The organism is Cohnella sp. 56 (genome assembly GCF_037963805.1).
Taxonomy (GTDB): domain Bacteria; phylum Bacillota; class Bacilli; order Paenibacillales; family Paenibacillaceae; genus Cohnella.
This window is the reverse complement of record NZ_JAZDQE010000014.1, coordinates 1-115,343: the sequence shown is the minus strand read 5'-3', so window position 1 is coordinate 115,343 and position 115,343 is coordinate 1. Positions and strand designations below refer to the sequence as shown.

The 115,343-nt window shown below is 60.1% G+C and carries 82 protein-coding genes, 17 tRNA genes, 2 rRNA genes and 1 pseudogene (1 of these 102 running past the window's edge); 21 read left to right on the top strand and 81 right to left on the bottom strand.

What is annotated here, in order from left to right:
• The 4 genes from alr to thrS all read right to left on the bottom strand — a co-directional run.
• Window positions 1-462, bottom strand: partial view of an alanine racemase gene (gene alr / locus VQ071_RS22105; RefSeq protein WP_340516402.1) — the start only. 723 nt of this gene lie to the left of the window's left edge; only the first 462 of its 1,185 coding nucleotides appear in the window; the start codon lies at window positions 460-462; the stop codon falls past the left edge of the window.
• Between the two features lie 175 nt (window positions 463-637).
• Window positions 638-1,765: a LolA family protein gene (locus VQ071_RS22100; protein WP_340516400.1), complete on the bottom strand. Its 1,128-nt coding sequence runs from the start codon at window positions 1,763-1,765 to the stop codon at window positions 638-640.
• Between the two features lie 194 nt (window positions 1,766-1,959).
• Window positions 1,960-7,032 (bottom strand): M4 family metallopeptidase, encoded by a 5,073-nt coding sequence (locus VQ071_RS22095; RefSeq protein ID WP_340516399.1) that lies wholly within the window; start codon window positions 7,030-7,032, stop codon window positions 1,960-1,962.
• 346 nt (window positions 7,033-7,378) lie between these two features.
• Window positions 7,379-9,286: a threonine--tRNA ligase gene (gene thrS, locus VQ071_RS22090; RefSeq protein WP_340516398.1), complete on the bottom strand. Its 1,908-nt coding sequence runs from the start codon at window positions 9,284-9,286 to the stop codon at window positions 7,379-7,381.
• Between the two features lie 500 nt (window positions 9,287-9,786).
• On the opposite strand from thrS, the gene VQ071_RS22085 reads away from it, so the two are divergent.
• The 6 genes from VQ071_RS22085 to VQ071_RS22060 all read left to right on the top strand — a co-directional run bounded on the left by VQ071_RS22085 (window position 9,787) and on the right by VQ071_RS22060 (window position 14,646).
• On the top strand, window positions 9,787-10,488 hold the full coding sequence (locus VQ071_RS22085) for a response regulator transcription factor (protein ID WP_340516397.1): 702 nt from the start codon (window positions 9,787-9,789) through the stop codon (window positions 10,486-10,488).
• A 54-nt stretch (window positions 10,489-10,542) separates the two neighbouring features.
• Complete coding sequence (locus VQ071_RS22080; protein WP_340516396.1) at window positions 10,543-11,778, top strand: sensor histidine kinase; 1,236 nt, start codon at window positions 10,543-10,545, stop codon at window positions 11,776-11,778.
• Window positions 11,779-11,891: 113 nt separating this feature from the next.
• Window positions 11,892-13,154: a glycosyltransferase family 39 protein gene (locus tag VQ071_RS22075; RefSeq protein WP_340516395.1), complete on the top strand. Its 1,263-nt coding sequence runs from the start codon at window positions 11,892-11,894 to the stop codon at window positions 13,152-13,154.
• Window positions 13,141-13,866, top strand: a complete 726-nt coding sequence (locus VQ071_RS22070; RefSeq protein ID WP_340516394.1) for a glycosyltransferase family 2 protein — start codon at window positions 13,141-13,143, stop codon at window positions 13,864-13,866. The genes VQ071_RS22075 and VQ071_RS22070 overlap by 14 nt, the downstream gene beginning before the upstream one ends.
• On the top strand, window positions 13,856-14,458 hold the full coding sequence (locus tag VQ071_RS22065; RefSeq protein WP_340516393.1) for a DUF2304 domain-containing protein: 603 nt from the start codon (window positions 13,856-13,858) through the stop codon (window positions 14,456-14,458). The genes VQ071_RS22070 and VQ071_RS22065 overlap by 11 nt, the downstream gene beginning before the upstream one ends.
• On the top strand, window positions 14,455-14,646 hold the full coding sequence (locus VQ071_RS22060) for a hypothetical protein (protein ID WP_340516392.1): 192 nt from the start codon (window positions 14,455-14,457) through the stop codon (window positions 14,644-14,646). The genes VQ071_RS22065 and VQ071_RS22060 overlap by 4 nt, the downstream gene beginning before the upstream one ends.
• 34 nt (window positions 14,647-14,680) lie before the next feature.
• On the opposite strand, the gene VQ071_RS22055 is transcribed toward VQ071_RS22060, so the two are convergent.
• Window positions 14,681-15,145 (bottom strand): MarR family winged helix-turn-helix transcriptional regulator, encoded by a 465-nt coding sequence (locus VQ071_RS22055; RefSeq protein WP_340516391.1) that lies wholly within the window; start codon window positions 15,143-15,145, stop codon window positions 14,681-14,683.
• Window positions 15,146-15,331: 186 nt separating this feature from the next.
• Window positions 15,332-15,407, bottom strand: a tRNA-Lys gene (locus VQ071_RS22050).
• Between the two features lie 52 nt (window positions 15,408-15,459).
• On the opposite strand from VQ071_RS22050, the gene VQ071_RS22045 reads away from it, so the two are divergent.
• Entirely contained in the window at window positions 15,460-15,699 is a 240-nt protein-coding gene (locus VQ071_RS22045; RefSeq protein ID WP_340516390.1) for a hypothetical protein, read from the top strand.
• A gap of 30 nt (window positions 15,700-15,729) precedes the next feature.
• Window positions 15,730-16,089, top strand: coding sequence for a hypothetical protein (locus VQ071_RS22040; protein ID WP_340516389.1), 360 nt, complete (start codon window positions 15,730-15,732; stop codon window positions 16,087-16,089).
• Window positions 16,090-16,176: 87 nt separating this feature from the next.
• Here the strand turns inward: VQ071_RS22040 and VQ071_RS22035 are convergent.
• Window positions 16,177-16,252, bottom strand: a tRNA-Lys gene (locus tag VQ071_RS22035).
• A gap of 172 nt (window positions 16,253-16,424) precedes the next feature.
• Window positions 16,425-16,619, bottom strand: coding sequence for a hypothetical protein (locus tag VQ071_RS22030; protein WP_340516388.1), 195 nt, complete (start codon window positions 16,617-16,619; stop codon window positions 16,425-16,427).
• A 198-nt stretch (window positions 16,620-16,817) separates the two neighbouring features.
• Here VQ071_RS22030 and VQ071_RS22025 point away from each other — a divergent pair, with 198 nt between their 5' ends.
• The 3 genes from VQ071_RS22025 to VQ071_RS22015 all read left to right on the top strand — a co-directional run bounded on the left by VQ071_RS22025 (window position 16,818) and on the right by VQ071_RS22015 (window position 23,152).
• Complete coding sequence (locus VQ071_RS22025; protein WP_340516387.1) at window positions 16,818-18,770, top strand: ABC-F family ATP-binding cassette domain-containing protein; 1,953 nt, start codon at window positions 16,818-16,820, stop codon at window positions 18,768-18,770.
• 134 nt (window positions 18,771-18,904) lie between these two features.
• Window positions 18,905-19,432 (top strand): peptide deformylase, encoded by a 528-nt coding sequence (def, locus tag VQ071_RS22020; protein WP_340516386.1) that lies wholly within the window; start codon window positions 18,905-18,907, stop codon window positions 19,430-19,432.
• 75 nt (window positions 19,433-19,507) lie between these two features.
• Entirely contained in the window at window positions 19,508-23,152 is a 3,645-nt protein-coding gene (locus VQ071_RS22015; protein WP_340516385.1) for an Npt1/Npt2 family nucleotide transporter, read from the top strand.
• A 157-nt stretch (window positions 23,153-23,309) separates the two neighbouring features.
• Here VQ071_RS22015 and VQ071_RS22010 read toward each other — a convergent pair whose 3' ends face one another.
• Genes VQ071_RS22010 through VQ071_RS22000 form a run of 3 tightly spaced genes read right to left on the bottom strand, consistent with a single transcriptional unit; the run spans window position 23,310 to window position 26,478 of the window.
• Window positions 23,310-24,392 carry a Gfo/Idh/MocA family protein gene (locus VQ071_RS22010; protein WP_340516384.1) on the bottom strand — a complete coding sequence of 361 codons (1,083 nt, stop codon included), beginning with the start codon at window positions 24,390-24,392 and terminating at the stop codon, window positions 23,310-23,312.
• Entirely contained in the window at window positions 24,385-25,479 is a 1,095-nt protein-coding gene (locus VQ071_RS22005) for an AraC family transcriptional regulator (protein ID WP_340516382.1), read from the bottom strand. The genes VQ071_RS22010 and VQ071_RS22005 overlap by 8 nt, the downstream gene beginning before the upstream one ends.
• Window positions 25,480-25,485: 6 nt before the next feature.
• Window positions 25,486-26,478, bottom strand: a complete 993-nt coding sequence (locus VQ071_RS22000; protein WP_340516381.1) for a Gfo/Idh/MocA family protein — start codon at window positions 26,476-26,478, stop codon at window positions 25,486-25,488.
• A 192-nt stretch (window positions 26,479-26,670) separates the two neighbouring features.
• Here VQ071_RS22000 and VQ071_RS21995 point away from each other — a divergent pair, with 192 nt between their 5' ends.
• Window positions 26,671-27,864, top strand: coding sequence for a M20 family metallopeptidase (locus tag VQ071_RS21995; RefSeq protein ID WP_340516380.1), 1,194 nt, complete (start codon window positions 26,671-26,673; stop codon window positions 27,862-27,864).
• Between the two features lie 297 nt (window positions 27,865-28,161).
• Window positions 28,162-29,889: a methyl-accepting chemotaxis protein gene (locus VQ071_RS21990; protein ID WP_340516379.1), complete on the top strand. Its 1,728-nt coding sequence runs from the start codon at window positions 28,162-28,164 to the stop codon at window positions 29,887-29,889.
• Window positions 29,890-30,393: 504 nt separating this feature from the next.
• Here VQ071_RS21990 and VQ071_RS21985 read toward each other — a convergent pair.
• From VQ071_RS21985 to VQ071_RS21915, 15 genes are all read right to left on the bottom strand, one after another.
• Window positions 30,394-31,065, bottom strand: coding sequence for a DNA-binding response regulator (locus VQ071_RS21985; protein WP_340516378.1), 672 nt, complete (start codon window positions 31,063-31,065; stop codon window positions 30,394-30,396).
• A 77-nt stretch (window positions 31,066-31,142) separates the two neighbouring features.
• Window positions 31,143-31,469 carry a hypothetical protein gene (locus VQ071_RS21980; RefSeq protein ID WP_340516377.1) on the bottom strand — a complete coding sequence of 109 codons (327 nt, stop codon included), beginning with the start codon at window positions 31,467-31,469 and terminating at the stop codon, window positions 31,143-31,145.
• Window positions 31,470-31,504: 35 nt separating this feature from the next.
• Window positions 31,505-32,155, bottom strand: coding sequence for a bifunctional 4-hydroxy-2-oxoglutarate aldolase/2-dehydro-3-deoxy-phosphogluconate aldolase (locus VQ071_RS21975; protein WP_340516376.1), 651 nt, complete (start codon window positions 32,153-32,155; stop codon window positions 31,505-31,507).
• Entirely contained in the window at window positions 32,152-32,901 is a 750-nt protein-coding gene (kduD, locus tag VQ071_RS21970) for a 2-dehydro-3-deoxy-D-gluconate 5-dehydrogenase KduD (protein ID WP_340516375.1), read from the bottom strand. The genes VQ071_RS21975 and kduD overlap by 4 nt, the downstream gene beginning before the upstream one ends.
• A 6-nt stretch (window positions 32,902-32,907) precedes the next feature.
• On the bottom strand, window positions 32,908-33,675 hold the full coding sequence (locus VQ071_RS21965; RefSeq protein ID WP_340516374.1) for a DeoR/GlpR family DNA-binding transcription regulator: 768 nt from the start codon (window positions 33,673-33,675) through the stop codon (window positions 32,908-32,910).
• 30 nt (window positions 33,676-33,705) lie between these two features.
• Window positions 33,706-34,539 (bottom strand): 5-dehydro-4-deoxy-D-glucuronate isomerase, encoded by an 834-nt coding sequence (gene kduI / locus VQ071_RS21960; RefSeq protein ID WP_340516373.1) that lies wholly within the window; start codon window positions 34,537-34,539, stop codon window positions 33,706-33,708.
• 137 nt (window positions 34,540-34,676) lie between these two features.
• Window positions 34,677-35,264 carry a hypothetical protein gene (locus VQ071_RS21955; protein ID WP_340516372.1) on the bottom strand — a complete coding sequence of 196 codons (588 nt, stop codon included), beginning with the start codon at window positions 35,262-35,264 and terminating at the stop codon, window positions 34,677-34,679.
• Window positions 35,261-36,178, bottom strand: a complete 918-nt coding sequence (locus VQ071_RS21950) for a hypothetical protein (protein ID WP_340516371.1) — start codon at window positions 36,176-36,178, stop codon at window positions 35,261-35,263. Before VQ071_RS21950 ends, VQ071_RS21955 begins: the two co-directional genes overlap by 4 nt.
• A complete protein-coding gene (locus VQ071_RS21945) occupies window positions 36,175-36,528 on the bottom strand; it encodes a hypothetical protein (protein ID WP_340516370.1) in 354 nt (117 codons plus the stop codon). Before VQ071_RS21945 ends, VQ071_RS21950 begins: the two co-directional genes overlap by 4 nt.
• Window positions 36,529-36,587: 59 nt before the next feature.
• Window positions 36,588-36,779 carry a DUF4177 domain-containing protein gene (locus VQ071_RS21940; RefSeq protein WP_340516369.1) on the bottom strand — a complete coding sequence of 64 codons (192 nt, stop codon included), beginning with the start codon at window positions 36,777-36,779 and terminating at the stop codon, window positions 36,588-36,590.
• 137 nt (window positions 36,780-36,916) lie between these two features.
• The gene (locus VQ071_RS21935; protein ID WP_340516368.1) at window positions 36,917-44,320 is read right to left on the bottom strand and encodes an S-layer homology domain-containing protein; all 7,404 of its coding nucleotides are present in this window, start codon (window positions 44,318-44,320) and stop codon (window positions 36,917-36,919) included.
• A 152-nt stretch (window positions 44,321-44,472) separates the two neighbouring features.
• On the bottom strand, window positions 44,473-45,537 hold the full coding sequence (locus VQ071_RS21930; protein WP_340516367.1) for a glycoside hydrolase family 130 protein: 1,065 nt from the start codon (window positions 45,535-45,537) through the stop codon (window positions 44,473-44,475).
• A gap of 27 nt (window positions 45,538-45,564) precedes the next feature.
• Window positions 45,565-47,130, bottom strand: a complete 1,566-nt coding sequence (locus tag VQ071_RS21925) for a DUF3502 domain-containing protein (RefSeq protein WP_340516366.1) — start codon at window positions 47,128-47,130, stop codon at window positions 45,565-45,567.
• 75 nt (window positions 47,131-47,205) lie between these two features.
• The gene (locus tag VQ071_RS21920) at window positions 47,206-48,084 is read right to left on the bottom strand and encodes a carbohydrate ABC transporter permease (RefSeq protein WP_340516365.1); all 879 of its coding nucleotides are present in this window, start codon (window positions 48,082-48,084) and stop codon (window positions 47,206-47,208) included.
• A gap of 10 nt (window positions 48,085-48,094) precedes the next feature.
• On the bottom strand, window positions 48,095-49,033 hold the full coding sequence (locus VQ071_RS21915; RefSeq protein WP_340516364.1) for an ABC transporter permease: 939 nt from the start codon (window positions 49,031-49,033) through the stop codon (window positions 48,095-48,097).
• A gap of 232 nt (window positions 49,034-49,265) precedes the next feature.
• On the opposite strand from VQ071_RS21915, the gene VQ071_RS21910 reads away from it, so the two are divergent.
• Complete coding sequence (locus tag VQ071_RS21910; RefSeq protein ID WP_340516363.1) at window positions 49,266-51,602, top strand: helix-turn-helix transcriptional regulator; 2,337 nt, start codon at window positions 49,266-49,268, stop codon at window positions 51,600-51,602.
• An 81-nt stretch (window positions 51,603-51,683) separates the two neighbouring features.
• Here the strand turns inward: VQ071_RS21910 and VQ071_RS21905 are convergent, their stop codons facing one another.
• The 4 genes and pseudogenes from VQ071_RS21905 to VQ071_RS21890 form a co-directional block, all read right to left on the bottom strand.
• Entirely contained in the window at window positions 51,684-52,487 is an 804-nt protein-coding gene (locus tag VQ071_RS21905; RefSeq protein WP_340516362.1) for a GNAT family N-acetyltransferase, read from the bottom strand.
• 397 nt (window positions 52,488-52,884) lie between these two features.
• Window positions 52,885-59,466, bottom strand: coding sequence for an Ig-like domain-containing protein (locus VQ071_RS21900; protein WP_340516361.1), 6,582 nt, complete (start codon window positions 59,464-59,466; stop codon window positions 52,885-52,887).
• Between the two features lie 705 nt (window positions 59,467-60,171).
• Window positions 60,172-61,032: a TrmH family RNA methyltransferase gene (locus tag VQ071_RS21895; protein WP_340516360.1), complete on the bottom strand. Its 861-nt coding sequence runs from the start codon at window positions 61,030-61,032 to the stop codon at window positions 60,172-60,174.
• Window positions 61,019-61,702 (bottom strand): annotated as a pseudogene (locus VQ071_RS21890) (potassium channel family protein); the annotation flags it as partial. The gene VQ071_RS21895 and the pseudogene VQ071_RS21890, both read right to left, overlap by 14 nt.
• Window positions 61,703-61,866: 164 nt before the next feature.
• On the opposite strand from VQ071_RS21890, the gene sspI reads away from it, so the two are divergent.
• Window positions 61,867-62,124, top strand: coding sequence for a small acid-soluble spore protein SspI (sspI, locus tag VQ071_RS21885; RefSeq protein WP_340516359.1), 258 nt, complete (start codon window positions 61,867-61,869; stop codon window positions 62,122-62,124).
• Between the two features lie 12 nt (window positions 62,125-62,136).
• Here the strand turns inward: sspI and VQ071_RS21880 are convergent, their stop codons facing one another.
• The 12 genes from VQ071_RS21880 to VQ071_RS21825 form a co-directional block, all read right to left on the bottom strand.
• A complete protein-coding gene (locus VQ071_RS21880) occupies window positions 62,137-63,321 on the bottom strand; it encodes an alpha-D-ribose 1-methylphosphonate 5-triphosphate diphosphatase (protein WP_340516358.1) in 1,185 nt (394 codons plus the stop codon).
• 168 nt (window positions 63,322-63,489) lie between these two features.
• Complete coding sequence (locus VQ071_RS21875; RefSeq protein ID WP_340516460.1) at window positions 63,490-64,578, bottom strand: Gfo/Idh/MocA family protein; 1,089 nt, start codon at window positions 64,576-64,578, stop codon at window positions 63,490-63,492.
• Between the two features lie 206 nt (window positions 64,579-64,784).
• On the bottom strand, window positions 64,785-66,371 hold the full coding sequence (locus tag VQ071_RS21870; RefSeq protein WP_340516357.1) for a peptide chain release factor 3: 1,587 nt from the start codon (window positions 66,369-66,371) through the stop codon (window positions 64,785-64,787).
• Window positions 66,372-66,595: 224 nt separating this feature from the next.
• A complete protein-coding gene (locus VQ071_RS21865) occupies window positions 66,596-68,128 on the bottom strand; it encodes an MDR family MFS transporter (RefSeq protein ID WP_340516356.1) in 1,533 nt (510 codons plus the stop codon).
• Between the two features lie 112 nt (window positions 68,129-68,240).
• Window positions 68,241-69,776 carry an MDR family MFS transporter gene (locus VQ071_RS21860; protein ID WP_340516355.1) on the bottom strand — a complete coding sequence of 512 codons (1,536 nt, stop codon included), beginning with the start codon at window positions 69,774-69,776 and terminating at the stop codon, window positions 68,241-68,243.
• A 26-nt stretch (window positions 69,777-69,802) separates the two neighbouring features.
• A complete protein-coding gene (locus VQ071_RS21855; protein ID WP_340516354.1) occupies window positions 69,803-70,474 on the bottom strand; it encodes a hypothetical protein in 672 nt (223 codons plus the stop codon).
• Entirely contained in the window at window positions 70,467-71,153 is a 687-nt protein-coding gene (locus tag VQ071_RS21850; RefSeq protein ID WP_340516353.1) for a hypothetical protein, read from the bottom strand. Before VQ071_RS21850 ends, VQ071_RS21855 begins: the two co-directional genes overlap by 8 nt.
• A gap of 19 nt (window positions 71,154-71,172) precedes the next feature.
• Window positions 71,173-71,802, bottom strand: coding sequence for a YhbD family protein (locus VQ071_RS21845; RefSeq protein WP_340516352.1), 630 nt, complete (start codon window positions 71,800-71,802; stop codon window positions 71,173-71,175).
• Window positions 71,803-72,227: 425 nt separating this feature from the next.
• Window positions 72,228-76,607 (bottom strand): carbohydrate binding domain-containing protein, encoded by a 4,380-nt coding sequence (locus VQ071_RS21840; protein ID WP_340516351.1) that lies wholly within the window; start codon window positions 76,605-76,607, stop codon window positions 72,228-72,230.
• A gap of 102 nt (window positions 76,608-76,709) precedes the next feature.
• Window positions 76,710-78,431 carry an extracellular solute-binding protein gene (locus VQ071_RS21835; RefSeq protein ID WP_340516350.1) on the bottom strand — a complete coding sequence of 574 codons (1,722 nt, stop codon included), beginning with the start codon at window positions 78,429-78,431 and terminating at the stop codon, window positions 76,710-76,712.
• A 137-nt stretch (window positions 78,432-78,568) separates the two neighbouring features.
• Window positions 78,569-80,179, bottom strand: a complete 1,611-nt coding sequence (locus VQ071_RS21830; RefSeq protein ID WP_340516349.1) for a response regulator — start codon at window positions 80,177-80,179, stop codon at window positions 78,569-78,571.
• Window positions 80,172-81,881 (bottom strand): sensor histidine kinase, encoded by a 1,710-nt coding sequence (locus tag VQ071_RS21825; protein WP_340516348.1) that lies wholly within the window; start codon window positions 81,879-81,881, stop codon window positions 80,172-80,174. Before VQ071_RS21825 ends, VQ071_RS21830 begins: the two co-directional genes overlap by 8 nt.
• Window positions 81,882-82,064: 183 nt before the next feature.
• Between VQ071_RS21825 and VQ071_RS21820 the strand changes: the two genes are divergently transcribed.
• From VQ071_RS21820 to bglS, 3 genes are all read left to right on the top strand, one after another.
• Complete coding sequence (locus tag VQ071_RS21820; protein ID WP_340516459.1) at window positions 82,065-82,976, top strand: ABC transporter permease; 912 nt, start codon at window positions 82,065-82,067, stop codon at window positions 82,974-82,976.
• A 12-nt stretch (window positions 82,977-82,988) separates the two neighbouring features.
• The gene (locus VQ071_RS21815) at window positions 82,989-83,861 is read left to right on the top strand and encodes a carbohydrate ABC transporter permease (RefSeq protein WP_340516347.1); all 873 of its coding nucleotides are present in this window, start codon (window positions 82,989-82,991) and stop codon (window positions 83,859-83,861) included.
• Between the two features lie 107 nt (window positions 83,862-83,968).
• Window positions 83,969-84,700, top strand: a complete 732-nt coding sequence (gene bglS / locus VQ071_RS21810; RefSeq protein WP_340516346.1) for a beta-glucanase — start codon at window positions 83,969-83,971, stop codon at window positions 84,698-84,700.
• A gap of 193 nt (window positions 84,701-84,893) precedes the next feature.
• Here the strand turns inward: bglS and VQ071_RS21805 are convergent, their stop codons facing one another.
• Complete coding sequence (locus VQ071_RS21805) at window positions 84,894-85,517, bottom strand: cyclase family protein (protein WP_340516345.1); 624 nt, start codon at window positions 85,515-85,517, stop codon at window positions 84,894-84,896.
• A 68-nt stretch (window positions 85,518-85,585) separates the two neighbouring features.
• Window positions 85,586-87,139: a glucose-6-phosphate dehydrogenase gene (zwf, locus tag VQ071_RS21800; RefSeq protein WP_340516344.1), complete on the bottom strand. Its 1,554-nt coding sequence runs from the start codon at window positions 87,137-87,139 to the stop codon at window positions 85,586-85,588.
• Window positions 87,140-87,421: 282 nt separating this feature from the next.
• Between zwf and VQ071_RS21795 the strand changes: the two genes are divergently transcribed.
• Complete coding sequence (locus VQ071_RS21795) at window positions 87,422-87,952, top strand: hypothetical protein (protein WP_340516343.1); 531 nt, start codon at window positions 87,422-87,424, stop codon at window positions 87,950-87,952.
• 68 nt (window positions 87,953-88,020) lie between these two features.
• Here the strand turns inward: VQ071_RS21795 and VQ071_RS21790 are convergent, their stop codons facing one another.
• From VQ071_RS21790 to VQ071_RS21700, 19 genes are all read right to left on the bottom strand, one after another.
• The gene (locus tag VQ071_RS21790; RefSeq protein ID WP_340516342.1) at window positions 88,021-89,880 is read right to left on the bottom strand and encodes a DUF2264 domain-containing protein; all 1,860 of its coding nucleotides are present in this window, start codon (window positions 89,878-89,880) and stop codon (window positions 88,021-88,023) included.
• A gap of 17 nt (window positions 89,881-89,897) precedes the next feature.
• Window positions 89,898-91,073, bottom strand: coding sequence for a glycosyl hydrolase (locus VQ071_RS21785; RefSeq protein ID WP_340516341.1), 1,176 nt, complete (start codon window positions 91,071-91,073; stop codon window positions 89,898-89,900).
• A gap of 130 nt (window positions 91,074-91,203) precedes the next feature.
• Entirely contained in the window at window positions 91,204-93,024 is a 1,821-nt protein-coding gene (locus VQ071_RS21780) for a cache domain-containing sensor histidine kinase (protein ID WP_340516340.1), read from the bottom strand.
• A gap of 127 nt (window positions 93,025-93,151) precedes the next feature.
• Window positions 93,152-94,825, bottom strand: coding sequence for a hypothetical protein (locus tag VQ071_RS21775; protein WP_340516339.1), 1,674 nt, complete (start codon window positions 94,823-94,825; stop codon window positions 93,152-93,154).
• Window positions 94,826-95,268: 443 nt separating this feature from the next.
• On the bottom strand, window positions 95,269-97,101 hold the full coding sequence (locus VQ071_RS21770) for a hypothetical protein (protein ID WP_340516338.1): 1,833 nt from the start codon (window positions 97,099-97,101) through the stop codon (window positions 95,269-95,271).
• A gap of 47 nt (window positions 97,102-97,148) precedes the next feature.
• Window positions 97,149-98,753, bottom strand: coding sequence for a helix-turn-helix domain-containing protein (locus VQ071_RS21765; protein ID WP_340516337.1), 1,605 nt, complete (start codon window positions 98,751-98,753; stop codon window positions 97,149-97,151).
• A 125-nt stretch (window positions 98,754-98,878) separates the two neighbouring features.
• Window positions 98,879-100,288 (bottom strand): ABC transporter substrate-binding protein, encoded by a 1,410-nt coding sequence (locus VQ071_RS21760; RefSeq protein ID WP_340516336.1) that lies wholly within the window; start codon window positions 100,286-100,288, stop codon window positions 98,879-98,881.
• 148 nt (window positions 100,289-100,436) lie between these two features.
• The gene (locus tag VQ071_RS21755) at window positions 100,437-101,276 is read right to left on the bottom strand and encodes a carbohydrate ABC transporter permease (RefSeq protein ID WP_340516335.1); all 840 of its coding nucleotides are present in this window, start codon (window positions 101,274-101,276) and stop codon (window positions 100,437-100,439) included.
• Window positions 101,277-101,298: 22 nt separating this feature from the next.
• On the bottom strand, window positions 101,299-102,240 hold the full coding sequence (locus VQ071_RS21750; RefSeq protein WP_340516334.1) for a carbohydrate ABC transporter permease: 942 nt from the start codon (window positions 102,238-102,240) through the stop codon (window positions 101,299-101,301).
• Between the two features lie 121 nt (window positions 102,241-102,361).
• On the bottom strand, window positions 102,362-103,555 hold the full coding sequence (locus VQ071_RS21745) for an EAL domain-containing protein (RefSeq protein ID WP_340516332.1): 1,194 nt from the start codon (window positions 103,553-103,555) through the stop codon (window positions 102,362-102,364).
• Window positions 103,556-103,577: 22 nt separating this feature from the next.
• Window positions 103,578-105,050, bottom strand: a complete 1,473-nt coding sequence (locus VQ071_RS21740; protein WP_340516331.1) for a GGDEF domain-containing protein — start codon at window positions 105,048-105,050, stop codon at window positions 103,578-103,580.
• A gap of 199 nt (window positions 105,051-105,249) precedes the next feature.
• Window positions 105,250-105,903, bottom strand: a complete 654-nt coding sequence (locus VQ071_RS21735) for a response regulator transcription factor (RefSeq protein WP_340516330.1) — start codon at window positions 105,901-105,903, stop codon at window positions 105,250-105,252.
• Entirely contained in the window at window positions 105,863-106,930 is a 1,068-nt protein-coding gene (locus VQ071_RS21730; protein WP_340516329.1) for a sensor histidine kinase, read from the bottom strand. Before VQ071_RS21730 ends, VQ071_RS21735 begins: the two co-directional genes overlap by 41 nt.
• A 12-nt stretch (window positions 106,931-106,942) precedes the next feature.
• Complete coding sequence (liaF, locus tag VQ071_RS21725; protein WP_340516328.1) at window positions 106,943-107,587, bottom strand: cell wall-active antibiotics response protein LiaF; 645 nt, start codon at window positions 107,585-107,587, stop codon at window positions 106,943-106,945.
• A 165-nt stretch (window positions 107,588-107,752) separates the two neighbouring features.
• Complete coding sequence (locus VQ071_RS21720; RefSeq protein WP_340516327.1) at window positions 107,753-108,448, bottom strand: PspA/IM30 family protein; 696 nt, start codon at window positions 108,446-108,448, stop codon at window positions 107,753-107,755.
• Between the two features lie 4 nt (window positions 108,449-108,452).
• Window positions 108,453-108,959, bottom strand: a complete 507-nt coding sequence (locus VQ071_RS21715) for a PspC domain-containing protein (RefSeq protein WP_340516326.1) — start codon at window positions 108,957-108,959, stop codon at window positions 108,453-108,455.
• Window positions 108,960-108,962: 3 nt separating this feature from the next.
• Entirely contained in the window at window positions 108,963-109,628 is a 666-nt protein-coding gene (locus VQ071_RS21710) for a PspA/IM30 family protein (protein WP_340516325.1), read from the bottom strand.
• A 19-nt stretch (window positions 109,629-109,647) separates the two neighbouring features.
• Window positions 109,648-109,950 carry a hypothetical protein gene (locus VQ071_RS21705; RefSeq protein ID WP_340516324.1) on the bottom strand — a complete coding sequence of 101 codons (303 nt, stop codon included), beginning with the start codon at window positions 109,948-109,950 and terminating at the stop codon, window positions 109,648-109,650.
• A gap of 227 nt (window positions 109,951-110,177) precedes the next feature.
• Window positions 110,178-110,636, bottom strand: a complete 459-nt coding sequence (locus VQ071_RS21700) for an MEKHLA domain-containing protein (RefSeq protein WP_340516323.1) — start codon at window positions 110,634-110,636, stop codon at window positions 110,178-110,180.
• Window positions 110,637-110,815: 179 nt separating this feature from the next.
• Between VQ071_RS21700 and VQ071_RS21695 the strand changes: the two genes are divergently transcribed.
• Entirely contained in the window at window positions 110,816-111,157 is a 342-nt protein-coding gene (locus tag VQ071_RS21695; RefSeq protein ID WP_340516322.1) for a DUF3243 domain-containing protein, read from the top strand.
• A gap of 81 nt (window positions 111,158-111,238) precedes the next feature.
• Window positions 111,239-112,195 (top strand): YihY/virulence factor BrkB family protein, encoded by a 957-nt coding sequence (locus VQ071_RS21690; RefSeq protein ID WP_340516321.1) that lies wholly within the window; start codon window positions 111,239-111,241, stop codon window positions 112,193-112,195.
• 101 nt (window positions 112,196-112,296) lie between these two features.
• Here VQ071_RS21690 and VQ071_RS21685 read toward each other — a convergent pair whose 3' ends face one another.
• From VQ071_RS21685 to VQ071_RS21600, 18 genes are all read right to left on the bottom strand, one after another.
• Window positions 112,297-113,106, bottom strand: a complete 810-nt coding sequence (locus tag VQ071_RS21685) for a formate/nitrite transporter family protein (protein ID WP_340516320.1) — start codon at window positions 113,104-113,106, stop codon at window positions 112,297-112,299.
• A 245-nt stretch (window positions 113,107-113,351) separates the two neighbouring features.
• Window positions 113,352-113,437: transfer RNA gene (locus tag VQ071_RS21680), tRNA-Leu, on the bottom strand.
• A 29-nt stretch (window positions 113,438-113,466) separates the two neighbouring features.
• Window positions 113,467-113,543: transfer RNA gene (locus tag VQ071_RS21675), tRNA-Arg, on the bottom strand.
• A gap of 11 nt (window positions 113,544-113,554) precedes the next feature.
• Window positions 113,555-113,628: transfer RNA gene (locus VQ071_RS21670), tRNA-Cys, on the bottom strand.
• A gap of 12 nt (window positions 113,629-113,640) precedes the next feature.
• A tRNA-Gly gene (locus VQ071_RS21665) sits at window positions 113,641-113,715 on the bottom strand.
• Between the two features lie 4 nt (window positions 113,716-113,719).
• Window positions 113,720-113,794: transfer RNA gene (locus tag VQ071_RS21660), tRNA-Gln, on the bottom strand.
• A gap of 12 nt (window positions 113,795-113,806) precedes the next feature.
• Window positions 113,807-113,882 (bottom strand) — tRNA-His (locus VQ071_RS21655).
• 18 nt (window positions 113,883-113,900) lie between these two features.
• A tRNA-Trp gene (locus VQ071_RS21650) sits at window positions 113,901-113,974 on the bottom strand.
• A gap of 18 nt (window positions 113,975-113,992) precedes the next feature.
• Window positions 113,993-114,076: transfer RNA gene (locus VQ071_RS21645), tRNA-Tyr, on the bottom strand.
• A gap of 18 nt (window positions 114,077-114,094) precedes the next feature.
• Window positions 114,095-114,170 (bottom strand) — tRNA-Thr (locus VQ071_RS21640).
• A gap of 23 nt (window positions 114,171-114,193) precedes the next feature.
• Window positions 114,194-114,269 (bottom strand) — tRNA-Phe (locus tag VQ071_RS21635).
• Window positions 114,270-114,296: 27 nt separating this feature from the next.
• Window positions 114,297-114,373: transfer RNA gene (locus VQ071_RS21630), tRNA-Asp, on the bottom strand.
• Between the two features lie 32 nt (window positions 114,374-114,405).
• Window positions 114,406-114,482: transfer RNA gene (locus tag VQ071_RS21625), tRNA-Met, on the bottom strand.
• Window positions 114,483-114,589: 107 nt separating this feature from the next.
• Window positions 114,590-114,664: transfer RNA gene (locus VQ071_RS21620), tRNA-Glu, on the bottom strand.
• Between the two features lie 16 nt (window positions 114,665-114,680).
• Window positions 114,681-114,773: transfer RNA gene (locus VQ071_RS21615), tRNA-Ser, on the bottom strand.
• A gap of 4 nt (window positions 114,774-114,777) precedes the next feature.
• Window positions 114,778-114,853, bottom strand: a tRNA-Asn gene (locus VQ071_RS21610).
• Between the two features lie 85 nt (window positions 114,854-114,938).
• Window positions 114,939-115,055, bottom strand: a 5S ribosomal RNA gene (gene rrf / locus VQ071_RS21605).
• A 162-nt stretch (window positions 115,056-115,217) separates the two neighbouring features.
• Window positions 115,218-115,343 (bottom strand): 23S ribosomal RNA (locus VQ071_RS21600); the annotation flags it as partial.

Sequence of the window (115,343 nt, the reverse complement as noted above, 5' to 3'; positions counted from 1 at the left end):
CTGCAGCGCTCTCTCGAGGAAGCGCTCGGCCGCAGGCCCGGGCAGCACGCCGAGCCGCCCCATGCCGGAATCGATCTTGATATGGGCCTTCAGCTTCGGCCCCGCAGCGGACATCCGCTCGATCGCGTCCAGCTGGTCCTCGCGGTACAGCGTCACGGTGACGCCGCGCGCGCGCGCGGCCTCGAACGCCGCGGCGGGCGTCAGCCCGAGCACGAGCACCGGCGTGTCGAGGCCGGCATCGCGCAGCTGAAGTGCTTCGTCCAGAAAAGCGACGCCCAGATAGTCCGCGCCCGCCGCAACGGCGGTACGCGCAGACCAGACCGCGCCATGGCCGTATGCGTTGGCCTTCACCGAGGCGAGCAGCCTCGTGCCCGGAACCAGACGCGATCTGAAGGCCGTCACGTTGTCGTGCATCGCATCCAGCGAGATCACGGCTGCGGTCGGTCTGTAATACCCTTCCACCTTGCGTCACCTACTTCTGCCAGAACCCTAGCTTGCTAATAAGGTTATGTTACCGGGTGAGGTGCTTACTGTCAACGCAATCGCGCCAGCCAATGGTTGGCTGCGGCATCTCAGCGATGCCAAAAAACCGGTCTTAGGACCGGTTTTTTGGATAATCGCATGCAGGCGGCTTGCATTATTTGCCGGACTGATCGACGAGCGCCTGCGCGACGCGCGCCATATCCTCGGGCGGCAGGTCCACCGTCGTCAGACGATAGTCCATGCCGTCGTACGTCCAGGACAGCGACTGCGTGTCGTCCTCGGTCAGGAAGCCGACCGTGAAGCCGAGGTCGATCGCCCTCGTCTCCGCCTGCGCCGAGACGGCGCGGTCGCGGGACTTGGACTCGATGATCGAGAAATCATACGTGCCGCTGTAGCGGAGCATGACGCCCTGCACGCCGTCACCAAGCTGCACGTCGAACGGCGCTTCAACCTGCGTGACGCCTTCCGGCAGCATGAGCGGGTCCGGCTCGATCGCCGCCAGCTCGGCGCCGTCGTCCGTGCCGCCGGATACGCCTGCATCCGGATCGGCCGAGGTCGGGTCCGCCGCGCCGTCCACAGCGCCGCTCGCCTGCGGCGAAGCCTGGCCGTCCGCACCGGTCGTGCTGGCGCCGCCCTTGGGCGCCGTCGCCAGATTCTGCTGCATGTCGAACGCGGACTTGTCGAACTTCTTGCCGAATTCGAAGCTGTCGAACTTCACGTCCACCAGCACGTTCGAATTCGTGTCGGTCACCTCGACCTGCTGCGGCGAATAGTCGTTCTTGTCCAGCCAGATCTTCTGGCGGGCGAAGGAGCCGTTCTGATAGTTGCCGGCCATGACGTTGAACACATAGGAGTCCTTTTCGGACGCGAACTGCCGCGAATTGTCCACCGTAATGCTGTGGAGCAGCGTCTGCAGCAGGTACACTTGGCCCTGGTTGTCCGGCCAGTCGCTCTGGAAGCGATAGCTCTTGTTCAGACTCGGCGTCAGGACGAACACGCCGTCGTCGTTGCGAAGCACGATCTGCGTGACGGCGCGGCTCTCGCTCGTGAGGGCGACGCGGTAAAATTGAGGCTTCTGATACCACACCTCGACCTTGTAGGCTTGCGGCTGCTGGCCGCTGTGCAGCGTCATGACCCCGCTGGCCTGATAGCTGTCCATCTTGTCCGACAACTTGCCAAGATCCTTCACGACCGAATCGGCACTCTTGCCTGCGCCGCATCCCGACAGCAACGTCGCGATGAGCACTACGGCGGCCGCGATCCACGGCAGCTTGCGAAGCATCACATCAACCCCTCTGCGATTGGTTAGTCCATGCTTCATTCCTATGAAGGGACTTGGCCGAATATGCAGACAAGGTTGACGAGCTTTCTTCAGGCGGATCGACTTGTTGCGGAGTCTTCCGCAGCAGACTCGCTGACCGATTTATTATAGATCCAGGCTGCTGCCAGGGAGACGAAAAACCGTTTGCGCCTTTCTTAACCGTTAATCAGCTGCAGCTTCTCCAGAAGCCGCTTCAGGGCGATCGTCGCCGTCGACCGGCTCGCAGCCGCCGACGGTTCGAAGCTGCCGGAGACCGACCGTTCGAGAATGCCCGCCTCCAGCAGCGAGCGGACGTCGGCTTCAGCCCAGGCGGCGATCCGTTCGCCTGCGACAGCCTGTGAAGCTTGCGCCGTACTGATCGCCGGCAAGCCTCCGGCATAGGTTGCGGCGCGCTTCAGCATAACCGCCATTTCCTGCCTGCTGATGATGCCGGCAGGGTTGAACTTGCCATTGCCGTATCCGGTTACAAGGCCCGCATTAACCGCAGACGTCACAGCAGGCTCGTACCAGGCTCCCTGCGCCACATCCTTGAAGGCCGAGGTCCCGGATGGCTGCGCGAGCCCCAGCGCTCTGACGAGGAGAGCCGCAAATTCGGCGCGCGTCACGGCCCGATCGGGCTCGAAGCGCTGGCCGGTCCCGAGCACCAGCTTGCGCGCTGCCATCGCTTCAATGTCGCTTCTGTCCGGACGATTCGCCAGGTCTGCGAACGACTTGGCGGCACGGACGATCGTGTACACGCTATTGTGCGGCGTCTTGACCTCGACCGTAAGCTTGCCGTCCTGGATACGAGCAAATGACGGTACGAATACCATCGCCCGAACTTCGGGGTCGTAAGTCAGCGCCGATACGCCGCCAACGTCGGCCGTGCCGTTTACGATCAAGCGCTTGGTCACGTACGTGCCGCCAAAGTTCGTAAAGCTCTTGCTTTCGCCGCCGGATTCCAGCACAATTTCAAAATCCAGCGCGTCGCTTAGCGAGTCCAGGCTTTCCTTTTTCAACAAATCGTTAATCTGTCCAGCGGTGGTGCTGCCGCTCTTCTGCACTTGGATCACAATCCGCAAGTCCGAAGGAAACGACTGACCGCCCCATGCCTGCTTCACTGCATTGCCCGTCAACAGTCCGACGGGTATCTCGTATTCGGCTGCGTCCGTCTGCAGCGTCACGACAGCCTTCGGCGCAGCCGCGGCCCCCGCGATAAGCGAAGACAAATCCAAGCGGGCTCTGACACCGTCCCCCAGACTGGCGATCGGCAGGACGACCTTGGGAGGCGCGATCGTTGAATGCTGCTTGGCATAATCGTCGGCCTCCCGTTGCGCAGCCTTGAACGCCGCCTCCAGCACGGCTCCTTCAGGCTGCAGGACAACGATTGAGCGGCCCTGGCTGTCGGTTTGCTTGTCGGCGTGCAGATCGCTCTCGCTCAGCCTGCCGCTCGCCGTCTTGCTGCCGCTGTCGGTTCCCGCAGGCGCACCGCCACCGCCACCGCCGCCACCGCCGCCACCGCCACCGCCACCGTTGTCGCCAGAGCCACCGCCGTTGTCGCCAGCGCCGCTTGTCGGCAGCGGACACGGAGTTATCGGCTCGCTGACATTAATCTCGAGTGTCGGCGGCAGATTTTCTGCCGTCGGTGCCGTTTCTCCAGGACTTCTGGTCAACGTCACGCCCATTTCGTCCGTCCGCACATACAGCATTCGTCCGCCGTAACCCGGCAGAATACCCGTAACGTTCCATCCCACCGGGAAGCTCTCCGTCACTGTACGCAGCGACGTATCGTTGTACTTGATGACCTGGTGATCGCCTAGCGTGTAGAATCCCGTCCCGCCCGCTTCGAACGCGATATCGTCAAATGCGGGGATGCTTCCCTCGTACAGCATGTCCTCCTGCTTGCTTGAAGCGGCACTGAACACCGTGCCCGCTCTGTTGAACAGGTGCTTGCCGTCCGGCGACACCCATAGCGGATAAAACATCGGATAGTCTCCATGATAAGGTGAACTGTGATCGTATCTGTCCGGCGTTAATATCGAACCGGCTGCATTTATTTCAAAGGCTTCAATATCTCTGGGCGATACTTCTGTAGTAATGTCGTAGATTTTGTTCAACTGAGGTACATGTACCAAGTATGAGGCCTGCCTGATCATCCTTGAGTCGATCCGCATGCCCGTCGCTCCGTTATAAGAGCTCAGGTTCGTCCACTGGCCCGAACCGGAAGAGACAAATACAATATTGCCCGAAGTAACGACCAGATCGAACGGATCGATATCGACCGTAAACTGCTTGGCCGTCTGCAGCGACTGCTCATTTAATATTGCGATCGCGCCCGTCTGGTCCTTATCCCACCATGTATAGTCGTGCGGCCGGTCCACAAGCGCCACGTACAGTTGGCCGTTCGCCGCATACAACCGTTCCGGCTGGCGGTCCATCGTCGCCTCCACCGTCGCTCCCGTAGACAGATTCACGGCTGCGATCTGGCGGCTGTCCTTGAAGATCGCATAGACGATCGGCAAGGTCGGGTGCTGGATCATCTGCTTGACTTCGCCCGTGAAGCGCGCCCAATCTCGGGCACCCGTAACGGTATTCGTCGCCGTCCGGTTCAGTGCCGTCGCGCCGGATACGACGGCGGCCGGGTTGCCCGCCATGTCGACGAGCGCATTCGCCGACGTTGCAGGTTTATAATTGAACTTGACGATGTTGCCCGTCTTGACAGCATTCGTCAAGGTCAAGACGAGATGTCTGCCCTTCACCGTCCATTGTTTGATCGGATCGTTCGTTCCGTTCAATTCCACGCGCATGGACGACATAACTGCGTCATAGGACGCTACGACAGGCTCGCTGTACGTCAGCGTCAGCTTGTCGCCTGCCGCCCGCGCCGTGCTCAGTACCGGCCCCTCCGTATCGTTCATCTGCACGTAAATATCGGTTGCATCCGGACGGACAGTCAGCCCTTGCGCAGAGCGGACATTAGCCACCGTGATCTCGTAGACTTCATTGGAGGAAAGCGGCCGGTCCAGCGTCAGATAGACGATGGAGGACGATCGACATTCCTTTTCAACTTTGATCACCTTGGGCGAGCCGAGGCTCGCCTTCAGCGGCTTCACCGTGTAGCTTGCCGGATTGCCGAGCGAAGAATCGTCCATCGCCGTATCGAAGCCAAGCACGATCAGCATCGAAGTACGCGTATAGCCGCCGACTGCCTTCGGACTGGACGAATCCTTGACCGCCCGCACGGTCCAGCGCTGCTTCGATCCGTTCTGCGCGGTGACCGTATAAGCCTGCTCTGCGTTCAGGTTCACCTTGGTTCCGCTGGCAGGCGTCACGGTCGCGCCTTCGGATACGGTCACGCGAGGCGTCAGCGCAGACAGATCGTCGTCCGCCTCCGCATAGACGGTCACCGTATGGTTTGCGGCATCGATGACGGCCGGCCCCCATAGCAGCTCCAGGTTAAACGCCGTAATATCGTTAGCGCCCAGCGGATCGGCCACGGCGCCCGATACGGTCCAATCGCGGGCCGTGCCGTTCTTGGCGGTCACGCGATACACGACGGGAGTCAGATAGCTTCTGATCGCCGCCGGATCCGGGCTGATCGAAGCGCCCGGGGAGATGCCGATCGCTGCGGACAACTGCGTCAGGTCCGTGCCGTATGCGGCGCTGAAGGACACGGTTCCCGCTGCGGCGTCGATTGTGGCGGGCCCGAGCAAGCCCGGCACGTCCAGGGAGACGATCGCGTTCTCGGCACCCGTATACCCGAGGCCGACCGCTTCCCATGCCGACTTCACCTTGTCGATGACGGCGGAGCGCAGCGTATCGGACAAGTCCAGATCGCCGGCGGCCAGTACAAAAGCGTCGCGCGCGTCGGCGAATTGGGCCGTCGGCGTCAAATACGAGGTCAGCGCCCCGTACGCCATATCGCCGAGCAGCTTCCGGCCCTGGCCCTCCAGGCCCGGAATGCTGTCCACACCTTCAGCGATCAAATAAGCGGCGCGATTCGGAATGCCGCTGTTCGCATGAACGCCGCCGTTGTCGTGGCCGTCATCCTCCGGCAGATTCATATAGCCCGACATGTTCGAGGGCTGAGGCGAGAGACTATCTTCCGGATGCTGCAGGCTGCGCAGGTAACCGTGTCCGCCCACGATGCCTGCGTCCTCGCCGATCAGCCAATTATCGTCGTCGAATACGGCTGCGAGGATATCCGAGAACGACTCGTTCAGCGCGCCCGACTGCCCGCTGTATTCGAGATTGGCCGTATGCTCCGTTACCGCATGCGTCAATTCATGCGCCACGACATCGTTCGCGCAGCTCAGACAGGCCATCGATTGGCTGCCGTCGCCGTACCAGATGACGCTGCCGTCCCAGAAGGCGTTGTCGATCGGCCCCGCGTTCACGACCGACTGGATCGACATGCCGTTCCCGTCGAGGCTGTTCCTGCCGAATCGATTCAGATAAAAATCGTAAACTTGTCCGGCAAAATAATGCGCGTCGATCGCTTCCGGATTCGCGTCTCCGAAGCCTCGGTCCAGGGAGCTCACCGGCTCGTACAGATTACCCGCATCGTACGTCTCGATCGTGCCCCATTCGACGCCCTGTTCGCTGCCGTACATCGGCTTGGTCGTGTCGACCAGATAATAGCGCTGGAACCGGAAAATCCCCTGCAAAGCTTTCAAGTCTTTGAAATAACCGTAGCCGGTTAATCCTATGCTTTCGGCAGCGGCGTCCGCGGAGCGGCTCAGCTTCTTCAGCACCTCGCCGCTCCTTGCGTCGACAAAGCCGTACCAACGGCCGAGGGCAGGCAAAGACGCGCTCAGCTCCACCCGATATGCCAGCGTGTACGTGTCTTTGTCGACAGGGTAATACAACAGCTCCGCGGTTGGCTTAGCCGATCCGCCGATAACAGCTGCAGACTCCCCAGCGTCCGATTGGGCGGAATCCTGCGCCTCCTGCGCCGCCTGGCCGATCGCCGCCCGCAGCGCTGCAATGGCATCTTCCGGGCTCAGCAGGGGGACGCTGTCAAGCGCCAGACTCGCCAGGCCGGGATCCGTCCCATTTGTCGCCGCGTACAAACTGCGGCCGCTGTTCAGGTGAGCCGTAATGTAACTCCCGTAGACCGGGATTCCTTTGTAGAACTGCTGGATGCGATAATGCGCCTTGCCGCGCATATCGACGCTCTTGCCAACGATCTGCAGACTGTCGGAAGTGCTGACGATACGCTGGCGCCCTGTCCCGAAGTAAGCAAGCACATCCGCATCGCTCTGCAATACGGTAGTGCTTGGGTCCTGCAAGTTTGAAGAGGCGATCGCGGCTTCCGCCTGACGAGGTCCTAAACCGGAAAGCCCTAATGATAGAAGTAAAATCAAACTTAGAATAGCAGCGTTGCCGGTCGCCAAAATCTTTTTCAAGCCGGTTTTCCCCTCTCCGCATTTGAAAGCTCTTGCCTTAAATATAACGTGAATCATCATCAGCATTTCTGTCTTTCTTCCTAGAACTATAGGATAGTAATAAATGGATTTCAATAATAATATTTCTTTTCTAACAAAGAAAATGAAGCCCCGCCGTCGTACGTAGCGGGACTTCATTACTAATCGATCAGATCTTCTCTTGTATCTCTCGCACCAGCCGCTCCCTCAGCTCCGCGACCGCCATCGGACCCGCATCGCCGGCGCCCCGCCGTCTCACCGCGACCGTGCCGCTCTCCCGTTCTTGGTCGCCTACGATGAGCATGTACGGCACCTTCTCGAGCTGGGCCTCGCGGATCTTGTAGCCGAGCTTCTCGCCGCGGACATCGATCTCGACCCGGATGCCCGCCTCGGCCAGCTCGCGCTTGACCTGGAGCGCATAGTCGAGATACTGATCCGATACCGGCAGCAGCTTTGCCTGCACAGGCGCCAGCCAGAGCGGGAACGCGCCGCCGTAGTGCTCGGTCAGCATGCCGATAAAGCGGTCGATCGAGCCGTAGATGGCTCTGTGAATGACGATCGGCCGATGCTTGTGGCCGTCTTCGCCGATATAGGTCAGGTCGAACTTGTCCGGCATCTGGTAGTCGAGCTGGATCGTGCCGCATTGCCAGCTGCGCTTCAAGGCGTCCTGGATGTGGAAGTCGATCTTGGGGCCGTAGAAGGCGCCGTCGCCTTCGTTGAACTGGTACGCAAGTCCCAGCTTCTCCAGGGCGTTCTGCAGCCCGCGCTCGGCCTCGTCCCATGTCTCCTCCGTGCCGAGGAAGTCTTCGGGACGGGTCGACAGCTCGATCTTGTATGCGAAGCCGAACACCTGGTATATCTCGTCAATGAGCGAGATCGTCCGCTTGATCTCCTCCTCGATCTGGTCCTGACGCAGGAAGATATGGGCATCGTCCTGACAGAACGTGCGCACCCGCATCATCCCGTTCAGCGCGCCGGAGAACTCGTGCCGGTGAACCTGACCGAACTCGGAGAGACGAATCGGCAGCTCGCGGTAGGAGTGCAGCTCGTTTTTGTAGATCAGCATATGTCCCGGGCAGTTCATCGGCTTCAGCGCGAACTTCGTCTCGTCCACCTGCGTGAAGTACATGTTGTCCTTGTAATGCTCCCAGTGCCCGGACTGCTCCCAGATGCGGTTGTTCATCATAAACGGCGTGCGCACCTCGTCGTAATCCCGTCTGCCCTGCACCTCGCGCGAGAAGTTCTCAAGCGCGGTCCGGATCGTCATCCCCTTGGGCAGGTAGAACGGCATGCCCGGCGCTTCCTCGGAGAACATGAACAGCTCGAGCTCCTTGCCGAGCTTGCGATGATCGCGCTTCTTGGCTTCCTCCAGCAGATGCAGATGCTCGAGCAGATCGGCTTCCTTGGGAAAAGCAGTGCCGTAGATGCGCTGCAGCATCTTGTTGTTCGCGTCGCCCCGCCAGTATGCGCCCGCCACGCTCATCAGCTTGAACGCCATGATGCGGCCGGTCGACGGCAGATGCGGGCCGCGGCACAGGTCCGCGAATTCGCCCTGCTCGTATACGGTGATGACGGCGTCCGCGGGCAGATCCCGGATCAGCTCCAGCTTGAGCGGGTCCCCGGCGAACCGCCGCGCCGCCTCCTCGCGGCTGACCGCATGACGGACGATGAGCAGATCCTCTGCCGCGATGCGCGCCATCTCTTGCTCGATGGCAGCCAGATCGGTCTCCGACAACGGCCGCTCCATATCGATGTCATAATAAAATCCGTCCTGAATGACCGGCCCGATGCCCAGCTTGACGGCGTCCGCACCGCCGTAAATGCGACGGATCGCCTGCGCCATCAGATGCGCCGTGCTGTGCCGGTATACTTCGAGACCATCCGGACTGTCCAGCGTGACGACCTCCACGCGGCAATCTTTTTCGATCGGCGCCGCCAGGTCAACGGGTTTGCCGTCGATTTTGCCCGCAACCGCCTTTTTCCCGAGGCTCGCGCTCAGACTGCCGGCCAGCTCGCCGACGGTCGTGCCGCCGGCCACCTCTCGCATTTTTCCATCCGCCAACGTTACCTTTACCATCGAACAAGCCTCCTTAGGGTTGTATTGAACGCAAAAAAACGCACATCTCCTCAAGGGACGAGTGCGTTCAGCTCGTGGTTCCACCCTAATTCGACCCGCCGGTCCATGTATCGGCCAGCGGCCGCGTCATGTATGGCAAAGTCCTCAATCGGTATCCGGTAACGGGGATAAGACGGTAGCGCCTACTGCCGCGGCGGCCGAATACGGCCCGCAGGTTCGACGTTACGGCTGCAAAGGGGTAATCCGCTCCCGGTCGCCGCTGAGGCTCGCACCTTGCACCTCATTCTCTGTCCGGTCCTCGAAGGGGATGTTGTCTTTGGTCGTCGCCTGAATAGATGACATTGCTTGGAGTTCATTATAGAGCGGACAATAGTCTCGGGTCAACCGCGGAGACGGAGCACGTCCAAAGTTTAAGCATGTCTTAAGAATTGCCGCGACAGCGATTGTGCTATATTGGGGGTAGATGAGATACGGAATTGACGGTCGCACGGGAGGAACCAATGGCTGCAAGAGGAACGATACTGCTGGTCGACGACGAAAAAGAAATCATCAAGCTGATGGAGATCTACTTTCTCAACGAAGGCTATACGCTGCTCAAAGCGTCGGACGGACTCGAAGCGCTGGATCAGCTTGAGCGGCACACCGTCGACCTGATCATCATGGATGTGATGATGCCCCGCATGGACGGCATCGAAGCCTGCATGCGCATTCGCGAGACGCGCGAGCTGCCGATCATCCTGCTGTCCGCCAAGAGCCAGGATATCGACAAGATCGCGGGACTTAGCATCGGCGCGGACGACTATGTCACGAAGCCGTTCAACCCGCTGGAGCTGATGGCCCGCGTCAAGTCGCAGCTGCGGCGCTACAAGCAGTTCGGGCGGGCCGCGAGCGCGGACGAAGCGCAGATCGAGATCGACGATCTCGTCATCAACACGGCCATGCATACGGTGACGGCCGATGGCGAAGAGATCAAGCTGACGCCGCGCGAGTTCGCCATCCTGCGTCTGTTGGCCGTCAATCGCGGCATCGTGCTCAGCATGGACAAGATCTATCAGGAAGTGTGGAACGAGCCGTTCATGGAATCCAAAAACACGGTCATGGTCCATATCCGCAAGCTGCGCGAGAAAATTGAAAAGGACCCGCAGTCGCCGCGCTATATCAAGACGGTGTGGGGCATCGGATACAAGATCGATCCGAACTGACCGTCGCGCCGGCGCCGCCCCATCTCTCCCATAGAAAGAAGCGTGTCTTCGGCTATGCCCTTCAAGCTCGATTTTAAATGGCTGCACACCGTTCGCTGGAAATTCCTGGCCGCGGCGCTAGCCAGCGCTGCGCTGACGGCAGTGATTCTGTGGGCTTTTTACCTGCTCGCGCACATCCTGATTACAGTGCCCCTGCTCACCGGGACGATGGCGAGCGTCATTAATCGCTTCGGCTCCGTCCCTGTACTGGTTGTACTGGGCGGGGCATCTTTTCTTTTCTTTTATTTTCTGTTCAGCCGCGGCACGATCCGCCGGCTGGAGCAGCTCGACGACGCGCTGCGCGATATGGCGAACGGCAACCTCGGCGCAGGCGCGCTCCCGCCACTGCGCGACGAGCTCGGTCAAGCCGCCGGCAGCATCGACAGGCTGTCCCGCAGGCTGAGGGAATACCTCGAGCGCATCACTGCAGGATTGCAGGCATTGGCGAGCGGCCGGTTCGAATACCGGATCGAGGTGGATCGGTCCTACGGCGATCTCGCGGTGATCGCCGAGAGCATCAATGCGATGGCGGAGCAGCTTGATCGTTCGATCCGCGACGAGCGTCATGCCGAGAAAACGAAAAACGATCTGATCACCGGCGTCTCGCACGATCTTCGCACGCCGCTCACATCCATCCTGGGCTTCCTGGAGGTGATCGAGCAGGACCGCTACAAGGACGAGGTCGAGCTGCGCCATTACGTCAACATCGCCTACGAGAAGTCGCGCGCGCTGAAAAAGCTGATCGACGACCTGTTCGAATATACGCGCATCGGAGGCGGCATGCCGCTCGCCTGGACATCGCTCGACCTGACGGGCCTCCTGCGCCAGCTCGCGGAGGAGTTCGTCCCGAGCCTCGAGAAGGCCTCGATGTCCTGCCGTCTGAGCGCGCCGGAGGCGCCGCTCGTCATCGAAGCCGACGGCAACCTGCTCGTCCGGGCGTTCGAAAATTTGATGACCAACGCGATCGCGCACGGCAGCACAAGTCCGTATGTGGACATCGACATTGATCGCCAGGAAGAAATTGCAGTCATCCGCGTCGTGAATTACGGCGATCCGATCCCGGCGGGCGACCTGCCGTTTATTTTCGACCGCTTCTACCGGGGAGACCGCTCGCGGACATCCGGCGGGACGGGGCTCGGGCTCGCCATCGTCAAGAGCATCGCAGAGGTGCACGGCGGCCGCGTCTCGGCGCGCAGCGACCGAAGCCGGACCGTATTTGAGATCGCGCTCCCCGTCGCACGCCGCTCATAACTTTATCAGCGTTTGTTAAGGAAATGGTAAGGATTCATGCAGGCGGCCGTTAAGATTCCTCTCCTATACTTGCCCTCATAGCAAGCATACGAAGAGGAAGGGGATTATCCGGCATGTCCGTATTTTCGTCCGTCAGAACGTTAGCCGGCAAGCCGGCGACGATCGTCGCGTTCGCGCTCATTTTCACGCTGGCGGCCTATTTGAGATTCGACTTCATCTCCTCGGTCACGCATCATGTGACCCACGACACGATCTACTACGACAAGATGGTCCGGCAGCTGCTGGAGCAAGGCGTATACGGCTACAAGAGCGAGTCGCCCAACGCGCAGGTCGCGCCCGGCTATCCGCTGTTCATGGCGGCCGTATACAAGCTGGTCGGCTACGCGGACCGCGATCCGTATCCGGCCATCCGCTGCATGCAGGCGCTCATGAGCCTGGCGACAATGGCGATCGCCGCGCGCATCGCGCACCAGCTGGGCGGCACGGTCGCCGCGCTGGCGACTGCGGCCGCGATGGCCGTCTATCCGCCGTTCATCTGGGCGAACGGCGCCATCCTCACCGAGACGCTGGCTGCGCTGCTGCTCCTGCTGTACCTCCGGCTCCAGCTCTCCGCGCTGGACAAGCTGACGCCGCATTCCTCCATGCTGGCCGGAGCCGCTCTCGGGCTCGCCATGCTGACGCGCTCCGAATACGCCGTCCTGCTCGTCGCCTCCTACGCCTTCCTCTGGCTGATCCGCAGGGATACGTTCCGGACCGCCAAGCTCCTCTTTTTTGCGATGCTCGGTACCGCACTTGTCCTGTCGCCCTGGGTCGTCCGCAACGCGTTCACGCTCCACAAGCCGATCATCGCCTCCACGCAGGTCAACCCGTTCGCCGCCGGGACGTATCCGAACAAAAACTACGAGGACGGGCTCGTCGACCGCCACGGCAAGACGCAGATGGAGGTCGCCAAGGAACGGCTGCGCATCGGCTTTACCCAACACACCTGGACCTATGTGAAATGGTATACCGTCGGCAAGCTGCGCGCAATCTACGGCCGCATGTTCTTCGGCGCCGGGCATTCGCCGCTCTACCCCGTTATCCCGCTGCGCCAGCCGGTCCATGTCGCCATCGTGCTCGGCGGTCTGCTCGCCGGCGCGCTCCAGCTGCGCAAATGGCGGCGCACGGCGCTGCTGCCCGTCGTCTTCCTGGCCGCGATCTCCGTGACGCGCCTCGCCTTCGTGCCGGAATACCGGTACAACTTCACGGCTATGCCGATCCTGATCGTGCTGGACGGATTGCTGGTCGCGGCAGTAATCGGCCGGCTGCTCCAGCATGACCGCAGATCAGGCAGCCCGGCTCCCCCAAAGGAGGAATTGACGCATGCGGCGCTCTGACCTGCTCATCATCGTGCCCGCCTACAACGAAGCCGAAGGCATCCGGGGCGTATTGACCGATATCCGGCGGAGCATACCCGATGCCGACATCGTCGTCGTGAACGACGGCTCGACGGACGCAACCGCCTTCGAGGCGGCCGCGGCGGGTGCGGCCGTGATCAGCCTGAGCTGCAATCTGGGCATCGGCGGGGCCGTGCAGACCGGTTATCGCTATGCGGCCGAGCAAGGGTATCGCTATGCCGCCCAGATGGACGGCGACGGGCAGCATCTGCCCGGAGAGATGGGCCGCATGCGACTCGCGCTGGCGCATGGAGGCGCCGACATGGTCGTCGGCTCGCGGTTCCTCGAGCGCCGGGGCTTCCAATCGAGCCATGCGCGCCGGATGGGCATCGCGCTGCTCGCGGGCTTGCTCACCCGTCTGCTGGGACGCCGGGTGACCGATCCCACGTCCGGCTTCCGGCTGTGCGGGCCGGCGGCGATCGCGCTGTTCGCCTCCGACTATCCGACGGATTACCCGGAGGTCGAGGCGCTCGTGCAGCTGGACAACGAAGGCCTGCGCTGCGCCGAGGTGCCTGTCGTGATGCGGGAGCGTCTCACCGGCAAGTCCAGCATCTCCGCCTTCAAGCCCGTGTATTACATGTGCAAGGTGACGTTGGCGGTGCTGATCGCCAAGACGCGCAAAAAGAAATGGAGCGTGCGCTATGAAGCTTGATCTTTATTGGCTCAGCTTCACGCTCAGCGCCTCTTATTTTATCGTCCTTCTCTATATGATCCGCAGCCGCAAGCTGAGGGAGCAGTATGCGCTGCTCTGGCTCGCGCTCAGCGCCATCATGATGACCTTGTCCTTGTTCCCTTCGGTCATCGACCGGATGGCTGGCTGGGTCGGCGTCGACTACGCGCCGTCGCTCCTGTATTTGCTCGGGCTCGTGTTCGTACTGTTTCTGCTGCTTCACCTGACGATCGCCATATCTTCGCTCGCGCGGCGCGTCGTCTCGCTCACACAGACGCTGGCGCTGCTGGAGCGGCAGAAGCTTGGCGAATCGAGTGCGGCGGCGCCTGGTTCCTGTGGAGGAGAGGAGATTCATGGGAAGCTTCGCGACTATCACGACTATGCAGTGTCTGGATATGCGTGCGTTGAAGGCGCTGAAGATGAAGAGCCTAATGATGAACTTGCCGGAGATGATAGTGTGGAAGTTGAAGCTGCTGGAGTTGAAGGTGCTGGAGTTGAAGGTGCCGGGCTAAAAGGGACTGGAGTTTCTAGAAATGGCGGAGTGCGGTCTGTCGCGGGAGGATGGACGTTATGAGCGGTCTCCTGCTCGCGGTCAACATCGCGCTGCTCCTGGCCGGTCGGCTTTTCTGGAAAAAGACGGTCGCGGTCGGCGGCGGCATGCGTCTGCACAGCTTGCCCTCGCTGCTCATGTCCCCTTTATTTCTGATGGGAGCAATCTGCTACGGGACTGCTGCGATCTCCTGGTTCTCCGCGTTGTTCTGACGACCGCGTACCGTCTGTTAGCCTCGTATCCCCGCTAATCGTCCCGCTCTTCCCCGAGCGCTGCGGCATGGACGCCGATTCGCTTGAGCAGCTCCGCCAGCATTCGCTTCTCCTCGGGTGTGGCGACGGACAGATTACGGGAGATCATGGCTGCATGCTTGGAGAAAATATCGTCGAACAGCGCGCTGCCGGCGTCGGTCAGCACCGCGTTCGACGTTCGGCGGTCTTCCCGGCTCTGGCGCCGCTCCACGTAGCCCTTCTTTTCCAGCTTGTCGATGACGTACGTGATGCTGCCGCTCGGTATCGACAGCCGCTCGCTGATCTTCTGAATCGGCTGCGGGCCCTTGTTGTACAGCAGCTCGAGGATCATGAAGTTGTCCGGACTCAGTCCGTGACTCTCGATGTCCCGTCCCACATTGCTGAAGATCGCTCTCGAGGCTCTCGACCAGATGCGGAACAAGCGCAAATCTTCGGCGGTTCCCGGATCCTTTGCGTCCATCGTTCGTGTCCTCCCTCGAATTGAGGCATCGTCGTCGCTATAGAGAAATCCTAGTCTTAGGATAATTGAAAGTCAAGTGGGCACAAACTTGTCTCTATGCGGGGTGCCCTCTTCGCTCAAGCGGCGGCCTGCAAAAAATAAAAAAGAGCAGTGACGTCAAACGTCGCTGCTCCTGAACTTTAGAGGTGGTAGGCCCTGTGGGGATCGAACCCACGACCCGTTGATTAAGAGTCAACTGCTCTGCCAGCTGAGCTAAGGACCTGTAAAGAACTTTTATAATATAGCACAGGGTAGACGAGGATGGCAAGCCCCTAATGCAAAAAAAATTCCGGCGCGGAAACGGAAACTCATTGTCTCCTTATCGCATGGGCGGAATAGCGATGTGCGACATTCTTATCTGGCGCGGGGGCGGTCAGATCGGCGGAATAGCGATGTGCGACATTCTTATTCGGCGCTGGGGCGGTCAGATCGGCGAAATAACGATGTGCGGCATTCTTATCTGGCGCGGGGGCGGTCAGATCGGCGGAATAACGATGTGCGACATTCTTCTCTGACGCGAGGGCGGTCAGATCGGCGGAATAGCGATGTGCGGCATTCTTATTCGGCGCGGGGGCGGTCAGATCGGCGAAATAGCGATGTGCGGCATTCTTATTTGGCGCGGGGGCGGTCAGATCGGCGGAATAACGATGTGCGACATTCTTATTCGGCGCTGGGGCGGTCAGATCGGCGAAATAGCGATGTGCGGCATTCTTATCTGGCGCGAGGGCGGTCAGATCGGCGGAATAACGATGTGCGGCATTCTTATCTGGCGCGGGGGCGGTCAGATCGGCGGAATAACGATGTGCGGCATTCTTATCTGGCGCGGGGGCAGTCAGATCGGCGGAATAACGATGTGCGGCATTCTTATCTGGCGCGGGGGCATGCGGCTTGTTGGGTCCCGGTAAGCTTCCGCCCCGCGTTCCTGCAACATCGGGATAAAAGCAAAAGAGAACGGTGCGTATAAAACGCCGCCGTTCTCGTCATTTACGGGATGGTAGGCCCTGTGGGGATCGAACCCACGACCCGTTGATTAAGAGTCAACTGCTCTGCCAGCTGAGCTAAGGACCTGTAAAAGAACTCTTATAATATAACACGCCCCCCCACCCAACGCAAGTCCAATTTCAAAAAAATCTTCTGCGCAAAATTACCGCAAGATCTCTGCGAAAATTCGACTGGCCCAGGGCGGTACAAGTCGGTCACACACCTTGCCGACTAACGTATGGCCGCTCCCTGACACCCGTCACCAACGCATGGCCTTCGACGTATGACCGCTGCTGCCCCCTACCGCCCGCCTTCTGACGAAGTTGCTCACCAGCGCATCTTCGACGGAGCCGCTCTGTAACTTCGCTGCCCTCCATCCGCCATCCGCCATTCGCCATTCGCCATTCGCCATCCGCCATACGCCATACGCCATCCGCCATCCCTCATTAGCCATTCTCCATCCGCCATCCTTCATCCATCATCCATCATCCTTCATCCGCCCTCCTCCATCCATCATCCGCCATACGCCACCGTCGCATAGCTACTCCATGCCGCATGCGTCCATGCGGCCGGCCGCGGGCAGGCTTCACCGGGAATGTGTTATGATACGTGTATTCATGTCATTTACTATATGAAGCGAGTGGTAACGTATATGGCGACGATCCTGACGGTCGAGCATCTGATAAAAAGCTACGGGGACAAGGTCCTCTTCGAAGACATCTCCTTCGGCATCGAGGAAGGCGACAAGATCGGCATCATCGGCGTGAACGGCACGGGCAAGTCGAGCCTGCTCAAGGCGGTGGCAGGCATCGAGCCCGCGGACGCCGGACGCATCAGCGCGGCGGGCCGCACGCGCATCCGCATGCTGGCGCAGGACCCGGCGTTCGCGCCGGGCGAGTCCGCGCTGTCGCATGTGCTCGGCGGCGACTCGCCGCAGCTCGCGGCACTGCGCGCCTATGCGGCGGCGCTCGAAGCGCTGGACCGCGAGCCGGAGCGCCCCGGCCTGCAGGAGCACCTGATCGCGGCGAGCCAGGCGATGGACGAGCTGGACGCCTGGGCGATGGAGACCGAAGCCAAGACCGCGCTCGCCAGGCTCGGCATCACGGACTTCGATGCGCCTGTCGACACGCTGTCGGGCGGCCAGCGCAAGCGGGTGGCGATGGCGGCGGCGCTGCTGCAGCCGTCGGACCTGCTCATCCTCGACGAGCCGACCAACCACATCGACAACGAATCGGTCGCCTGGCTCGAGAGCATGCTCCAGAAGCGCCGCGGCGCACTGCTCATGGTCACTCACGACCGCTACTTCCTGGACCGGGTGAGCAACCGCATCATAGAGCTGGACCGCGGGCGCGCCTTCTTCTATGAGGCGAACTACAGCCGCTTCCTCGAGCTCAAGCTCGAGCGGGAGGAACGCGAGGCCGCATCCGAAGCGAAGCGCAAAAACCTGCTGCGCAACGAATTGGCCTGGATAAGACGAGGCGCACAAGCCCGCTCCACCAAGCAAAAGGCGCGTATCGACCGCTATGAAGCGCTCAAGGCGTCCACGCCCAAGGCGAGCGGCGGCAAACTCGACATCTCCGTCGCCTCCTCCCGGCTGGGACGCAAGATCGTGGAGCTGGATCATGTGACCAAGCGCTACGGCGACAGCACGCTGATCGACGGCTTCAGCTACACGGCGGTGCCGGAGGACCGCGTCGGCATCGTCGGACGCAACGGCAGCGGCAAGTCGACTCTGCTCAAGCTGATCGCAGGCCGGCTGACGCCGGATAGCGGCTCTGTGGAGCTCGGCGAGACGGTGCGGATCGGCTGGTTTTCCCAGGAGCATGAGGAGATGGACGAGAGTTTGCGGGTGATCGAGTACATCCGCGAGGGTGCGGAACAGATCACGACCGCCGAGGGAGAACGCATCTCCGCCTCCCAGATGCTCGAGCGTTTCCTTTTCCCGCCTGCGGCCCAGTGGACGCAAATCTCCAGACTGTCGGGCGGAGAAAAGCGACGTCTCCAGCTGCTGCGCGTGCTCATCGAAGCGCCCAATGTGCTCCTGCTCGACGAGCCGACCAACGATCTGGACATCGCGACATTGTCCGTGCTGGAGGACTATCTGGACGATTTTCCAGGCGTCGTGTTCGTCGTGTCGCATGATCGGTACTTCCTGGACCGCACGGTCGACCGTATATTCGGCTTCGAAGGGGCGGGCGTCATCCGGCAGCATACCGGCAACTACTCGGATTATCAGGCATACGCGGAAAAGCAGCAGGCGCTCGAGTCGGCCCGGACGGCGGCAAGCACGGTCAAAAAGCCGGCGACGGCATCCGACGATACTACTACAGGCGGCACTTCCGATGCCCGTTCGGGCAGCAAAGCGCTGAAAATGTCTTACAAGGATCAAAAAGACCTGGAGCAAATCGACGACTGGATCGCCGCAGCCGAAGAGCGTATGGCGGCGCTCGGCCGACAGATGGACGAAGCCGCCAGCGATTCGTACCGGCTGCAGCAGCTGACGGCCGAGCTGGCCGAGCAGGAGACGAAGCTGGAGAGCCTGCTGGAACGTTGGACGGAGCTTAACGAGCTGGCCGAAGCGATCGCCGCGCAGAAAAAGGGCTGACCCATACAGAATCATGGACCGGAATCGATCTCGTCGATTGCCGGTCCATTTTTTTCATCGTCGCGGCCGGCGGTTCACAAAATCCCGTGCAGACGGTAAAATAAAGCTATATATTGGAAGGAGCGGAATACCCGATGACGATTCGAACGATACTGCCGTTCGGCGATGAACTGTTGAGAAAAAAAGCGAGGCCGGCCGAAGGCATCACACCGCGGATCGAGCGGCTGCTGGACGATATGGCGGAGACGCTGTATGCGACGGACGGGCGGGCGGGTCTTGCCGCCCCGCAGATCGGCATCCTGCGCCGGGTAATCGTCATGGATTGCGGCGAAGGTCTGGTCGAGCTCGTGAATCCCGAGATTGTGGACATGAACGGCGAGCAGGTCGGGGCCGAGGCCTGCCTGTCTTTTCCCGGATACGCGGGCATCGTGAAGCGGGCCAACGAGATCACGATCACGACGCTGAACCGTCAGGGCGAGACCGAGACGATTCGGGCCGAGGGCTTTCTCGCCCGCTGCATCCAGCATGAGATCGACCATCTCGACGGCATTCTTTTCATCGATCACGTCAAGGGTACTACATTGTTCCATGAGGAAAACGGGGACAAAATCTCGATCCACCAAGTGAGGAAAATCGCAGGACCTCCTCCACTCCCCCGCTAGCCGTTTCACCGAGCACGATCAATCCACGCATTTTCAAAGGAGCTCACCTGTCTGATTGCCAACAAAATCGGTGCCATGCTGCGGCGGCTCCCCTCGCGGGGAGCGGAGGACAGCGGAGAGTACGCAAAGGTCGCGCTGCTGTTCCTTTACTTCTTTTGTACGGTAGCCGCCTCTATCCTGGGAAGAACTGCAGCCGATGCGCTATTCCTCAGCCGCTTTGACAACGCCGCGCTGTCGGGCATGTATCTGCCCCAGGCTGCGACCATGATCCTGACCAGCCTCGTCTTTCAGCGCTACGCCCACCGCGTACGGATCGAGCGGCTGCTCTTTGGGCTGCTGCCGACTGTCGCCGCCCTCATCCTCATCTCCAGAATCGGTGTCGGACTTGAGCTGAGCTGGGTGTTCCGCGTCATTTACGTCGGGTACGATGTGTTCAACTTTTTGATGATCGTATGCTTCTGGCAGTTCGCGACATCGGTGCTCGATCAACGCAAGGCCAAAAAAATGATCGGGCTCGTCGCCAGCGGCGGCACGCTCGGCACGGTAGCGAGCGGCTTCGGCATCCGGGGCGTCGTCCCGGTCATCGGCACCGCCAACCTCCTCTATATGTTCGCGGCGTTCGTCCTCGCTGGGCTGGCGATCGTCGTCGCGATCGTAGCGCTGAAGGGCCGAGGCGGTGAACGGTCCGCAGGCCACGCTGCATCTCCTGCTCCGATCAAAGCTCATGCTGCGGGCAGGGCCAGTTCTGACGGCTTGTTCAAGAACGTTCCCCATTTGAAATATATGGTCCTGCTCGCGGCATCGGTCACGCTGTCGCTGACGCTGATCGACTACCAGTTCAAAGTGCTGCTGAGAGAATCGCTGCAAAACGAAGCGCTGGCAGGGTTTATGGGCAGCTTCCAGGGCATCTCCGGCATTGCCGGGCTGCTCGTCCAGCTCACGCTGTCCGGTTGGGTGCTCACGCGATTCGGCGTCACGACGGCGCTCCTCGTGTTTCCCGTGACGCTCGCGGCCGCCAGTGTCGGTCTTATATTCCTGCCGGTGCTCGCCATGTCGGTTCTCGCCAAGGGCAGCGACAAGGTGCTGGGAGACACGCTTTACGCTTCAGCCAACCAGCTTATCATGTTCCCGGTACCTCCTGCCTGGCGCACCAAAGCCAAGAACTTCATGGAAGGCATCGTCCGCAACGGCTCCAAAGGTCTCGCAGCGCTGCTGCTGCTCGTGCTCAGCCGCTGGCTGGCGCCGGCGCAGTTCAGCTATATCGTCGCGCTGCTGCTCTTGGTCGGGATCGTCTCCGGCCTCAAGATCAAGAAGGCATATCTGCAAACGCTGCTGTCGACGCTTAAGACCGGACAGGACGATCCGCAGCGGGCCGAGCTGGACTTCATGGATCCCGCGAGCCGCGCACTGCTCGCCGATGCGCTCCGGCAGCCTGACCCGCAGCAGGCGCTGTACGCGCTCCGCCTGCTCAAGGACATCGACGCGTTCGATCTGTCGCCTTATCTCCCCGGCTTGCTGGCCCGTCCAGAGCCGCAAATTGTAGAAGAAACGCTCGCATACATCGAGCAGCGCAAGCCCGCCGGCATGGAGACGCGGCTGCTCGAGTTGCTCGATGCGGCCAGCGTCCCCGTCCGCGCCAGAGCCGTCGTAGCGCTGGCCGCATATATGGAAGAAATGCATCTGGAGGCGATCTCGCATCGGCTGACGGATGCATCGGTCGAAGTCCAGGCAGCCGCGATCGCTGCGCTCGTGAAGTATTACGGCATCGAGGGCATGTACAGATCGGTCGGTCTGCTGAGACGGCTGACGGAGAGCGAGGTCGAGGTCGAGCGGATGGCCGTGGCGTCCTTGTTCGGGCAGATCGGCGTGCCCAGCTTCTACAAGCCGCTGCTCGGACTGCTGCGGGACCCTTCGAGCCAGGTCGCCGTCCGTGCGCTCGGCTCGGCGGCCAAGCTGCGCGTGCCCGCGTGCATCCCGCCGATCGTCGACCGTCTGGCGGACGGCGCTGCCCGGCGGCACGCCGTGGAGGCGCTCGCCGCCTACGACGCGGAGGAGATCGTCCCCGCGCTGCGGCCATATCTCGGGCGAGAGGATATCGCCCTCCACCTGCCTGCCGTATTCGAAAGGATCGGCACGCCGTCGGCGAGGGATGCGCTGTTCGCCGCATATGAGGACGCCGGGTACGCGCTGCGGGATCGGATCCTCGAGTCGCTGCTGCGTTTGCACAAGGACCTGCCCGCCGTGACCGGCGCACAGGCCGAGCGGTACGTCCGGCTGGAGCTCGCGCTCGACGAGCAATACAGCGAGCACGGCGGCGCTGTCGCCGGCATGGCGGCAGGCGGGGAGCTCGCCGGCAGCATCGCCGAGATTCGCGCAGGCATCTGCCGGCGGATCTTCCAGCTGCTGTCGCTCATCTACGACGAACGGGCGATGCAGGCCGTCTACGCCAACTGGACCGAAGGCGACGGTCAGCGGCAGGCCAATGCAACCGAAGTCGTCGACCAGACGGTCCAAGGTCCGCTGCGCGCGGCGCTCGTCAAGCTCATGTCGGCGCCGCGAGAGCTGCCCAAGACCTCCAGGACGGGAGATGCGGCGCTGCATTGGGCATGGCTCGCAGGGCAAGGCGATCCATGGCTCGCGCAGCTCGCGGCTTACGAGCGTGCAGGGCTCGATGGCGCTGCCGCAGATGCACGGGCGGCTCTGCAGGTAGGACAGGTGCGGCTGCTGAAGAAAATCAGCCTGTTCCACGACGTGCCGCGCGCCGAGCTGGCGCTGCTGGCGGACACGCTCGAGCAGGTATCGGCGGAGCCAGGCAGCATTATCATCCGTGAAGGCGAGCCCGGCGACTGTCTGTATATGATCGAGAGCGGCAAGGTAGGCGTCTTCAAGGGCGATACGCGCGTGCATGAGCTGCGGAGCGAGGAATACTTCGGCGAAATGGCCGTCCTGACGCAAGGCGAGAGAACGGCTACGATCGTGGCGGAGGAGGATGTCCGGTTGTGGAAGCTGGACTCGGACGTATTCAACGAGCGGATGACCGATCGGCCGAGCATGGCGGTCGAGATGATGAAGCTGCTGTCGCGCCGGACCCGGGACGCGCTGGCGACCGTCGCCGGAGCCGGGACCGGCGCAGAGAAGGCTGAAGGCGGCGCAAGCAGCGGGGTAACTGCCGTAGCCGGGGCTGCCGGATTCGCTGGCGGCTCGGATAGCACAGACAGTGCGGACGCGGCGGAGCGTGAAGCGGCTGCGGCCGGCACAGGCTCCGCGGATGCCCCGTTCCAATCGGATGCCGCAGGCGGCTTGTCCGGCAATGCCGCCTTGTTGAAGCGTGTGCTCGTACTTCAGCAGGTGCCGTTGTTCCAGCATCTTAGCCCGGAGGGCTTCCTCGACCTCGCGCAGCTCGTGCAGGAGGAAGAATATGCGGCCGGCAAGACGATCTGCAAAACCGGCGAGTACGGCGACACGCTGTATGCGGTCGTCGACGGCGCCGTCAGCGTACGCAGGGAAGGACGCGCGATCGCGACGCTGAGCAAGGGCGAATACTTCGGAGAGATGGCGATCATCGACAGCGGCCCGCGATCCGCGGATTGCGTCGCCGTCGGCCGCACGTCTCTGCTCGCCCTCCGCAAGGAGCAGCTGCTCGCCCTGTGCTTCCGCGACGCGCAGGTGCCGCGCGGGATGATGAGGGTGCTCGCGGAGCGTCTGCAGGGCATCGCGTGAAGATGCTGCGGCGGGCACTGCCCTCGTTGTGCGGCACTGCCGCACAACGCGCCCCCCACCCTCGCGCCGGGCCAAGCCGCGCAACTCAAAGAGGACGAAGCGGACATCCATCCGCTTCGCCCTCTTTTTTGTTTCGTCCTCTTTTCACATCATACGCTCAGTCCGGCAGCTTGATCTCGACCTCGCGGCGCTGATCGGCGGAGCGCTGGACGCCGTCGATGATCGCCTGCTGGATGAGAATCTGCTCGCCGGGAATCGGGGCCGGGCGGCCGTCGCGCACCGCTTCGGCGAAGTCGCGCACCTTCTCGTCGAACAGGTTAAGCGAATGCCCGACGAGCGGCACAGCCGTCGAGGTGTGGCCGCCGAAGTCGTCATGATACAGCGTCATGCTGCCGATGGAGCCATCCCAGACGCCCGCCCACGGGCCGGAGCCGGCAGGCGTCACCTTGAGGCCTGCGTCGGTGCCGAGGAACATCGTGGCGCCCAGCGTGTCCATGTGCATTGCCCAGGAAATTTTGAACTGCAGCACGAGGTCGTTGTCGAAGCGGACCATGGCCACGCCGAAGTCCTCTACCTCGAACTTCGCGGCTTCGGGATGATAGAGCGGGTTCGTGCCGAAGTGATTCGACGTGAACGCGGATACCGACACCGGACGCGGATAGCCGAGCGTATTGAGCGCCATATCGAGCGAATAGCAGCCGATGTCTGCCATTGCGCCCGCGCCGGCGAGCGCTTTGCTGATGAAGGTGCCGCCCGGCATGCCGCGCCTGCGGCCGCCGCCCGTCTCCGCATAGTACACATTGCCGAGCCGGCCGGATTGCACGATATCCTGCAGCAGCTTCATGTTCGGATCGTAGCGCGGCTGGAAGCCGATCGACAGCATGCCGTCATGCGACTTTGCCGTCTGCGCCATCTCGAGCGCCTCGTCCAGCGTGACCGACATCGGCTTTTCGAGCAGCACCTTCTTGCCCGCGCGCAGCGCGTCTACGCTCGTCCGGTGATGCGACGCATTGGGCGTGCAGATGCTGACGGCGTCCAGATCATGCGCGAGCAGCTCGGTATGGCTATCGTACGCGCCTGCGCCTGCGAGCCCCTCCCGCTCCGCGAACTCCCGGGCTCTACCGGACAGCACGTCCGCGACCGCTACGATGTCTACATATGGAAGCTTGCGATACGCCGACACGTGATGGCGCGCGATGCCACCCGTACCGATTATACCGACTTTGACTCTTTTATCCATGATCATCCATCTCCTCTGGCGCGACGCCGGGTTGCCGTATGCCGTGCAGACGGCGGTAAGCCGACGGCGTCATGCCGAATTTATGTTTGAATACCGGGTATAAATAGTTCGGGTTGCCATAGCCGTGCCCGGCCGCGATCGCCTCGACGGAACGCGACGACCGCAGCAGCTCTTCGGCGATGCGCTGCAGGCGCACATGCTCCACCCAATCGCGGAATGCCGTGCCGCCCTCGCTGCGGAAAATCCGCTGCAGCTGACGAGGGCTCACCTGCACACGCTGAGCGACCTCCTCCAGCGAGATCGGGCGCGACGCATTGTCCTCGATGAACTGTACGGCGAGCCGGAAGCGGTGATCCTTCATATCGCGGGCAGGTATGCTCCCAGCGGCCTCGGGCGCGGCATGCGCGCGTGCAGCGCGCAGCAGAATCTGCACGATATGCTGCTTGAGCGTCGTATAGAAGCCGACAGGCTGGTCCTCCCAGGCCCGGTAGGCATCCAAAAACGCGTTCATCCCATGATAGCGGTCAAGCGCCGGAACGGCGGGCATCGTCCGCAACAGATGCAGGCAGTCTTCCGACTCCTGGCGTTCCAGCGGATCTCCCCAGCCTTCGTCCGTCTCCGGACCGGCCAGCCGTTCGATCTCGCAGTGCAGGCACAGCTCGTACATGGGTTCCTCCGGATCGGACCGCTGCTCATGGACGACATCGGGCGCCGTCAGGTAGAACAGCCCTTCTTGCAGCGGGTAGACCGTATCGTCGACGATGAGCGTTCCCTTGCCTTTGGGGATAAAGTGGAACTCATATTCGGAATGCTTGTGCGGCGCAATCACATGCCCCGGCGAAAACTTGGTCAGATGGCAGCGCAGCACCCGGATGCCGAGCGCGCCCCACCGGAACCGCAGGTCAAGCCGGTCAAGCGCATCCGATCGCCGCTCCATGCGGGCGAAGGCGAACGGCGGCTCGCCGCTGCGGCGCTCGGCAGGCGCTTCGGAATGGCGAACCGCTTGGTCGGCGGCTCGATGCCGGGATGGCTGCCCTTCGGACTGGCGAATCGCTGTGCCGGACTTCCGGATGCCCTGGCCGTCCATCGGACGCTAGCCCCGAAGTTCGGACAAGGACACGGACCTGCCCTCTGCGGCCGATCGGTTCGCCGCTTCCATGAGCTTGGTCAGATCAAGCGCCAATTCGACATTCTCGGTCGCCTCGGTGCCCGACTGAATATGGCCGACCCACTGTTCGAACGCGTACGGCAGCCTGTCGCCTACAGGTATCTCGGCCCATCCCTTATCCGGCTCGCTGTTGCTGCGCACCTGAATCCGCTCCTCCGGGAAACCGTACAGCAGCGTCCCTTCCGTACCGTGCAGCTCGATCGAGAACGGAGAATGGCTGTTGACGAAGCCTGCTTCCGCAATACCGACCGCGCCGTCCGGATAAGCGAATACGGCGACGGCGTTGTCCTCGACCTCGCGGCCGCTCACGTATCCGAAGGTAGCGCTTACGGACGCGGGCAGGCCGAGCAGCTTTCTGACCAGGTAGACCGGGTGGCAGCCCAGATCGATGAGCGCTCCGCCGCCGCATTGTTCCTTCGAATAGAAGTGGGCGGGCAGCCAGTTCGCGGTCGAACCGTTGTGCGACAGCCGGACGCGGACCAGCGTCAGCTTGCCCAGCTTGCCGGAGTCGACGACGTCCAGAATCGACTGCGTGTAGGCATCGTACAGCCTTGGCAGGGAGACGGTCAGCTTCACACCCGCTTCGCGGACGGCCGCCGCGATCTCGTTTGCTTCGGATACGGTGGACGCCACCACTTTTTCCGTGAAAATATGCTTGCCTGCCTGTGCGGCCTTCACCATCACGTCACGATGTATATTTGTCGGCGCGTCGACGACGACGGCATCGATGTCGTCCCGTGCGAGCAGTTCGTCCAGATCGGCGATAAACGGTACGCCGTACTTGTCCGCCTTCTCCGCTCCGCGCTGGGGCAGCTCGTCCCAGATCGCCGCGATCTCCGTATGCGGATTGTCCAGCACTTGCCTCGTATAGTCTTCCGCGTGCACGTGCCAATAGCTCAGCATGCCGATTCGAATCATGTCCAGCTCTCTCCCTTCAAATATACGACACCTCCACAAGATATCATGGACTGGATGCCGAATTGAATGCAATATCATGTCATCTTGACTATAATTATACGACATAAATCCGGATCCGTTTTAACTGCGGGGGTAATTGTGTTACACTTCGCGGTATATGGCTTCAATATGAAAACGAGAGAAGGAATACCGATGAACGAGCATGCCATGCCGGACAAATCGCGGATTCGCGAGACGATAGACGCTTATGCGCCGACGCTGCGGGAGATCGCGGCCTTCATCGCGGCGCATCCTGAGCTCGGGCACGAGGAACGCCTCGCCTCCGAACGTCTGACCGCAGCGCTGGAGGCGCTCGGCTTCACAGTAGAGCGCGGTACGCTCGGACTCGCCACGGCCTTCGTCGCCGAGTACAAGTCGGCGAAGCCGGGACCGACGGTCGCCCTGCTGGCCGAGTACGACGCCCTGCCGGAGATCGGCCACGCCTGCGGGCATCATCTGATATGCACGATGGCGCTCGGGGCGGCTGCGGGGCTGATGCCGCTGCTCGACGAGACCGGCGGCATCCTGCGCGTGTACGGCACACCCGCCGAGGAGACGAAGGGCGCGAAGGTCGACATGGCCGCCGCAGGCCTGTTCGACGATGTGGACGCGGCGCTGATGGCGCATCCGTACCACAGCTACGAGCGTTCGGGCTCGTCGCTTGCGATGGACGCGCTGCAATATGAATTTTTCGGCAAAGCCGCGCATGCGGCGGCCAATCCGGAGGACGGCATCAATGCGCTGGATGCGGTCATCCAGCTCTTCAACGGCGTCGGCGCGCTGCGGCAGCAGACGCGCAGCGACGCCCGCATTCACGGCATCGTCTCCCACGGCGGCCAGGCGCCGAACGTCATTCCCGACTACGCTGCCGCCCGCTTCTACGTACGCGCCAAGAGCCGCGCGTATACGGATGAGCTCGTCCGCAAGGTGAACGCATGCGCCGAGGCGGCCGCGATCGCGACGGGCAGCAGGCTCGCCGTCAGCAACTACGAGTATTCCTACGACGAGCTCCGCACGAACGAGGCGCTGTCCGACGCGTTTACCGCCAATCTGATCGACGGCGGCGTCGCTGCGGACGAGATCGTGTCCGGTCACGACAACGGCTCGCTCGATCTTGGCAACGTGTCGCTGCGCTGCCCCGCGGTGCATGGCTATATCAAGGTCGTAGACGCGCCTTATGCGCTGCATTCGCTTGAATTCCGGGATGCCGCGCAGCTGCCCCGCGCCTATGAAGGCATGGTGCTGGGCGCCAAGACGCTCGCGCTCACCGCCTACGACGTCCTGACCGACGGCGCGCTGCTGGCCCGCATCCAACAAGCGTTCAACGCAGCGGCCCGGCAGCGGTAGCGGCATTTCTCTCGCGGCCGAATCCGTCGCCGATGCCGCGATGAATTGCAGTCCGTCATCTCTGTTGTCGACCGCGCCGTGCATATGCCTCGAACCCTTGGGGCTTATGCACGGCGCGGTTTTTTGTGGCGCCCGAGACTAACAAATGACTTTTATAATAAATAACAAATACTAATTCGCTAATTATTTGGCGATTTATAATAATTTTTTATGATTTCCTCTTCTTATTCCGACGACGCCACCCGATAAATAAAACACAGGGGCTGCTTATTTTTACATAAGGGAGCGATTCAAATTATGTTTGTCTCAGTAAAGGTCCGCTTGATTTTGTTATTTACGATCCCGCTTCTCCTGTTTGCGGTTACGGCCGTATACCTGCTTCAATTAATCGGCTCCAACACGAACCGGCTGTCGGAGACGCTCTACGAGACCGCCTATCGCTCGACAGTAGCAGTGCTAAGCTCCGACCGCGACATGCAGCAGGCGCTGTCGGATTATGTGCTCATCCGCTATGCGGGATTGTCCGATGAGGATAGGAAAAAGACGCTCGACGATTACCGGACCAAGGTGAAGAAAATCAACGAAGCGATCGGCGGCGCGACGGACATCATCAAGCGCGAAGGCTTGGAAAATCTGCAGCATCCGACGACAGGCCAAAAGATAAGCGAGATTATGGTGAACTTTCAGAATGGGTTCCGCGTCTGGTCCCAGCAAGCCTCGGTAACGCTTCAGCAGCAGAAGATCGATCCGGCGCAGGAGGCGCTGCTGCTCTCGAAGTTCAGGCAGGGCCACGACAGCGTGGCCGCGTTCGGCGAGATCATGAACAAGTATGCAGACGATGAGACCGGAGCGATCCGCAAGGACGCCAAGGCGACATCGGCCACCATCTACAGCGTGCTGATCGTCGTCTGGATCGTGTTCATCGCCCTTGGCGCCTACCTGATTTTTAAGCTTAGCCGTACGATCGGCAACGTGCTGCGCAAGACGCGTTCGGTAGCCTCCGGCAATCTGGCCTACGCGCCGTTGGACAAGTACGGACAGGATGAACTGGGGCAGATCGATCAATCCGTCGACGCCATGATCGTGCAGATCCGCGGACTGGCCGAGAGCATCTCCTCGCATACGCAGGTGGTGGAGACGTCGTCGCGGACATTGGCGGCAGGCGCGGCGGCATCCGCCCAGGCCACCCATGAATCGGTCGCTCACATCGAGGATGTACGCTCCCAGATCGAGATTCAATCCTCCATCGCCTCCGAGACGAGCAGGGCAATCGAGGAGATGGCGCACGGCGTCGGCCGCATCGCGGACAGCATGGGCACGATCGCCGATCATACGACCGAGGCGGAGAAAGTGGCCGAGCAAAGCAACGGCAAGGTGCGATCGCTCAGACGCCAGCTCGAAGAGATTCTCGCGTCCGTACGCGGATTGTCCGAGATCGTCGATCAGCTGCGGGTGAAGTCGGACCGGATCGGCGCGATTGCGGACAACATTACGGGCTTCGCGGGGCAGACGAATATTTTGTCGCTCAACGCTTCGATCGAAGCCGCCCGTGCAGGGGAGCATGGCCGTGGCTTCGCCGTCGTAGCCGAGGAGATTCGCAAGCTGGCGGCCAACTCCATGAAGTCCGCTGCCGGCATTCACGACCTGATCGCCGATACGCGAAGCGGCATCGCGAGCGCCGCCGAGCAGATGGATGCGACGCTCGCGCGCTCTGAGACAGGGGACGCGATGATGGAGCAGGTCGAACAGGACTTCGTGGAGATTCTCCGCACCGTCAAGCAAGTTGCGACGCAGGTAAGCGAAGCTTCCGCCGTCACCGAGCAGATGTCGGCCGGCTCCGAGGAGGTCGCCGCCAGCATGGATCAAGCCTCCCGCACCGCGCAGGACAACGCGCAGAAAACCAATCTCGTCGCTGCGGCTACCGGCAGGCAGCTCTCGCTCAGCGAGGAGATCGCCACTGCCGCCGCCTCGCTGCAGGTAGTCGTCGGCAGCCTGACCGAGGCCGTCGGCAAGTTCAAGTGGTAATCCGATAACATCCCGACGCATCGCTATTGCACCTACGCCGACACAGGCTCGGTGGCATAACGATGCGTCGTTTTGTTTGCTCGCAATCGCGCCTACCCGACACATAAGAATGTGGCACATCGTTATTTCCCCGAAATACCGTCTCGCCCGACAAATAAGAATGTACCGCATCGTTATCGCGCCGCAATCGCGCCTCGCCCGACACATAAGAATGTGTCACATCGTTATCGCGCCGCAATCGCGCCTCGCCCGACATATAAGAATGTGGCACATCGTTATCGCGCCGCAATCGCGCCTCGCCCGACATATAAGAATGTGACACATCGCTATTTCCCCGCGATCGCGCCTCGCCCGACATATAAGAATGCGGCACATCGTTATTTCCCCGCAATACCGTCTATCTCCACAAATAAGAATGTACCGCATCGTTATCGCGCCGCAATCGCGCCTCGCCCGACATATAAGGATGTGGCACATCTCTTTTCCACCCGGCGCGCTCCATCCTCATTTTCTTTTCCATAACTCTGCCTTCCCTCCCAAGCTGTAGGTACGAACGCGCGTCGTGCCCGATGCGGCGGCTAACCACCCTTCATCGGATAGTTCGTGCAGCAGCTTGCGGGCGTATTGCAGGCTGATGGCCAGCGGCACACTTATTTCCTCGGGTGTAAACGGCCGCTGGTACCGGGCCGCGAGGCGAATGATCTCACGCTTGTTTAAAGTGAGCGCGGGTTCATTCGCGGTCCCGAAATCCCCGTACAATTTGCCCATCACCTGCAGCACAAACTGCCGACATTTCTGCGGCCGTTCCTTGAGCATGTCCAACGGTATACGGAATACCTTCCAGCCGTCCAAGATGAGGTGATTCTGCCTCTCTCGCTCGTATTCGAACGTTCGCCGGTTAACATGCTTGCCGTGCGTCGCAAAATCGTCGATCTCCCAGTCGACTAAATGCGGCGGACGCACATAGGCAAAGTCGAGGTAAAACGATCCGTCGCGATGATTCGCAAGCTCGTATTCTGCGTGCAAAAAATCGAAGTTGCCCTTGAGCGGCCACCAGACCTCCTTTGCGAACAGCTTCTCCGATTCGCCGTGACCTTCGACGAGACGGCGGCGCGACTCGCCCGTGCGATGCTTCGCCTGCTCCCCCAGCCAGATTTCGTGCTGCTTTTCAAACATATCCATCCTGCCCCCTCCTCCTTTTCCCGCGAGTAAACGCAAAAAACCGCCAACTCCAAAAGGAGAGGCGGTGTGCTTCACGCGCGTTCAATAATGACATCATAACTGCAAACGACGAATTGTTCAAGCAGCGAAGCGGGCCGGATGGCAGCCAACTTTGCTCTCGCCTTGCTCTTGCCTTGCCATGCCTTGCCCTTGCCCTTGCCCTTGCCCTTGCCCTTGCCCTTGCCCTTGCCCTTGCCTTGCCCTTGCCTTGCTCTTGCCTTGCCCATGCCTTGCTCTTGCCTTGCTCTTGCCTTGCCCTTGCCTTGCCCAAGCCTTGCCCTTGCCTTGCCCTTGCCTTGCCCTTGCCTTGCCCTTGCCTTGCTCTTGCCTTGCCCATGCCTTGCCCAAGCCTTGCCCACGCCTTGCTCTTGCCTTGCCCTTGCCTTGCTCTTGCCTAAGCCTTCGCGACCTCGTCGGCGTAAGCCCGCGCCAGCTGTGCCAGCGCCTTGAAGTCGCCGTCCGCGACGAGCTTCTTGTCGACGAGGTTGCCGCCGAGGCCGACGGCCACTGCGCCGGCGTCCAGCACGGACCGGATGTTGTGCAGGTTCACGCCGCCCGTCGCCACCATCGGGATATGATTCAGCGGTGCGCGGATTTCCTTGAGATAACCGACGCCGAGGCTGCCGAGCGGAAATACCTTGACCGCCGAAGCCCCTGCCTTGTACGCCGCTACGATCTCGGTCGGCGTCATCGTGCCCGGCCACACCTCGATGCCCTGCTCGACGCCGAAGCGCACGACCTCGAGATCCAGGTTCGGCGAGATAATGTACTCCGCGCCCGCGGCCGCCGCTTCCTTGGCCTGCGCCAGATCGAGCACCGTGCCGGCCCCGATCCGCATCCGGCCCGCATAGCGCTCGCGGAACCGCGAGATCATGCCGAGCGCGCCGTCCGTGTTCAGCGTCACCTCGAGGAACACGATGCCGCCCTCGGCCAGCGCCTCGGCGGTCGCGTCTCCCTTGTCCTCCGGAATGCCGCGGATGATGGCGACGATCTTGCTCGCCGCCAGCGACTGCATCAATTCGCTCTGCTCTCTGCCCGTCGTCATCGCGCCAGCCACCCGCCGTCCACGCACAGCACATGCCCGTTCATATAATCCGAAGCCGACGAGGCTAGGAATACGACCGGCCCCTTCATATCGTCGGGGCTGCCCCAGCGTCCTGCGGGGATGCGATCAGTGATCGACTGATAGCGTGCCTGATCCGCGACGATCGGCGCCGTGTTGTTCGTCGTCATGTAGCCCGGCGCGATCGCGTTGACCTGGATGCCCTTGCTCGCCCATTCGTTGGCGAGCGCCTTCGTGATGCCCGCGACCGCATGCTTGCTCGCCGTATAGCCGGGCACGTTGATCCCGCCTTGATAGGAGAGCATGGAGGCGATGCTGATAATCTTGCCGCTGCCGCGCTCGATCATATGACGGCCGGCCAGCTGGCTGAGGAAGAAGACCGAGTTCAGATTCAGGTCGATGACGTCGTACCAGTCCTTGGCCGCATGGTCGGCGGCCGGCGCGCGCCGGATCGTGCCCGCATTGTTGACGAGAACATCGACGGCGCCGAACATCGCCAGCGCTTCGGCGAATACGCCCTCGAGTCCCTCGATCTTGCTCAGGTCGGCGGAGATCTGGCCGATCGTGCCGCCGATCTCGCGGACGGCCGCTACCGTCGCATCGCAATTAGAGGAAGATACGGCGACGATCCTGGCGCCTGCCTCGGCCAGCCCGATCGCCATCGCCTGACCCAGTCCTCCCGAAGCGCCGGTGACCAGCGCCGTCTTGCCGGTTAAGTCGAACAGCATTCGCACTCATTCCTTCTCATCGTTAATAATAAGCTTCACGCCTGCATTCCTGTACTGCTGCGCCGTCTCCGCCGGCAGCCCCGCGGAGGTCACGATGGCCTCCACCTCGGTCAACTGCGCGAACGTGAACAGGGCGCCCTGCCCGAACTTGTGATGGTCAGCAGTCACATAGGACAGCTGCGCCGTCTCGATCAGAGCACGCTTCATCTCGCTGAACTCGCCGGTATAGATCGTGAATCCGGAGTCCGGCTGAACCCCCGTCGCCGCGAGGAACGCCTTGCGTATATTCAGCTTGCGGACATAGGCGACCGCCTCGGCGCCGACCAGCATATTGCGGACGCGGTAGCCGCCGGGGACGACGAGACGGATCGCATCCTTGCGCAGCAGCTCGCTGACGATGACGATATCGTTGGTCACGACGGTCATCGGCTGGTTCGGCAGCTGCCGCGCCATCTCCTGGGTCGTCGTGCCACCGTCGAGCGCGACGATATCGTTCGGCTCGATCAGGGAGACGGCCAGCTTCGCGACCTCCGTCTTCTCGGCGGCATGGCGCGCGATCGGATTTTTGGCAGACAGAATGCCGAGCTGATCGGACTGGGCCAATACCGCACCCCCGTGCATCCGCCGCAGCAGCCCTTTTTCCTCTAGCCTGGCGAGATCCTCGCGGATCGTTTTCCCCGTTACCTCAAGCCGTTCGCTTAGCTCCGCCACCGTTACCTCGTTCGCGGCCAGCAGCATCTCCATGATCATCTCGTGTCTGCGCAGAGGGTTCATTGCCGAATCTCCAATCCTACCTGTTTCCTACTATTTTATATCCTTCATGGCCACTGCATCCATATCTTCGAAAATTTGATTCTCTCCGGCCATGCCCCAGATGAATGTGTAGCTGCTCGTGCCCACGCCGCTGTGGATCGACCAACTTGGGGAGATGACGCTCTGTTCGTTGCGAACGGCCAGATGGCGCGTCTCCTGCGGCTCGCCCATCAGATGGAATACGACGCCGTCCTCCGGCATGTCGAAGTAGAAGTAAACCTCGGAGCGGCGGTTGTGCGTATGGCAAGGCATCGTATTCCACATGCTGCCGTCCTTGAGCAGCGTCATGCCCATGACGAGCTGGCAGCTCTGGATGCCGCCAGTGTGAATGTAGCGGTAAATCGTGCGCTCGTTGGAATTGGTCAGGCTGCCCAGATGGTTCGGGGACGCCTCGCTGATCGCGGCCTTCACGGTCGGGTACGTCTTGTGCGCAGGTGTCGAGTTCAGGTAGAACTTGGCCGGCTGCGCGCCGTCGTCGCTCGCGAACAGCACTTCCTTGGCGCCGAGGCCGATGTACAGGCAATCCTTGCTCGCCATCGCGTACTGCTCACCGTCGACGGTCACCGTGCCCGCGCCGCCGACATTGATGATGCCGATCTCCCGGCGTTCCAGGAAGGTCGCCGCACCGATCGCCTTGGCGTCCGCCTCCAGTTTGACCGTGCCGCTGACCGGCAGCGCGCCGCCGACGATGAAGCGGTCGACATGCGTATAGGTCAGCGTCAATTGGTCCGGCTTGAACATCTCTTCGATCAGGAACTCCTCGCGCAGGCGCGCCGTATCGAATGCTTTGACTTCGCGGGGATGGGATGCGTAGCGGTTTTCCATGATTGTGAACCTCCGAAATGTTTTATTTGGTTTATATAAGTTCATTTAAGTTCATATTATATGATTGTACGTTCGAATACAACCAAAAAAGAGAATAGCGTTGCGGCTTTAAGCCGCTGCTATTCTCTAATTTACACTTAAGACAGGTGAACATCGCCTGCGTCTATGTCCGGCAAACGGCCCGCGCGCCGCACAAGCACAATCAGGGAGATGGTTAGCACGATGCCGAGTGCGCCCCCGATCAGCGCCGTGCCGAGTGTGAGATCCCGGTACCCGTTCAAGCCGAACGGAAGCAGGAAAAGCAAAAGCCCGCCGTGCAGCAGGCTGAATATGAGCAGCACCTGGAACTGTCCGCCGAGCGCACGGCTGCCGCTCGTCTCGGCGAGCCGGCCCAGGCCGACGCAAAGGCAGCACGTCAGCGCAAGCGAGAGCGCGACGGCAAGCGCCGAGTAGGAGAGCCGGGCAGGCGTGACCAAAAGATCGCGTTCACCGAGCGGTGTAGAAATGCCCCGGCTGCCGAAAAAACTCGCCACTGCCAGCAGCAGCAGCCCGGCAGCGAAAAACTGCCCCGCTCTGAGCGCCGGATGCCGATCTGCGAACCGCGACAGTCCGATGAGCGCGAGCAAGTAACCGAGTGCGTCCGGCAGCAGGTCAATGCCGCCGATGCGAAAATCGAACAACGCGAGCAGCAGCCCCCAGGCGAGCAAACGGCAACTCCTTCTCATGGGGTATCGCTCCTTTGCGCTTTTGCGAATTGCCGCAGGGCTGTTTTGGTCGGATACGGCGCATGCTCGGCCCACACAGGTCGCAGCTGCGTCTTGCCCTGATCATCCACCAGCTCGGCCGCGAGCCGCAGCGAGAGGGGCATCATCGCCAGTTTCGAGCTTTCGGTCACAAAGAAGGCGTAGGCAATTTTGACCTGATCGCCCTTTTTAACCGCGACGGGCAGCGGCGATACTTTTCCGTTCACGCTTATCTCCATACGGAAGGCGTCGCCGAGCACCGCTGTGTAGGCGGATGTCACGCTGCGCAATGTCGCGGACTCGTTCATCGTAAACGAACCATAGCCGCTGCCGTTCGAACTGGCGCCGCCGCTCGCAAACTCGGCAAGCGACGAGGCCGCAGATGCGCTGCCCCCTGGCTCCGTAGACGCGGCGGGCTTAGACGTCCCGAGGACGGCGGTGTCATCCGAACGCACGGCAGCGCCAGCATTTACGATCAACTCGCCGATCGGCATTTCCGCCGAGTCGCCGTTCGCGTAGTAGACCTTCATCGCAGTGACGACAAGCGGTTCCTCGCGCGGCTTGGCGTCTTCATCAACAGGTCTGAAGCTGGCGAGCGCCCTGTACAGCCGGAGCCGGCCATAATCGCCGTACAGATAAACGGGATCAAGGTGCAAATTCGGCAGCGCATCGTTCTCGAAAGCGATTGGCACCCGTTTGTCATCGTTGTTCGCAGCGTAGTACAGGAAAAACGACTCGCCGGGCTCGCCGCCCGCTTCGATCCGGTGGTCCAAAAAGCGGGATGCAGGCAAGCCTGCCGCCTTATACTCCCGCAAATTCTCGAACCAGCTGATGCCGATCAGCAGCGCAGCCAGCACCAGTATGACCAACGTCGCGATCCGTCTTTGCTTCGTCATAATCGTGACGGCTCATCGCCCCGCTCGCCGTCGATCGGCTTGCCGGGGGTTTCTGCCCAGGGCTCTTGATTTAAATTCTCCTTGATCTTCGCCGCACTCGTCCGCCACAACGCAGCCAGTTCCTGCTCGAACGTCCCCCACAGTAGCAGCGCGATGCCCACCACGCACAGCAGGATGCCGAATCGCGACGGTGCCACCGCCCCGACTTCGCGGTACGCAACCCAGAGCCTGCCCTTCGCGGTCGGCCACTGCCCGATTTGCGGCAAGATGCGGGATGCCTGCACGTACGCGGTGAGATACAGACCGATGCCGGCTGCCAGCAACGCCGTTCCGGCCAACAATTTTTTCACTCGCCGTGCCTCCCAAATGGTCCGGATAAAATGAATAGCAGATCGCTCAGCGGCTTGAATTATTCATTGTCCGGCAGCGGTCTCTCGAAAATAATCTCGTATCCCTCCGGTTTCCCATGCCCGTTATAATTCGTCGGCAATACCTGCACCAACCGCCACCCCTGCTGGGCATAGGCTTCAATCGTCTCACGGTGTGTTGCGGAAGTAAAAAATCCGCCAAGCGACGTCTCAACAAAAGTGTACTCGTACATGCTCGATCAGGCTCCTTTCGACTTCCTAAATTATACAAGAGACGGATGCTTTTGTAGACTGCTTCCTTCCGTTAGGAAAAAGAAAGACGCAACGCGAGAGGGAATCCCTCCCCTGCGCTGCGCCTGCCATTTCATTTTTATTGCTCGCCTTGGTGCTCCAACATTCCGAGCAGCATGGTCACCGCTTCCGAGCGAGTCGCCGACTCTGCCGGTGCGAACTTGCCCGCTCCGCGTCCGTTGACGATGCCCAGCTCATGGATCGCTTTCACCGAGGCTTTGGCCCACTGCGGGATTTTCGCATCGTCCGCAAAGCCCGTGTCGGCTGCGGCATCCTGCGGCAGTCCCAGCGCCTTGGCGATCATGACCGCCATCTCCGTACGGGTGATCGCTGCATTCGGACGGAACGTGCCGTCCTCATAGCCGTGAACGATGCTCGACGCGACCGCCTGCGTCACTGCATGCGCCGCCCATGCGCCGATCTTGTCCTGATCCTTGAAGGCCGGCGCCGTATCTGCCGCTTCCTTCTGCAGCGCGTTCATCAGCATTACGGTGAATTCTGCGCGCGTCACGAATTTGTTCGGCTTGAACGTGCCGTCCGGATAGCCGCTCACGAGTTTTTTGCCCGCCGCGCTGCGAATGGCCTTCTCTCCCCAGTGTCCGGCGATGTCCGAGAACGTCGGCAACGGCTCCATTGTCCCGCCGTTGTCGTCCGGCTTCACGTCGACCGCCAGCACCGCGAACTTGGTGAAATGGTTCACCTCGGCCGTAATCCGGTTGCCCTCTGCCTTGCCGCCGACTTCTACCCATACTTTATTGGTCTCGTCGTAGTAGAAGATCGCGACCCGCCGGCCTTCGCCAACCGTCGACGGATCGAACTTCAGCGACAGCGTGACCGTAATTTTAAAGCTGCCGGCTACGTTTTTCAATATCTCGTACACGTTGCTGGCGAGCAGACCCTGTCCGTTCTTCAACTGCGTCGTATCTGCCAGCTTTTCTATCGTGATCCGCAGCTCCTGATCCGCCGCACCTGCCGGCAGCGTGATGCGGACCGCATCGCCCAGGCTCACTTCGCCTGCCCGGCCGACTGGAACGACGATGCTGCCGCTCTCCGACTTGATCGGAGCATTGTCGATGACCGGCACGGACGGATTGCCCGGCGTCTCGGATTGCGGCGCCGTCGGCGTCGCGACCGCAGCCGCCGAATAATCGCTCTCGCCTCCCGCGTTCGCAGCCTTCACCGCGAACGCATAGCGCTTGCCGTTCGCAAGGCCCGTCGCCGTGTACGTCATCCCGGCCACGCTCGCCTTGACGAGCCGCCAGTCCGCTGCATCCGCCGGCGCAGTCGCGCCTTCATAGCTGTACACTGCGTAGCTGTCGGCTCCCGCTACGGCGTCCCACGTCAGCGTGACTTGACCGTCGCCCGCCACGGCGATCGGCTGCTCCGGCGCGGCCGGCGCAGCCGGCACTACCGCCGTCGGCGTCGCTACCGCAGCCGCCGAGTAGTCGCTCTCGCCTCCCGCATTCGCAGCCTTCAGCGCGAACGCATAACGCTTGCCGTTCGCAAGGCCCGTCACCGTGTAAGTCGTACCTGTCACACTCATCCCGATGAGCTGCCAGTCCGCAGCGTCCGCCGGCGCTGCCGCGCCTTCATAGCGGTAGACGGCATAGCTGTCGGCATCCGCCGCCGCGTCCCAGGTCAGCGCGACCTGCGCATCGCCCGCCGCCGCGACCAGATTGACCGGCGCGACCGGCGCCTGGATCGCCGGAATTACTTCGTTCGACGGCGTGGAAGCCGGCGAATCGCCCTGCGCATTGGTCGCCGTCACGGTGAACGTGTAAGCCGTGCCGTTCGCAAGGCCGCTCAACGTGATCGGGCTGGCCGCGCCCTCCGCCGACAAGACCGCATTTCCGTCGGTCCATGCAGTCGCCGTGTACTTGAGCACTTCGCTGCCGCCGTCGTCGGCGGACGGCTCGAAGCTCACGATCGCCGCACCGTCTCGCGGCAGCGCACTGACGCCGGTCGGCGCTGCCGGCACGCCGAGCACGGGATCGATCGGCATCGCCGTCAACCCGCTGACCCGGACGGACTTGCCCGCTCCGCCGGAGACGTACAGCTTGATGACGAAGCTTTTGGCGCCGCTCCAGCCCGTCATTTGCCGCAGATTGAATATTTGCTCGCCCGTATTCGTCGTATCGCCCTGGATCGTAATATCCCCGTTGTTGCTGAACGACTGCGTGTTTACCTTAAGCGCCCATTTTGCGCCGCTGTCCATGCCTTCGACCTTGAAGCGGAGCAGCGGCAGATCCGTCAGATCGTAAATCGCGTTCATCCCCGTATTGCCGTACGAGCTGCCGGCGTTGACCGTGATCTGGCCGATGCCGTCCGCCGCCGAGATCGCGGCATTACTCAGCCACGTCCAGTCGGTCACATCGGCGAAATCCTCGAGCACGACCGGTTGAACACCGATCTGAGGCAGCCGCTCCGTGGCGACGGCCGTCGATTCGTAGCCCAGTTGACGCGAAGCCGCAACGATCGACTTCGCCGCTGCGGGTACTGCGGCTCTATCGAACTCGTACATCGTCTCACCCGCTCCGGCCTCGATCACCGCGAACGGTTCCATAGCCGGCAAGCGTCCGTATTCGTCTCCCCAATACAAGGCATATTGCCGGGCCGGCCCTCCGTACGAAGGAGACGAGATCGCCAGCTTGCCGCTAAGCTTGTGCCGGCTGTCGATCGCGCCCTTCAGCAGCATCCGGCTCGCGAGCGCAGGCTCGGATACATAAAATACCGCCGAGGCGCCGATCCCGTATCCGCCCTCCTTCAACAAAATGGCCCGATAGCCGCCCGGCGCCCAGATGCCGTCGAAGCTGGCTATCCCGTCGGCGTCCGCTCCGACAGGCAGCACGGCCAGCGGCGGATTGGATTCGCCCGGCGCCCTGCCGTCATCCTTGAAGATGCCGATGCGATCCTGCACTCCGGCCCCTTTGTAGATCACCTTGGAGCTTTGGCCCAGCGCATAGGCCTGCTTGTCGGTTGCGACTTCCGGCGCCACCGTCTGCGTGCCGAGATAGTCGACCTGGAAGGACCTCCCCTTCCCGCCGGAAGCGTACAGCTTGACGACAAACGACTTGGACCCGGTCCAGCCCGTAATCGTCTTCAGATTGTAGGAGAACGTTCCCGTCGTATTCGTATCGCCTTGCAGCACGATATCTTCTCCGCCATCATTGACCTTGAGCGACCAGTTGGCGCCCGGGTCGACCTGTGTCACCTTGATATACACCATCGGGTTGTCCGACACATTGTAGGCGATGCGTTTTCCCATATGACCCCAGGTTTTGGCCGCGTTCGTATTCACCGCCACCTTGGCGATCCCGTCGGTCGTAGAAATATTGGCGTCCGTCGAAACGGACCAATCGCTGACGTAGTTGAAGTCTTCGATGACCGGCAGCGACGTCTCTCCCCACGCATCGCCCAGGTCGATCGCTTGGGGGACGCCGGTGTAGGTCGCCACCTTGTTGGCCATAAGCGTAAAATCGATCATCGCGGCAGCCGTGAACATGCTCGGACCGACGCCGTCCAACTTGCCGCCCGCATCCAGCACCTCAGTGAAGTTGCCCGAGCGGACAATATCGCGAATACCGGTATACACGATCTGCTTGGCATCTCCGGCAAAGCCCTTGTTGTACATCGCGTACGCGTCCAGGCTAATGACCGGATATTTGAAAATTTGTCCGTTGACGGGCGAGGCCGCGTTCGTCATGCCTCTCCAGTAGTCCACCAGCATGCGGTTTTCCGTATCTGTCAGGTTGTCCGCGTACAGCGCATTCAGCACGGATTCCGGCACGCCGACCGTATAGCTCTGGTTGCCGGTAAAGTAATATTGGTTCAGCTTGTTCGGGTTGGCGAGAAACCACGCCCGGATATCGTTTTCGACGCTCGTCTTGCGCGCCTTCCACATATCCGTTTCCGCTTGCGGCTGGCCGATCTCTTGGGCGATCTTGATCGCGAAGTCGGCGTCGAATACGAAGGAAGCCATGAACTCGACGTCCTTTTCGTCGACCACATTGTGCCCGCCGTCCTGAATCCAGCGCGGGTTCTGCTCGAGCCACAGCAGATTGCGCTTGATGTTGGCGTACTGCTCGGCCAGCTCCGCCTTCGAGGCGCCGCCGTTGTTGTAAATCACCCAGGCGGTCTGCGCCTTGCGCGATGGCAGCACCTCGCCTGGGATGTAGCCGTCCGCCTGCACGAGCGACATCGTACCCGCGTATGCCGCCCATGCCTCCTTCGGCATCATGTAGGACAGCCATTGCTGGGTGAAGAAGCTCTCCCAGGCGCAGGACCCGATATTGTACGGACCGCCGTTGCCCCAGATCGAGGCTTTGCCCAGCAGCGCTTGCGGATAATTGAAGTAATCCGTATTTTCGGGAAGCACGTCCATATAGTTACTCAGGACGAAGGCGAACGCGCCGTAGTAATACATCCGATGCCGCTCGGGCGTGACGCCCTTGGCATCGATCCCGCTGGCGATGCCGAACGACTGAGGCGCAGGCGCCTTCCGCAGGCTGGTGTCAAATACCTGCTTGGTAGCGGCCAGCGACGCCTTCACGCCCTGGGCAAAGTTGCCGATCGCCCGCGACACGGCTTTGCCCGCGCCCTCGGAGCCCGCGGCGAACCCGAAGCCGACCGCATAGCTGCCGCCGTCGGCGCCGACCGGAATCCGCATGGTCCATGTGCTGCCGCTGACGGTCGGCGTCAGATTCAGCACCGAAGCCGACAGCGCTTCGCCGGACAGGCCGACGAATCGGAGCGCATAGTAGTAGCCCGCGTCCGAGACGACGAGCGTTTGCTTGTCCGCGTCCCACACCGCGCCGCCGCTGCCCGTCACGGTGCCGCCCAGCACCAGGTCCTTGTCGCCGCCGCCGCTCACCTGGAGCACGCGGACGGCGGAGGAATCGGCGGCCGTGAAGTAATCGTAGCCCGACACCGAAGCGCCGGCCGGCGTATTGTAGGCCGCATCGAACGTAATTTTGTAAGGATACCAGGTCGTGCTGACGCTGCCGGCCGCAATGGCGGACTGGCCGCTCGCGGCCAGCTTGGCGTCCATCAGGTCGAACAGCCGAACCTTGCCGGCGCCCAGATAGCCGCCGATATCGAAGCGCAGGTCGCTCGTCATCGGACCCGCGGCATTTTTCATCTTGTGCGACTCGTTTTTGCTCGTGTGATCGTTCATCGTGACTTTGTCGTACTTGTTGATGTTGAGCGCCATCCGGGCGCCCGGATAGCTGAGCCATCTCCACTGACCGCTCGTGCTGTCGGCGATGCTGTCGCTGTCGAAGTCGGGATCGCCGGCGAAATCTACTGCGCCGCTCTGAGCCGGCTCCTCCGGCTCGACAACCGTCTCCGCAGGTCCGAATACTTCGAATTCCCAGAGCGACAGCCCGTAAGTCGTGGCGCGTTTGGTCGAGGCCAATTTCACATAACGTGCATTGACGGTGTCAAAGGTAACCGTTTCTTTGCCGCCCTTGCCGGCCGTAGTGGAATATACGTCTGTCCAATTGGCCGCATCGTCGGAAACCTGAAGCTTGTAGCCGGTTGCGGAAGCCGCTTCCCAGTTCAATACAACCCGGTTCACATCGAGGCTTGCGCCCAGATCCACATACATCCAGTGGGTATCGATTTTATTGCCCGCTTCCCAGCGTGTGTTGATATCCCCATCGGTGACGTTTGCCTTCGAATTTGCAGCGTTATCCTGATCTGCCGTGACCGGCTTGCCCAGAGCCAGGCTTCTCTCGACCCCGCTCTTATAGGCGACCGGTACGCTATTAATCAAGGTTTGGTTGCTGGTATACGTCAGCTTGCCGTTGGCCGGCGCGACGACCAGAACGACAGAATTGCCGGCCGGTACACTGAAGGTGCTCGTACCCGATACATTCCGGGCCACATACTGTCCGGTAATTACATCGAATAAATCCGATGCCTTGTCGAGCTTGATCTGAACGCTCTGTGTCGTTGCGTAAGGATTGTAATACAAGTAAGTCGGATAGCCGTTCTCTTGCTTGTAGAAGTCCAGCGCATTCAGATCGATCTGCAAAATCTTCTCGACATTCGTATTTCTGAAGATGGCTCCGAAGAAGCCCGCCCAGCTGCTGCCGTACAGTCCCAGATCGGAACAGGTCTCCCCGCATCCCCAGTTCTTCCATTTGGTGTGCGGGTCTCCCGTCGCGTTGATCCGGTTAAGATCGGTATATACCTCTTTGCCGTTCGCATCGAGCTCCTTTACTTGCTTGCGCAAGCCTTCATAGGCGATGACATGCTCGGGCGCATTCATATATTTGCTTCCGTACGTCTGATTTTCGGCCGGCATCTGATCCGCGTAGAAGAACCGTGCGGCATTGCTGACATTAAGCAGCCACTTCCCGACGACATTCGCGTAGCTTGCATCATACTTGACCGCCGGCGCGAAGAAGGCGGTAGCGAATGTATTCATCAGGAAGGCATAGCCGTTTCCGTCTGTCGTGCTGCCTTGCAAACCGGCTACGTCATAGCCGTTCCACGAGGTATCCAATAGGGTCCCCCACCCTTTGCGGGCGGAGCCTTTAATAATCCATTGGAACAAATAATCGAGGTTGTAATGCGTTCCCTGCTCTGCATTCATTCGTGCGGCAATATAGGGCGCGAACACTGCTCCTACTTCATAGTAGGGATTGTTGACCTGGTTGGTGATCGCGTTCATGCTCCACTTGGCGGCATCCAGGTACTTGGCATCTTTAGAATTCATATAGGCCCAGTACTCGACAAGTCCGTTAATGACACCGGCTTCGGGAACCTTCCACGTTCCGTCTACCGGCTGCTGGGTATCATGGTTGAACGATTGATGATTGAAGTTGGCGCTCGGACCGCCCAGACTGACTGTCATCTTGTACAGCGCATCCGCAATATTTTTGCGAAAATTGTCGGCGTTCGGATCGTTCGGATATTTCTCCGCTATCATATAGTAGAGTAAATTCGGAGCAAGGTCGTACCACCAGTCGTTCTGGTTGCGCGTATGCGTCGGCTTCGCCCAGTTGAAGAACAGATTGCGGCTGTTGTCGGCATGCATAAACGTCTTCATGAGGTCGACATAATTGATTCCGTCCTGATTGGACTTGTCGACGCCGGAGAGCGTAGCGCCTGCAATCGCGGCAAGCATGTTGATGCCTTCCTGCTCCCCGTCGGCTTGCAGGCGGGTATCGCCTAAGTATGCGGGCATTTTGATCGTATCGTAAGACATGTTATAGTGCGTTTTATCCCACTGGATCGTCGGCAGATGATCTCCCGTTTTGTTCCAGTCGAATACATAAGCATCATAGTCCAGGGCGCGCTGCTTCCAGTCCATGTATTGATAGGGACTCGGGCTGTCAGGAAATGCAGTGACCGCGGGGATGCTTGCTTGCTGTACGGCTCTTGCCGGCTCGGCTGCCGAGACTGCGACAGGCTGAACAGAGAATATTGTCGCCGCCATACTCAAGATGCACAGTATGGACAGGTATTTCTTAAGCATGAGTTAACCTCCTGTTTGTAGCATCTTCTCTAGTAAGCGCTAACATATTTTAGAGAAACAAGGCTGTCGAGCGCCCTACCCGCCGACCGACCGCAGTCAAGCCCCGACTCTCGGACAAGCGGGGCTTGACTGCGTGTACAGCCTGTTTATTTTTAGATCAACGGTTCTTCGTAAGACAGCGTCTCGAAAATGTCTGCCAGCGGAATATCCGCCACGGCCATCACTTCGTCCGCAGCGCCGTAGTACATACGCACGGTATCTCCGATCAGCAGCGCCCCGCAGGAGAATACGACGCCGCCGAAGAAGCCGTTCACTTCATAGTCGGCTTCCGGCTCCATGAACGGCCGGGTCGAGCGGGCGATGACGCGGCCCGGATCGTTCAGATCGAGCAGCACGGCGCCCATGCAGTAGCGATGCTTCGTGTCCGCGCCGTGGTACAGGGCGAGCCAGCCGCGATCCGTGCGGATCGGCACCGCGCCGCCGCCCATGCGGCCGCCGTCCCAGCTGTTCGGCCGCAGCCCCATCAGAAACCGGTGATTGCCCCAATGGATCAGATCGGGCGACTCCGCGACCCACATCTCCGGCGCGCCGAAGGAATGCGGCACCGGGCGGGTCAGGGTATAGTACTTGCCCGCGATCTTGTCCGGGAACAGCATGACGTCCTTGTTCTCCGGTGCCAGCATCAGACCGTGCCGCTTGAACGTCTTGAAGTCCTTCGTCTCTGCGAGTCCTACGCCGACACCGCGGGAAGAAGCCGCGCTGTAGGTGATGTAGTACTTGTCTTCGAGCTGCGTGATGCGCGGGTCTTCGATCCCCCACGCCTCCAGCGGGCCTTCGGGGAACAGCGCCGGGCGCTCCTCCACCGTGAACCGGATGCCGTCCTTGCTCCGGGCGACCCGGAAGTGGGACATCGATGTGAGCATGATCATCCGGCCGTTCTCCGCGACGAAGCGGGAGTCGGCGAAGCTGTACCTGGCATCGTCCAGCGACAGCCGCGTCAGGTCGACCTCCCCCGTGGATACGTTCAGGATCGGAATCAGCACTTCGCCTTCCTTGTCCGCGACGGGCGCTTCGGCGACGCGCAGCAGCAGGATCGTCTCGTCTCCGAGAGCCGCGACGCCGGCGTTGAAGGCGCCGAGCACCTTGAAGTCCGGCCGGGAGGGCATGACGTCGATCGTCCGGACGACCGGATTGTGTTCAGAGCGCAATACGGGCATGGTCAGTCTCCTCTATTATGTCTTTGCTCAGTTGCCAACGCCGATAGCGGCGATTTGCTTTTGAATCTCGTCGATGACCTTCTGTCCGCCGACACCGAGCACCTTGTCATTCAGCATCGCCTTGCCCTTGTCGGCAGCCAACACGCCCTGGGACAGCGGCAGGAACACCGAGTCGAAGAACGGGGTCGTCTTGGCGTATTCCGTCTTGACCTGCTCCGCGTCGAACGTGAAGCCGGCAATCGGGCTCAGGTTGAACGATTCTGCCTTGCTCGCCTTCTCGAACCATTCCTTGTCGTCGGGCAGCATGTTGGAAGGCGTGCGCACGAGCGTCGGACGCCAGGTCAGCACGTAGCCGGGGAACGTGTAGCTCGACAGCGGCTTGTAGCCGGTATCGCCGTCCGCTTCCCAATCCTTGCCTTCGATGCCGTATTCCATCAGATCGTGATTTCCCTTGATCGACAGCCAGTTCGCCACGTCCATGACGAGGTCCGCATGCTTGGACGCCTTCGGCACGGCGAGGAAGTTCCACTGCTGGAAGGTCGAGTACGGCTTGGAGGCGTCGTCATGCGGCATGACCACCTCAAGCTGCGCGCCTTCGTTTTTCAGGACGTCGAGGTACTTCAAGCCTTCCACACCGTCGGCCGCATAGTACGTAGCCGCATATTTGCCCTGATTGAACAGCGTCTGCGCATTTTGCTCCTGCGCGATGTTTTTGGACAGAATGCCGTCCTTGTAATACTTGGTCGCGCGCTCGAACGGCTGCTCGACCGTCTTAGCCTCCCAGGCGCCGACGACCTTCTTGTCGGTTGGCGAGTAGTAGAACATCGGTACCGAAGTGAAGATGTCGCTCGGCTTGCCGGTATTGGCGTCGTCATTCAGAATGATGGACAGCTTATCCGCTTTGCGGCCGTCGATGATGAACGGCTTGATCGCCGTTTCCTTTTCCTTGACCGTGTACAGGAACTTCTCGACGTCCGCGACCGTCTCCGGCTTCGGCAGGCCGTACTTCTCGCGCAGGTCCTTGCGGATGATGAAGCCGTCCAGCGTACCCTGCGTCGTGCCGAGCGGAATGCCCATGATCTTGCCGCCGAACTTGTTGGATTCCCACATTTGATCCGGAATCGAGGCCTTGAGTTCCGGGCGTGCCGCCACCAGCTCGTCGAGCGGGATAATGGAGCCGCTCGCGATCATCTGGTTCATCGACAGCCACGGCGCGTCAAGGTACATATCGAACGCTTCGCCCGCGGACATCTTGACCGACACCGAGTTACCGTAATCGGTCCACGGCAGGAAGTTGATGTTTAGCGAAGCGCCCACGTTGTCGGCCTTCAGCTTTTCATTCACTGCTTTCAGAACATCTTCGAAGCCTGCGGGCTTGTCGCCCGGGAAGTAAGCCTTCAGTTCGACGATTTCTTTCGGACTGTTCGAAGCCGGCTGGCTTGCGGCCGGACTCGCGCTCGCGGAGCCGCTTGGGACGGCGCTCGAAGCGCTTGGAGAGGACGTATTATTGTTGTTGCCGCCGCAGCCTGCCAGCGCCATGGACAGCGCCAGCCCGCCGGCCAGCATCGAAGCATAGCGTTTCGTTTTCGTCATTTCTATAAACCCTCCTCATATTGATGAAGCTCTATATGCGATAACCGGTTGCCCGATTAATGCCGAAGTTCAAGTTTAACCTTTGACCGCGCCGACCGTGAGACCTTTGACGAAGTATTTTTGCAGCATCGGATACAGCAGGATGATCGGACCGATCGTGAGCACGGTCGTCGCCATCCGCACGCCATAGGTCGGCGCCTCGGTCGAGATGGCAGCAGCGGCCGGAATCAGGTTTTTGGCCGCCTCCATGTTCGATACCATGCGCCGCAGAATGAGCTGCAGTGGGAACAGCTTCTCGTTGTCGACGAACATCAGCCCCATAAACCAGTCGTTCCAGTAATAGAGCGCGTAGAACAAGCCCACCGAAGCCAATATCGGCTTGGAGATCGGAATAATGATCTGGAAGAACACGCGCATCTCGTTGGCGCCGTCGATCCGCGCCGCCTCCTCCAGCTCGTCCGGCACGGTACGAAAGAAGCTGACGAGCAGGAAGACGAGGAACGGCTGACAGAGCAGCGGCAGGATGAGCGCCCAGATGCTGTTCTGCAGGTGAAGCCATTGACTCACGACGATATAAAAGGGGATGATGCCGCCCGAGAACAGCATCGGCAAATAGCAGAATAACAGCAGCGGCGTCTGGACTACATTGCGCTTGTTCGCGAGCGAGTAGGCCAGCATCGCCGAGATGCACAGCGCGCACACCGTGCCGACGACCGTGATCAGCACCGTGACGCCATAGCCTTGATACAGCGCCTTGGACTGCAGCAGCGCGTCATAGGCGGCTGCGGACAAATGCTTGGGGAACAGCGTGTAGCCGTGCACGATCAGCTCGCTCTCTTTGGTGAAGGAGCCGATCACCATCAGCAGGAAGGGCACGATGCAGAACAAGGTGAACAAACTTAAAATTCCGTATGCGGCAATCGAAAATATGCGATCGGACACCGACTGTCTCATGGTTTCCCTCCTAGAACAATGCAGATTCTTTGGATATTCGGCGCGTGATCCAGTTGGCGGCAATGACGAAGACGAGGCCCATGACGGACTGGAACAAGCCCACGGCAGACGACATGCCGAAGTCGTGCAGCTGGCGCATCGAGCGGAATACGAATGTGTCGATAACGTCGGTCGTCGGATACAGCAGGGAATTGTCCCCGATGATCGCGTAGATCATCGCGAAGTCCCCGTTGAAAATGCGTCCCACGGCCAGCAGCGTCATAATCATAATCGTCGGCACGAGCAGCGGCAGCGTGATCCGCATCATGATCTGCAATTTGGATGCGCCGTCGATCCGCGCCGCCTCGTACAGATCCTCGGAGATGCCGGTAATCGCCGCCAGGAAGATGATGGACAGATAGCCCGCTCCCTGCCATACCCGGATGACGGTCAACAGCCACGGCCACAGTGCCGATTCGTACATCCAGTTGACCGGCGCCAACCCCAGACTCTCGAGCCATGCGTTCACAGGAGGCTGCTCGCCGCCGAGGAAGGACTGCACCAGCATGCCTATGACGATCCACGACATGAAGTAAGGAAGGAAAATTAGCGACTGAGAAATCCGTTTAAAGTATTTGTTGCGAATCTCGTTGAACATAAGCGAGATGATGACAGCGGCCACCGTCGTGAACACGATGAACATGATGTTCAGCAGCAGCGTGTTGCGCAGAATCGTCCAGAAGTCGTCCGACGTGAAAAAGTAATTGAAGTTTTTAAAGCCGGCCCATTCGCTTCCGGTAATGCCTTTTTGAAAATCGTAATTTTTGAATGCAATCAAAATCCCGTAAATCGGAAAGTAGCTGAAGATGAGAAAGAAAAGCAAACCCGGCACAGCCATCCCATATAGAAAAGGATTGCGCGCGATTTGCGTGAGCTTGTAGCGCATCCCCCGTCCTCGTCCGTTCGGCATTCCATCCTACCCCCTCGTCGTCCATCGCGATGTCGTTTGTCTGTGACCAACCCTATCAAGTCGCGGCAGTCCCCGCAATTCCAGGATATAACGCCGCTTCCCGCAAGCATGGATACGCCTGTTTCCCGAATGCATCACCCTTTGCGAAAACCATCGATCTCCGTAGACGGGGCGGAATCTTGTGCTACAATTGATCTACCTTATAGAGTCACATGCATTCGGGGGAAGTCTGATGGCTTGGATGGCTTGGTTCAAACCGCTGCGCTGGAAGGCAATGAAGCAACGCTCTACTTTCATGAAACTCATCGTTTATTTTGTAAGCGCCACGGTACTCGTGCTGGCGGTCTCGCTGGTCGCCCTCTACTGGCTATCTTCGAAAACGCTGCTCACGGAAATCGGCGATCACTCCGAATCGCTGCTCGTCAACAGCGCCGGCAATACGGCACAACTGATGGAATGGTCAATGAACTATGCGTACACCTCTAGCTCGGACGTGCAGATGGAGTCGTACGCCCTGTCGGAGTCGCACAGCGACTTCGACACCTATACGATCTGGAACCGGCTGATGAGCGTCAAAAACGGAAACCCGTCCATCGATTCCGTGTACTTGATCAATGACTATACCGGAGCCGTGCTCGATTCCCGATTGGGTCTGACGGATCTGGACGGCTTCTACGACCAGGAGGTGCTGGACAAGCTTCGCGCCCGCAAGATTACGGACGGCGCCTTCCTGATTCCCCGGACTATCGATCTGCCGCTCAGCACGGACCAGAACAAAAGGGTCATTACGGCCATTATCCCGTACGAGACCGGCAAGTCCATCTCGGCGTTCGTCCTCAATGTGGATGCTGATCGCATCATGGCGCTTCTTCAAAACAACAGCAGCTTCTTGAAGACGGATATATTCGTGCTGAACGACAAAAACGAGGTCGTGTTCAGCACCGATACGCTAAGCGGCGATCAGATCCGCGAGATCGGCGACGCGGGCAACGGCAGCAACGGCTGGCGGCTGTATAAGCCTGCGGGCCGGGCGGAGCAGCTGCTCGTCTATGCGACCACTTCCATCAACGGCATTCAGAATTGGCGATTTTACGAGACGATCCCGAAGTCCGTCATCCTGAGCAAGATCATCCTCCTCAGGAATTTGACCTTGATCCTCTTTTTCGGTCTGTTCTTCGCCTCGCTCGCCGTCATCGTGATGCTGTCCAGAAGGGTATATTCGCCGATCCACGAGCTGGTTCAGAACGTTATGAAGCAGCACCGTTCGCCGGCGCCGGATAAGGATGGCGAAGCCAACGAGCTGGTCTACTTGTCCCATGTATTCGAGTCGCAAGTAGAGCAGATCCATGCCTTGACGGCGTCGGGCAGACAAGACCTCTTCATGGCCCGCGAACGCTTCATCCGCGAGCTGCTCGGAGGGCATGCGCTCTCGCCTGCCGATATCCGGGCCCGCTATCGCGAGCTGGAGCTGACGCTGCCCGAAGACAGTCTGTCCGTCGCGATCTTCCGGATCGACGGATTCTCGGACTTCGTGAAGCGCTATTCGGAAAAGGACCGGCGGCTGATGCGCTTCGCCATGGCCAACATTATCGAGGAATCGCTGGGCGGCGCGATCCATGCGCCCGTCCGGACGGCCGATATGGGCGCAGACCACATCGCTGTCATCGTACCGGTAGACAAGGGCCAATCGGCTTCGGCGTATGTGTCGCATCTGAGAGAGACGCAGCGGTTATTGGTTCATTATTTGTCCATCGGTACGACGGTCGCTTGCGGCAAGCACCTGGAGGGCTTGGGAGAGCTGCATGAGGGGTATATGGCCGCTTATGAGATGACGCAGGAAAGATTCAGGATGGGACATGGGGCGATCGCGATCGAAGAATATGCGGACGGTAGCCCGAACGAGATGTACCATCTGCCGATCGAGCTGGAGCGCCAGATCGGCCAAGCGATTCAGCGAGCGGATTCGCAATCGCTGCAGAGCCAGATCGGGACGGCTCTCGCCTCGCTGCGGGACAGACCGTACTTTGAATGCAAAATGTCGCTCATTACTTTTTTCATGCACATCCGCCGTGCGCTGCAGGACAGTTCCCCGCATCTAACGCTGTCCAGCGCCTGGGGGTTAACCTCCGTGGAAAATCAGATCATTCAGCTGGAAACGCTGGAAGCTGTCGGCCAATGGATGACAGAGCTGTCCATAAGGGCCGTCGAGGAACTCGCCGTCGTCCGCAACGCCTCCAAAAAAGCGGGGCTCGCAGACGAAGTGGACGGCTGGATCGGCGCGCGTCTGACCGATCCTAATCTGACGACCAAGGCGATCGCCGACGAGTTGGGCCTGTCCGTCAATTACTTGCGCAATCTGTACAAGCTGGAGACAGGCCGCTCCATAACCGACTCGATTACCGAGCAGCGCCTGAACATCATCTGCGAGGAGCTGGTGTCCAGCGACGCGCCGATCGAGCCGATCATACAGAAGTACGGATTTACTTCGCTGAACACGTTCTACGTCGCCTTCAAAAAGAAATACGGAATCACGCCGGCGAACTACAGAAAAGCGAACAAGCCGACTTAAAAAGAGATCGCCCGCCTCGCGAATGGTACCGTTAGGGTGGGCGATCTGCTGTTTGGTCGGCACAATATAACTGTATTGTTGCTACTTCTCCGTCCACGAAGCCCTTACATACCCGAGCTTCATCCCGACGCGCTCCATATTGCGATGGCTTTGGGACAAGAACGCACATTGGCTCACCGCTATGCCGCATTCGTTGCGCACCGCCTCTTGCAGTCTTCTTTCCAGCAGCAGGCGGTGCAGGCCCATTTTCCTGTACGACGGCAGCGTGGCCGCGAACGTGAAGGACGCCCTGTTGTTTTTTATAAAAAGAACGCTGACGGCGGCAGGCTCTTCATCGACGAATGCGATATAAAACTTCCAGCCCGGACGGTTGTACAGCACCCGATTGTTGGCGGCCACATACGGAATGCCGTCGTCGGACAATCCCGTTCCTCGACAATGAATGGCCGCATACAGATCGAATTGATCCTCCCGAAGCTCCCACACGGCGATCGCTCCCGGGTGATCCTGCGTCATAGCCTCCGGCTGCGCCACTAGAGATGCGTGGAATCCGGATTGATACAACCCGACATCCGCCAATCTCTTAAGTAGCGTCTGATCCGCCAACGAGGGGACCACTTCGAATTGGAACTTCCGCCCCCTGTCGCGATAAAATGCCACGATGGGCTCGATAAATTCAACGTCGTCGGCCGTTAACCCCTTCACCGTGTTGAACGAGAGCCATGGCATCGTCCTGCTGTAGTAGCAGACGGCATTCCCGAATTGACGGATCTCCGCGCCTTCCGGATTGCCGGGTCTGTCCCGGATGGCAAGCATACGGTCGGTCATATAATCGATCTCCGAAGCTTCGACGTCACGTATCAGTTCAAGGGACGGCAGCAGCATCGTCATCACTCTCCTCGCAATAGATTCGACTCGTCAACGCCTACACTCGGGCAAGCTTATCCGGGTTGCGCACGGCATACACGCTCGCAATCTTTCCGTGTCGGAGTTGCAGGAACAAGGCGGCCACTGTCTCGTCTCCCGAACGGATGACAATGTCCGCATCGCTGCCTGAACGCTTTGACTTTCCCGCCTCCGTCGGCGTCAGCCGTTCGAGCAGCATGAGCATGGTCCACGGCCGAACCTGTCAGCTGGTATGCCAAAGTGAACAGCAGCGCTCTATATTGACCTTACAGTCTCTCCATTCGCCGTCTCACCTTTTCCTCCTGTCGGTACGGGAATCTAGCTGTTATCGTAGGGTTCATATTCAAGCCCTGCATGCCGTAGTCATTCGTATTTTCTACAACAGCTCGATCATTCTCATTATTAGCACGGCAGCTTCCGCCCGCGTTACGGACGCGAGGGGAGCAAATTGGTTCCCCTCTTTGCCCTTCATCAGCCCGGCTTGCTGTGCGGACGCGACCGCCGCCTTCGCCCACGCCGGAATGTCGTTCGCATCCGCGAACGATAGCGCCGCCTCAGACGATTCCGGCAGCTGGAGCGCACGCGCTGCGATGACCGCCAGCTCCGCCCGGCTCATGAGCGCTCCCGGCCGGAACGTTCCGTCCGCAAAGCCTTGGATCAGCCCCTGCGCCGCCGCTTCGGCAACGGACGAACGCGCCCATGCCGGAATGCTTGCCGCATCCGCAAACGCCTCCGGCTCTGCGCTTTCGGTTGCGCCGCCGCTCAGCTTCAACGCGCGGTTTAACATTACAGTAAACTCTACGCGCGACACCTGTTGATTCGGACGGAAAGTGCCGTCTTGATACCCGGTCAAAATTCCTTTGCTAACCGCCGCTTCGATCTCGGTCTTCGCCCAATGACCGGATACGTCACTAAGCTGGATGGCAGGCACCTCCGGTTGGGTTGTCTGTTTGGCAACCGAGAGGACGGCAAATGCTGCAAACCGGTTCGTTTGAACGGCAAACACATCACCATTGAGACTTCCGTCTATTTCTATCCACTTGTTTGCCTTATCGTCGTATGCGAACAAGGCGGCTCTGCGAGCTTCCCCGATCGTTATGGAATCGAGCCTGATTTGCAGCGACATCTGCGCTTGAAGCGGTTCTTCGATATTTTTGCTCAGGCGGAATATCTTGCTCAGCGCCAATGCCCCGTCGGGCAGACGCGGTTCATTCGCATCAAGCATCTCCAGCGTCAGCACGAAGGGGCGGGGAATCGCATTGGCCGGAACAGAAACATTCGCCTTGTCCCCCAAACCTATCGTGCACACACCGATTCCGCAGTTGACTACGATACGCGAGGGATCCGAAGGTGCCGGAGTCGGAGCGAAGTCTACAAGCACATGGACATTCGCCGTCTTGCCGTCCGGATTCGTTGAACCTGTCGGTGCCGTGACCGTACCGACAAATGCATACGTGCCCGGCTTCGTCCCGTCGTAGGCCGGCGTTCCGCCGTTCCATGTCACCGAAGCCGACATAGTATCTCCGCTGCTCAGCGTTACATCTACCGTTGCCGGCAGCCCTGCGTCTTCCAGCTTCGTGCCGTATGGCACATGAAGGTCGGTTAGGGTTTCTACCGTCGACACTGTCGGCAGCTCGACGATAACGTTGATGCTCGCCGTCTTATTAGTCGGATTCGTCGAACCCGTCGGCGCCGTCAGCGTACCAACAAAAGCATACGTACCCGGTTTTGTCCCGTCATATGTCGGCGTGCCGCCGTTCCAACTCACCGTCGCCGACTTGGTGTCCCCGCTGCTCAGGGTTACATTTACCGTGGCTGGCAGCCCTGCGTCTTCCAGCTTCGTGCCGTATGGCACATGAAGGTCGGTTAGGGTTTCTACCGTCGACACCGTCGGCAACTCAACAATAATATTGACGCTCGCCGTCTTGCCGCCCGGATTCGTCGAACCCGTCGGCGCCGTCAGCGTACCGACGAACGCATACGTGCCTGGCTTCGTCTCGTCATACGTCGGCGTACCGCCGTTCCACGTCACCGATGCCGACTTGGTGTCCCCGCTGCTCAAGGTCACATCGACAGTAGTCGGCAGCCCAGCTGCACCTAACGTCGTGCCATACGGCACATCAATATCCGTCAGCGTTCCTACCGTCGACACCGTCGGCAACTCAACAATAATATTGACGCTCGCCGTCTTGCCGCCCGGATTCGTCGAACCCGTCGGCGCCGTCAGCGTACCAACAAAAGCATACGTACCCGGTTTTGTCCCGTCATATGTCGGCGTGCCGCCGTTCCACGTCACCGATGCCGATTTGGTGTCCCCGCTGCTCAATGTTACGTCTACTGTCGAAGGCAACTCAGCGTCACCTAAAATCGTGCCATACGGTACATGAAGATCGGTAAGCGTTCCTACCGTCGACACCGTCGGCAAAGCGACGATCACATTGACACTCGCCGTCTTGTCCTCCGGGTTGGTCGATCCCGTCGGCGTCGTCAGCGTACCGATAAATGCATACATGCCCGGCTTCGTCCCGTCGTACGACGGCATTCCGCCGTTCCACGTCACCGATGCCGACTTGGTGTCTCCACTGCTTAGCATCACATCGACAGTAGTCGGCAGCTCCGCGGCACCCAACGTCGTGCCATATGGCACATGAATATCGGCGAGCGTGCCTACCGTTGACACCGTCGGCAGCTCCACCACTACATTCACGCTCGCCGTCTTGCCGTCCGGGTTGATCGATCCGGTCGGCGCCGTCAGTGTACCAACAAAAGCATACGTGCCCGGCTTCGTCTCGTCATACGTCGGCGTACCGCCATTCCATGTCACCAAAGCCGACTTGGCATCTCCGCTGCTCAAGGTCACATCTACCGCAGCGGGTAGTCCCGCGTCTTCCAGCTTCGTGCCGTATGGCACATGAAGGTCGGTTAGAGTTTCTACCGTCGACACCGTCGGCAACTCAACAATAATATTGACGCTCGCCGTCTTGCCGCCCGGATTCGTCGAACCCGTTGGCGTTGTCAGCGTACCAACAAATGCATACGTACCCGGTTTTGTCCCGTCATACGCCGGCGTGCCGCCGTTCCATGTCACCAAAGCCGACTTGGTATCCCCGCTGCTCAAGGTCACATCAACCGCAGCAGGCATCCCGACGTCTTCCAGTTTTGTACCATATGGCACATGGATGTCGGCGAGCGTGACTACCGACGATAACGTCGGCAGCTCGACGATAACGTTGATGCTCGCGGTCTTATTAGTCGGATTCGTCGAACCCGTCGGCGCCGTCAGCGTTCCGATAAATGCATACGTACCCGGCTTCGTCCCGTCGTACGCCGGCGTTCCGCCGTTCCAAGTCACCGTCGCCGACTTGATGTCCCCGCTGCTCAGGGTTACATTTACCGTGGCTGGCAGCCCTGCGTCTTCCAGCTTCGTGCCGTATGGCACATGAAGGTCGGTTAGGGTTTCTACCGTCGACACCGTCGGCAACTCAACAATAATATTGACGCTCGCCGTCTTGCCGCCCGGATTCGTCGAACCCGTCGGCGCCGTCAGCGTTCCGATAAATGCATACGTACCCGGCTTCGTCCCGTCGTACGCCGGCGTTCCGCCGTTCCAAGTCACCGATGCCGACTTAGTGTCCCCGCTGCTCAGTGTGACCTCGACAGTAGTCGGCAGCCCCGCGTCTTCCAGCTTCGTGCCGTATGGCACATGAAGGTCGGTTAGAGTTTCTACCGTCGACACTGTCGGCAGCTCAACAATAATATTGATGCCCGCCGTCTTGCTGCCCGGATTCGTCGAGCCCGTCGGGGCCGTCAGCGTACCGACGAACGCATACGTACCCGGCTTCGTCTCGTCATACATCGGCGTACCGCCGTTCCATGTCACCAAAGCCGACTTGGTATCCCCGCTACTTAGCGTTACATCAACCGCAGCAGGCATCCCGACGTCTTCCAGTTTTGTACCATATGGCACATGGATATCGGCGAGCGTGACTACCGACGACACCGTCGGCAACTCAACAATAATATTGACGCTCGCCGTCTTGCCGCCCGGATTCGTCGAACCCGTAGGCACCGTCAGCGTACCAACAAATGCATACGTACCCGGCTTCGTCCCGTCATATGTCGGCGTGCCGCCGTTCCACGTCACCGATGCCGACTTGGTGTCCCCACTGCTCAGGGTTACATTTACCGTGGCTGGCAGCCCTGCGTCTTCCAGCTTCGTGCCGCATGGCACATGAAGGTCGGTTAGGGTTTCTACCGTCGACACTGTCGGCAGCTCGACGATAACGTTGATGCTCGCCGTCTTATTAGTCGGATTCGTCGAACCCGTCGGCGCCGTCAACGTACCAACAAAAGAATACGTACCCGGCTTCGTCCCGTCGTACGCCGGCGTTCCGCCGTTCCAAGTCACCGTCGCCGACTTGATGTCCCCACTGCTCAGGGTTACATTTACTGTGGCTGGCAGCCCTGCGTCTTCCAGCTTCGTGCCGTATGGCACATGAAGGTCGGTTAGAGTTTCTACCGTCGACACTGTCGGCAGCTCAACAATAATATTGATGCTCGCCGTCTTGCTGCCCGGATTCGTCGAACCCGTCGGCGCCGTCAGCGTACCGACAAATGCATACGTGCCCGGCTTCGTCTCGTCATACGTCGGCGTGCCGCCGTTCCACGTCACCAAAGCCGACTTGGTATCCCCGCTACTTAGCGTTACATCAACCGTAGCAGGCATACCTACGTCTTCCAGTTTTGTACCATATGGCGCATGGATGTCGGCGAGCGTGCCTACCGACGATATCGTCGGCAACTCAACGATAATATTGACGCTCGCCGTTTTGCCGCCCGGATTCGTCGAGCCCGTCGGGGCCGTCAGCGTACCGACGAACGCATAAGTGCCCGGCTTCGTCTCGTCATACGTCGGCGTACCGCCGTTCCACGTCACCGATGCCGACTTGGTGTCCCCGCTGCTCAAGGTCACATCTACCGCAGCAGGTAGTCCCGCGTCTTCCAGCTTCGTGCCGTATGGCACATGAAGGGCGGTTAGGGTTTCTACCGTCGACACCGTCGGCAAAGCGACGATCACATTGACGCTCGCCGTCTTGCCGCCCGGATTCGTCGAGCCCGTCGGGGCCGTCAGCGTACCGACGAACGCATACGTACCCGGCTTCGTCCCGTCATATGTCGGCGTGCCGCCGTTCCACGTTACCGATGCCGACTTGGTGTCCCCACTGCTCAGTGTTACGTCTACTGTCGAAGGCAACCCCGCTTCACCTAAAATCGTGCCATACGGCACATGAATATCCGTCAGCGCTCCTACCGTCGACACAGTCGGCAGCTCCACCACTACATTCACGCTCGCCGTCTTGCCGCCCGGATTCGTCGAACCCGTCGGGGCCGTCAGCGTACCGACGAACGCATACGTGCCCGGCTTCGTCTCGTCATACGTCGGCGTACCGCCGTTCCACGTCACCGATGCCGACTTGGTGTCCCCGCTGCTCAAGGTCACATCTACCGCAGCAGGTAGTCCCGCGTCTTCCAGCTTCGTGCCGTATGGCACATAAAGGGCGGTTAGGGTTTCTACCGTCGACACCGTCGGCAAAGCGACGATCACATTGACGCTCGCCGTCTTGCCGCCCGGATTCGTCGAGCCCGTCGGGGCCGTCAGCGTACCGACGAACGCATACGTACCCGGCTTCGTCCCGTCATATGTCGGCGTGCCGCCGTTCCAACTCACCGAAGCCGACTTCGTTTCCCCGCTGCTCAGCGTCACATTTACCGTGTCCGGCAGTCCCGCTGCGCCTAACGTCGTGCCATACGGCACATGAATATCCGTCAGCGTGCCTACCGTCGACACCGTCGGCAGCTCCACCACTACATTGACGCTCGCCGTCTTGCCGTCCGAGTTGACCGAACCTGATGGTGCAGTCAACGTCCCGGTAAAAGCATAGGTTCCCGGCTTCTCCCCATCATATACCGGAGCGCCTCCGTCCCATGTTACAGCCGCCGGCTTCGAGGTTCCGTTACTGAGCGATACGTTGACGCTGCTGGGCAGTCCAATCCCGCTCTGCATCGTACCGTAGGGCACACGAATATCCGACACCGAGGCGACGGATACAATGTTGCTTGCTTTCCAGTGGGCATAAAGCGTCGCGCTGCTCGTATTCGTAATCGAGCCGATCGGAGTCGTATCCGTAAACGGAACGCCGTCAAGCGTGTACCATCCATCAAACTCGTAGCCCGCAGGACTGGGGCTCGTCAAGCTCAGCCCTGCGGCTTGCACCGTCGAGGCCAATACATGCAGCGAGGCCGGCGGCGTGCCCGGTGCGCCATTCAGGTTGAACGATAGATCGTACGCATTGCCGCTGACCGTCACGCCTGTTACGGGGCTGCTGATCGTCCCCGTATTTTGGATGGTGCCAGCGCCACGAAGCGAACCGGTGCCCTCAATCGTGCCCGAATTCTCAAATGTAATTCCGGCCGGGATAACCAGTCTTTGACCGCTCGGTATGACGATCGTGCCGCTGTTGCTCAAAGAACCGAAAGTGGAGTTGGTCGAGCCGGGACCGATCGCAGAGAAACTAGGAACGTTGCCGGTAGAAGGCGTAACGACGCCCCCGGTGATCGTCACCGCTGCGCCGGGCGCGCCATATCCGCCGCCGATCCCTGCGCCGCCGTTATTGCCGGTCGCATTGACGATTCCGCCGTTGATCGTCACCGTACCGCCCGCTCCTTGATACCCGCCGCCGATGCCGGAGCCGCCGTTATTGCCGGTTGCATTGACAGTGCCGCCGTTGATCGTTACCGTACCGCCCGCTCCCAGATGCCCGCCGCCGATGCCGGCCGAGCCGTTGCTGGCTCCGGTTGCATTGATCGTGCCGCCATTGATAATGATCGTTCCGGTCGCTTGCTGGTACGGCGATCCGATGCCTGCGCCGTAGCCGCCCGAACCTCCCGTTGCGTTCAACGTCCCGCCTCCGAGCGTGTCTACAATCGTGAGTGTTGTACCCGCAACGACCCTGAGCGCTGACTGATCGCTGAAGGAGGGTGCCGTAATCGACAGCGTATAACCCTTAAGATTCAATGTCAGGCTTTTTCCGGAAGGCAAGGCCAGCGTACCCGACGCCTGTGTAATCTGGTCGCCCAACACGATCGTATCGCCGCTAGGCGCGTTTGCGAATGCATCGGTCAGTTCGCCCCACGTCGTTACAGTACGGTCGGCCGCATACGTTTCCCTGGGGCCGATTGCGAGGACGCCGCCGAACAACAGTATGAAGCATAGACTGCCGAGCAACCATCTATTTGGAAACCCGAAGTTTGCCCGCCGTCTGCTAGTTTGACTCATGATCTTCTCCCTTTCATATGTAGAAAAAATAGAGAGTGCTGCAGAATGTAAGCAAAAACATTCCTGTTGGCGACAACTGGTATAGAGCCGTTCAGCTTTATATAAATTTTAGATCGCACTATATTCTACCATTTATTTAATTTATATTTTCTTATCTTGCTAAAAAAAAAGAACCCTTAAGAGACATAGAATGAATGTCCCTCTTAAGGATTCGCTTCAAGAAACAATAGCGGTATGGAACAACGATTGCAATCTAATGACAATTCAAGCGGCGGCGGCAGATTGCTGCTACAGTTCGCTCGTCTGGGCCAACCAGCGAATGACTAGTTAAACGAGCCGCTGCCGCTGCGCCTCGAACAGCAGCACGGTGGCGGCCATCGCGACGTTCAGCGACTCGGCGTAACCGGTCATCGGGATGATGATCGGCCGATCGACGAGCGCCTGCGCGTCCGACGACAGCCCCGCGCCCTCGTTGCCGAACAGCAGCCAGACGTCGCCGCCGGCCAGATCCGCGTCGTAGCAGGACGCCTCCGCCTGCAGGCTCGTGCCGTACAGGATCGCCCCTCGGCGCTTGGCCTCCGGCAGCAGCTCGGCCAGGTCCGCCTCGATCGTCGGCACGCGGAATAGCGAGCCCATCGTGGCGCGCAGCGTCTTGGCGTTGTACAGGTCGGCCGTGCCGCGCCCGAGCACGACGGCGGCCGCACCGCTCGCCGCGGCGCAGCGCACGATCGTGCCGACGTTGCCGGGGTCCTGCACGCCGTCGAGCACGACGACCGGCCCGCGCCCGGACGCCGCGATACCGCCGCGCGGCCCGTCAGCGTCCGCGCCGAATAGCGCCGCCACATCGGCGGTCCGCTTGAGCGCTACCGCGAACACCGGCTGCGGCGTCTCTGTCTCGCTGCACTTCGCGATGATATCCGGCGATGCCGGAATCCACTCCGGCCCGCCGCCTCCGCCCGCAGCATCGACGGCCTCCGCATACGGCAGCAGCTCCTCCGGCAAGCCATGCGCCTCGTCGAACACAATCGCCTCAAGCGGCCAGCCGGCATTCAGCGCCTCCTTGACCAGGTGTACGCCTTCGAGCTTGAAGCGTCCGCTCTGCTGGCGGTATTTGCGCTCGGACAGCTTGGCCCACCCCTTGACGCGCGGGTTGGCGAGCGAGGTCAGCGCCGGTTCATAAATTCGCATACGCCTGCTCCAATCGGGTCAGTTGTTCGTTGCTGCCGACGATGACGAGCACATCCGTACGCTCGAGCGGCTGATCCGGACGCGGGGTGACGTCCATTTTCTGACCGCCGTGCTTGATCGCCATCACATTGCACCGGTACTTCGCGCGGAAGTCGAGCTGCTTGAGCGTCTTGCCCGCCATATTCGACGGCACCTGCAGCTCGACGATGCTGTAATCGGGTGAGAGCTCGATATGCTCGATGATGTTGGGAGAGATCAGATGATGCGCGACGCGCAGGCCCATGTCCCGCTCGGGGAATACGACCTTGTCCGCGCCGATCTTGTTCAATACTTTGCCGTGCAGCTCGGTCTGAGCCTTCACGATAATGCGCGGTACGCCGAGGTCCTTCAGAATAAGCGTCGTCAGGATGCTCGCCTGGATGTCCTGCCCGATCGCGACGACGACGACATCGAAGTTGCGGATGCCAAGCGCACGCAGCGCTTCCTCGTCGGTCGAATCCGCCGAGACGGCATGCGTGACGACGTTCGCCATCTCCTGCACCCGCTCCTGGCTCTCGTCTACCGCGAGCACCTCGTATCCCATCTCCGCCAAATACTTCGCGACGCTCGAACCGAACCGTCCGAGCCCGATGACGGCGAATTGTTTTTTGCTTCTCGCCATGTTCGAACGCTTCCTCCTCGTCTGCCTTGCTGTTGCCGGCTTGCTTCGTGCTTTCCATTATATCATGGACGCCGGCCCCGGATAACCGCCCGCCCGTTCGGTTACGCTAATGGCGGCGCCGGCCGGTTCCTGCACCCCGGTCCGCAGACGATTGCTCTCTAGGAGGACGAACCGTGAACATCAGCCTGCGCGATGCCATCATCCAGCGAGTAACGGGCAAGAGCAAGGAAGAGCTGAGGGCGACAATCGAGGATTCGATCGGAAACGCGGAAGTGACGCTGCCCGGCATCGGCGTACTGTTCGAGATCATCTGGTCCCACAGCAGCGAGGAAGTACGGGAACAGCTCATCGACACGCTTCACGTTCAGATTGCCGCGCGAAGCGGGACGACCCCGGACGCCAAGCCGGCAGATGCCGCGGCAGTTACGTGAGGAGTACCCATCTTAGCCGCCCCGATAATTCTGCATTTGACTGACGATCGTGCCTTCGACGAGCGTATGTGTCACGAGCGGCACCTGTCCGACCGTCCTGACGATCAGCAGGTCCGCAGCCTTGCCCTGCTCGATCGAGCCAACATCCGTCGAGATCCCCAGCGCTGTCGCAGGCGCCAGTGTCGCCATGCGGACAGATTCGTGAAGCGGTATGCCCTGGGCTTGCATCTCGAACAGCGCATGCAGCAGCGACGCCGGGTGATAATCCGAGCACACGATATCCGCCGCACCCGCCCTGACGGCCTCAAGCGCCGTCAGGTTGTTGTCGTGGGAGCCGCCTCGCACGATGTTCGGCGCGCCTACGCATACGCGCATGCCGCGTCCCGTCGCATGGCGGGCGGTCTCCATATTCAGCGGAAACTCGCTGACCGATGCGCCATAGGCGATCGACCGGTCCGCCTGCTCGGGCGTATCGTCGTCATGCGACGCGATGGCGATGCCGTGCTGTCTGGCGAGCTCGGTCAGCCGCCTCAGCCGCTCCCAGTCGATCTGCGACCGCCGGGCCTGCAGCTCCGCCACGATCCGCTCGCATTCCACCGCATCGACGCCCTGATTTTTCATTACATAACGCTCGAACGCGCCGGGGCTCCGATATTGACCTTGGCCCGGCGCATGATCCATCAACGACAGGTAATCGATCTGACCTTCGCGGATCAGACGCTCGGCCAGCGCGAATCCGGTCAGATGGGACACCTCGTACCGCAGATGAACGCGATGACGAATCATCGACCGCGCCGCGGACAGACGCCGGATCGTGCCGATCATCTCCGAGACGAGATGCTCGCCCCGAAGGCTTAAGCCTACGCCGAGCGACAGCGAATGGTACATGGTCGTAATGCCGTGCCCGGCGAGCTTGCGCTCGAATTGCAGGAAAGCCATCTCCATCGGAAAAAGCGTATTCGGACGCGGCTCGGTCTCCTTTTCGATCGCGTCGCAGTGAATATCCACGAGCCCCGGCAGCACATAGGCGCCGCCTGCGTCCAGTACGGGGGTATCGTCATCCGCCCGCTTCGCGCCTGTCCCGCCGCGCTCTCCCCGAATCTCCGCAATGCGGCCGCCTGCGACGCGCACATCTCCCTTCACGACGCCATCCGGCAGCACCAGCCTGCCGCCCCGTATCCACAAGTCCTGTCCCATGCCGCAGCGCTTCCCTTCTATGTATCGCGATTACGACTAGTATTCCACAACCGCGGCGGGTATGACAACAGTGCTGCCACACTTGCAGGGCGATGCGTGGGACGTTCCCGGATGACACGAAAAAAGCCCGGGCAAATGCCGCCCGGGCCTGTCATGTGCAAATCGGAATTAGAAGCCGCCCTCCGGCATGATGGCCGGACGCTCCGCCAGCGGCTCGAGCGCGATATGACGGTCTTCGGCGGATGCCTGAAGCAGGCCGTGCATCGTCTCGAGCACATGCAGCGCCAGTCTGCCTGAAGCGCGGTGCGGACGGTCCTCCGCGATCGCGCGCGCCATGTCGATGACGCCGATGCCGCGCATATTGTCGTCGTAGCCGAATGCGAGCGGCACGTCCTCATAGTCGCCGCCCGGCTTGCGGAGCTTGACCGGACCGCCGAACGTATTCGGGTCGGGCACGCGCAGCGTGCCTTCGGTGCCGTGAATCTCGATCGTATTGGACAGATTCGTGCCGCCAAAGGTGTCGAAGCTCGTGATCAGCGTGCCTACCGCGCCGGATGCGAAGTCCAGTACGCCCGCGATATGCGTCGGCGTCTCGACCGGAATGTGCTCGCCCTTCTTCGCTCCGCTGCCGACGACGCGCTCGGGCAACGAGATCGCAGCGGATGCGGTCACTCTGCGGATGCCGCCGAGCAGGAAGACGAACGCCGTCAGGTAGTACGGGCCCATGTCGAACAGCGGGCCGCCGCCCTTCTGGTAGAAGAAGACCGGGTCCGGATGCCAGGCTTCGGGACCGCTGCCCATCATGAAGCCCGTCACCGAGATCGGCCGTCCGATCGCGCCTTCGTCGATCAGCTTGCGGCAGGTCTGGATGCCGCCGCCGAGGAACGTCTCCGGCGCGCAAGCGATGCGCAGCCCTTTGGCTTCCGCCAGCGCGACGACGTCGCGCCCGTCCTGAAGCTCGACCGCGAGCGGCTTCTCGAGATATACATGCTTGCCCGCTTCGAGCGCGCGGCGGCTGATATCCGCATGCGAGGCCGGGATCGTCAGATTGACGACGATGTCGATGTCCGGATCGCCCAGCAGCTCTTCCACGGTGCAAGCCTTCGGGACGCCGAACTCTTGCGCGCGGGCGCGGGCGCGTTCTACGTCGATGTCGGCGCAAGCCACGACCTGCACGTCGGACGAAGCCGTCAAATTTTTCAAATAGATGGCGCTGATATTGCCGCAGCCGATCAGGCCGATTCGATTTTTGCTCACGCTCATCATCATTTCCCTTCGCTTAGGTGTTAACCGCTTCCATTATACTGCTTGTCGATCATTCGTTGTTGTCCGATTGTTGTTCGATTTGGCGCTTGTCGGGGCTGATTTCCGGCTGCGACAGCCGCTATGCACACAAAAGGGACAGCCCTCGTCTACCTGAGAGACTGCCCCTTTCGCCAAATTCATGCGCCGCCCGTCGCCTCTTAAGGCGCCGTCTCCAGAAACTTCACTTCGGGCATCCGCTCCATTGCCGTGCGCATCGCATACTCGTTTTCGAACAGGGCGACATTGTTGTCGTTCTTGTCCTTGACGAGTGTCGAGTTGATGCGGAACTTGGAGGCGTCGAGCTTGTCGGCGACGATCCAGCGCGCGAACTGGAACTGCGTGCGGGCAAGCTGGATTTCGACGCCGTACTCGTTTTTCATGCGGTAGTCGAACACGTCGAACTGCAGCTGGCCGACGACGCCCAGATACGTATCCTCGAACGGGCCGATCGAGCGGAACACCTGCACCATGCCCTCCTCGGTCAGCTGGTCGAGGCCCTTGAGATACTGCTTCTGCTTGAGCGCGTTCTTGACCGACACCTTGGCGAAGATCTCCGGGGAGAACGTAGGCAGCTCGTCGAACGTCAGGTTCGAGCCCTGGGCGAGGCTGTCGCCGATGCGGAAAATGCCCGGATCGAACAGGCCGATAATATCGCCGGGATACGCCGTATCGACGATATCGCGGTCCTGCGCGAGGAACTGCTGCGGCTGGGACAGCTTGATGTCCTTGCCGGCGCGCACATGCTTCACGGACATGCCCCGCTCGAACTTGCCCGAGCAGATGCGCAGGAAGGCGATGCGGTCGCGGTGCGCCGGGTTCATGTTGGCCTGAATCTTGAAAATATAGCCGGAAAACTTCTCGTCGTCGGGTGCAACCTCGCCTTCGGTCGTGCGGCGCGGCGTCGGGGCCGGGGCGAGCTGCAGGAAGTTCTCCAGGAACGTCTGCACGCCGAAGTTGTTGACGGCGCTGCCGAAGAACACCGGCGTCAGCTCTCCTGCACGCACCTTGTCGTAGTCGAACTGATCTCCGGCCACGTCGAGCAGCTCGAGATCCTGCGCCAGCTGATCGGCGAGGTAGTCGCCCGCCATCTCGCGGATCGCCGGATCGTTGTAGTCGGCCGCCGGACGCACCTCGATCGTGGAGTGGTCGTTGCCCTGGAACAGCTCGACCTGCTTCTTCATCCGGTCGTACACGCCGCACAGCTCGCGGCCCATGCCGATCGGCCAGTTCATCGGCACCGAGCGGATGCCGAGCACGCGCTCGATCTCCTCGAGCAGCTCGAACGGGTTCTGTCCCTCGCGGTCGAGCTTGTTGATGAACGTGAAGATCGGAATGCCCCGCTTGCGGCATACCTGGAACAGCTTGATCGTCTGCGTCTCGACGCCCTTGGCGACGTCGATGAGCATGACGGCGCTGTCGGCTGCGGTCAGCGTGCGATACGTGTCCTCGCTGAAGTCCTGGTGACCCGGGGTGTCCAGAATGTTCACGTTTTTGCCGGCATACTGGAACTGCATGACCGACGAGGTGACGGAGATGCCCCGCTGCTTCTCGATCTCCATCCAGTCGGAGGTCGCATGGCGCGCAGCCTTGCGCGCCTTGACGGAGCCCGCGATATGGATCGCGCCCCCGTACAGGAGCAGCTTCTCGGTTAACGTCGTCTTACCCGCATCGGGGTGGGAGATTATCGCGAAGGTGCGGCGCTTCGCCACTTCCTGCTTCAATTCGTCGCGTGTCGCTTGGCTCATGAATCACGGATTCCTCTCTTGGACAATATGCAGATTACATTATAGCATATTGTGCCCGGTCCAGGACGTGAACCGCGCGCATCGCGCACTTTGCAGGCCGCGAGTTTAACATCGCGATTCGGACGCGTGAGACGCAGGAAGGCCGCATCGCATCTTTTCGATGCCATGCGGCCTCCCGGCAGCGTCCTGCCGCCGGCCGACTGTCAGAGCGCCGGCCGGCCTGATCAGTGCGCCAGCGGCGCATCCCCGTCTTCGCGCTTCTGCAGCACTTCCTTCTTCAGGAACCAGCAGAGGACGAAGGCGATGCATACGAAGAAGATCGAGATGACGTACAGGTTGTGATACGCGCCCGAGAACGCCGTCTTCACCTGTTCGAGCAGATCCGGCGCGAGCCCCTTCGGGATGCCGCCGGTCTGAATCTCGCCTGCGGTTCCTGCCGGGAGCCGGTCCGCGATGCCGGAGATGCCGTGCTTGATATCGCCCGCCAGCAGCGAGCCGAACACGCTGAGACCGATCGACGCGCCGATCGACTGGAACAGCTGCACGGTCGACAGCGCGATCCCGCTCTCATCCTTGCTCACCGACTCCTGTACGATCAGATTGTCGCCGCCGAACAGTGCGCCGAGCCCGACGCCCATGATGACAAAGGTGACGACGACGTACAGCACGCTGACATCGATGCCGAATTGCAGCATGCAGACCAGGGCGATGATCGGCAGCGTAAACGAAATGATGAAAATCGTCCGGTACGCGACCCGGGTGATGAGGAAGCCGACCAGAATGCTGAACGGAATCGCGCCGCCCATAAATGCGAGGTTGAGATAACCTGACGCTCTCGGCGACAAACCCATCACGTTCTGCGCAAAAAACGGGAAGTTGGCGAACGTGCCCATCACGCCGAGCATCAGAATGAACACGATGCTCGACAGCACGACGACATTGCGGTTGCGGAACAGATGCAGCGGAATAATCGGCTCCTCCACGCGGCGTTCGATCCAGATGAGCAGCGCCGTAAGGACCACGAACAGGGCGAGCATGCCGACGATCAGCGGCGAACCCCAGGACAATCCTTGCGTCTCGATCAATACCGGCGCGAGCAAGAGGGACAGCAGCGCGAGCATGAGCGTCGCGGCGCCGAGCCAGTCGATTTTTTTCTTTTCCTCGCCGCGCTTCTCCACCATGCCGAATCCCATGACGGCGGCCGTCAGCAGTCCGAACGGCAGGTTGATGAGGAAGATCCAGTGCCAGTTGACATGCGAGATGAGCTCGCCGCTGATCGTCGGACCGAGCAGCTGCGGCAGAATCATCATTGGACCGAACAGCGCCTGCAGCTTGGCGCGCTGCTCCAGCTCGTACGTGTCGCCGAGGATAACCATCGCGAGCGGCATGAGGCCGCCTGCGCCGATCCCCTGAATGCCGCGGCCGACGAGCAGCATTGGCATCGACTGTGCGAGACCGCAGACGAACGAGCCGGCGATGAACAGCCCGATGCAGGCCAGATACACGCGTTTGCGGCCGTACAGGTCGGCCAGCTTGCCGAGGATCGGCATGAACAGCGTCATGGCGAGCATATAGATGCCGGCCACCCAGCCCATCAGCGGCAGTCCGTGAAGATCGCGGATGATCGTCGGCATCGCCGTGGAGACGATCGTCTCGTCAAGCTCTGCGAATATCAGGCCGAGCATCAGTCCCGTCAGGACGAGTCCTTTGTTGTTTTTGCGTCCGATCGCGGCTTGCGCGAGTGGAGCGATTGACATTTGCGTTGCACCCCTTTGAATCGGCTGCGGCATCGCTGTCCGCGACGCGCCGCCTTGAACTGCTGACATCGTACGATCGAATTATGAACTCAATATGAAATGCATGCGGCGCTTAATGCCCGCTCGCCGCCACGTCAGGCTTCTGCCCTTTGGCGGGAATCTCGAGCTTGGAGCGCCCCATGAAGAAGACCGTGGCAAGCGCCAGTCCCGCCGGCACGAGCGACCAGAGGAACATGTGCGAGATCGAGGCGGACAGCGCGTCTACGATCTTGTGCAGGACGTCGGCCGGGATGTTCGCGCGGTTCTCCGGCGTCAGCGACTGGCGAATGTCGCCGAGCGCGCTGCCCTGCGACGAATCCGACCCTGCGAAGGCATCCTTGAGATTGCCTGCGAGCGTGTTGCGCTGCATGATGCCGAATACGGTCAGGCCGACCGTCATGCCGAGCGAGCGGACGAACGACATCGTCGAGCTCGCCGAGCCCCGCTGGTTCGGGCCGAAGCCGTGCATGCTCGCCATGCCGAGCACCGAGAACGAGAACCCGACGCCTACGCCTGTCACGATCATATACCAGACCAGCGTCGCCCTCGTCGTATCCGGGGTGATCGTGGAGAGCAGGACGGCGCCGATCACGAGGATGACGGCGGACAAAATCATGACGTTGCGGTAGGAGGTCTTCATCGCCAGAAACGCGCCGATCTGCGAGGAGACGACGGAGCCGAGCGTCAGCGGGAGCAGGATAAGCCCCGAGTTCGTGGCCGAACCGCCGTTGACACCCTGCACGAAGATCGGGATGTACATCGCGAACGTGATGAACGCCGCGCCGTAGAACAATCCGGCTACCGTACTCGATGCGAACAGCCGCTGCTTGAACATGCTGTAGGAGACGATCGGATCGGCCGCCTTCGTCTCCGCGTACAGAAACACCGCGAACAGGACGAACGCCGCCGCGAACAGCGAGACGATCCGGGCCGAATCCCAGGCATACGTGCCGCCGCCCAGCTCCAGCGCGAACATGAGGCTGACGACCGCGCCGACGAGTGTCGCGGCTCCCCACCAGTCGATCCGCTGCTTCATATGAACGCGGGATTCCTTGTAGCCGAATACGATCAGCGCCAGCGCGATCAGTCCCAGCGGCAGGTTGATGTAGAAAATCCAGCGCCAATGGACATGATCGGTAATGTAGGCGCCGAGCAGCGGCCCCGCCAGACTCGACGTGCCGAACACGGCGCCGAAGATGCCCGACATGCTGCCCCGTTTTTCGACCGGAATCACATCGAACAGGATCGTGAAGGCGATCGGCACGAGCGCCCCGCCTCCGATCCCCTGAATCGCCCGGTAGATCGACAGCTCGGTGATGCTCGTCGCCGTGCCGCACAGCACCGAGCCCAGCAGGAACATAATCATACCGAAAATAAAAAACCGCTTGCGTCCGTACATATCCGACAGCTTGCCGAAAATCGGCATGCCCGCCATCTCCGTCACGAGATAAGCCGAGGTCACCCAGACGATCTTGTCGTAATCTCCGAGCTCGGAGACGATCGTCGCCATCGCCGTGCCGACGATCGTATTGTCGATCGCCGCCACGAAGATGCCGAGCATCAGTCCTGCGAGGACGATGCCCATGCTATTGCCTTTTGCCAAACTCATCATTGATCCTCCTCATCCGTATCCGTTTAGATTCGTACGCGCTCCCCGACCGACGAGCTTGCGTCCACCCGCAGCTCACGCCGGTATTCGACACGCCCGATGTTGCAGCCCGGGCCGATGACGACGTCGCCGCCGCGCACAAGCTCTGCCTCGGTATGCTGCAGCTCGACATCGTCCCCCTCGATCAGCGCCGCCTTCAGCGAGGCGGCTGCCCCGGGCGTTGCGAGGCTTTTAAGCGCACCGAGCCGGCTTCGCCTCACGCGCAGACGACCGCCGCCAAGCTCGTGCACGGCGCTCGGTCCGAAGAGGCTGAGCTCCAGCCGCTCGGCGCTCAGCAGCCCTTCGCATACGATCGCGCCGCGCAGCTCGGCCGTCCCCAGCTCCACATCGCCTCGGGCGGCAAGCTGCCCCTGGAACTTCACCTTTTCGCTGCGCAGGCTGCCCTGCGCTTTAACTTCGCCCGCGCCCCGGATCTCGCCGCTATGGAAGCCCGACTCCACTTCGCACACGCCGGTCATCTTCAATGCCGACACCGTCAACTGTCCGCGCACGACGACTTCGCCCGTGCATGTCAGCCTTTCGCAATCCAGATTGCCGCGAATTTCGCATTCGCCCGTGATCTTCACCTGTCCGAAGACGCCGCCATTCGAGGAGGTCGTGCCGACCATTTTCAGATCAGGTCTCTCCTTGTCAGCCATTCAGCTTCGCCTCCTCTCCGATACGCGCCGTCGGATGCTTGCGCAGACCGGTCCGATACTCCACGCGGCCGATGTCGCAGCCACGGCCGATCGTCACCCGATCCCCCCGCACGATGCCCACTGACGCATACTCCAGCTCGACATCGTCGCCCTCGATCACGCCTGCCTTCAGCTCCGGCGTGAAGCTCGGCAGCACCCACTGCCACAGCGCGCGCCAGACGCCCGTCCGTCCTCTGCCGACACGGATCGTCTCGCATCCGATCTCCCGGGCGGACGATCGCCCCTGCAGTCTGAACTTGATCGATCCCGCATTCAGCAGCCCGCGAATCTTGAACACGCCTTCGCCCTCGAGCAGGTCGAGCTCGCAATCCCCGCCGGCGCTCAGCATGCCGTTCAATTGAAGCTGCTGCCCGGCGTACGATTGCTCGATCGTCGCCATGCCGTCGACGAAGGCCCGCTCCGCGTGAAGCGTCCCGCTCACTCTCATCGTGCCGTCGAGATCCAGCTCGCCTGCCGTGAGATGCCCGTTCACACGTATTTGGCCGTCCGCATCGAATACCTGCGCTTCCACATCGGCAGCTACCTTGCAGACCCCGTTCAAGTTCACCAGTCTGTACACGCCGCCCGCCGCCGTGCCGATACCATCCATCTTCAGATCGCCGATCGTATCGTTTGCCATCGCGAATCTCCTCCTCCGATTAATGCAGCTTGCTTCGCAGCTGCTCCGCCATCTCCGTCAGCTGCAGCCTGGCGACGACCTTCACGCCCGGATCGAAGTACAGCTCCGCGGGCGACGCCGCGAGCGCGAACATCGACACTCCCATCTTGCGCGTGAACAGCAGCTCGCACGGTCTGCCCTCATAACGCGGAAAATGGCTCCGCAGCGTCTCCATCAGCAGCTCGCACTCCTCGAGGCTGATCTCTCCCGCCGACAGCAATTGATCCGACACGAACAAGTACAACAGCTGTTGAAAGGAATATGCTTCCTGTCCGCTCCGCTGCTCTGGCGTGCTGAACCGATGAACGACCATTTCCGAAACAATGTTACGTTCATTTAGCTCCCGGTTGGACAATACGAGGTCCACCTGATAAGGAGACAGCTTGCCCGCCAGCTCATCCAGCGACAGATCTTCTTTCATGTTCACAATCCGGTCGATCCGCGCCAGAATCAGATCTTTCGGGAAAAACGTCTCCTGCCCCGTAAATGTGGACTTGCGAATAAACCAATCCTCCGGTATGAGCTGCTTGCGCTTCCAGCGGTACAGCTGGCCGTAAGAGATGCCGGTGAGCTCCAGCAAATCCTTTTTGGATATCAATTCACGCTCCATGTTCCTCACCTCATGATTACAATGTAACATAACACTGTTACGTTGTAAATGCGGCAATTGCTGTCTCCCAGTCTTATTTTATCGCCTGTCACGCCAACGCGCTTCGGTCTCCGGCAGTCCGAAGCGCTCGGTCTCCAGACCGAGGCGGGCCGCCAATTCCCTCGGTATCAGGGGGGCCTTCTTCTCTCCCGGCGCTGCAAGCCCATGCCCGGTAGAGGAACGAAGGAGAGGCTGGCGGAGGTCTGCACACGGATGCGAAAACGCAAGAAAGGGCGCTTCGCCGCGCCCCATGCATGAAGTCAAGCCCAACGGCCGGGGTGCCGGGCGCACAGCAGAATGCAGCCCGTACCCTCGGAAGGATACGGGCTGCATTCGCAGTTTTCCTGTTCGTCCTGCGCTCGCGGCGACGTCAAGCCATGCGCTTATTAAGGAGCGATCGGACCGTTATTGATTAATTCGAAGTCGTCCAGGTCCACCGTTAGTCCGCCGGCCGCGCCATCCGGAATGTTCCCCAGATCGAAGCTGATTCGGCCGATGGAAGTGCCCGGATTAACGACCGCGAACGTAATCTCGTACTGCTGCTCTTCCGTCGTCAGATCGACCGGACGGCCGTCGTATCCGTTCCATACGTAACCCGCCGGCTCGTCCAGCCATCCGAAGTTCACGTTCATTTTGCGAGGCGTAACACTCGTCTTCGCTTTGAATTTCAGCGTATACGTATAGCCCTGCACGTATTTGACGTTCGGCAGGAACACCTGCCGGTCCCATGGATTGGCGCCCGGATCGCCCAAATTAATGCGAAGCTTGCCGTTAATCGCCGCAATGGAAAGCTGGGCCGGATCAGGCGAGTAGGACAGCCAATTTCCGATGCCCTGGGACAGGTCGCCGTTCGTCAGCAGGTTGACGTTCAACGGCTGTTCCGGCTCCGACACGGCCGGTCCCGCTTCGGTAAGGCTAACATGGCTCAGCGTAACGGCATGCGATCCGGCAATGTCGCCGATTTTCCCCAGGGAGAACGCGAGCACGGCATTCGGATCGGACGCTTCGGTCATCGCGAACGTCCGCTCGAACGTTTGCGGCTCCGATGTCAGATGGAACAATGTATCCGCATCTCCGCCGTTGTACGTTCTATAGCTGCCCCCGTCCTCCTGAATGAGCGCCCTGATGTCCCGGGCGACGGAAGACGATGCGTCGAACCGCAGACGGTACTTCTTGCCTTGCTCGATACGCAGCGGATTCTGCTTCAACTGAACATGCCATTCCTCCGAGCCCGGGTCCGACAGCTCGACGCGAAGCGCTCCGTCCTGAACGTCCGCGTACGTCGCTTGGACAACCGATACGCCGTCCGCTTTGAACAACGTCCAACCGTTCAGGCCCTGTCCGAAATCCCCGTTCCCCAGCAGCTCGGGCATCCATTCAAACCAGTCCGAATTGTATTTGTCTCCCGCCAGCACAAAATAGTACGTTCCTTCGCCGAGGTCCAGTGATGCCGGATAGATAGTCCGGAAAGTTCCCCAGCCTCCGGTGCTGCCTACCTCCGTCGTCCCCGTGCTCACGACTTCCCGGTCGGCGTTCAGAAGCGTATACCGGAGATATGAACTCGGCGACTCGCTGGCGACCCGAGCCGACACGCGGTATAGTCCGGCGCGCGCGACCCGCAATTTATATTCGATGCTGTCGCCTTCGTCCAGATAGCCGACAACGCCGTCTCCGCCAACTTGAATGCCGTTCATTCCCCAGTATTGATCGGACTCCATCTTGAGATACCCGTTCAACGTATGCGGGGCGCCGCGCTTCACCAGCTTAACGTTATCCAGGGTCACGGTTCCAAGACCGCTTCCGAGAAGGAAGGAGAGCTTGGCGCCGCTCATCGGCTCGGCAAGCGTAAAGTCTTTTTCGTAATGAATCATTTCAGTCGTTAATGAAACGCCGGCACCGTCCTCGAACGAAACGGCGGAGCCGGAAGTTCCGAGTTCTACTGCGATGCTTCTTCCCTGATCCGCACGCGCTTCGAACTGCAAGCTGTACAGGACGTCCTTCTCCAACTGGAGCTGATCCTGCGATAGCTTGACGTCCGTCGGGAGCGCTCCGCCATTGCTTGCATGAACGCTCAGTTCGCGTACGATCCGTCCGGCGCGCTTTTCGTTAGACACCGAAGCCGTCGCGGCCGCCCCGCCGGCGCTCTCCAGCTTCCAGAAGGCCATGCGGCCGCTGCCCTGGTCAAACGTTCCGTTATACACGAGGTTGCCGTCGGGCAGCATCGTCTTCGGCGGATTCGGGTCAGGCTCGGCAATTTTGACAAGCTTGACATTATCGATCCAGACCGGCGCCGTCCCCGCCTTGCCCAGATTGAATTCGACGCGGCCGTTGCGATCCGTATTTTCGTTCATGACGAACGTATAGGCAAAGGATCGCGGACGATCGCCAAGCGATACGGTTTGATCCGCCATATATCGCACGTAATTGTGATTCGGTCCCGACATCGAGGCGACCATCGTCCTGTCCGTATCGGACCAGGCATCGAACGAAAGCTCGTACGTCGCCCCTTTCAGCAGCGGGATATCGGTCTGAACAAACTGAACCGCGTAGGTTTCGCGCCCTTCGTTGGTAATCGTCGTACGCGCGGAGCCGTTATCGATCGCAGATTCGGCCTCGCCCCCGAACAAATCGGTCGGCGGAGCGAACGGCTGGAACACCCAAGGAGCGCTTCCGGCGCTGAAATCTCCGTTTACGATATAGTTGCCTGCCCCGTCCGGCGCACGCAGCGGTTGAGGTTCGCCCGGTTCGCGATAAGGCCCGTCGAGCTGATAGACACGAACATAGTCGACCGCCATCCGTTTCGGAAATTCGACCGCCCCGTCCGGATTGCCCGGCCAACTGCCGCCGACGGCCAAGTTGAGCTGAAGAAAAAAATCGCGGTCGAAAGGCGCAGGATACGTGTACTCGGAAGCCTGGCCGTCGACTTTGGCATACCAATCGTTCATGCGGGAAAATGGGATGCCATCTACGTAGTGTCTGATTTCACCCGGCTCCCATTCAAGGGTAAAGACATGATAATCGTCCGCGAAAGACTGACCGGCAGGCAGTGTATACGCTTGCTGCGACTGCGCATGAGGGTTGCCGAAATGAAGTGTGCCGTACACCTTGTTCGGCTCGTGACCGAGCATCTCCATAATGTCGATCTCGCCCGAGCTTGGCCAGTTGCCGTAAAGGCTGTCGTCGGAAGGCATCATCCATATCGCCGGCCACATGCCCTTCCCGTCCGGCAGCTTGGCGCGTACCTCGATCTTTCCGTACGTCCAGTCTCCTTTGCCTTGCGTCGTTAACTTGGCGGACGAATACGGTTCTCCACCGCCGATTTCCTTGCGAGCCTCTATGATGAGGTTGCCGTCCTCGACTCTTGCGTTTTCCGAGCGGTTCGTATACCGCTGCAGTTCCTCGTTGCCGAATCCGCCGCCACCTTCGACGAAATTCCATTTGGACGCATCGATGTCCGTTCCGTCGAATTCGTCGTTCCAGATCATCGACCATTGCCGCTGCGTTTGACCGTTGCCGCCAGTCGGAACGGAGCCCGAACCATGATTGGGCGGCGTCGCCTCGCTAACGGTTCCGTCGGCCGCGATTCGCACCTGCTTGCCGGCCGCCACGGGCTGATTATTGATGATTACGCCGTCCGCTTGAACGGTGAGCTTGGCGATCTCCGAGCCTTTCCCGATGGTGATCCGCCAGCCGCCTCCGGTTATGACGACGTCGCCGAATCGGCCGATCAACGTCAATTCCGCAGGCCCCGCCGAATCCGGCTTTCCGGAAGCCACAATTCGCGCTTTAAGGCCGGAATCGCCGGATGCTTCCACAATTGCAGAAGTATTCGCCGTAATTCGCTCCACGCTGGATTGTCCCTCCAACACAAGACGGACCGGTTCTCCTTCCTTGTCGATAACCACGTCGCCCAGCTGGCTGTCCTTTACGTGCACGCTATTTTTTCCGCCGCCGTTAATGAGCAGCTTCCCGCTCGCGCGCACTTCGGAGAGCGTGACGTCTCCTTCACCGATTCCTGCCGTCAGCCGCAGGCTTTTGGTAATCTCGGGGCCGTTCAAGCTTACCCCCGAAGCAGTCACCGTCGCGCGCTCCATCGTACTGGCTTCGTTATATTGTCCTGCGGCGGCGTACAAGTGCCCCGTCAGCTCGTGCAGCATAGCGGAGCCTTCCGCGCGGGTTACGTTCCGTTTAGGACGGAACGTGCCGTCCGGATAACCCGCGATGACGCCCTCCGCCTGCATGGCGCTAATCGGTTTCGCCGCATATTCCGCAATATCTCCGCTATCCTTGAACACGTTCGAGTCCTTGCTCTCGCCCGCGCCGTCTTCGGACAGAAAAGCTCTTTCCAGCAGAACCGCCGCTTCCTCTCGCGTCACCGCCCGGTCCGGACGGAACGAACCGTCCGCGAACCCTTCCGCGATTCCCGCTTGCGCCGCCGCGTTGACGGCATCGGCATACCACGCGCCTTGTTTTACGTCCTTGAATTTCGCCGAGCCGGAACCGGATTTCCATCCCATCACGCGCCATAGCTGCGCGATCCATTCGGCGCGGGTGACCGGTTGATCCGGACGGAAGGTTCCGTTCTCGTAGCCCTTCAATACGCCCGCGTGAGCCAGTTCGGCAATCGCGGCTTCCGCCCAATGCCCTTTAATATCCTGGAAAGAAGCTTTACCTTCGTCCTGCGCCGCCAATGCCGCTCCTCCGGTACCCAAGCCCGTGGACAGCAAGGAAATCGCAAGCAGTAGCGCTCCAGCTTTTCTAATCACTCGTTTTACCTCCCTGATAGCCTGACTGTACAGATGGGGAAAGCGCTTACGCATCCATGAAAAGAAGGAGGAGGATTTCTCCTCCTTCCTTCGAGCCGCCGTTTACTTGCCGCTCACCGATTTATACCATTCGTTAACTTCCGTCGTAATGGCATCGCCGCCAGCCTCTTTCCATTTCTGAACGAACTTATCAAAAGAGTCGATCGAATCCTGGCCGTACAAAATCCGGTTGAACGCTTCCGCTTCAAGCTTCTTCAGCAGTTCGTTCTTGCTTGTCATCGTTTTCGTCAAAGGTCCGGTGAACATTTGAGGCATCGTGATGTCCTTCTGGTCTTCGACGATTTTGGCGGCTTCCAGGATGGTTTTCGGAGTGGATTCCGCGAGGTTCTTCTCGAACGGCGTTGCGGGCGTCGCCCCGTCTGCAAGCTTGGCCAGCGCTCCCAGCATTAACGAAGGGATGCGTGCTCCGTCGAACGTAAGCGTGTATTTCTCCGGATTTACTTTGCCGCCGGGAATCGTGTCGTCGCGTACGATTTTGCCGTCAACCGTCGCATAGTCGTAACCTTCGTACATCCCGTTCTCGAATTCGCCGCCGACTTCGGGGTTGGCGAAATGATCGAACAGATAATTCTGATATTTAAAGAACGCTTCCGGATGCTCCATGTCTTTATTGATAAGGATGACGCCGTTATAGCTGAGCGTACCGTGGCGTCCCGCTTTGCCGTCAGGTCCAGTCGGGATCGGATAAGCTTTGTATTCCGCGCCCGGAACGTTCGCCTTGACGTCCTCCAGCGGCCAGGACGGCATCCAGTGCGGGCCTACGATGATGCCGGCTTTGCCGGAAGTGAAGAGCTCCGCAGCCTTGACTTCGTCGGTTAGAGCCGCTTCTTCGGAAAGGTAGCCTTTGCTCATCCAGCTCGCAAGCGTTCTAAGGCCTTCTTTCGTTTCCGGCTGAACCGAGCCGTGCGCCAGCGTGCCGTCGGGCATTTTGTTCCACTGGTTCGGCATCGTGCCGAACGCTCCGAATACCCAGCCCGCGTCGGACATCCAGGTCATATAGGCGTTTTTCAATCCGAGCGCCAAACCGTAAGTATCCTTCTTGTTGTTGCCGTCCGGGTCCTGGTTCGTGAATGCGTCCAGCACCTGCTCCAGCTCGGCGATCGTAGTCGGCGCCTTCAGATTCAGCTTTTTCAACCAGTCTTCGCGGATCCACATGACCGGATCTCCGTTCTGGGCATAGTCCAGAATCGGAATGCCGATCCGTTTTTTATCGCGCGTATAGGCGTACCATACGGTCGGGTCTTCGTTCATGGCCGCTTTCCAGGTGTCGGAAGCGTACTTGTCGAACAGCGCCCCTGCGTCCTGGAATTTGCCGGAATCGATCAAGTCGTTGATCAGCGTCTCGTTGCCGCGGAAGGTTACGATATCCGGGAACTTTTCGCCGGAAGACAGCGACAGCCTCAGCTTCGTCTCGAACGTCTCGTTCGGTCCGCTTACGGTCCACAAATATTTCAAATTGATGCCGAACTTGTCCTTCGTCCAGCGGGTATGGACGTTATCCTCTACCGTTTCGCCGTTCTTGAATTTGACGTCGCTCGGAATGGAGCGGACGGTCGTAATCGTAACCGGCGGATCGAACTTGCCTCCGTCCGCTCCCGTCGCTTGCTGGGATTCCTGCGGCGCCGAACCGTTGGCTGTCGTCTCAGTCGCCTTCGACGGAGACGCTTCGTTATTGTTGCCGCATCCGGCTACTGGGGCCAATGCGAGTGCCGAAGCCAATGTAAATAACATTAACTTGCGTTTTTCCATCTTTTTTCCGACCATGATGGTTCCCCCCGAAATAATTTTGCCTACACGTCGATAGTACTTTCAAAGAGGATTCGGAAGATATAACACTATTTCTAGTTTGATATTGTTTTCTCTACTCTTAGTCGATTTCGCATCAGGTATGCGCCATTATTTTACTTTTCCCGAAAGTCCTGAGGCGTGATGCCGTACTGCCGTTTGAAAATTTTGATGAAATGCGGCACGTTCTGATACCCGACTTCCTCCGCGATCTCGTAAATTTTCTTATGGCTGTTCCTTAACAGATGGACGGCCGTATCCATTTTCAACCGGGAGACGTATTCGCTGATCCCCTCGCCCGTCTCCTCCTTGTACACCCGCGACAAATAAACCGGATTCAAGTACACCTGATCCGCGATCGTCTGCAACGATGCTTCCGCCAGGTTCCCCTTGATATAGTCGTGAATTTTGTGGACGAGGGCGCTGTGCGTGTTTTTGCGCTTTTGATCCGTTTCTTTTCGGAGCAGGTCCAGCAGACGGCTCGTCCAATCTTTCAATTGCTGGATCGTTCTAAGCTGCTGCTGGTTCGCGAACAACGAATAGTCCTGCCCCAGCATGACGGACAGCAGGTAGCCGTGCTTGTGGAAAATATAAGCGAAAGCCGCCGAGAACGCATGCGCGGCTTCCAGCAAATGCTCTTCGGAATGCGCCCAGTTGTCTTCCAATTGCGCCAATATGTCGTTGATTTTATCCGCGCTGCCGTCCCAATTGCCGGCTTCGAGCAAATGCACCAGCGCAGGCGGCTCGTACATTCGGGATAAATAATCGACCTGTGTCTGCGGATCGGCGTCGTCCACAACGATGAACATCTCTTCCAATCCGCCTATTCTTTCCCGAATAGCGGCCAGACACTGTTGATACACGTCCGGGATTTCCGCCGGAAACACGCCGCGCGGACCGAGAACGACGGACACCTTGAATTTCAAATAGGTTTTGCAGTTTTCCTGGAACTGCTGCGCAATAAGCTCCAGCTTCCTGCTCCACGTCTCGGCGGCTTCCTTAGGATCCTGCGGCCAAATCGCGAAGACGATGTAATCGTGTACGTCCGTGCATTTCCAAAGCCGATGCTCCGGGCTCAGCATCTCCTCGGCGATGTTGCCTATCGCGAATTCCAGCAACGAGTAAGCGTTGAAGTCGTCCGCGCTGCCGTAGTCGTCTCTGCGAACAAGCAGCGTCTGAAACTCCGTGCCCGGAGCAATGGGAATGTTCAAAGTTTCCAAATGCTGTACCAAATACGGATTCGAAAATTTTTTCCCGTTAATGAGTTGACTGAGAAGAAGCTGCTGGAGGTAGGGGAGATTTTCCCGCAGCGTAGCGTTCGCACGCCGGTAAGAGCTGATCTCCTCCCATTCCCGCTTGATCTGCGCCGTCGTTTGCTTCACGGACTGCAGCAGCGTCTCGTCGTGCAGCGGCTTAAGCAAGAAATCGTTCGCCTTGTTCTTGATGGCCTGCTGTGCGTATTCGAAGTCCGCATGGCCGGTAAGAATCAGAAACTTGATTTTGGGCCATTGCCTGCCCGCCCGCTCGATCAATTCCAGGCCGCTCATGCCCGGCATGCGAATGTCCGAGATGACGAGATCGATCGGCTGCTTCTCCAGTATTCTCAAAGCTTCATCGCCGGAAAAAGCGGTATACACCTGCGAAATCTCCGCCGCATCCCATGCCACCGTCTCCGCCAAGCTCCTGACGATATATTCTTCGTCGTCCACGATGAGCAATTTATACATGTCCGCTCTCCTCCCCGGTCGACGCCTTTCTGCGCCAATACATCGATACTTTCACGCCGCCTTCTTTTCCTCTGACGATATCGATTCCCGAGCCTTCGCCAAAATGATGCTTCACCCGCTCGTTGATGTTCCATAAGCCGCAGCCTGTCGAAAGATCCATCGGCCGCGCCAGCTTCGCGGTCAGCGCTTCAAGCTCCCCCTCGGTCATGCCGGCTCCATTGTCCTCGACGGATAGCGTATAACGGTCGGTTGCGATCGTGCCGATTACCCGCAGCTTGACCTGTCCGGGCATTTTTTCGAATCCGTGGATGATGGCATTCTCTACGATCGGCTGGACGAGGAGTCTGGGCACCTGAACGCCGAGCATCTCTGCGGGCACATCGAGCTCGTAATTCATTCGGTTCATCCTCAGCTTCTGAATGCTCAAATAGTTGTTCACGAGACGAATCTCGTCCTCGAGGCTCACGATTTGATTCTCGACGCGGGTCGTATACCTGTAATAATCTCCAAGATTCACGGACATGGCGACGATGGCGTCGTTCTCGCCGAGCTTCGCCATGCTCGTAATGAAGTAGAAGCAGTTGTACAGAAAATGAGGATTGATCTGCGACTGAAGCTGTTTCATCACGGCGTCCCGGTACCTTATTTCATGCAAGTAAACTTGCTCGATCAGCTGGCCGATTTGCTCGCTCATCTCGTTGAAGCGCGTCGAAATGACGCCGAATTCGTTCGGATACGACTTGACGATTCTCGCCTTGTAGTCTCCCCGTTTGAGCCTGAACATCTGCTGGAGCAGCTCCTTGATCGGGAGCCGGACTTTCATGTAAAGGTAGTAAACCGAAATAACGGCCAGAAGGATCAACAGTCCGAGCGTAATGTAGAACATCGTCATGCTCTTGTTGATCGGCTCGAGCACTTCCTCCACCGGCGCATAATCGATCAGGTACCAGTTGGAAATTTCGGACTTCGAATAGTGCGCGACGTATTGCTTGCCGTGAATATCGACGTTCAGCTTTCCGCGGTCGCCGAGCACTTCGCCCGGCAACGCCTGGATAATGGTATGAACGGAGGCCAGACTCTGAGATTTATTGACGATAACGTCGCCCGACGCGGAGTAGAAGAAAGGATCGCCTTGGCCGGCGGTCTTGAACTGATCGAGCATTTGGCTGATGTCGGTTTTCGGGAATGCAAATTTCAGCAATAGCTTGCCCGGATCGGACAAGCTGTCCGAAAAACCGTACGAAAATTGGCCATTCTCGTATTCCCATTGGGCAAAACGCCGATCGTCCGCAAGAACGAAACCGTGGCCTGTCGGACTGTCGGCGGAAACGGCGGTGGCGTTCATCGGGGAGTATAGCGTAATGTCATAGGGCCACGAGCTGCCCGTGATTTGGAGATTCAGCTTCTGCATGATCCGCCCTCGCAAGGCGATTTGTTCGTACTTGGACAAGTCGTTGATATGCTTGAACATCTGGATATCGTTATCCTGAATCAGCAGCATCGTGCTGAACTTCAGCTGGTTCATTCGGGAGTCGATTTGGCTGAGCAGATAGGAGAGCCGGCTTAAGGTGGAGGACTCGATGTTATCTTCCACGATTTTGGCGCTTAGCCGGTTGGAGTACGTATAGAGGGCGACGATAGGAATGAGAATCGCCAATAAAACAACCAAAAACTTTGCAAAAAACGAATGTCTGAATTTCATGGCGGTCTCCCCGTTCAATGAAGTAGACAAAACAGTATGTTTCTTTAGATAGCCGTATAGAACGCCCGGATGACTCGCCCTACAATTACTTTGGACCCTGTAATTCGTGAGATTAATATAGCACAGCTTAAAGGAGAGAAATCAATGAGCTTTGACAACATCTTAGAACCCGGGCAACGCAGCATGACCGTGACGAAGCGGCAATCTTCGCGAAAGAGCAAGCTGCCGCTTCACCTCATGCTTCTGCCGGCTGTGATTCTGACGCTGATTTTCGCCTATCTCCCGATGGCCGGAATCGTGATCGCGTTCCAAAACTACAAGCCTTGGCTCGGTATTCGGCATTCCGAATGGGTGGGCTTCGACAATTTCAATTATTTGTTCGACTACCCCGACAGCAGGCAAGTAATCCTCAATACGCTGGTCATTGCGGGCATGAAAATCGTTGTCGGCATGATCGTGCCCATTACGTTCGCTCTGTTGCTCAACGAGGTTAGAAAATCCGCGTTCAAGAGAACGGTGCAGACGCTCGTCTATCTCCCCCACTTTCTCTCCTGGGTAATCCTCGGCGGCATTCTGATCGATATGCTGTCGCCTACGGGCATCGTGAATCACGTGCTCGTCCAATTATTCGGCATCAAACCCGTCTTTTTTTTAGGGAACGGCAACTGGTTTCGCTTCACGGTGATCACGTCGGACGTGTGGAAGGAATTCGGCTTCGCCACGATTGTGTATCTGGCATCGCTCGCAGGCATTAATCCTGCGCTGTACGAGGCGGCGGAGCTGGACGGGGCAAGCCGATGGAAACAAACGCTGCACGTTACCATTCCGGGGATTCTGCCGATTATCATCGTCGTGGGAACGCTGGCGCTCGGCAACATCCTGAACGGCGGGTTCGATCAAATTTTCAATCTGTACAATCCGCTGGTCTATCACAAAGGGGATATCGTCGATACTTTCGTGTACCGCTTCGGCCTGGAGCAAGGACAGCTCAGCTTCGCGACGGCAGTCGGTTTGTTCAAGTCGGCGGTCAGCATGGTCGTTATCGTAATTTCTTATTTTCTCGCGTATCGGTTCGCCAATTACCGGATTTTCTAAGGAGAGACAGCCGTGTACTACAAAACGAAATCGTATCGATTATTCTCGTCTTTCAACTACTTGGCGTTAATATTGATATCCGTACTCTGCATCCTCCCGCTCATTCATATCCTTGCGGTATCGCTGAGCGGGCGATCCGCGGCCAATGCGAATCTGGTCGGCTTATGGCCCGTCGACTTCACGCTGGAGTCCTACGGCACTACGCTGCTGAACGCCAACTTCATTCATGCGCTGTGGGTTGCGTTCGAACGGACGTTCCTCGGCACTTTCGTCTCGATGACCATCATTGTGTTGGCCGCTTACCCGCTATCCAAAACTTTTTCCAAATCGCGAAACGTGTACATCTGGTTTTTCGTATTTACGATGCTGTTCAGCGGCGGTCTGGTTCCCAGCTATCTCGTCGTTCAGAAGCTCGGGCTCATCAACTCGCTGTGGGCGCTCATCCTTCCAGGAGCCGTGTCCGTGTATAACATGATTTTGCTGCTGAATTTCTTCCGGTCGATTTCCAAAGAGCTTGAAGAAGCGGCCTTCATCGACGGCGCGGGCTATTACCGGACGCTGTGGAGCGTCATGATCCCGATCTCTGCGCCGGCGCTCGCTACCTTGTCCTTGTTCACCTTGGTCGGACATTGGAACTCGTGGTTCGACGGATTTATCTACATGACGGATTACCGGGAGTACCCTTTGGCTACGTTCCTTCAGACCATTATTGTCAAGCAAGACTTCAGCAAGCTTAACGTCAAGCCCGAGGATTTGGCAAATATATCGCAGAGAGCGGTCAACGCCGCGCAAATTTTCATCGGCTCGCTGCCCATCCTTGTTATTTATCCGTTGCTGCAGCGTTTTTTTATCAAGGGCATCGTCCTGGGAGCGGTCAAAGAATAATCGACCTGTCAATAAAGCGTTATAAAACTAGCGATAACGGTATTTAGAGTCCCCGCCTCCGCGGATATGATGGAACTGTAATCCAAACCATTCCAAGGAGGAATGCAATGATGAAAAACGTTAAAAGGTTCTGGTTGGCCTGTTTGACCGTCGTGGTATCCATGACGGTGCTTGTCACCTCGGCATATGCGCAAACGGTTTTTTGGGAGCCTCTCACGTCTTACAACGCCAGCACCTGGTCTAAATCGGACGGCTATTCCAACGGCGGCATGTTCAATTGCACTTGGCGCGCGAACAACGTGTCGTTCAACGGAAGCGGCCAAATGCGACTCGCGCTGACAAGCCCGGCTTGGAACACGTTCGACTGCGCGGAATACAAAACGACGTTCTCCTCAGGATACGGACTTTACGAGGTCAACATGAAGCCGGCCAAAAATATCGGCATCGTCTCCTCATTCTTCACCTACACGGGCCCTTCCGAAGGGAACCCTTGGGACGAGATCGACATCGAGTTCCTGGGCAAGGATACGACGAAGGTGCAGTTCAACTACTTCAAGAACGGCGTCGGAGGCCATGAGCAAGTCGTCAATCTTGGCTTTGACGCTTCGCAGGGCTATCATATCTACGCCTTCGATTGGCAGGCGAATTCCATCAAATGGTATGTGGACGGCGTGTTGAAGCATACCGTTACGGGTTCGCCGTCCACGCTGCCGTCAACCCCCGGCAAAATTTTCGCCAACATCTGGAACGGCACGGGCGTAGACGGGTGGCTCGGCGCTTATAACGGCGCGAACCCCTTATACGCAGATTACGATTTCATTAAGTATACGAGCAACTGATCAGCGTAGCTTGCAAGGTTGGATCTAAAAGCACGGCCATGAAACAAGGGGTATCCCCAGTCATTTTAATGACTAAAGGATACCCCTTGTTTTTATCGATTTTGTAAAGCTTCATTTGCATTTCTACATTTCTCTCCGAAAAAACGGCAAGTCCGGCTCCCATGGCCCCGTCTCTCCACGGCTATCGCTCAGCTCAGTCTCCGATCAGCAGCGCCCGCGCCGGCGCCGCGTCGATGCCGGTCAGCTTGAGCGGCGCGATGACGAGCCAGTACGAGCCGGGCTCGACGTCTTTGAGCCGCAGTCCTTCGACGATGACGACACCTGCCCGCATCAACGTGCGATGCGTCGGATATTGTTCCTGCGCACGCTCGATGCCGAGCGCGTCCGTGGCAGCGATCGCGACGCCGATGTCGGCCAGGTAACGCGCGCCGTCCTCGCGCAGGTAAACGAAGTCCATCAGAAACTGCTCGCTGTAGGAGCTGCTTGTCTTGAACAGCAGCCGTTCGCCCTTCTGAATGTTGAACGGCACGAGGTCTTCCTTCGTAATGTACTCCTTGACATGCGTCAGATCGAGCACGCGTGCAGGTCCGACCAGCCGCTCCAGCGGGATCGTCTCGATCGTCTCGCCGCCTGCGAGCATATGCAGCGGGGCGTCGACATGCGTCCCCGTATGCACGTTCATCGTCAGCAGACTCTCATGCGGCTTGCCCTGGTCGTGATTTTGCACATTCGAGATGCTGGGCTTCTTGGCCTCGTAGTTTTTCCATACTTGCATGCCTTCTTCGATCGTCATGCTGATGTCGTATATGCGCGGCATCCGTCTGCTCCTCCTCCGAATCAAGGCTGCCCGCACCGGCGGGCAGCCTTGAATGTACCTGCTTGAATTTACTTGCCTGAGTTGCTCACCCAGATCACATTGTCCTCATCCTGCCCGTTGACCGGCCACCAGTGATAGCCGTCCTGGTGCAGCAGCTTGTGCGCCTGCTGCGGTCCCCAAGCGCCGGCGGAGTATTGGGCCAGGTCCGAAGCATGCTCCTGCCAGGCCGCCGCGATCGGATCGACCAGCTGCCAGGCGGCGGCCAGCTCGTCCCAGCGGGTGAAGTACGTCGAGTCGCCGCGCGCCGCGTCGAAGAGCAGACGCTCGTAGGCTTCGGGCGTATTGATGCCGACCTGGCAGCTCTGGCAGAACTCCATCGCCACAGGCTGGACGGTCATCTCGTTGCCCGGCTTCTTGGCATTGATGCGGATGTAGATGCCCTCCATCGGGTTGACCCGGATGACGAGCAGGTTCGGCTGGAGCTGCTGACGGCTCGCGAACAGCAGGTTGCCGGGCACGTTCTTGAACTCGACGACGATCTCGGTCGACTTGACCGGGAGCCGCTTGCCCGTGCGGACGTAGAACGGCACGCCCGCCCAGCGGAAGTTGTCCACGAACAGACGAGCGGCGAAAAAGGTCTCCGTCGTCGAATCCGGGGGTACCGAATCCTCCTCGCGATAGCCCTTGAGCGCCTGGCCTCTCAGCTCGCCGGCCGTGTACTGGCCGCGGATCACGCGCTCGCGCACTTCGTCTCCCGACTTGAAGCCGCGCAGCGAACGCAGCACCTTGACCTTCTCGTCGCGGATCGCCTCGGGATCGAGGTGGCTCGGCGGCTCCATCGCGATCATCGTCAGCATCTGGAGCATATGGTTCTGTACCATGTCGCGCAGCGCGCCGGACTTGTTGTAGTAAGCGCCGCGCTCCTCGACGCCGACCGTCTCGGCCAGCGTGATCTGGACGTTGGCGATATGCTGCTTGTTCCAGAGCGGCTCGAAGAAGGCGTTCGCGAAGCGGATGACCTCGATGTTCTGCACCATTTCCTTGCCCAGGTAATGGTCGATGCGGAACACTTCGTCCTCGCGGAACACATGACGGATCTCCTCGTTCAGCTTGGACGCGGACGGATAGTCGTAGCCGAACGGCTTTTCGATGACCAGTCTGTGCCAGCCTGCGCTCTCCAGCATGCCGCCGTCGCGGAGGTTGCGGGAGACGGTGCCGAACAGCTCGGGCGCGAGCGCCAGGTAGAACAGACGGTTGCCGGGAATCGAATAGCGCGCCTCGAGCGCCTCCGTCGACGTCTGCAATTCGCGGAAGCCGTCCACGTTGCCGATGTCGAGCGAGTGATAGCTGAACCGCTCGGCGAAGCCTTGCCACTCTTGCTCTTCCTTAATTTTGTACCGGCAAAATTCCTTGATCGAATCGAGGACGTCCTCGCGGAATTGCTCATCCGTGCGGGGACGGCGTGCGAGGCCCACGATCGCGAAGCGGTCGCCGAGCTTGCCCTCGCGGTAGAGGCTGTAGAGCGCCGGGAACAGCTTGCGCCGGGCCAGGTCGCCCGTCGCGCCGAAAATAAAGTAAACCGCGCCCTCGGCGGTTACATGGTCGATCAATTGATCCGTCATGTGCACGTCACTCTCTATGTCGTAGGATAGCGCTTCACGCGCTTCGGTTGGCAGCGCCGGCATTCGTTAGCATTGCATCGCTTTAAAGCCAAGCCTTACCAATACTCTCGCACAGTAGTTTATCATAATTGACTTTTGTAGGCTATCGTCTTGAACAGTTTTCACGCGAAGCAGATGTTTCACCCTCCTAACGACAGGGTAATTGGACATAAAACACGTCCAAGGAAACAAGCACTGCAAAGCTGTACTTATGTGCAACACGATACGAGGGAGGACATCCACATGGCTACGCGACTCAGCAGCATGAACGGTACGGCCAGACTCGCCCGCGTCGCACCGGTGAACCGGACAGCGGCGCTGAATCCGTTCCAAGACGTCTTGGACGATGAGCACCGCCGCTACTTCACCTATGAGGATGAGTCGCGCCGGGCGCCCGCTCCCCTCCCGGTGCCCCCTCACGTCAGGCGCGCGGCAGAGGCCGCCTCTACCGTCGTGCGCGAGGCCATCGAGGTGAACCAGGCGGTGGACAAAGTATATGCGGCTCCGTCGGAGCAGTCGATGACGGAACTGCGGGACAAGTCGGAGAGCCTCAGCCTCCGTCTCCAATCGGAGCGCGATCTGCAGCTCGATCCCGCGATACGGGAACGGTTGGACGCCGCTTACTCTCCGATGGGCTGGCGCCGAGTGGCCGAGCCGATCGCTGAGCAGGCTCCCTGGCGGATGATTCCCCTCCGCGAGGCGATCTATACGGACCAGATGCAGCTGCAATCGCTGTATCCGGACACCGGCCTGGTACTGAGCGCTGAAGCTTGATCGTCGAAATGCTTGAATAACGAACGGGACGCCGCAGAGTCCTCTGCGCGTCCCGTTTTTAATTTGAATCAATGCCGGCCGATCTCAAGCGACTTGCCCAGCGGCGTCCCGATGCGGATCTCCTCATCGGTCGCGCGCACTTCGAAGCGGGTGCGCCAGCCCGCCGGGTCGAACGCCCGAGTCGCCTCGGCTCCCGTCGTACCTGCCGCTGCGGACAACAGCCAGTGGACGCCCGGCTCCAGAACGCAGCGCAGCATGGGGATGACCGTGCGCGGATGGAGCAAGTTCGTGTTGGCCTGCGCCTGCACCAGCTCGGGCTCCCGCCCCGCTCCCAGCAGATCGTAGACGCCGCTCGCACCTGCGGGTCCGGCGGCGAATACCCCGCCCTCGCCGGACGCATGCGTCACGCCGCGCTCGAGCTTCAGCGCGAAGCCGCCCTCCGCGGCATCGAGCCGCCGCGCCGTCTCCACCCGATGGAGCCGCAGATGCCACGGCAGACCGGCGACGATCCATGTGCGTACCTCCACGTCCGCCCAAGGCTTCCATCTCGCGAACAGGATATCGCCGTCGATCCGGGTCTCTTCATTTTTCCGCCGCACCCGATACAGATTGTCTCCTTCGGAGAGCGCCAGCATCGAGTCGAAGGCGCCCTGCGACAGCCCCCACTCGGCCCGCGGCACGCTGAAGCCGAAGGCGGTCGAGTAGACGAACTTCTCGTACTTGGCGGACGTATGCGTATGCTCGTTGGTCGACAGATGGCCCGCATTGAAGGCGGCGACGTGCCCGCCGTCCGCACTCCTGCACAAGACGAGATGCGGCGCCTGCTGCACGGACACGGGCGGCAGTTCGGACAGCGGCTGCTCCTCGGCCGTCCAGAACGGATGATCCTCGGGCAGCGCGAGCGGCGCGAACGCCTTGCAGGCCCAATACGGCGAGCCCGGCGCGTTGTAGTTTTCCGCCATCACCAGATTCGGATACGCGTACCCGATCGTCAGCACGCCGTCGGGACCGAAGATCGGCTGCTTGAACCACCATCTGAGATGCCGCAGCAGCAGCCCCTTCAATACGCCGTACGGCAGCGCCTCCTCGTCGGCGAGCGCCAGCGCCCCCCACAATGCGCCCTGGGAAAAGCGATAGGCCATGCTGCGCCCGTAAGGCAGCGCCGGGCCGTCCGCCGCGAACCAGTGGGCGAAGCCGCCCGCGAACGTCCTGGCCCGCTCCCGGAAGCGCGAAGCGCGCGCCGGGTCTTCCTCGTTCATGAGCTTGGCGTAGAGGAGACCGTAGTAATGAATCGCAAAAGGCACGTAGTAATCGCTGTGTCCCCCCGCGCCGTCCGCATACCAGCCCTCGTCCATGTAAAATTGCTCGACACGGTCCAGATTGCGCTCCGTCTGTTCGGCTTCATAGGCGAGCCCCAGCTTGCGGAAGCCGACATTGACGAGAATCTGAAAAAAGAGCCAGTTGCAGTCGTAAACGGGATGCGCGTTAATCTGACCCAGCCAGGCGTACAGCCTGTCCTTGACCGCCTGCGGCAGCGGATGCCATAGCCGCTCCGGCGCCATCGCCAGCGCGTAGCCGAATGCCGCCATCTCTACGAGCCGCTGGTCGTAATCCTGCACCGCTCCCCAATATTCGGGATGCAGCGGGTCCGTGCCGCTGTCGATCCCTCGCCGATAGATCGCTTCGAGCTCCGCGTCGCTGCCGCCGCCCGCGATCAAGGGCACGAGCCCCCACAGCACGCGCGAGAAACCTTCCATCTGCGCGACCTCCGGCGCGTAGCTCGCGCCCGTCGCCCCGAGCAGCAGCCGCGCGCCGCCCTCGCTGTAGTATGGCTTGAGCGGATCGGTCAGCTGTGCGAAGGCGGCTTGGAGATCCGCACGCGTGCGCAGCGGGTTGTCTGCCAAGGGGTGCTTGCTCGTTCCGTCCATGCGTGCGCCATCCTTTCTTATTCCCAGGGAATCATGTCCGCTCCGCGCAGCCGCGCGAGACCTTCGATGAAGAAGTAATCGCCGTAAATGAGCGGCACGTCGAGATTTTTGCGCTCCGGATAGTGGCTCGTGCCGCGCAGGATCAGCCCCTGCTCATCCGGATCGTCGAACGATCCGTAGCCGGCGTACAGCGACTCCAGCATCCGCTCGCCCGCCTCGCGGTAGGCGCCGCGCTCGGCCGCCGGCAGCAGGCTGTCCAGCAGCAGCAGCCCGCTGGCCGCGCAGGCGCCCGCCGAGGAATCGCGCAGATGCCTGGTCTCGGCCGGCGCGCGGAAGTCCCAATGCGGCACCCTGTCCTCGGGCAGCTGCGCCAGGAAGAAATGCGCGACCCGCTTCGCCGCGTCCGCATACTCCGCTCGGCCCGTATGATGGCAGGCCAGCGCGAGGCCGTACAGCGCCCAGGCCGCGCCCCGCGACCAGGCCGACTCGGGCGCATAGCCTTGGCCGCCGAGGTATTCGGCGACCGCACCCGTCTCCGGGTCGAAGCGGACGATATGGCGCACCGAACCGTCCGGTCGGATGAAGTGCGCGAGCACCGTCCGCATATGCGCCTCGGCGACATGGCGATAGCGCGGATCGCCGCTCTCGCGCGACGCCCAGTAGAGCAGGTTCACGTTCATCGCGCAGTCGATGATGGCGATGCCCGCGTTGTCCTCGCCTTCGTGCCAGGGATTCCAGGCCCGCAGGTAGCCGCCTTGCAGGTTGAAGCGGCCCATCAAGTAGTTCGCCGCCTTGAACGCCCGCCTGCGCGACTGCTCGCTGCCGGTCAGCTTGTAGTTCGCGACGCTTGTCAATATCCACATGAAGCCGAGATCGTGATCCAGCTTGTCGTAGCCGTCCAGCACTTCGTCGAGCCGCGCCTCGCAAGCTTCCGCGACCTCACGCAGTTCGGCTTCCCCGCCGCCCTCGCAGAGCAGCCAGAGCATGCCCGGCCAGAAGCCGGCCGTCCACCAGTGCGGCGGCTCCAGCGTGTACGTGCCGCCTTGGCTCGCATGCGGGAAGTTGGCGCCGATCCGCCGGGCGTTAACCTTCGTCTTGACAAGCGACCGACGCCAAGCCTCCTCTGCCCATCCTTCCGCCTTTCCTCCCGTCACTCCTCCCGTATCCGGTCCGCTGCCTGCTTTGTTCGTCATCTCGCCATCTCCTCTCCCTTGCTATCATTGACCTATTCGATACTCAGCGCTATTCTCCGCAATCACTCCGCATCCACTCCGCACTCCGCCTCACTTCGCTCCATAATCGACCAGTTCCCCACTGACGTCCTCACGATGACGACGGGTCATCCCTGACGGGAATCGTCATGATCACTTCGGTGCCCTCGCCCGGCATGCTCCGGACGTCCATGCGGAATCCGTCGCCGAACATGATCCGCATTCGCTCCGCCACGTTCGCCATGCCGAAGCCGGACAGCTCGCCGCCTTCCTTCGCGGGCCCGCCCTCCGCCGCTGTCAGCTTGTCCCGAAGCTCGTCCAGCTGCGCTTCGTCCATGCCGGCTCCGTCGTCCTCGACCGTCAGCTTCAGCTCCCGGCCGTGTCTGGCCGTCCGAACTCGGATCAGACCGGCGCTCCGGCTGAGTCCGTGGATCAGCGCATTTTCGACGAGCGGCTGGAGACAGAAACGCGGCACCTTCACGAGAAATGCGTCCGCCTCGATATCGAGCGACAGGCGAACCTCCTCTTTTTGCCTCAAATTCATCAGGTCCACATAGTTCACGAGCAGTTCGATCTCCTCGTGCAGCGTGATCGCGTCCTCCTCGCGGCTGATCGTCATCCGGAGCAGCTTGGACAGCGAGCCGATCATCTTGGCGCTCTCCGCGTCGCCGGTCCGCATCACCTTCATGCGAATCGAATTCAGCACGTTAAAAAGGAAATGCGGATGAATCTGCGCTTGCAGCATCGCCAGCTCGGCTTTGCGCTTGCGCGCCTGCGTATGCGACACCTCCGCGATCATGTCCTTGACACGGTCGAGCATCTGGTCGAAAAGGAAGCCGAGCCGGCCGATCTCGTCCTGGCCCCGCACGCCGGAGCGGACCTCGAGATTGCCGCGCTGGACCGTATTCGCCACGCGTCCTAGCCGGACAAGCGGGTGCGTGAACGTTCGCAGCAAGGCGAGCAGCAGGAGCAGGAACGCAGCGAACGAGACAAGCTGGACCGTGAACACACGGTTAAAAATCGAGCTGATGTTCACGATCGCCGCCTTGTAGGGCTGCACGGAGATGAGGCGCCAGTCGTTGACCGGCAGCTTCATCTCGGTCACGAGCGCCTTGCCGCCTTTTTGCGGCAATATGACGGAGCCCGGACGTTTGGCGGTACCCGGGATGGTCTGTCCGTCCCTGTATACTTCGCCGATTCTGCCGCGGTCCGAACCCGACAGAATTTTGCCCTCGCCGTCCACCATCAGCAGCTCTCTGCCATCCTTGACACCGCCCAGAATACGGCTGAACTTGCTCTCCATCATCGTGACGATGACGTAGCCGTAGATGGACGAATTCTCCAGCCGCAGCGTCCGTGCGACGGAGATCTGATACGGGCTGTCCGGCTTGTCGTACGGGAAGGTCGTCTTCGTCGTTCCGACCCAGTAGGTGCTGAAGCCGCTGTAATCCTTGAGCCGCTTGAACCAGGCTTCCTTCATGATGGCGCGCGGATTGAAGTCGTCCGTCGAATAGTTGGTGAACGCCGTGCCGTCCGGCAGCAGAATGCTCACATAACTTTTCTCCCCGACCGCCGTCAGGCTCTCAAGCTGCTGCAAAATCCGGTTGACCGCGGTGAAGTTCAGATAAGGATCGGACTCGGTCGCCCCGCCGCGCTGGGCATATTGCTTGAAGTAAGCGTTCATGTCGGCGTTGACCTGAATGTAGTTCTCGATATTGAGCATGCTCTGCAGCAGATTGCTCACCGAGCCGTTCACCAGCTGCATCGAATCCGCCGCATTGGATACTGCCTGGCGCTTCACGGCCTCCTCGGTCAAGGAGTTGTAGATCAGCATCGTGAGGACGGCCGGCACGAGAATGCATATGATCGAAGCGACCATCAGCTTGCCGCGGATCGTCCGGAAGAACGCCAGCTTAATCGGAAAAGCGCGCATATGCCGCCCCCTGTTCTAGGTAGCACGATCATTATAAAAAAAGACCGCCACGCGCAGTGACGGTATTTTGATCTTTTTGAAGACAATCTTGACTTGCATCCGCCGCGCATCGGAGAGGGCCGGACCGTCAGATGCCTTCGACGTAGTCCGCCAGACCGAGCGTCGCTCCGTTCAGCCTCCGGACCGGCGGCGCCCCTGCCGACGCGGTCAGCTCGAGCCGTTCTCCGTCCAGCGTCTCGTATACGACAGCCAGCACGCCGCCGTTCTCCCCTGCGCCCGACCATGTCGGCGCGCGGCCGTCCATCCGTTCGGCATACGCGTGAAGTATGCCGCGAGGGTCGCCGTCGTCCTGCCCGGCGATGCCGAGGCGGTCCGCCGCATGCGCAGCGTCGGCCGCCTCGACGACGAAGCCGTGAGCGCCGGCTGCGCCCTCGCAATCGTAGCGAACCGCCGACTCTGCCGCCCGGCATTCGCCCAGCAGGTAGACCGCCAGCAGGACATCCTCCGCATACCCGTACCATGCCCGCTCCCGGAAGATCCACTCTCCCTTCGGCAGCACGCCCGCAATCCCGTTCTTCGCCTCAGGGTATAGCGCGATCGCCGTCCCGCGGTGGTAGAGCGTCTCTCCGCCATCGGACGCATGGCGCGGATCGCCCGCCGAATATCCGTCGCCGGGCGGGAAAAAGTAGAGCCTGTTCGCGCCTCGGACAGCGCCGAGCGGCAGCGTCACCTCCCAGCGATGCTGCTCGTTGTCGAACTCCGTCGCCCGCTCCAGCAAGCCGCCGACGGCGAACAGGCGCGTGCGGTACAGGTAGCTGTGCAGCGGCTCCCGTCCCTCGTCGGCAGGGCGGATGCGCCGCTTCGTCTCCGCCGGCGCAGACCGATCCAGCGCGACCAGCCGGGCGGTCTCCGGCGCTTCGTGCAGCAGAAATCCCGCATACTCGACGCGGGGCAACATCCCGGGCAGCGCGAAATCCCCGAATTGCACGTAGTCGAAGGCGACGTTGCCGTCCCGCGGCAGATCCGCAGGCAGACTCCGCATCCTGCCGCCGGCCCAGGCGCCGCCCATGTAATGCCGGGCGCGGTAGGTCCACAGCTCGTCCAGCAGTTCCGCGGCCGCCTCCCGGATGCCGGGATCGCGCACGACGTCTTTAACGCAGACGAACGCCTGCATCCAATGCCAGAACCACGGCAGGGCGCCGTATTCCGCCATGCCTTGCTCCCGGATGCGCGTCAGCGTCAGGCGAAGATCGCGCAAGCCCGCCTCGCGCAGCTCCGCATCGTCGTACCGATCGCCGAGCAGCAGCTTCGTGGCCGTATACTTCGCCTCATGATGGCCGAAGGTCCGCTGCGCGACCCGATAATAGTCGCTGCCGTACAGCCTGTCGATCGCCGCTGCGGCCGCTTGGGCAAGCGGCGGGTCCATCTCCGCGCCATAACGGTCCGCGAACCAGATCAACAGACAGCCCATCAGCTCGGCGGGCAGCGGGTTTTTCGGCGCGAGCCGGGGCTCGGGGTCCAGCCCGAGCGGCCAATGGCCGCAGGTCGGACTCCCGGAATCGGCATCCTGCAGCGCCAGCACGGACAGCAGCACGCCCGATGCCAATGCTTTGCCTGCTTGCCGGTCGCAGGGAGGCTCGACTTCCGGATCGCAGCATGCCGCGAATAGGCTGGATGCCGCATAAAAATTATTTCTAATATCGCCGTGCGTCCACAATCCGCTGGTCAAGAGCGGCTCCGACCAGGCGGCAGCCGCCGTCATCAGCCGCACTTCCAGCATTCGAGCTTGCATTTCCGTCACGCTTCGCACTCTCCCAATTGCAGGTGGTTAGCCCTCGGACAAGGAAACCGAGCTCCCACCGCGATCATTTGAACGGTATCCCTTTCAGTCAGGGACGGCTCTCTTTGACACATTTGAACGGTATCCCGTTCGGTCAGGGACGGCTCTCTTTGACACATTTGAACGGTATCCCTTTCAGTCAGGGACGGCTCTCTTTGCCACATTTGAACGGTATCCCGTTCGGTCAGGGACGACTCTCTTTGCCACGTTTGAACGGTATCCCGTTCGGTCAGGGACGACTCTCATTGTCTCGTTCGGACTGTATCATATCAAGCGAGATAGGGCTGCGCTCCTTGCCTTTTCCTGTCCCAAGGGGATACCGTTAAAACGCCATAAACCACGATTCCCGCACGCTTCCTGTCCCAAGGGGATACCGTTAAAACGTATTTTCGTCCAACAAGCGCTCACTCGCGACCCGCCGCATCGAACCGAAGCCGCAGAGCTATCTCGAGCGTCTTGGCCTCGTCCACAGGGGCCGTCTTCAAGCCGATTCGGTAATAATGCTGCTCCTCGCCGAAATGTCCGGCGAACGTTCGCCGCTCCACAGTCGGCGCCAGCAGTTCTCCGTCGTATTCAAGCCTGACATTATACTTGCTCCCCTTCAGGAGCAGGCAGCCGCTCTCAACCTGCCGCGGCTCGCATCTGGTCACAATAACTTCTTCTACGTCCCGTCCGCCATCTCCTTCGAAAGAGAATACGTCGCGCAGCTCAAGCACGGGCAGCTCGGTCTTGTCCCAGACGAGACGCCGCACCAGCGATGCCAGCGTCGGCGCATCATATGCGCCCGCCAGCTCCAGCTCCAGCAGATCGGCCTCCGGCGATACGTCGTGGCGCAGCACGACGGCCGCACGATCGCGCCCAGCCTGCTGCATCCGGCCACCTACGACAGGCAGCGAGTGACCTTGCGCGCCGTTGCAGTCGTACGCGTAGCGGCCCTCGCCGAAGTAGGCGGACGTATATTCGCCGCGTCCCAGATCGGCGGCGAAGGCCGGCTCTCCCTCGGCCAGCACGATGAAATGGCCGACGTCGATATGGTTGTGCGGCTCGGCGTTATGGCCGCCCTTGGCGGCAAAGCCGAAGCGTCCCGCCGGACCAGCATGCCGCGAGACGAGCCACTGCGCGTCGGCCAGATACCTGCTTCCGTCGGGCCAGGCCGCAGCCACGCTCATGAGGTCTGCATGCGCGTCCGGCCGGTACCAGAGCAGTTCGCGCAGCGCCGGCGCGAAGCGGGCGCAGTGGTCTTCCGTATAGGCCGCCCGGATCGATGCGGGCGGCATCTCGACATCATCGTAGCGAGCCGCCAGGTAGGCGGACAGCCCGAGACGGGCAGGCGTGTCCGGCGCCGCATCGGAGAAGTTCGCCGTCAGATCGCCCATCAGGTAGCAGCGCTGCTGGAACAGCGCGATTTCCCTCGTCTTGGCGCCTGCCAGCAGATCGATAGCGCCGCCGGTCCGGCGATGCAGCAGATCGGCGAAGTATACATAATAGCCAAAGCCGTAATTCCAGTAGCCCAGTCCTTCCAGGCAAGCCCCGTCTTCGCCGAATCCGGCGAGATAGCAATCCATCGATTTCATCGCTTTGCCGATGATAACGGCAAGCCGCTTGGCGTCCGGCTCCAGCAGCAGCGCCGCCGCCCCGATCGATCCCGCGCATACGGCGGCCCAGTTGTGCTCCGCCGTCTCCCAGTGATAGGGGCCCATCGTCAGATAAGGCGTGAACAGCCTGCGGTCAACCTGCGCGCGAATGTCGGCCCGGAGCTCGGGCTCCAGCCGATCGCCGCTCAGGACCAGCAGCTCCGCGAGCGCGAAGCCGGTCTCCGACGCAAACAGATCGATGCCGCGTTCCGCGGTCTCCCCCGTCATATGCGCCGGCAGACACCAGGTCGTCTCGGCCAGTACTTCCCTGACGATGGCCCGGAGCGCCGCTGCGTATCTCTCGTCCTGCGGGTAGAGCAGACGAAGCAGACCGAACGTCGTCAGCCGCCGTCTGCGCTCAAAATAAACGCTCTCATATTCAAGCCGCGTTCCCTGCGTCCTATAAAGATCGAACAGCTCCCGCGTAAGCGGGGGGATCGGGCCCCCGAGCAGCCGGTCTCCCTCCTCCCTGATCTCGCGTACGAGGCCGGCCTGGCCGGAATCGCCGGCCAGCCGATCCCATGCCTCCCGCTCCGCCCCGTAAAGTGAAGCGTCCGCGGGATGCAGCATCCCGAACGCCTCGATGAACGTCTGCTTTTCCATTACGTTCCGGCCTCCTTTCGACTCTCCGATTTCTCTACTCCACTCTGTCAGCCGCGATACTCGGCTGGCGTCACCCCGGCGTGCGCCTTGAACGTTTTGATAAAGTAACTCTGATTGTCATAACCCAGCAGCTCGCAGATCTCGCCTACAGAATGGCCGGTCTGGTCGAGCAGCTCTTTGGCCCGCTCCATTTTTTGCTTGGTCACGTATTCGATGAACGTCGCGCCGGTTTCCTTCTTAAAAAAGCGGCTGAAATAGCTGGCGTTCAGGTGCAGAAGCTCGGCCACCTCTTCAAGGCTGATCCGCCGCCCCAGATTACTCGACACGTACCGATACGCCTCCGCGACCTCGAGCCGCTTGCTCCCCGAGGCGCCTTCGCCTCTGGCCGCCGTGAAGGACAGCAGATGCTCCTCCAGCCAACGCCCGAGCTCCCACAACGAGTCGATATCCGCGATTTCCTTGTGCAGCATGTCCGCCGAATCGTCGGACCGGACGACCAGCAGAGCGTGCAGCTTGAGCTTCAGGTCCAGCACCAGCTTCAGAATCCAATCCTTGACGCTCTCCGCCGGGTAGCCGCCGCGCCAGACGATTCCCATCCACTTGCCCGCAATCCGCGCCACGTCGGGACGCTCCTTGCCCATCAACGCCTCCCGAATCTCAGCGCCGGCCCGATCGTAGAGCGCGAACAGATCGTCCGGCGATCCTGATACGGGCGCCGGGCCTCTCGCGATCTCACCTTCCTGCAGATAAAATCGCCGATATGTGCCGCCGACAAGTCCGCCCAGCTCGTGCTTCAGGCGCTTCGGCGCATCCGCAGGCTCGCCGACGATAAATGCCATGCCGATTTTGAGCACGCGCCTCATCGCCGACTGGATCTGCCCGAGGCAGCTTTTCACCTGATCGTAGATGTTCGTCTTGATGCCCGGCTTGAAGGCGAACAGCAGCATCGACCTGCGGGCGTCGTAGCCAACATGCAGAGCGAACGGCGTCAGCTCCGCCAGCAGCTCGTCCATGACGTTGTCGACGGCGAAGCGCAGCGTCTGCTCCGAGGAGAAGCGCGCTCTGACGCGGGCATAATTCTCTATATATCCAATGACCGGCAGGCAATGCTCGCCCGCTCCGAACAGGCCGTAGGCAATCGCCTCCTGTGCCCACTGGTCCGCGGACAGCAGCGGCTGCTGGATGAAGCCGCGGAAAAACTTTTCCTTGCGCAGCTCCTTCGTCTCGTTCACCAGATGCCGCATCCGCGTCTGCTCCCAGTCCGTCTGGCGCTCTGCGTCCAGTCCTTCCTTGAACTTCAGCAGCACCTTGACCAGCTCGCCGGGATCGAGAGCGTCCTTCAGCAGATACTCCTGGACGTTGAGCCGCATCGCCTGCTGGGCGTACTGGAATTCGCTATGGCATGACAGGATGGCGATGCGCACGGACGGACGCGCCTCCTTGACCCGGGAGGACAGCTCCAGGCCGTCCATCTTCGGCATGCCGATGTCCGTGATGAGAATATCGGGCATCTCGCGCTGGGCATGCTCCCAGGCGATGGCGCCGTTCTCGTAGGTCCCGCTCAAGACGAAGCCGAGCCCTTCCCAATCGATCGCTTCGGCCAGCAGCTCGAGCACCGGGTAATCGTCGTCGGCCAGCAGCACTTTGTACATATCGGGCGCTCCTCTCTTCGCGGGTGTATGCTTATGGCAGGCATCCCGCCAGTCCGATGTCCGAATAATGGAAAAAAAGCGGGGACGAGAAATCCGCCCCCTGCCGGTATTATAACGCACTATGGTTACTTGTTCGCCGCGATAATCTCGTCTACGCGCTTTTGCGAATTTTTGATCGTCGTGTCGATATCCTGGTTGCCGAGAATCAGCTTCTCGTATTCTTCGTTGATCGCTTTGTACACTTCGTTCTGATAAGCGGCCGGCGCGATGATCTGGGACGCCTTGGACTTCACCAGCGTGTCTACGAGAGATTTCTTGTCGACGAGCTCCGGATTTTTGGTGCCGCTCAGAATCGTATCGATGATCGAACCGACCTGATCGCTGCTCACGCCGTTCCATGCCGGGATATTTTTGCCCTGTACGACTTGCCCCTCCGTCGTGTACCAGCGCACGAAGTCATACGCCTCGTCCTTGTGCTTGGACTTGCCGTACACCGCGACATAGTCCGTCGTGACCGGCGTGAGGCCCGTCTCGTCTCCCGGATTGTTCTTCGGGAACGGCGCGACCGCGACGTGAAAGGTGAGCGGCACCTTGTCCGTGCCGCCGATCTCCGTGTTCATCCACGAGCCGATCGTCAGCATGCTCGCCGCCTGGTTGAAAAACTGGTTGCGGTATGCGAGCTTCTGCGAGATCATGTCCGAGTACGGTACCGAGGACTTGTCTTCCTTTTCCATCCGCACGCGCAGTTCGAGCGTCTTCTTGAAGTTCGGATCGTCCAGGTTCGACGTGCCGTCCGCCTTCAGGAATTCAGAGTTCTGCGGCTGATTCTCCATGGCCAGCTTCAGATACTCCATCCATCCCCCGTTGTTCGGGCCGTGAAAGTACGTGCCGTAGCGCTTGCTCGCGCCTTCTCCCTTCGTCAGCTTTTTGGCGTAGTCCGCGTATTCGTCCCATGTCCAGTCGGTCGGGACCGTGAGGCCGGCTTCGTCGAGATGGTCCTTGTTCAACAGCACGTACCACGGGTTGAACTTGCCGGGCAGCGCGTACACTTTGCCGTTCAGATGCGTGTCGACTTTGTAGTCCTCTTCGACTTTATAGCCATCCTTGGAGATGTAGTCGTCAAGCGGGGCCGCCATACCGAGCGCCACGCGCTGCGCATAGCCGGCCGGGTCGCTGAACATCAGCACGTCGATCTGCTCTTCCGAAGCGGCGGCCAGATCGAGCTTTTTGAATGCTTCCTGCGTATCGCCCTTCTCGCTCAGCTGCACGAGCTCCACCGTCACGTTCGGATGGGCCGCGTGATAGGCATCCAGCGTCTTTTTCCAGTTATAGTTTTCTTCCGTGCCGTACGTGTACAGCCGCAGGTTCACATTCTCGCCGGACGCGCCCGCCGACGCGCCTGCGCTTGCCGATCCGGACGGGGAAGCCCCGGAACCCGCGCTTGCATTCCCGTTGTTGTTGCCGTTGCCGCAGCCGGCCAGCAGCCCGATCAGCAGCGTGCCCGCGGCAGCGCCTGCGATCCACTTCTTGTTCATGTCTATGCCCTCCTCATTTTTCCTTGCTTTTGCTTGCGTTGTGGATGTCATCTCGCTGACATCCCTCATTATAGAGAGCGCTTTTTGCGATAGGATGAAACAATATTTACTTTTTCTGAATTATTTTTACTTCTTGTTCGCGCTTCCATCAGCCCTTCACACCGCCGAGCGCGATGCCCTCAATGACGCTTTTCTGTCCGATAATGAACACGATGAGCAGCGGCAAGATCGCCGATACGGCCGCCGCCATGATGAGCGAGTAGAACTCGCCGGAGAGCGACGTGAACTTCTGCACCGCCAGCGGAATCGTGAACAGTTTGTCGCTGCGCAGGAAGATGAGCGGGTTCTGGTAATCGTTCCAGGTCCAGATGAACCGCAGAATCGCATAGGTCGCGATCGCCGGGCGCACGAGCGGCATCGCCACCGACCAGAAGATGCGCATATGGTTCGCGCCGTCGATCTTGGCGGACTCGACGAATTCCTGATGCACGCCCATGAAAAACTGCCGCAGCATGAACGTCCCGAGTACGCTGAAGCTGCCGAGCAGGATCAGGCCGATATGGCTGTCGAACAGGCCGATCTTGCGATAGAGAATGAACTGCGGCACCAGTATCGCCTGGCTCGGCACCATATAGGTTGCCAGCACGATCAGGAACAAATAATTGCCTGCCTTGAATTGTACCTTGGAAAAGCCGTAAGCCGCCATAGCGGACACCGTAACGGAAATGGCCGTCGTGACGACGCCGATCTTAATGGAGTTGAGGTAGTACAGCCAGAACGGGTTGTCGCCGAACCATACCTCTTTATAATTTTGCGCGGCATGCCAGGTCCGCGGGATCCACTCGATCGGGTAGGTGAATACGTCGCTCTCCGCCTTGAAGGAGGTGACGAGCATCCAGATGAACGGCAGCAGGAACAAAATGCTGATCGCGAACATAACGACGGTAAGTGCCGCCTTGCGCCAGCTGAGGCCGATCGTCTCGGTCATGGCCGGGTACCTCCTTTTGCGATTAGTAGTTGACCCATTTCTTCTGGGCGATCCATTGAACGAGCGTGATGACGAGCACGAACAGGAACAGCACGACGGCGATGCACGAGGCGTAGCCGACCTTGAGATTGACGAACGCCGTGTCGTACAAGTACCAGACCATCATCGAGGTGGAGCCGATCGGTCCGCCCTGCGTCGTGACCGCGATGATATCGAACACCTTGAAGGTGGAGATGACGTCCGTCACGAGCAGGAAAAAGGATGTCGGCGACAGCAGCGGGAACGTGATGCGTCTGAACTTGGTCCAGCCGGTCGCACCGTCGATATCGGCCGCCTCGTACAGATCGCGGGGGATGGACTGAAGTCCCGCCATGTAGATGATCATGTTGAAGCCGATCGAGATCCAGACGGAGATCATCATGATCGAGGCGAGCGCATAGTGCGGGTCGGCCAGCCATTTGGGCGGATTGTCGATGCCGATGCCGCGCAGCAGCTCGTTGATCGGACCGTAGGACGGATGGAAGAGCACCTGCCAGACGACCGCGACGGCCACGATGTTGGAGATATAGGGCATGAAGTACGCGACTTTAAAAAATCCTTTTAAATACACATGCCTGTCGATGACGACCGCGAGCACCATGGAGATGAGCATGTAGATCGGCACGGACAGCAAGAAAAACAGATTGTTGCGCACCGAGCGCAGAAAGATATGATCGCCCAGCAGCTTGTCGAAGTTGCCAAGGCCGACCCATTTGATGCCGTTCCAGCCCTGTACGAAGTTCCAGTCGGCCATGCTGAGCGCCAGCGTCGCCAAGATCGGCAGCAGCACGAGGACGAATACGCCGAGCAGCATCGGGCTCACGAACAGCCAGCCCCACAGCTCCTCGCCCCGTCCCGCCTTCTTGCGCTTTTTGTCCGCGTCGATCGCCGTGCGCTTCGTTGCGGCGGTTGCTTGAAGCTCCATGTCGCACACCTCTAATCCAGTTGAGTCTGTTGAATGACTTCATTATAGAAAAATACCGTCACCTCCCGGTGACGGTATTTTGATCTTCTACACGCTAATATTGACTTGTTGATGCTGCGTTTCATTCATGCCAGCCTATACGCCCCGGCCGTCCCAAATAATAGCCCTGCGCGTAATGAACGCCCATCTGGAGCAGCTTGTCCAGCTCCGCCCGCGTCTCCACGCCCTCCGCGATCAACCCGATGCCCATCCGGTCCGCGGCTTCGACGAGCGTGCCCAGCATATGCGCCTTGAACGTGTCCGCATGCAATCCGCTGACGATCGAGCGGTCCACCTTGATATAGTCCGGCTTCAGCTCGACGATCGATGCCAGCGAGGAGTAGCCCGCCCCGACATCGTCGATCGCGATCCGATACCCCTGATTCCGATAATGCGCCAGCACTCTCTGCACGGAGCCCAAGTCCCGGATGCTCGATCGCTCCGTGATCTCGAAGACGACCTGATCCGGCGTCAGCCCGTATGCCTCGAGCAGCGCCAGCGTCTTCCACGGCGCGAACTGCGGCGCGTCGATGATGCGCGGCGACAGGTTCAGGAACAGCTTCTGTCCTCGCCCGATTCGCGAGCTGCCGGAGATGGCCCGCTCTCTCGCCAGACGGTCCAGCGCATACTCCTTGCCCGCCCGCTCGGCGAATTCGAACAAGGCCAGCGGACCGTCGAATACGTCGGTCTCCAGCGGCCTCGACAATGCTTCGTAGCCCATAGGCCGCTGCTTGCGGATATCCACGATCGGCTGGTAGACGGACCGCAGCGCTCTGCGCTCCAGCAGCCGCTCCAATTCGCCGAGTCGCAGCGCGTCGTCCAGCGCGCCGTCGTTCATGCCGTTCTGCATCGCTTCGCGCGCCATCTCATGCAGCCTGCGGCCGGTCGCTTCCCCTCTCTCGAGGATGCCGAATGCGGAGCCGGCGTGCAGCGACATGCCGGGAGGCCGAGCCTGATTGGCCGATAGCAGCTCGAGCAGCCGCTGCTTGTACGAACGCGCCGCCAGCATCAGATCGCGTCTGAAGCGCCCGGATTCCTCTTGCTGCGCGGCAGCGCAAAAGAAGAGCATCAGATCGCTATGCAGCCACTTGATCGCATAAGGCAGCAAAGCGTCGCCGAAGCATTCCTGCAGCAGCTCCTCGGCCTTTCTTTTCCAATCGGCCTCGATCCATGGACAATCGTACCCGCCCGCACCGCTCCAATAAAAATATAAAAGGGCCGCCTCTCGATCCGCAAAACGGGAAATAACGGGCTCCGGATACGTGCCTAGCGCCATTCTGTCTCCTCCTCTGGAAGTGTTAAGCCTGCACCTCGAACGACGTTTCGAACGCTCCGCTTATGGCGTACGCGCTTCCCGGTATGCCTTTGGCTTTCTTTTTGTATGCCGCTGCGAGACGCGACAGCCCTTCGTGGCTAACGGTCCGCGAGCCGTCCCAGCAGATGACCGCGATGGACAGCGTCACCCCCGGCTGCGGCACCGGCTCCCCGTGCCGTCCCAGCACCGACGTCGGACGAACGCCGCCGTACATCAAATCGACCCCGGCATGGAATCGTTCGATAAATTCGCGGCAGCGCGACTCGGGATCGGCGCCTTCGCCGATCGAGATGAAGTCGTCGCCGCCGATATGGCCGAGGAAGTGTCCTTCGCCCTCCTGTTGATCCAACACGGCGCCGAGCACACCGGCGGTGTAGCGGATCATATCGTCTCCCGCGCTGTACCCGTAGCTGTCGTTGAACCATTTGAAATAGTCCAGGTCGGCATAGTACACGCAAAACGGTCTGCCCAGCCTGATGCGGGTCTCGATCTCCCGGCGTATGATATCCCCTCCGGGCAGGCCGGTCAGCGGATTGACGCGCCGCGCCGCCTCCGCCTGCAGCGTGGCGAACGACTCGAGCAGCGACTTGATGGTAACTCCGCCCCTGTAGCGCCCCTGCTCCGTGACGATGACCGTGTCGTACAGCTGCGAATCCGGTCTGTCCATCGCCAGCCGGGCGACGGCTTCCACCTGCCTGTCCGCTTCCGCGACGAGCGGCGCGTTTTCCATAATCTTGTCGATCGTTCTATTCCAGTAGAGCGGCATGCCGAACTTGGAAGCCAGCATCCGGTTCAAGCGCTCCCTCGTGATCAGGCCGCAGGGCTGTCCCCCGACCACCACGACGATGCTGTGACAGTCGGGATGGTCCTCGAACCATTCCGCCGCAGCCGAGACGGGCGTCGCCGGCGGCATGGCAGCCACCGTGGTCGCCAGACTCCCCACCGTCAAGCCCGACGCTTCTGCGGACCAGACGTCGACCGACTTGGTCTCCGATTCCTTGGGGGCCGTCTTCGCCGCCGTTTCAGCGCCGTCGCGGTCCCCCCCGCCCAGCGATTGCAGGGCGAGCGCCGCCGCCTCCAGCAGGCCCTCCATGAGGTCCTGATCGGCGATCCTGCCGCCAGGCCGCAGCGGCAGCGGGACATAGCCGAATCCGCATGCGCGGCCGGTATCCTCGGACAGCAGCCCGCCCAGCTCCGCCTCGATCTCCGAGAGCGCGCTGCGCAGACTGCGCTCGTCCTCCGGGAGACGGACCGCCAGCAGCAAGCTCCGATGGCCGTGCCAGCCCCATTTGACGCACGCCTTGTCCGCCGCCCACTGCTTCAGCTTCTTTTTCGGCCATGGCGGCAGCCCTGCGCTTAATCGCCCCGCCAGCAGGCCTGTCGCGCCGCCTGAAGCTCCCCCGGCCATCGTTTTGAGTGATGCCGCATTCAGAAGACTTTTCACCCACTTGCCCATGGTAGCCGCCTCCACTGACAACTGCTTCCTTCTCATTGTAAGATTGAATCGTTAACGCAAGGTAATATTTACCGTCGGAAAATAAAAAAAATGTCGATTATAGTCGATGCGGCGACAAAAGGGGAAAATAAATAAGCCGCCTGACCCGGGCGCGAGGCGCGGTTCAAACGGCTTGATGCGTCATCCTGTTGTCGGTTGCTTACTCGGCCAGTCCGTTGCGGTGCGCATAGATGGCCGCCTGCGTGCGATCCTCGACACCGAGCTTGCTGAACATATTGGTCAGATGGTACTTCACGGTCTTGATGCCGATGAACAGCTCGTCCGCGATCTCCTGGTTGGACTTGCCCTGCGCGATCAGCTGCAGCACCTCCATCTCCCGATCCGTGAGCTCCTCATGCGGCTGCGCTTCGCTCTGCGCCGGCTTCCTGAACCGGTTCATCATCTTGGAGGCCACCTGCGATTCGAGCACCGACTGGCCGCGCGCGGCCGCGCGGATCGCGTCGGCGATCTCATTGGCCCGCGACGTCTTCAGCAGGTAGCTGAACGCTCCCGCCTCGATAACCGGGTACATCTTCTCGTCGTCGAGAAAGCTGGTCAGTACGATAACGCGGCATTCCGGCTGCTGCTCGAGCAGACGGCGCGTCGTCTCGATGCCGTCCATGCCGTCCATGACCAGGTCCATCAGTACGACGTCCGGCTCGTAGGCTTTGGCCAGCCGCAGCCCTTCCTGGCCGTTGCCGGCCTCCCCGACGACCTCGATGCCGTCCTCGGTACCCAACACGGCGGCCAGACCGATTCTCACCATCTCGTGATCATCGACCAGCAGCACCTTGATCGGCATTTGCTCCACCATCTTCCCACCCTCTCTCTTCCGTCATGATCGGCACCCGGATCTCGATCCGCGTTCCCTTGCCCGGCGCGCTGGCGATATTCAGCGAGCCGCCCAGCTCGCTCACCCGCTCCTCCATGCTCACGAGCCCGTACGAAGCATGCTTCTTCTCCAGCAGGTCGAACCCGACGCCGTCGTCCCGGATCGTCAGCCTGACCGTCTCGCCTCTTCTATGTAAGGCGATGTCCATTCTGCTGGCACGGGCGTGCCGCAGCGTATTGGACAGCGCTTCTTGCACCATGCGGAACAGATGATTCTCGATGCCTTTATTAAGCGGCAGATCGTCCTCCATGTCCAGCGAGATGTCGATGTCTACCTTGGCCTGCATCTCCTTCACCAGCTCGGGGACCGCCTGGGACAGCCGCTTGCCCTCCAGATGCACGGGCCGCAGGTGCAGCAGCAGCGCCCGCATCTCGGACTGCGCGACGGACGACATCTCCTCGATGAGCGAGATCTGCCGCCTCGCCCGCTCGAAGTCCTGATCCATCGTGCGTCCGACGGCCGTGGCCGTCATCGCGATCGCGAACAGCTGCTGGCTGACCGCGTCGTGCAGCTCGCGGGCGAGCCGCTGCCGCTCCTCGACGATCGCGCTCATCCTCGCCTTGGCAGCCAGCTCCGTGTTGTTCGTCGACAGCCGCTGCAGCGAGGCGACCTGCTCCTCCCACTTGCGGCTGAAGCGCACGAGCTGCTCCGCGAGCAGACCGATCTCGTCCTTGCCCATGTTCGGCAGCGGCTGCACGGGGCTGCCCCGCTCCATCAGCAGCAGCGTATGGCGCATATGCTCGATGCGGCCGCGCGTAGGCAAGCTCCTGAACAGACCGAAGCCGACGCCCGCCACGATGAGGACGCCGACTGCGGTGAGGCCGAATGTAATGACGCTCGACCAGGACTCGAAGGGGGCCGCGAGGCCCTGACTCTCCAACAGATAGACGACGACGAAGCCGATCCCGAGGGAGAACAGCACGGCTTCGCCGATTTGACGCCAGACCATTTCGTTCCCTCCTCAGATCGGTCGTATGCGGATATTGCCGACGACATAGTACAGTTGCAGCTTGATCTGCTGTTGCTGACGGGCCAGGCCGGGCGAGCTCCACGACACGCGGCGCATCATGCCTTCATTGCCCTGACCGCCCGTAGTCACCTGTCCGAGCAGCACATTGGCCTCGATCTGCACGCCGTAGTCCTCGGGTACGACGATCTCGATATCGCCGACCAGCCCTTGCAGGACGACGGTCGTCATATTGTCCTCCGGCACTGCGCCGGTCAGATCCAGCCTGACCTCTCCGTACAGATGCCAGGAGCCCATCGACCGCAGTACCCAGCCGGGGCGGTCCTGCCTCATGTTCAGCACGAGACGCGGCCTGCTGACGAAGCCTTCGCCGCCGGGCCGGACGCGCAAATAGTAGATCGCGGCCAGGATCAGACCCAGCACGAGCACGAGCCCGATCTGGTTGACGACGAGCACGATGGCGCTGACGGCGATGACCGCGACCGAGAGCCGGCTGCGATCCTGCCGATAGCGCTCGATGCCCAGCCACAGCAAGATCGCGGCGTTGATCGTCGCGAAGCCCGCGATCGCGCCTATGGCCAGGTAGAGACCGGCCGCGATGAGCACCCACGACTTTCTGGACAAGTTCAGGTTCTTCATGTCGGCCGCCTCCTCTCCTGCACGATCCTCTGCGCTGCGGCGTTTTTCTTATAGATCACGGCTAGAGCCATAACGGACTTGGCGTCCGTTATGGCTCTCAGCGAGCATCCTTGCTAGCATACCACATGTTGCCTGCGGCGTGAATGCCGCTGACTTGCCGGTTCGTTATTCAGCCGAAGCGGACGGAGGCGCGAGGCGGCTCTTGAGCGCTGCGAGCTCCTGGTCGACCTTGACCGCCTTGGCCGGATCGACGGAAGAGGAGGTGACGGATACGCCGCCAAACGGTGCGCCGGGCAGGCGGGCGACGTCGGCTTCAGCCTCCATCTGCAGGATCTTCTCCTCCATCCGGTAGAAGCCGCGCGAGGCGTTGCCGCTCTCGATCGTGTGCGTCTGGCTCGATTGCGCCAGCTGCTTGCGCGCCTTGGCCATCTGAGCGCGGGCCGCCAGCTCGTTGCGCTTGTTGCGCAGCTTGTAGAACTCTTCCTTCATCTCGTGCAGTTGGCCGGTGAGCTCGGCGACCTGCGCGCTCGCTTGGCTATGCAGCTCTTGCAGGCTGCCCGCCTGGCCTTCGTAATAAACCTTCTCCTCGAGCAGCTTGCGGGCGATGCCTTCGTTGCCTGCGAGCAGCGCTTGCTCCGCTTGGCCGATGCGCTCCGCGGAGATGCGGACCGCCTCGTCGAGACGCTGCTTCAGCCGGCGCTCTGCCGCCATCTGCCGTGCCACCGTCACTTCGGCGTCGCGAATCTCGATCTCCATATCGCGAATATACTGGTTGAGCATGACAACCGGGTCTTCCAGTTTGTCCAGCAGCTCGTGCACCGATGCCTTCGTCATGTCCTTCATTCTTTGAAATACGCCCATTGTATTATTCTCCCTTCGATTGTTGTTCAAATTTGGTGATGCGGGCCTTGAGGTCTTCGATTTCCTTCTTGAGCGCCTTCTTCTCGATATCCTCCATCATCGCGTCGAGCGTCGGCGCGGTGGACGGAGATGCGGCCGCCGCCTGCGGAGCCGGCTTCGCTGCCGGAGCGGCAGGGCCCGGTCCCGGCCAAGCGCCGCCGGAGTTCCAGGAGGACGCAGGCGGTGCCGGCGGCCGCTGCTGCGGAGGCGTCCAGCCACCGCTGTGCGGAGGCGGCGCCCAGCCGCCTTGGGACGGCGGCGGACTGCCGAAGGCGTTGCCGCCGAAGTCCGAATCGCGAGGGATGATAAACCCGGCGATGATGTAGACGAACAGCACGGTACCGCCGGAGAAGACAGTCACGATGACGAGCAGGATTCGCAGCAGCGTCGCGTCTACGCCCAGGTAGTCGGCGAGTCCGCCGCATACGCCGAACAGCTTGCGGTCGCGTGTGGATCGGTACAGCTTGCGCATCGTTTACCCTCCTTGTTCCAGCTTGCGCTTCAGATTTTGCAGCTCGCGGTCCACGGCTTGGGAGACGACCGTGCCGGCCTGGTAGACGAGCTCCTGGCCCATGCGCCGCAGGTCCCGGAGGCTCTTGGTCTCCAGCTCCATGTCCGTCAGCCGATCGTCGACCTTGCGCAGCATCTGGGACGGATCCGAGCTGCCCGGCGCGAACCGGGCGTTCAGCCGCTGCTGCAGCTTGAGCGACTCCATGCGGGCAATGTAGAACTGCCTGCGGTCGTACACGCTGCGGTATTCGTCCCGCAGCTCCTGGAGCAGCTGCTCCAGCTCGATCAGCTCGCCGCGGCTTTGCTCGTACAAGCCTTGGTACCGCTCCGCCTTTTCCTCGTGGGCGACCTTGTCGGCGAGCGCCAGCTTGGCGGCCGCTTCCTCGCCTGCCTTCAGCGCCGTCAGCGCCTGTTCCTCGCGGCGCTGCGCCCATAGCTGCGCATCCTTCAGCTGCTTGTGCATCTGTTCAGTGTGGGCGGCGTACTGCCGCTGCAAGAGCTCGCACTGGCAGATCTCCTGATGTGTAGACCAGAGGAACTGATCGATCAGCTTGACCGGGTCCTCCGACTTCTCCAGCCTCTCGTTCAGCGAGGCGACTGTAATATCACGAACTCTTTTGGCTACGCTCATTGTTCCTATCCTCCTTCGCTTACCATCTGCGTGTACGACCCGTCTTGCCGCTTAGCATCGACAATCCCAGCACGATCAGCCCGATCGCCGCGACCCAGAAGATCACGACCGACAGCTTGCCCAGCAGCATGAAGCCGCCGATGATGCCGATGACGATGCCGATCAATCTGTAACCGTTGCGCCACGCCATCACCCCGAGGCCGATGATCGCGATCGGGATCAGCAGACCGATGATCCACCCGACCAAATGACCCAGCTTTCCGAAGAGAAGCAGTACACCAAGCGCGATCAGCACCACGGCCCAACCACTGTTCTTTTTCAACTCGTCTCACCCCTTTGCGTCGTATCCTGCTTGCTTTACCTCACAAACTCATTGTAAACGTTCGGACGCTTCCGGATAACGGACCCGCGCATGGAATTCGCCCTGGACTACAGTCGGGGGAGACTACGGTCTTAGGTGCCAACTCCGGCCGAGACCTTGGCCGCCGCCCGCTTGAACGCAGCAAGGCTCTGTCCCGACGAACGGGCGCAGAGCCTTGCAACCTTTCATTATAGAAGCGTCCAGCTCGGGAACATCGCCGCTTGTCCCCGGTACGCGCCGCCCTCGTCGATCAGGTTCCACACCACGGCCCGCTCGATCCGGAATCTTGATCCGCTCCCCGAGATTCTGACGCCTTCGTAATTGTCGGAATAGCCCTTTTGCCTGACATTGTCCATGAACGCTTCCCGGACGTCCCGCTCCATCGGCTCTGCCGTCAGCCGGGAAGGCATGGTAGTAAAAGCATTCCAGTCCATCTCCCATAACGTTAGCGCAATTTTGTTGCCGTAGTTCAGTACCGGATCTGCCTCAACGCCATGGGACAACAGCGCGAACGGCGCATCGTACAGACGCTCTGCCGCTGTCGTCCCGGGTGCCGGTTCAATCAACGCATGCCCCGTCGCCCGGCGATAGCTGTCCATGAGCAAGCGGCAGTGCCGCTCCATCCATTTGACGTCTTGCGGTTCCATCGTGACACGCTCCTTTTCTCATTACTCATTGTACTTTGGTTTCAGTACCGGTCAAGATGGACAAAAAGAAGTAATCGTGCAGTCGATACCGGCACTGCTCGGCAATAAAGCCCTGCAGCGGATAAAATATCCTGCGTGTGGCGCACAATGACATTAACTTTAATAAGGAGGCATACAAAATGAGCGAGTCCCAGCATATCATCGATAAGGAAGAGCAAATCGACACATCGAAGGTGGGTGACACGATCTCCAGGATCGACGCACCGAAAAAAGACCAGATCCTAAACGACTTCGAATCGTTCAAGAGCTATCTGCACAAGCGGATCGCGCTCGGCGAGTCGCTCGGGCTCTCCGAGGAACAGCTCGCGCAGGTCGCAGAGAAGGTCGCCGACTATCTCGCCGGGCATGAGGATCCGCGCAATGCGGAGGAGAACTTGCTGCGGGAGCTGTGGAAGGTGGGCGAACAGGACGAGCGTCACAAATTGGCGCATATGCTGGTCAGGCTGGCACAGCAAGCCTGAATATCTTGAAGCCGCGAACCGGGATCGGCCGCCGTTCTTCATCCGGCGGCCGATCCTTTATCCAGGCAAGGAGGAAGGAAGATGGACAAAAAAACGAAAAAAAAGACGCTGCGGTTTGCGGAAAACTTATACTGCCGATTCCAGGACGATGAAGTGCCCGCGATGGGCGCCCAGTTGACCTATTACTTAATCCTCGCGATTTTTCCTTTTATGATCTTCCTGGTGTCCCTGATCGGATTCACGCCGTTCACGACCTGGGATCTGCTGGATGCGACCAAAAAGGTGCTGCCGCAGACCAACAGCAAGGTGCTCGTCGACTGGATCACGAACGTCCAGAACAACCGGAGCGGCGCGCTTCTGTCCTTCGGTATTATCGGCTCGCTGTGGTCGGCCTCCAGCGGCATCAACGCGATCATCAAGGCGCTGAACAAAGCTTATGACGAACCAGAGACGCGGCCGTTCTGGAAGGTCAAGGGGCTGTCGCTTATCGTGACGATCGTCATGACGCTGGTTCTCGTATGCAGCCTGGCTCTGCTCGTATTCGGCCGGCAGCTCGGCGAATGGATTTTCAAGACCTTCTCGCTGCCCGACTTTTTTGACGAATTATGGGCCGTGGCGCAATTCGTTATCCCGATCGTCATCATCGCGCTCGTCTTCACGGCAATGTACAAGTATGTGCCGAACCGCCACTTGAAGTTCAAGGAAGTTCTTCCGGGAGCGATCGTGGCCACCGTGGGATGGATCGCAGCATCGGGCTTGTTCGCTTTTTATGTCAGCAACTTCGGCAACTACACCAAGACCTACGGCAGCCTCGGCGGCGTCATCGTGCTGCTCACCTGGCTGTACATCAGCAGCATCATTATCGTCCTTGGCGGCGAAGTCAACGCGACGCTCGCATTCGATCGCGAGGGCAAGACCAAGCCGGAGTGCAAGAAGTATACCCACTCCATCACCAACGCCTGGAACAAAACCAAAAACTGGCGCTCGCATAAAAAAAGCGGGAAGGAAAAAAAGATCCCCCCGCATGTACCTACCTGAATTGTCGTACCGAGCCGGAGCAGACATGCTCCGGCTTTTTGTATGCGGTGTCCGCGCCAAGCTGTCGGCAACAAGTTGGAACAGCTTATTTTTTCGAATCCTTAGTTCTGCTCGGCAGCCGGCTCCTTTTCTTCCTTGTGCGCCATATAGAACAGCAATCCCGTCAGTATAGCTCCGCCTGCCAGGTTGCCCAGTCCGACGGGGAGCCAGTTCCACAACAGCATATCCGCGACGGAATAATTCGCTCCGAGCATGAGCCCCGCAGGGAGCACGAACATATTAACGATCAAGTGCTCGAAGCCTTGTCCGAAAAAGAGCAGTATCGGCATCCACATGCCGACGATCTTCCCGATCGTGGAGGTCGAAGCCAAGCTCATGACTACGCCCAGCGCCACCATCCAGTTGCAGAGCATCGCCTTGACGACTGCAAGAATCCAGCCTTCGGTGCCCAAGTGAATATATGCGTTGGTCTTGCCCTCGGCTGCGGTGATGATCGTCTGGACGAGCGGATTGCTCATATCGTGGCCCATCTTCGTGATGGCCATCGTATACAGCGCCGCATACAACGCTGCGCCGATAATATGCCCGAGCAGCGCCCATCCGAAGCTCGAGAGCATCCTGCCGGCGGTTACCCGTCCCTTCAGCACGGCGAGCGGTATGGCGGCGAAGCTGCCTGTCACGAGCTCCAGGCCGAGCAGCAGGATAATGATGAAGCCGACCGGAAACAATATGGCGCCTACAATAGGCAAATTCGTCTGCGTGGAAGCCGCGTAGGCCAGCGTCGTCGCACAACCTAAGATGGCGCCTGCCAATCCGCTGCGAACGAGCTTTTTCTGTACGGACAATTTGGACTTGGCTTCTCCCGCGTCAATTAAATTCTGAAGCATCACTGCTGGCTTTACATAGTCCATATCTCTGTCCCTCCTGGCTGCTTCGCCGGTCGGATCGCTGTGTGCGGTGCCGGCAGCTATCTTATCGGTCTTAGTGTAGCGCCGGAGGCAGAGATACGCAGTGACAAACTTAACATGTACACGAATTCATGGATGCAGCAAAGACGGCTCATTCCATTCCCGTAAAAATAAAAGACAAAATTAAAAAACAGACAATCATTAGTCGATTGTCTGTCCTGATATCAATTGCTGCGTTATATTCGATATGGTGCCGGTGAAGGGACTCGAACCCCCACTCCCTCGCGAGAAGCGGATTTTGAGTCCGCCGCGTCTGCCATTCCGCCACACCGGCATAAAAATAATTGCTTGTAAATAAAAAAATGGCGCGCCCTAAGAGATTCGAACTCCTGGCCTTTAGATTCGTAGTCTAACGCTCTATCCAGCTGAGCTAAGGGCGCGAATATGAAGTTGGAGGCGCCACCCAGACTCGAACTGGGGGTAGAGCTTTTGCAGAGCTCTGCCTTACCACTTGGCTATGGCGCCAAGAAACTTAGATGGAGCGGAAAACGGGATTCGAACCCGCGACCTTCTCGTTGGCAACGAGATGCTCTACCACTGAGCTATTTCCGCAAAATGGCTGGGGCTCTAGGGATCGAACCTAGGAATGACGGAGTCAAAGTCCGTTGCCTTACCGCTTGGCTAAGCCCCAAAAGGGTGAAAATGGGGCGACCGAGGGGAATTGAACCCCCGAGTGTCGGATCCACAAACCGATGCGTTAACCACTTCGCCACGGTCGCCATATTCAGGAGTTGCATTGGCAGGGGCAGCAGGAATTGAACCCACACTAACGGTTTTGGAGACCGCTGTTCTACCTTTAAACTATGCCCCTATAATGTTAAGGTAAAACTGGTGGAGGATGATGGATTTGAACCACCGAACCCGAAGGAACAGATTTACAGTCTGCCGCGTTTGGCCACTTCGCTAATCCTCCATGTGACTGTAAAACAAATGGTGCCGTCGAGAGGACTTGAACCCCCAACCTACTGATTACAAGTCAGTTGCTCTACCAATTGAGCTACAACGGCATAATCACAAGATAATTCTCAGATGGTGGCTCGGGACGGAATCGAACCGCCGACACGAGGATTTTCAGTCCTCTGCTCTACCAACTGAGCTACCGAGCCATTTTACCTTCTAGTTGAGAAAGAAAATGGCGGAGCTGACGGGATTCGAACCCGCGGTCTCCTGCGTGACAGGCAGGCATGTTAGGCCTCTACACCACAGCTCCATGTGGGATCTCGGATGACTCCGAAGATAAGTTGGTTGCGGGGGCAGGATTTGAACCTGCGGCCTTCGGGTTATGAGCCCGACGAGCTACCGGGCTGCTCCACCCCGCGTCGTTAGCAAGTCTTACTATTTTGGCGACGTTTCATATCATAACCGATATCGCCTAGTTCATGCAAGCCTTTTTTTAAATCTTTTTTTGAGACCGACTTGATGAAAATGGTGACCCGTGGGGGAATCGAACCCCCGTTACCTCCGTGAAAGGGAGGTGTCTTAACCGCTTGACCAACGGGCCGCATCAGTAAGTAAACTGGCGGAGAGAGAGGGATTCGAACCCTCGAGACGCTTGTGACGCCTACACGATTTCCAATCGTGCTCCTTCGACCAAACTCGGACATCTCTCCATGATGGCTCCCCGAACAGGACTCGAACCTGTGACAACTCGATTAACAGTCGAGTGCTCTACCAACTGAGCTATCAGGGAATATTATGAAATTGTGCTGCTCAACCCTGGTTGTCCATTTCCAAGCTTAGATAGCCTGGAAATGAACTGCCCGGGCATGCATTCAGCCTGGCGACGTCCTACTCTCCCAGGACCCTGCGGTCCAAGTACCATCGGCGCTGGAGGGCTTAACGGTCGTGTTCGAGATGGGTACGCGTGGGACCCCTCCGCCATTACCACCAGACCTACTGTTTGGCATGTGCCATACAGCTGCTGCAGCTTGCAGAGCTTGCGCCCTGAAAACCGGATGCGAAACGAAGATGCGCTTTAGAAATTCTCTTGCCTGTGTGGCTTGCCGTTGCTCAGAAGCAGATGCTTCCGAAGCTGCGTTTGCGAGCAAACGCTTTAGGATAAGCCCTCGACCGATTAGTACTCGTCAGCTACACACATTGCTGTGCTTACACCCCGAGCCTATCAACCTCGTGTTCTCCAAGGGGTCTTACATACTGGGAAATCTCATCTTGAGGCGGGC

What these genes read in the sequence shown, in the direction of transcription:
- VQ071_RS22100 (WP_340516400.1), bottom strand. Translation starts at nt 1,765, where the DNA reads ATGCTTCGCAAGCTGCCGTGGATCGCGGCCGCCGTAGTGCTCATCGCG.
- thrS (WP_340516398.1), bottom strand. Translation starts at nt 9,286, where the DNA reads ATGGTAAAGGTAACGTTGGCGGATGGAAAAATGCGAGAGGTGGCCGGC.
- VQ071_RS22085 (WP_340516397.1), top strand. Translation starts at nt 9,787, where the DNA reads ATGGCTGCAAGAGGAACGATACTGCTGGTCGACGACGAAAAAGAAATC.
- VQ071_RS22080 (WP_340516396.1), top strand. Translation starts at nt 10,543, where the DNA reads ATGCCCTTCAAGCTCGATTTTAAATGGCTGCACACCGTTCGCTGGAAA.
- VQ071_RS22075 (WP_340516395.1), top strand. Translation starts at nt 11,892, where the DNA reads ATGTCCGTATTTTCGTCCGTCAGAACGTTAGCCGGCAAGCCGGCGACG.
- VQ071_RS22070 (WP_340516394.1), top strand. Translation starts at nt 13,141, where the DNA reads ATGCGGCGCTCTGACCTGCTCATCATCGTGCCCGCCTACAACGAAGCC.
- VQ071_RS22065 (WP_340516393.1), top strand. Translation starts at nt 13,856, where the DNA reads ATGAAGCTTGATCTTTATTGGCTCAGCTTCACGCTCAGCGCCTCTTAT.
- VQ071_RS22060 (WP_340516392.1), top strand. Translation starts at nt 14,455, where the DNA reads ATGAGCGGTCTCCTGCTCGCGGTCAACATCGCGCTGCTCCTGGCCGGT.
- VQ071_RS22055 (WP_340516391.1), bottom strand. Translation starts at nt 15,145, where the DNA reads ATGGACGCAAAGGATCCGGGAACCGCCGAAGATTTGCGCTTGTTCCGC.
- VQ071_RS22045 (WP_340516390.1), top strand. Translation starts at nt 15,460, where the DNA reads ATGCAAAAAAAATTCCGGCGCGGAAACGGAAACTCATTGTCTCCTTAT.
- VQ071_RS22040 (WP_340516389.1), top strand. Translation starts at nt 15,730, where the DNA reads ATGTGCGGCATTCTTATTCGGCGCGGGGGCGGTCAGATCGGCGAAATA.
- VQ071_RS22030 (WP_340516388.1), bottom strand. Translation starts at nt 16,619, where the DNA reads ATGGCTAATGAGGGATGGCGGATGGCGTATGGCGTATGGCGGATGGCG.
- VQ071_RS22025 (WP_340516387.1), top strand. Translation starts at nt 16,818, where the DNA reads ATGGCGACGATCCTGACGGTCGAGCATCTGATAAAAAGCTACGGGGAC.
- def (WP_340516386.1), top strand. Translation starts at nt 18,905, where the DNA reads ATGACGATTCGAACGATACTGCCGTTCGGCGATGAACTGTTGAGAAAA.
- VQ071_RS22015 (WP_340516385.1), top strand. Translation starts at nt 19,508, where the DNA reads ATGCTGCGGCGGCTCCCCTCGCGGGGAGCGGAGGACAGCGGAGAGTAC.
- VQ071_RS22010 (WP_340516384.1), bottom strand. Translation starts at nt 24,392, where the DNA reads ATGGATAAAAGAGTCAAAGTCGGTATAATCGGTACGGGTGGCATCGCG.
- VQ071_RS22005 (WP_340516382.1), bottom strand. Translation starts at nt 25,479, where the DNA reads ATGGACGGCCAGGGCATCCGGAAGTCCGGCACAGCGATTCGCCAGTCC.
- VQ071_RS22000 (WP_340516381.1), bottom strand. Translation starts at nt 26,478, where the DNA reads ATGATTCGAATCGGCATGCTGAGCTATTGGCACGTGCACGCGGAAGAC.
- VQ071_RS21995 (WP_340516380.1), top strand. Translation starts at nt 26,671, where the DNA reads ATGAACGAGCATGCCATGCCGGACAAATCGCGGATTCGCGAGACGATA.
- VQ071_RS21990 (WP_340516379.1), top strand. Translation starts at nt 28,162, where the DNA reads ATGTTTGTCTCAGTAAAGGTCCGCTTGATTTTGTTATTTACGATCCCG.
- VQ071_RS21985 (WP_340516378.1), bottom strand. Translation starts at nt 31,065, where the DNA reads ATGTTTGAAAAGCAGCACGAAATCTGGCTGGGGGAGCAGGCGAAGCAT.
- VQ071_RS21975 (WP_340516376.1), bottom strand. Translation starts at nt 32,155, where the DNA reads ATGACGACGGGCAGAGAGCAGAGCGAATTGATGCAGTCGCTGGCGGCG.
- kduD (WP_340516375.1), bottom strand. Translation starts at nt 32,901, where the DNA reads ATGCTGTTCGACTTAACCGGCAAGACGGCGCTGGTCACCGGCGCTTCG.
- VQ071_RS21965 (WP_340516374.1), bottom strand. Translation starts at nt 33,675, where the DNA reads ATGAACCCTCTGCGCAGACACGAGATGATCATGGAGATGCTGCTGGCC.
- kduI (WP_340516373.1), bottom strand. Translation starts at nt 34,539, where the DNA reads ATGGAAAACCGCTACGCATCCCATCCCCGCGAAGTCAAAGCATTCGAT.
- VQ071_RS21955 (WP_340516372.1), bottom strand. Translation starts at nt 35,264, where the DNA reads ATGAGAAGGAGTTGCCGTTTGCTCGCCTGGGGGCTGCTGCTCGCGTTG.
- VQ071_RS21950 (WP_340516371.1), bottom strand. Translation starts at nt 36,178, where the DNA reads ATGACGAAGCAAAGACGGATCGCGACGTTGGTCATACTGGTGCTGGCT.
- VQ071_RS21940 (WP_340516369.1), bottom strand. Translation starts at nt 36,779, where the DNA reads ATGTACGAGTACACTTTTGTTGAGACGTCGCTTGGCGGATTTTTTACT.
- VQ071_RS21935 (WP_340516368.1), bottom strand. Translation starts at nt 44,320, where the DNA reads ATGCTTAAGAAATACCTGTCCATACTGTGCATCTTGAGTATGGCGGCG.
- VQ071_RS21930 (WP_340516367.1), bottom strand. Translation starts at nt 45,537, where the DNA reads ATGCCCGTATTGCGCTCTGAACACAATCCGGTCGTCCGGACGATCGAC.
- VQ071_RS21925 (WP_340516366.1), bottom strand. Translation starts at nt 47,130, where the DNA reads ATGACGAAAACGAAACGCTATGCTTCGATGCTGGCCGGCGGGCTGGCG.
- VQ071_RS21920 (WP_340516365.1), bottom strand. Translation starts at nt 48,084, where the DNA reads ATGAGACAGTCGGTGTCCGATCGCATATTTTCGATTGCCGCATACGGA.
- VQ071_RS21915 (WP_340516364.1), bottom strand. Translation starts at nt 49,033, where the DNA reads ATGCCGAACGGACGAGGACGGGGGATGCGCTACAAGCTCACGCAAATC.
- VQ071_RS21910 (WP_340516363.1), top strand. Translation starts at nt 49,266, where the DNA reads ATGGCTTGGATGGCTTGGTTCAAACCGCTGCGCTGGAAGGCAATGAAG.
- VQ071_RS21905 (WP_340516362.1), bottom strand. Translation starts at nt 52,487, where the DNA reads ATGCTGCTGCCGTCCCTTGAACTGATACGTGACGTCGAAGCTTCGGAG.
- VQ071_RS21895 (WP_340516360.1), bottom strand. Translation starts at nt 61,032, where the DNA reads ATGCGAATTTATGAACCGGCGCTGACCTCGCTCGCCAACCCGCGCGTC.
- VQ071_RS21880 (WP_340516358.1), bottom strand. Translation starts at nt 63,321, where the DNA reads ATGGGACAGGACTTGTGGATACGGGGCGGCAGGCTGGTGCTGCCGGAT.
- VQ071_RS21870 (WP_340516357.1), bottom strand. Translation starts at nt 66,371, where the DNA reads ATGAGCCAAGCGACACGCGACGAATTGAAGCAGGAAGTGGCGAAGCGC.
- VQ071_RS21865 (WP_340516356.1), bottom strand. Translation starts at nt 68,128, where the DNA reads ATGTCAATCGCTCCACTCGCGCAAGCCGCGATCGGACGCAAAAACAAC.
- VQ071_RS21860 (WP_340516355.1), bottom strand. Translation starts at nt 69,776, where the DNA reads ATGAGTTTGGCAAAAGGCAATAGCATGGGCATCGTCCTCGCAGGACTG.
- VQ071_RS21855 (WP_340516354.1), bottom strand. Translation starts at nt 70,474, where the DNA reads ATGGCTGACAAGGAGAGACCTGATCTGAAAATGGTCGGCACGACCTCC.
- VQ071_RS21850 (WP_340516353.1), bottom strand. Translation starts at nt 71,153, where the DNA reads ATGGCAAACGATACGATCGGCGATCTGAAGATGGATGGTATCGGCACG.
- VQ071_RS21845 (WP_340516352.1), bottom strand. Translation starts at nt 71,802, where the DNA reads ATGGAGCGTGAATTGATATCCAAAAAGGATTTGCTGGAGCTCACCGGC.
- VQ071_RS21835 (WP_340516350.1), bottom strand. Translation starts at nt 78,431, where the DNA reads ATGGTCGGAAAAAAGATGGAAAAACGCAAGTTAATGTTATTTACATTG.
- VQ071_RS21830 (WP_340516349.1), bottom strand. Translation starts at nt 80,179, where the DNA reads ATGTATAAATTGCTCATCGTGGACGACGAAGAATATATCGTCAGGAGC.
- VQ071_RS21825 (WP_340516348.1), bottom strand. Translation starts at nt 81,881, where the DNA reads ATGAAATTCAGACATTCGTTTTTTGCAAAGTTTTTGGTTGTTTTATTG.
- VQ071_RS21820 (WP_340516459.1), top strand. Translation starts at nt 82,065, where the DNA reads ATGACCGTGACGAAGCGGCAATCTTCGCGAAAGAGCAAGCTGCCGCTT.
- bglS (WP_340516346.1), top strand. Translation starts at nt 83,969, where the DNA reads ATGATGAAAAACGTTAAAAGGTTCTGGTTGGCCTGTTTGACCGTCGTG.
- VQ071_RS21805 (WP_340516345.1), bottom strand. Translation starts at nt 85,517, where the DNA reads ATGCCGCGCATATACGACATCAGCATGACGATCGAAGAAGGCATGCAA.
- zwf (WP_340516344.1), bottom strand. Translation starts at nt 87,139, where the DNA reads ATGACGGATCAATTGATCGACCATGTAACCGCCGAGGGCGCGGTTTAC.
- VQ071_RS21795 (WP_340516343.1), top strand. Translation starts at nt 87,422, where the DNA reads ATGGCTACGCGACTCAGCAGCATGAACGGTACGGCCAGACTCGCCCGC.
- VQ071_RS21790 (WP_340516342.1), bottom strand. Translation starts at nt 89,880, where the DNA reads ATGGACGGAACGAGCAAGCACCCCTTGGCAGACAACCCGCTGCGCACG.
- VQ071_RS21785 (WP_340516341.1), bottom strand. Translation starts at nt 91,073, where the DNA reads ATGACGAACAAAGCAGGCAGCGGACCGGATACGGGAGGAGTGACGGGA.
- VQ071_RS21780 (WP_340516340.1), bottom strand. Translation starts at nt 93,024, where the DNA reads ATGCGCGCTTTTCCGATTAAGCTGGCGTTCTTCCGGACGATCCGCGGC.
- VQ071_RS21770 (WP_340516338.1), bottom strand. Translation starts at nt 97,101, where the DNA reads ATGGAAAAGCAGACGTTCATCGAGGCGTTCGGGATGCTGCATCCCGCG.
- VQ071_RS21765 (WP_340516337.1), bottom strand. Translation starts at nt 98,753, where the DNA reads ATGTACAAAGTGCTGCTGGCCGACGACGATTACCCGGTGCTCGAGCTG.
- VQ071_RS21760 (WP_340516336.1), bottom strand. Translation starts at nt 100,288, where the DNA reads ATGAACAAGAAGTGGATCGCAGGCGCTGCCGCGGGCACGCTGCTGATC.
- VQ071_RS21755 (WP_340516335.1), bottom strand. Translation starts at nt 101,276, where the DNA reads ATGACCGAGACGATCGGCCTCAGCTGGCGCAAGGCGGCACTTACCGTC.
- VQ071_RS21750 (WP_340516334.1), bottom strand. Translation starts at nt 102,240, where the DNA reads ATGGAGCTTCAAGCAACCGCCGCAACGAAGCGCACGGCGATCGACGCG.
- VQ071_RS21745 (WP_340516332.1), bottom strand. Translation starts at nt 103,555, where the DNA reads ATGGCGCTAGGCACGTATCCGGAGCCCGTTATTTCCCGTTTTGCGGAT.
- VQ071_RS21740 (WP_340516331.1), bottom strand. Translation starts at nt 105,050, where the DNA reads ATGGGCAAGTGGGTGAAAAGTCTTCTGAATGCGGCATCACTCAAAACG.
- VQ071_RS21735 (WP_340516330.1), bottom strand. Translation starts at nt 105,903, where the DNA reads ATGGTGGAGCAAATGCCGATCAAGGTGCTGCTGGTCGATGATCACGAG.
- VQ071_RS21730 (WP_340516329.1), bottom strand. Translation starts at nt 106,930, where the DNA reads ATGGTCTGGCGTCAAATCGGCGAAGCCGTGCTGTTCTCCCTCGGGATC.
- liaF (WP_340516328.1), bottom strand. Translation starts at nt 107,587, where the DNA reads ATGAAGAACCTGAACTTGTCCAGAAAGTCGTGGGTGCTCATCGCGGCC.
- VQ071_RS21720 (WP_340516327.1), bottom strand. Translation starts at nt 108,448, where the DNA reads ATGGGCGTATTTCAAAGAATGAAGGACATGACGAAGGCATCGGTGCAC.
- VQ071_RS21715 (WP_340516326.1), bottom strand. Translation starts at nt 108,959, where the DNA reads ATGCGCAAGCTGTACCGATCCACACGCGACCGCAAGCTGTTCGGCGTA.
- VQ071_RS21710 (WP_340516325.1), bottom strand. Translation starts at nt 109,628, where the DNA reads ATGAGCGTAGCCAAAAGAGTTCGTGATATTACAGTCGCCTCGCTGAAC.
- VQ071_RS21700 (WP_340516323.1), bottom strand. Translation starts at nt 110,636, where the DNA reads ATGGAACCGCAAGACGTCAAATGGATGGAGCGGCACTGCCGCTTGCTC.
- VQ071_RS21695 (WP_340516322.1), top strand. Translation starts at nt 110,816, where the DNA reads ATGAGCGAGTCCCAGCATATCATCGATAAGGAAGAGCAAATCGACACA.
- VQ071_RS21690 (WP_340516321.1), top strand. Translation starts at nt 111,239, where the DNA reads ATGGACAAAAAAACGAAAAAAAAGACGCTGCGGTTTGCGGAAAACTTA.
- VQ071_RS21685 (WP_340516320.1), bottom strand. Translation starts at nt 113,106, where the DNA reads ATGGACTATGTAAAGCCAGCAGTGATGCTTCAGAATTTAATTGACGCG.